Consider the following 115,343-nt stretch of genomic DNA (forward strand, 5'->3'; position numbering starts at 1 on the left):
ATCCTTAGATAGATTCTCATCAAAATTCAGGATAACCTGATCATTATCCACATTGAAATTCAATAACTTAGGAGGTAAAATATCTGGATTTTCTTTTTTTACTGAGTTAACTTTACCAGGCGTTCCTCCAATTATGTTAGCAGATGACGCCCAATTTTGATCTTTCACACAAGCAAAACCAGTGTCAATCATTTCTAAGCTTATTCCTCCATCGTTTTTTAAAGTATGCCAGTTTGAGCTGTAATCAATATAAAATACATCCTGACCATGATCGTTTTTCAGAACTAAAAGACTTCCCTCGTTACTAAGTGAGAAATTTGGCAGAGGAATTATTCGTCCAAAATCCCTAAACTCTGCCTCATATCCTTTTCTAAAAACCAAAGCATACGCATTTGATTTTATGATTGAATCAGGAAATGAAGCCGAAAAACTTCCATAATAAAGTTTGAAATTTTTAAGACTGATATCGTTTGGACTAGGATTGTAAATCTCCAAATATTCTCTTTCCGGCAATCCTTTGGATGGTGTTGGGTCTGCCATGATTTCTGTAATGATGAGTTGGTGAGTTTGGCCGAAGCTTTGGAAACTTGTCAAAACAAATAAAAACAGAAGCTTAATATTCATTATATAGGTGATTTAGTATTTGACAAAGTAAATAACTTTATTTTTTATCTCAAAAAAAAACAGTAGACATTATTTTGAACAAAAACATTTCACAAACTGTGATTATACCTTTAAAACCTGCAAGAAAAACACCTTAAACGATAGGCAATAGCCCAAATTTGAATTTAAAAATACATATGAAACTTTGATAGAAAATACAATTTTAAACACTAAATACTTGATTTTCGGCTATAACAAATAATAAGCCAAATTATCCTCAAAGAAGATTTCACAGCACTAAACCTCTTGAAAAGCATTATTAAGACATGAAACTATTTAGAGCTTAAAACTTAGAAGTCGGCACGATTTTTGGTTGAATTCAAACTTTAAAGCTATTGAGTTTAATATTAAAAAGTTTACCATTATGTCGTTACTAAAAAATAAAACACTGTGTTTTATTAGTTTCATGGTAATGTCTACCGCTGGTTGGAGCCAATCCACTCCCCCAGCCAAGCCTACTATTTGTACAACACCCCCTTCTGGATATTTCTCTGGAGGTGAAATGAGTCTAAGTCCACCTATTTCATGTGTGGCTTTGGGCGGAAGTACGCTAACTAATGTCACAATAACAAACAAAAATGACCCTAACAATAATGTTTTCGTAGATAACCCAGTGTTTTACTTTGACATTAACAATAATTTCAACATTGTCACAGCCACAAACGGCGTCCCGGCAATAGGTAACTCGGTAACCCAACAACTTTCTATAGGATATCATTGGATACTTATGAAGGGTGAAAAAAATGGTAAAAAATACTTAAGTTGTACGCTGCAAGAAAACTTATTGACGCAAGTTCCAACGGTTACTGCTACTTCATGCGGTGGTAACACTGTAACGGTAACAATACCCAATACTGCGGAGAATCAACACAACAGGTACACTATAGACTGGGGTAATGGCACCTCAGATGTTATTAACACTGCCTCAACAGCATTACCTCAAGAAAGAAAGAAAACCTTCGTAGGTGCCCCAACCTCAATCAAAATACAAGGAGTTTACTTAAGAAACAATTTTACTGTTTGTCCCACTAACTTTATTCAAATATCTACAGATGCCGACAAAAATACACTATTACATACGTTAGAAGGAGAGAACAACGGTAAAGAAGTGAAATTACAATTTGCTGGTGCTCAACCCGGTACTGTTTATGATGTAATGGCAGCAGTGGACAATGGAACCGCATTATCAAATTGGACCAAACTAGCGGATGGCATAAATGGTTTAGCTACCGTCACTGGTCTAGATCCCAATAACAAATACTGTTTCAAATTGAGAAGTAAAAACTCTTGTGGCCTAGATGTATTTTCACTAAATACACTTTGTACGATTAATCTAAAACCAACAATAAAATCAAGTAGCAGTGTGGATATGAAATGGAATCTACCAACAGAGCCTAATACGATTCCCACTCGTCTGAATTTAGTTAAAGATGTAGAAGGATGTACAAACTGCTTGAACAATATTCCATTCACTAGTCCAATTACTACTGTTTACACCGATGGCACACTAGATTGTTCTAAAAAATACCTTTACAGAGTCACATATAGGTACGCCAATGTCACCTTTGATGGAACCGCTTGGCCTATCAATATTCGTTCGTCTCAAGTTACAGTGGATTTAAAATCGAATCTCACATCTGCCAAACCAGAATACTTGGTTTCGGTTGGATTTGACCCAAATGACGATACAAGGGTGAGAGTGAACATAGTAACAGATGCTAACACAAGTATCCAAAATAAATATATATTCTATAGAGCTGAAAACGAAAGCCAAATTTTCGAGAAACTTGGCGAAAGAAATGCAAACGTATTTGACGATGTGGCAATATCTGGTGAAATCAAATCTTACTGCTATAAATACCAAATAGAAGACAAATGTGGTGTAATGTCTGAACTTTCAGATCCTTTTTGTACAATAATGCTAAACTCTAAGAGCCAAGGCATGCTAAATTGGTCACCATATTTAATTCCCCCGGATATTTATACAAGTGCATCTCCAGTAGACTATAGTCTAGAATATTTTGATGAAGATATCAATTCGTTCATTCCTTTAAAGACTACCGAAAAACTGGAGCAGTCTGTTCAAGATTTGTTAGATGCTTCATCTCAAGCAGAAATCAAGTTCAGAGTAATGGGTAGACAATATGTAGACACCGATTTATTCACAAACCAGTTTATAAATTCCTACTCTAATCCATTTATATTGCAGGTTCCTCCCGGCTTGTTTGCACCATCAGCATTTACTCCAAATGGAGAAGGGCCCATAGAGTCTGAAACATTCAAAATAATGGGGAAATTTGTAGCTTCAGGAAGTTTCAAAGTTTTTGACAGATGGGGAGCCACTATTTTTGAGGCAGACAACCTTGCTGAATCGTGGGATGGTACTGAAAAAAACGGCATTAAGCCAGCACCTCCCGGAACATATGCTTATACTATATATGCGGTAAGTGACAATGGCTTGAGTTTTAGAAAAACGGGTTCGGTTTTATTGCTTCGCTAGATTTACTGTATAGAATGTCACTGAATAGAAAAAGGGCATTCGCCCTTTTTCTATTCATAATCCTCTTTACTTAACATACTATCCAACAGGTCGTTAAATTTAACTCCTTCATCCAAAGGCTGCTTTGAAATCAACGAATACTCCGCCATTCCATGTAATACAAACTCCATTAAAAAGTCTTTCTGGTCTGAAGTCTCATTTGAAAAATACTTCTCAACTAGCTCCTCCAAACCATCTACTTTTTTTAAACCTTGCTTGTAGGCCTTTTGATTTTCGTCAGAAAGAAAAGTCAATGAATTGCCATTCCCAAACCACTCCACTATTTTTTTATAATCGGCACTTTTGCGTTTCTCTGGATTAGGGAAATAGGCAACAAATTCTGACCTGATAGCTTTCCCTATAAGATTATGAGCTACAAAAACTGGACCTTCTAACTCTCCTTCGTAAACCAGCTCTATTTTTCCATTGATCGCTGAAATAGCTCCATAAATATCCGAAAGCCTCAAACTTGGCTTCTTGTCACCATTTTTCAAAGCCCTGAGTTCAGCAGAACTCAGTACATTTTCAAATGCTGAAATAGTCATTCTTGCTGAAACACCAGATTTGGAATCTACAAATTCACTATTTCTTGCTTCTACAGCTACCTTTTCTATCAAATTCTGAAGGATTTCATTCACAAAAATACCCTTTTGACCTTCTTTCCTTTTGGCCTCTTGTTGGGTAATTTTCTTTCCAATATCTATGCTCTTGGGATAATGGGTAATAATCTGTGAATCAATTCTATCTTTTAAAGGTGTAACTATACTTCCACGATTGGTGTAATCTTCTGGATTGGCTGTAAAGACAAACTGTATATCCAGAGGAAGCCAAAGTTTAAAGCCACGAATTTGAACATCCCCTTCCTGCAAAATATTAAATAAAGCAACCTGAATTCTTGCCTGTAGGTCTGGAAGTTCATTGATTACAAAAACGCAACGGTTTGACCTTGGAATTAACCCAAAATGTATAACTCGCTCATCAGAATACGGCAATTTTAGTGTTGCGGCTTTGATAGGATCCACATCCCCAATCAAATCTGCGACAGAAACATCAGGCGTAGCTAGTTTTTCAGAATACCTTTCATTTCTGGCAAGCCAAGCTACTGGTGTATCATCTGCAAGCTCTTTTACCAAATCTCTTCCATACCTTGATATTGGACACAGAGGATCATCGTTTAATTCACTGCCTTCAATAATAGGCACGTATTCATCTAATAAATGTATAAAAAGTCGAGCTATACGGGTCTTTGCCTGGCCTCTCAAGCCCAACAAGTTGATGTTGTGCATGGAAAGTATGGCCTTTTCAATTTCAGGAATAACCGTATTTTCATACCCCCAAATACCTTCAAAAATATTCTCTTTATTCTTAAGTTTTCTGATTAGATTATCCCTAAGCTCTTCCTTAATAGTTTTAGATTTATAACCGTATTTCTTTAATTTCCCAAGTGTATTTATTTCTAGGAGTTCCATTATTCACAGATTTATTTAAAATACTAACTACAAATCAAAACAAAAGGTTTGGATAAAAGGAATTTAAGGTTTTTTCTAAAAATCCACATTTATGAAATTATATTTGATAAATTTTTCTCCAGCGATGAATAGAACATTAGATATTCGAAAAAGAGTTGCTCTCATAGCCCACGACAACAAAAAACCTGAACTAGTAGAATGGGTAAAATATAATAAAAGTACACTAAAAAGGCACCAGCTTTTCGCAACTGGCACTACAGGTAAACTTATAGAGGCAGAATTAGACGTTCCTGTAACAAAACTGCTTAGTGGACCGCTCGGAGGCGACCAACAAATTGGTGCATTAATTTCTGAAGGGAAAATAGATATTTTAATATTTTTCTGGGACCCGATGTCGGCACAACCGCATGATCCAGACATCAAAGCCTTACTAAGGCTAGGTGTGGTTTGGAATATCCCAATAGCAAGTGATCGCTCCACAGCAGATTTCATCCTAACCTCTCCTCTTTTTCATGAAAAATATGAAGTAAAAATACCTGACTACACAGCCTATATTAAAAGAAAAGATTTTTAAAATCAAGCTAATTTGGTACTTTTGCAAAAAAATAAGGGATTGAAGTACTTTTTTTTACTTGTCGGAATATTTGTTTTCAGCTCATCATTTGCCACTAGCCCAAGTGGCCCTGAAAACCGCTATAACATCATTTATAATTTTGAAAAAGATTGGACAGAATATGATAGAGACTTGAAAGTGCATACTCCTTATATCTCTGAAAACAACAACAAAAGCAAAGTTTTTTCCATAAAAATAAATCTGAACGACTTCCCTGGCGGGTATTTATTGATTAAAACGGCCCAAAAAGGCAACTTCTTGTTTTTTGACAATCGACTAAAAAAAACTCTGCAAAACGACAAATGGATAGTATATAGTATCAAAGAAATCATTAAAGAGGTAAGAAAAGGTGAAACGATTTTAAGTATATTTGGATCAAGTTCTCCCGAAAAGAACATTGTTTTCATAGGCTATCCCACTTCCAAAACCACCGAGATTATTGAAAAAGCCAAAAATAATTTTTTAAACCTTATTCCTAGGACCAATTCTAACCTAAACAGTAGTTTGGTATTTGTATTCTTTATAAATATCATAATGTTAAGTTTTGTAGCAACAAACTATTCAAAAGCATTTAAGAAATATTACAGTTTTAAAGACCTCTCTGCATTTATTCCCAAGGAGAACTCTTTTCTTGTAAACAAACCTATGGATAGACCTAATATGATGTTTATCATCTTGCTAAGTCTTATTTCTGGCTTTATAATATTACTTTCTCAAGCTAACGGACTAAATTTTTTCAAAGAAAATTTCTTTTTTCAGAATGGCAATACTTTTGGAATTTTAACCACTAATTTCTTTAAAATCTGCTTACTAATTTTCGTATCCTTTATACTTAAATACTTCTATATAAACCTAATAGGAAAACTCTTTAATATAAAAAAAATAGTCGATATTCATTACTTTAAAATAATACAAACTACTATATATTATTTTTCTATACTTCTAATTTTACTTTTAATTGGGTTTAATAGCTACATAAAACTTGCAATAGAGTTCAAGTATTTATTCACTTCAGTACTGATTATTTTCTATTTATTAAGAACTTTACTAATCTATTTTACCATAAATAGAGTCGGAAATATCAAAACTCTTTACTTAATTTCTTATCTTTGCATAGTGGAAGTGTTTCCAATCGTATTAGGAATAAGAATTTTATTGTAAAAAGACAGACTAGCCTAGTATAACACAAGGTAAAAAGACCAAAGATTAATTCAAATTTTTTCTGCATGAGTGAGATGACAGATATTCAAAAAGAAAGTAGGCTAAAAAAAGTTGAAAGTATTTTAATTACACTAGAAAATCCGGGAGAAAAATCCCTAACTTATACTGACTTAACAAAAGTCTACAATATAAAAGTTGATTTTAGGAATTTCATTGATGTAAAGAAGTCAGACCACCGAGATTTCAGAAAACAGAAAATTGATATTTTAGCACATACGGCTATTGTTTTTACGAGCAGGCATGCGGTAGACCATTTTTTCAAAATTTGTGAAGAAATGAGAATCGAGGTTCCAATAGATATGAAATATTTTTGTGTAACGGAACAAACCGCTAACTATCTACAGAAGTACATCACAATTCGTAAGAGAAAAATATTTGCAGGGAACAAAACGGCAGCTGACCTAGAGCCATTTTTCATTAAGCACAAAAATGAAAAATACCTGTTCCCGTGTTCGAATATCAGAAACAATGCAGTGCCAGATATTCTTAAAAAAAATGGTATTTCATTGACTGAAGCCATAATGTATGAAACAGTTCCAGCAGACTTATCAGACCTAACAGAAGTGTTTTATGATATTATTTGCTTTTTCAGTCCTTCTGGTGTTCATTCGTTGGTTCATAATTTTCCCGATTGGAAACAAAACAACACGCGTTTAGCGGCTTTTGGGCCAACAACGGCGAAAGCAATCAGAGACCTTGGTTTGATACTTGATATAGAAGCTCCGTTGCCCAACGCCCCTTCAATGGTGGGTGCACTGGAACTTTACATTAAAAAAGCCAACAATTTATAATAAAAAGAACCTGATTAGAAAATAATTCATGTTATTGAATGTTAATAATCAGGGAATAGTTTTTTCCTAATATAAAGAATGATTAAAAAGTATTTCTACATATTGCTTTTTATGTCATATTGCAAAATGAGTGTTGCTCAAAACATCCCTCAATTTACGCAATATGTATTCAATCAATTTTATATTAATCCTGCAGCTGCCGGAACTTCAAACCATACTCAAGTACAAGCCACTGTGCGATCACAGTATACCGGCTATCTGGGAGATTTCGACCAAGGAGGAAACAACCTTTCTACAGTTTTTTCTGCTGATATGCCATTTACTAAAGCTAAAGGTGGTCTCGGAATCTATTTCTCAAATAATAATTTCACAAACATCCAGTCAAAATCAGAATTTCAAATATCTTATTCATATCACAAAAAGATAAACAGCAATATACTTGGTGTAGGAATAAGTATAGGATCTAATAATTTAAAGCTACAAGGAGAAAACTATCGACCTAGAGACGAAGAAGATCCTTTAATACCAAATACAACCATAAGTTCATTTTCTTCGAATATAAATACAGGAATTTACTTATTTAATCCAAGCTATCAGCTAGGATTTTCTGTAAAAAACGTTCTGGAGCCTGATTATAAAATAAATGATGTCGCGGGGGTATTTAAAGAAAAAAGATCGTATTACGTTACTGGAAAATATGATTTTGGTGTAACATACACTTTAGATATAAGCCCGACTTTTATTATAAAGTCTGATTTACAATCAATTTCAACAGAAGTTGGTGCTATAGCCACCTATAATCAGCAATATTGGGCTGGAGTTAACTACAGGTGGCAAGATGCTGCTTCTGTATTGATAGGCGGCAGTTTCATGAAAAACACTATAAAGCTTGGTTATGCTATCGACATCATAAATTTCGGGACAATTGCAAAGTCAAACACATCACATGAAATTTTTCTAAGATATTCGTTTGCAGCACCTAAGATTGGCAAAAAAACAATCATAAAAACTCCGAGGTACAGCATATGATTAAACGGCACAGTTTTTGTACCAATTCTAATGAAAAATATTGGCTATAAGTCAAAAAAAAATATTGGTTTATTGGCATGATTTATGCAAATACTTTTTTACGAATATCTTATATCTTAAAAGTGTTTAGATTTTTTCAGAAAAGGCAATATATAGTAAAAATATTACGTTTAGGCAGTTATAATTTAAGAATTAAATTAATCATCTTGTTTTCGATTATGAACAAGCAATTTTCAAGCATTTTAGTAAAAGCCTTTTTAATAATGGCTCCTGTTGTTTTTATGCAAAGCTGCGGCTTTCTCAACAAAACAATGGACAAGGTAGGATTGGGCAAAAAGAAAGGAGGCGATGCAGCTGACCCATTAGAAGGAATTCGAAATGGTGAAATTGTCGCCACGGCCAGAAAAGGCTATAAACAAACTGCTCCAAATGGAATGGTATTGATTCCTTCTGGCTCATTCACTATGGGGCAAACTGATGAGGATATAATGTCTGCCCGTATAACTCTGAATAAAAGAATTACGATATCTCCATTTTATATGGACGATACAGAGATTTCAAATCACGAGTATAGAATGTTTGTAAATTCAATAATGGCCGACTCAATATCTGTTCTAGGAGAGGAATTCATTATGACTAAACTTTACCCAGACACTACAGTTTGGAAAAAAGATTTTACTTACCACAATGGCGATCAACTAACTGAAAATTATTACGGAAACCCAGCATTTGATATGTACCCGGTGGTTGGAGTAAGTTGGGATGCAGCTCAGTACTTTGCTAAATGGAGAACTCAACTATATAACAACTTCAGAGCAGAAAATGACCAATTCAAATCTCCGAGATTTCGATTGCCATCAGAAGCAGAATGGGAATGGGCTGCCAAAGGAGGGAAAGACGGTGCAAAATATCCTTGGGGTAATCCTTACGTAGCCAATGGCAAAGGTTGTTATCTAGCTAACTTTAAGCCATATAGAGGTAATTATCAAAAAGATGGCTATCAATATACTGCTCCTGTAAACGCATTCAATGTTAATGACTACGGCCTATATAATATGGCTGGAAACGTAGCCGAGTGGACTCAGGATGCATTCTCAGACTCCTACATGCCTGTCACTTGGGATTTAAATCCGTCTTATGACAAAGACGATGAGCCAAGAAAAGTAGTAAAAGGCGGTTCGTGGAAAGACGTAGCCTACTTCCTTGAAACAGGTACAACAACTTTCGAATATCGTACGGCCACCAGATCTTACATAGGCTTTAGGTGTGTTATGGACAGGTTGGGATCAATTCCTGGAAGAGAATAAGATTAAATAAACTATATAAAATTAAAATAAAAAAAGAATAAATCATGGCAGCAAGTAGTGGTCCGAGTGCATTTTGGGACAAGTATATTCCTTTCTTTTATAGTATTGGTGCAGCAGTTGTAATTTTAGGAGCAATGGGTAAAATCATGCACTACGATTGGGCTGGATGGATGTTGCCAATTGGTTTAGGAACTGAGGTGGTAATATTTGTTATTTATGCACTACAGTCTTTTTTAAGACCAACAGCAGAATATCAATGGGAAAAAGTATATCCTGAGCTTTCTACTGATTTTAAAGGAGAACTCCCTACACGATCGTCATCAGCAGCACCTGCTGGTCTGGGCCTAACTGCCAAAATGGACGACATGCTTGCCAACGCTAAAATTACACCTGATATTTTTGACGGCCTGAAAAGCAGTTTTCAAAACCTTTCTAGTTCAGTATCAAACATGAGCGAAATAGCTTCTGCGACAGTAGCTACAAACGAGTTTTCTTCTAAAGTAAAAGACGCTTCATCTAAAATCGGTGATTTGAGTACTTCTTTAGGACAAACTGTTAATTCTATAGCTAGCATGGGAGATGCCAGCAGAGATGCTCAAGAATACAAGACACAGTTTCAGAAAATTGCTCAAAATCTTGGAGCATTAAATGCGGTATATGAAATCGAACTTCAAGATACCAACAGACATTTGAAGTCAATGAACTCGTTTTATGGAAACCTTTCAACGGCTATGTCAGACATGCAAGAGGCATCTAAGGATACGCAACAGTTTAAGTCTGAATTGAACAAACTTACCAACAACTTGGCCTCATTGAACAATGTTTATGGTAGTATGTTGTCGGCAATGAAACAATAATAGTAGAGCTATTCCCTAAAATCAAGATATTAAAATTCTAAAATAAATATTATGGCAGGTGGTAAAGAAAGTCCACGTCAGAAGATGATCAATATGATGTATCTCGTTCTGACTGCGATGCTAGCCCTTCAAGTCAGTAATGCGATATTACAAAAATTTGTCCTTCTCAACAACTCACTTCAGCAAGCCAACAAAGCTGCGGATGATTCAAATAACCGCACTCTGGCAGCAATGAATGATGCGGTGGAGAAAGCCGGTGGAAAGCCAGAGTATAGACAGCTTTACAACAATGGAACTGTTGTTAGAAAAAAAACAGCTGAGCTCATCACTTACATTGAAGGATTAAAATCCATCATTGTTCAAGACGCTGGAGGTGGTGTTGACGCAGAAACGGGTGGAATTAAGAACTTGGCAGAAGAAGAAAAAGTAGCCAACATTTTTGTAAAAAACAAAAAAGGATATGAGTTAAAAGCAAAGCTTGAGACTTTTGTGGCTGAAATACAAAAATATGCTCCAAACATTAAACTAGGATCGTTAGCATTAGATGCAAAAAATGACCCAGCAATGCAAAGTACAGATGCTATTACAAAAAGTAAAGACTTTGCTGAGTTGATGTTTGCTCAAACTCCAGTTCCAGCAGCTTTGGCGAGTTTAAGTCAAAAGCAATCGGATATTAGAAGATACGAATCAGAAATTTTAGATTATTTAGCTTCACAAGTGGGTGCAAAAGAAATTAAGTTTGATAAAATATTCGCTGTGGTTATTCCAGATTCAAGAACGGTAGTTGCGGGCCAAACTTATAAAGCAGAAATTGCTATTGGAGCTTATTCAAGTGCCATAACGCCTTCGATTAGTATCAACGGATCAGGTTTGCCAGTAAAAGAAGGAAAAGGAACTTACGAAGTTAGGACTTCAGGAGGTACTTTTGATGCCAACGGACAAATGAAAAGAAGCTATACAGCAACTGTTTCATATCCAAAACCTGACGGAACAAGAGAAACTGTAACTCAAGAAGAGGAATACACGGTATTAAAACCTTCTGTAGAAATTATGTCTCAGTCTATGCCACCTTTGTATTTCAAATGTGCCAACAGACTTCAAACATCTTCTCCAGGTTTAAGAGATCTATTTAAACCATCATTCTCTGGAACTGGTGCCGAATTTATACCTGGAGGTGGAGGAAAAGTTACTGTAGTACCTAACTCTGCTAAGGTGTCATTACAAGTAAACAATGATGGAATCGTTTTAGGTACATTTCCCTTTCCAGTTAGAAAAGTCCCAAAACCGTCTATTGTAGCTATGGCTAATGGATCAAGAGTTTCTGACGAAACTTCAAAAAGAGGTCTTCCTGCCACTTCAGTTAGAGTGATTAGTGTTAACGCTCTTGCAGATGAAGACTTTAGAACAACAAATCCGGAGGATGCGACGTTCAGAGTATCGAGTTTTAACGTTTACCTAGCCTCGGGTACAAGACCTAAAGGAAAAATGGAGAATGTATCAGGAAGTGTAAACATCGGCAGCCTTGCTCAGCAAGCTGAAGCCGGAGATAGACTACTTATCACTATCAACAAAGTACAAAGAAAGAATTTTAAAGGAGAAATAGAAGACGTATCGGTAGGCGAAATGAGCTTTACGATACCGTTAAGATAAAATTTTAAATAATTTATAAAATGAAAAAAATCACAGTTTTAACCTGCCTTCTAGCCTTAGCTGCTACTAGTGCGGTTGTTGCTCAGGAGAAGTCTGACAATGGAATCAATCCACTGTCATTGCGTCCGGTTCACGAGTCAAACGTGATGTACAAACTAACACTCTGGAGAAGGTTAGATTTGAACGAAAAAGCCAATCAGCCATTATTTGCCAATGGTAGCGAAATAACCAAGCACCTTATTGATGGTGTAAAAGCAGGTGTTTTGGAGCCTTATGACAATGATTCAGTATCTACAAAAATCACTTTAGAAGAATTCACTAAAAGACTGACGAAGAAGTTTGAAGGTGGTGGATTGTCGAAAGAAGAAATTGAAGCGGGATTTGGAACAGAAGGTGCAGCATCTGAGGATGACGGCTGGGGTGGCGGTGGTGCAGCCACAGAAACTACTTCTCAAAACTCTGGAGATAAACCAGCGGCGACTACAACTACAGCTTCGGCAAATGCTGAAGGCTATGAGTTATTTGCGAAGGACTTGTATATCATAGAAATTAAAGAAGATTGGATATTTGACAAACAACGTTCTCGTCAGTATTTTGATATTCAAACAGTTACCATAAAAATACCTTCTGACTTATCAAGTGATGGACTAGAGAAAGAATTGGCTTCTTTTAAGTACAAAGAGCTGGAGTCGTATTTCAGACTTAATCCAAACTGTATCTGGTACAATGCAGCCAATACAGCTCAACACAAAAACTTGGCAGATGCGTTTGAATTGAGATTGTTTAATGGTAGAATAATTAAAAAGTCTAATGCTTTGAACAAATACTTAGATCAAATTTACAAATCTCCAAAAGAAGGACTTCAAAAATCACAGCAGCTTGAGTATGAGTTGCTAGAGTGGGAAAATAACCTTTGGGAGTTTTAATATCATTTTAGAAATATTTGAGAGGGGTAAAACGAAAGTTTTACCCCTCTTTTTTTTTGTATATTATAGAAAATATTAAATTTGATGAAAACTTAACATTAATCTATGAAAAAAATTACACTGTTCTTGTTTATGCTTATCTCGACCATACAGGTATATGGCCAAAATAAAATTGGCAAAGTAACTGATCAAAACGGCGAATCCCTGGTAGGTGCTACTATTATTGAAAAAGGCACCAACAATGGCACTACTACTGATGCCACTGGTAAATTTGAAATAAAAGTAACTAATTCATCCTCATTATTTCAAATAAGCTATATTGGCTATAAATCCAAAGAACTCAAAGGATCTGAATTGGCCACAAACATTGTTTTAGAAGAAGGTAACTTATTGGATCAAATAGTAATAGTAGGCTCTAGGAGTTTAAATAGGTCCGCCACAGACACGCCAGCACCGATAGATGTGATTGATATAAAAGATATTACATCTAAAACTGGCCAACTGGACTTAAACCAACTACTTCAGTTTGCTGCACCTTCTTTCAACTCCAACAGACAATCTGGCTCTGATGGCACAGACCACGTAGATCCGGCTTCTCTCAGGGGCTTAGGTCCAGACCAAACATTGGTACTGATAAATGGCAAAAGAAGACATCAAAGTTCACTCGTAAACATTTATGGCACGAGAGGCCGTGGAAATTCGGGTACGGACTTAAACACGATACCAGCTGCAGCTATAGAAAGAATAGAAATCCTTAGAGATGGAGCAGCAGCACAATACGGATCAGACGCCATAGCTGGCGTGATTAATATTGTTTTGAAAAAAACTACAGAAACTTTAGAAATCAATGCCAACACGGGAATATATAAAGCTGGCTACCGATTTGATGACAAAAAATTTGATGGACTAAATTATAATGTAAACGCCAACTATGGCTTGAAAGTAGGAAATGGTGGTTTTGTAAATTTGACGGGTGATTTCAATTTTAGAGACCACACCAACCGAGCAAATGCAGCAGCTGATGAATTGGCTAGAAGAGAATTTGGCGATCCAAGAGCTCAAAATACAGCTATTTATTTGAACTCCAGTTTTCCCATAAATACGAATACTGCAATCTATGTATTTGGCGGTACGAACATCAGAAAAGGAGAATCTTATGCTTGGACAAGATTTGCGGATGATGACCGTAACATTCCTTCAATTTATCCTGATGGATTCGACCCATTGATAAAAGCAGATATCAAAGACAACTCTATAGCAGCAGGAATTAAGTCTAAACTAAAAGGCTGGGATATAGATTTGAGCAATACATTTGGTTCAAATAGGTTTGATTATTCTTTAGAAAATACGCTAAACTCATCTCTTGGAGCCACTTCTCCAACGGAATTTGAAGCGGGAGGTTTCAGTTTAAATCAAAACACCATCAACCTTGGATTTTCTAAATTTTTGAAAGATAAAATGGCTGGCCTGAACATAGCCTATGGAGCTGAATACAGAATGGAAAACTATGCGATTTTTGCAGGGGAAGAAAAATCGTACAAAAGCTATATTGCGGGCGTACCAGGCGGCTCACAAGGCTTTCCAGGTTTCCAGCCGAGTGACGAAATAGAAGCTTCAAGATCAAACTTTGGACTTTACTTTGACACAGAAGCAGATTTTACCAAGAAATTTATGGTAGGTGCAGCTTTAAGATTTGAAAATTACACAGACTTTGGCAATACATTGAATGGAAAGATTTCAACAAGGTTAAAAGTAAACGAAACTTTGACTTTTAGAGCAACAGCTAGTACCGGCTTTAGAGCTCCTTCTTTACCTCAAATCAATTTTAACTCCACAGTTACGAACTTCATCAATGGAAACCCAGTGGAAGTTCTAATTGCAAGAAACAATTCTGAAGTAACAAAAGCCTTGGGTATTCCGGCTCTCAAGCAAGAACTTTCAAAAAATGCCAGCCTTGGCTTTACCGTTAGACCAAACAATACGTTTTCTCTAACAGTGGATGGTTATTGGGTGCAAATCAAAGACAGGATAGTACTAACTGGACAATTTACTGACGAGGACGAACAAATAGGCCAATTACTTAAAAATGTAAATGTAGCCAAAGCTCAGTTTTTTACCAATGCAGTTAACACCACTACAACGGGCCTCGACATCATTTTGAGTAACAGAGACAAAATTGGCGAAGGACAATTAACCACTAGTTTGGCGATGAATTTCAACAAATTAACAATTGATAAAATAAATACCAACAGCCAACTAGCTGGGAAAGAAGATACTTATTTTGACCTAAGGGAACAATATTTCTTAAAAGCGTCTGCTCCACCTTCAAAAATAAATCTAACTTTTGACTACCAGATCAAGAAATTCAGTACAATGATAAGATTTGTGAGATTTGGCAAAGTAGAGTTGGCCGACTGGAATTATGACGTGGCAGAAAATGATATATATAGACCAAAAACTACTACAGATTTGTCTGTTAATTATAAAATTTCTCAAAAACTAGGTTTAGCTATCGGGTCTAATAACCTATTCAACGTATATCCTGATATGTCATCGGGTTACTACACTGAATCTGGCGGGGCTTGGGATCCTGTACAAATGGGCAGCAACGGTGCGTTTTATTATGCCAAAATAAATATCAAACTGTAAATTAAAAACTTTAGATTTTACAAACGGGCACTCAATATTCATATAAAGTGTCCGTTTTTTTGATTTATTAGGATTCCAAGGCCAAAATCATCAATTTTTGCATTATTTTTGTGAAAATTTAAGGTATGGAATACGATATTGTAATTGGCTTAGAAGTTCATTGCCAACTTGACACCAAAAGTAAAATTTTTGCGTCAGATTCAAACAAATTTGGTGGAGAACCCAATACTCACATAAGCGTTATTACTTTAGCACATCCAGGAGTATTGCCAAAACTCAACGAAAAAGCCGTTGAATATGCTATAAAACTAGGTTTAGCCTTCGATTGCAAAATAAATCAATCCAATTTTTTCGACAGAAAAAACTATTTCTATCCTGACCTTCCAAAAGGATACCAAATTTCGCAAGATAAGTCACCTATCTGTTGGGGTGGTGAGGTAAAGTTCAAAATAAAAAAAGGAAAAGATTTTAGCAACCATACCGTAAAAATCCACCACATACATATGGAAGAAGACGCTGGAAAATCAATACATGATATAGAACCAAACAATACATGTTTAGATTATAACCGAGCGGGCACTCCCCTACTCGAAATCGTTTCTGAGCCTTGCATGACCTCGCCTTTAGAAGCGGCCAGTTACTTGGCTGAAATTAGAAAAATGGTCCGTTTCCTTGGAATCGGTGATGGAAACATGGAAGAAGGCTCATTAAGGGCAGATTTAAATGTGTCTTTAAAACCAAAAGGAAGCGAAAAACTGGGTACCAAAGTAGAAATCAAAAACATGAACTCTATTCGTTTTTTGCAAAAAGCCGCTGAATATGAGATAGAACGCCAAGCCGCCATTTTAGACGCTGGAGGGACTATAATACAAGAAACTAGGAGTTTTGACCCAGAACAAGGAAAAACTTTTGGCATGAGAGTAAAAGAAACCATGAACGATTATCGTTACTTCCCTGAGCCTGACCTCGCACCAATAAGCATCAGTGATGAAGAGTTACAGACTGCGAAGTCGAACATGCCAAAACTACCTTATGATTTGTTCGAAACTTTCAGCAAAGAAATGGGTATTTTAGAAGAACACGCATATCTTTTGACCGAGGAAAAATCACTAAGTGACTATTTTATAGAAACTTGTAGCTTTACAAAAAACTATAAAAGTGTTTCAAACTGGATACTCTCGAATATTAAAGGATATTTAAACGAAAACAACCTCGACATCAGTCAGTTTGCTGTAAAACCAGCAAAGTTAGCTGAGCTAATTAAAAACATTGATGAAGGTAATATCAGCAATTCTGCGGCACAAATGTTAATGAATCTGTTAATCAACGAGCCAGAAAGTGATATTTTAGCATTGGCAAAGTCTAAGAGTCTGATACAAAGTCAAGATTCTGACTCTATGGCTATTTGGATTGAGGAAGTTTTGTCTCAAAATGCTCAGAAAGCAGAAGAATACAAGAAAGGTAAAAAAGGCTTAATGGGATTTTTTGTAGGAGAAGTAATGAAAAAATCCAAAGGTGCGGCCGACCCAAAGATTTTGAACACACTTTTGGCTGAAAAATTGAAATAAAAAATATTTATACAATTTTCATTTGTGTTACATACAGATGAAAAAACTAAATCGTAAAATGAAAAAGAATTTATTGTTCCTATTTTTTGTGGGCATAATTATGTCCTGCAATTCACAAACAAAAGAAACTTCTGGTCTTTCATTAAAAATAAAAGGTACTATTACAAACGATGTGTCGGGAATGGTTTATTTAGAACGAATGAACGAACGAAACATTGGTTCTAAAATAGATAGTGCCAAAATAACAGCCAAGGCATTTAATTTTAGCACCAAAATAGAAGAACCTGGCATTTATCAACTGAACATTGCTAATGAACAAGTTATAGGATTAATACTAGACGGTGGCGAAGAGTTGACCATTGTAGCTGACGGTTCTGCTACGCCTGACAAAGCGGCAACTGCCAAGGTAGATGGCTCCGAAAACATGAGAATGTTTAATGAAGTTATGATGGACATGCAGGCTTTCTCTAAAAATGTGAGTACTTTGGATGCTAAATTCCAAGCGGCAAAAAATGAGAAAGACAAAGGTGTTTTAAGAAATGAATATTTGGCCATGCTAGATGGTCAGAAAAACTTAGTCATGCCTAAAATAAAATCAATGGGAACATCACTTGCAGCTATAATAGCTGCAAATAACTTCCTGAAACCAGATTTTGGAGGAGAATACCAGTTTGAACTCAAAGAAAAATTAGAAAAAGCAGGCAAGAATCATTTCTTCGCCAAAATGTTTATTCAGACAATAAACCAGGCTTCGGTTGGCACAGTTGGCTCTGTGGCACCCGACTTTGAACTCACCACTTTAGAAGGCAAAAAAGTAAAACTATCTGACTTTAAGGGAAAAACCGTTATCATAGACTTTTGGGCTACTTGGTGTGGGCCGTGCATTATGGCGTTTCCCGGCATGAAAAAAGCTACAGAAAAATACAAAGATGATCCAAATGTGGTCTTCTTGTTTGTCAATACATTTGAGAGAGTGGGTGAAGGCCAATGGAAAGACCACGTAGGTAAATTCATAACCAACCGTGGATTTTCGTTTATGAACCCAGTACTTGATATTGGCAATCAAACAGCTCTAACTTATGGAGTAGAGGGTATTCCAGCCAAATTCTGTATAGATAAAGATGGAAAAGTAAAACACAAAGGCTCGGGATATTTAGGAAGTACAGAGGCAGTATTCAATGAGATGGTTGAATGGGTTGAGAAATAATTAAAACTAATTTACACAAATAGCCCAGATGAAAATTTGAGGCTATTTTTTTTGATATTTTACAATAAACATTATGAAAATAGCGATAGTAGGATGCGGAAATATGGGAATGGCCTTCGCAAGGTCTTTCATTCAATATGATTTGGTAAAAAAAGAAAACCTTTTGCTCATTGAAAAAAGCCCAGAAAGGTCCGAAATCCTAAAAAAATCAAAAGAAGGTGTGGTAGTTGATACCATTAATGATACACTTTCGACCTATGACTTGGTCATATTATCCGTAAAACCTCAAGATTTTAGTGCGGTAGCCAATGAGCTCAAAAGTTTCTTAAATCCTGAGCAAGTAGTTTTGTCAATAATGGCGGGCATAACAATGGCCAGAATACAATCCGAACTAAGTCACAAATTGGTGGTAAGAGCTATGCCCAATACACCAGCCATGCTTGGGCAAGGAATTACGGGCTTTTGTGCTTCCGAAGGCATAGGGTTTTCCAAATTGCTCAAAATTGAAAACCTTATAAATGCCACTGGACGTTCGGTGTACATTGAAGATGAAAACATGATAGATGCCGTAACCGCACTGAGTGGCAGTGGGCCTGCGTATTTTTATTATGTTGTGAAACACATGGTAGAGGCAGGTAAAACTATGGGATTCGATGAAGGTCTTTCCAGACTTCTAGTAAAACAAACCATGCTTGGAGCCTACCATCTTATAAACAACGCCGAACTCAGTCTAGATGACCTCATAAAGGCGGTAGCGTCCAAAGGCGGAACTACCGAGGCCGCACTCAGCACTTTTGCCGAGGCCAATATCGGCATTGGGCTGGAGCAAGGAATACTAAATGCCGAAAAACGGGCCAAGGAGCTTTCAAAATAAATGAAGAATTTTATCTATTTCCTATTACTTCCTATCTTTTTTGCCTGCAATCCAAGTAAATCGCTTGTAAGCATAAACGAAAAGCAGTTGGCATTTTATAAGATTAAGAAAAACACCTTTGTGCACATTTCGTTTCTGCAGACCCAAACATGGGGAAAAGTGGGTTGCAATGGAATGGTTTACATTCATAAAAACCAAGCCTTTGTGTTTGATACACCGGCTGACAACGAAACCTCCGAGGTACTAATAAAAACTTTGGAAGAACAGAAAATTAAAATAAAGGGTGTAGTAGTGAATCATTTTCACAATGACTGCCTTGGCGGACTAGAGGCTTTTCACAAAAAAGGAATCAAAAGCTATGCCTCTGAAAAAACGATAGAATTAGCGAAAAAAGACAGCGTGACCATACCACAAATAGGTTTCAAAGAAAAACTGACTTTACGAATAGGAAAAAAGGAAATTGTGAATCAATATTTGGGCGAGGCACATACCAAAGACAACATCATCAGTTATATTCCTTCCGAAAAAGCAATGTTTGGTGGGTGTATGGTTAAAGAAGTAAATGCTGGAAAAGGATTTCTTGGTGATGCAAACGAAAAAGAGTGGTCAAATACCATCCGAAATGTAAAAAAAGCGTTCCCAACTGCACAATTTATAGTTCCCGGCCATGGGAAACCAGGTGGTCAAGAATTGCTGGATTACACGATACAGATGTTTGAAATAAAATAAACTCTCACTAAGAAAATAAAACCACCAGAATCGACCATTCATTAAATGAATATCTTAAATTTGAATTTTTAAAGAATAAAATTCTATGATTGATATAGATCCGGTGGATTTGAAGATTTTAAAACTTCTCAAAAAAGACGGCATGATGACCAACAGGCAGATTGCCGTTGAACTCAATCTCACCACCACTCCCATTCACGAAAGGATAAAAAGGCTACGAAGGGATGGGTTTATAGAAAAATACACCATTGAGCTTAATCGCAAAAAACTAAATAAAAATCTAATCGTTTTCTGTAATGTATCGCTCAAAGAACACGCCCAGCAGTTTCTCACTCAATTTGAGAAAGATGTGCAAACCGTACCCGAAGTTGTAGAGTGTTATTGTGTTTCGGGAGGTTCTGACTTCCTTCTAAAGGTAATTGTATCAGACATGGAAGAGTACAAAGACTTTATTCTAAACAAGTTAGCGGCAATATCTAATATCGGAAGTGCTCAGTCACACTTTGTGATTACAGAAGCCAAGCACTCATCTATTATTGGGGAATAGTTTTTTTGTGTTTGAAAAATAGTTTCTTTAACATCCAAAATACGAGCAGAATAGCCAAAATACCCATTACAAGTGGAATCCAAAGAGATACAAGCGAAATGCCCACAGCCAGTATGTTTTCGAATGTACTGAAAAAACTATTTCCAATTCCACCGGTAAATTTTGTAGAACCCAGCCGTATTAAGGAAGTGCCAGCCTGAACTGTTCCGGCTACTCCCCCACCGGCCAATATTCCGAGTCCCCATTGCAGCGTTGGATCGTCTATTTTTAGGAACTGCGTAGTAAGGAGCGTTCCAGCAACCACAGATGCGGGTAGTGCAATAGAATCCAACAGATTGTCTATGAAAGCAATATAATAAGAGGCGATTTCGACCGCTGAGGCAACTATCAAAACAAAAGTGGCGGTATTACTCACCATCCATCCAAAATCATCAGAAACACTTACTAAACCAAACCTAGCCGCCAAATTGGACACCAAAAGTGGAATAAAAACCCTGAAACCACTACCAGCACTCAGTGCCACACCGAGCAGCAATCCGGGAACCCAAGTGATCCATTCTTCCATTTTTACAAAATATTCATGGTTTGCTCTTTGATTTTTTCGAGCTCGTCTTTCATTTGCACTACCAAACGCTGAATGACAGCGTCATTGGCCTTTGAGCCTATGGTATTAATTTCCCGACCAATTTCCTGAGCAATAAAATTGAGTTTTTTACCATTAGAAGCTATTTCCAACTCTTTTTTGAAATAATCCAAATGATTAGTCAATCGTACTTTTTCCTCAGAGATATCATATTTTTCAACATAATAGATTAACTCTTGTTCAAACCTGTTCTTGTCAAAATTCTCACTATTTACAAAATCAGCCACAGATTTCTCCAATCGTTCTCTTATGGCTGGAATCCTTTTCGGATCTTGTTCGATGACCAATTGCAAAAGACCGTCTATGATGTCAATATATTCAACAAATTTCAGCTTAGTTATTTGGCCTTCTTGCTGTCTAAATTCCTTACAGTTCGTTATCGCTTGCCCAATCAATTTCATGATTAACTTCCACTCATCTTCTACTTCCTCAGTATTTAAAGCATTGGTATTGTATGCATTAGGCATCATGGTGGCCATTCTAAGTACTTCCGTTTGGGAAGGCTCAAAGCCCAATTCCTTTGCTGTCTGAATTAAATCTTTAAAATAGGCTTTTACCAATGGGCGGTTTACAGTTGTTCCTGCCGATTCTTCGTCTTTGGGAGTTACGTTCAGCATCATCTCTATTTTTCCTCTTTCCAATTCTTTTGAAAGCAAATTCCTAACTTCGATTTCGCGATTAGAGAAACTTCTTGGAAGCCTACAATAAATATCAGAGAACTTTGAGTTGAGTGTTTTAATTTCTACGGAAACGGCCATCTTATCAGTTTCGATAGAGGCAGAACCGAAACCCGTCATTGATTGTAACATAAATAGTGATTTTCTTTTGTGTAAAACTAAGGAATTAATCGCTGAAATTGGTCAATCTAAGGCAAAAAAGTGTAATTTTGCAGCCAAATTGACAGCTTATATGGACATTATTGATATATTAACTAACAAAATCGAAGCTACCATTGAGTCCCTTTATGGAACCTCCGACAAAGTAGTTTTACAACCCACTCGCAAAGAATTTGAGGGCGATTATACTTATGTTTTTTTTGGTTTGGTGAAAAGTTTAAAAAAATCACCTCCCGAAATTGGCAACGCCATCGGAACGGCATTGTTAGCTCACAACGACATTTTTGAATCTTTCAACGTTGTTCAGGGCTTTCTAAATTTAAAACTCAAACCAAGCGTTTGGATAAATGTTTTAAATGACATTTTACAAATATCTGTTGGATCGGAAATAAATCGCAATTCCGCCTCGGTAATGGTAGAATATTCGTCCCCCAACACCAACAAACCCTTGCATTTGGGTCATTTAAGAAATAATTTCTTGGGTTATTCTGTAGCCAATATTCTTGATGCTGCTGGGTATGATGTTACAAAAGCATGTTTGGTAAACGACAGAGGAATACATATTTGTAAATCTATGGTAGCCTACAAGCATTTTGGTAATGGTGAAACACCAGAATCATCAGGAATCAAAGGAGATCATTTGGTTGGGAAATATTATGTCGAATTTGACAAAGCATATAAAAACCAGATTCAAGAACTCACGGCTAGCGGAGCTACAGAAGATGAAGCCAAGAAGTCTGCCCCAATCATGATAGAAGCACAAGAAATGCTCTTGAAATGGGAACAAAACGATGCTGAGGTTATTGAACTTTGGAAAAAACTGAACGCTTGGGTATATGAGGGTTTCGAAAAAACATACAAAAAAATAGGCGTAGATTTTGACAAAACCTACTATGAATCAAACACATACCTTCTCGGAAAAGACCTGGTAGAAGATGGATTGAAACATGAAATTTTCTACAAAAAAGAAGATAACAGTGTTTGGATTGACCTAACAGACGAAGGCCTGGACAACAAGTTGGTACTGCGAGGAGACGGAACCTCTGTATATATCACCCAAGACTTAGGAACCACTGACCTTAAATTTGATGATTTCAAATCTGAAAAATCGATTTGGGTGGTGGGAAATGAGCAAGATTACCATTTCAAGGTACTTTTTGCAATCATGAAAAAACTGGGAAGAAGCTATGCCGATGGATGTTATCATTTGTCGTATGGCATGGTGGATTTGCCTTCGGGCAAAATGAAATCGAGAGAAGGTACTGTTGTGGATGCAGATGAATTGGTAGACGAGATGATTGCCACTGCCAAAATAATGAGTGCAGAAAAGGGTAAAATTGAAGATTTGGAATCTGAAGAAAGTGCATCCTTGTTTAGAATGCTGGCTTTGGGGGCTTTAAAATACTATTTATTGAAAGTAGAACCCAAGAAAAGAATGCTATTTAACCCTGAGGAATCTATTGATTTTCAAGGAAATACTGGCCCTTTTATTCAATATACACATGCTCGTATAAAGTCAATTCTAAGAAAGGCAAATGTGGATGATAAGCAGATATTTAAACTTGAAGGAACACATATCTTGAACAGAGAAGAACTCGAATTAGTGTTTCTTGTAAAGGATTATGGTTCAGTTATCAAAAATGCCGCTGCGGAATATTCTCCTGCTTTAATTGCCAATTATACCTATGAATTGGCCAAGACATTCAATGGTTTTTATACGCAACATTCGGTGATGAATGAAGAAAATGAAAACATCAAATACTTACGCTTAGGATTAATCAAGAAAGTTGCCGAAACCATCAAACATGCTATGAGTTTGCTTGGGATTGATGTACCTGAAAGAATGTAATCTATCAAAGATTTAATTACTATAACAAAAAGGGCAAGATATAAATCTTGCCCTTTTTGTTTTATTGAACTCCAATTAATTTTCAACAATACTTAAAACAGGTATATCCGAAATATTAACCACCTCTTCAGCGATACTTCCAAATAGAAAACGCTCAAAGCCTTTTCTTCCGTGCGTAAACATGATGATGAGGTCAATATCATGGGATTCGGCATATTCTACTGTTCCTTTGGCAACAGAATCGTGTCTATATATCTCAAAATCAAAATTCTGAATGTCATAAAGTTTTTCTACATCGCGGGCTGTGTCATAAATATCACTTCTGTCATCCGTGCTTTCACCCGTATCAATAAATACAAACTTGTTTTTGGTTTCTTTTAGGTTAAACAAATCCATCGCTTTCTCTATGAAGCCTGTCTTTTCAAAATCGGTAACAAATAGTACATTTTCTATTTTTTCAAAAGCTGTATTCTCCTTCATGACTAGCACTGGGCAATCCGCTTTTCTTACAACATTTTGTGAGTTTGTTCCTTGAAAATAGTCTTTCCAACCATTTGCCCCTTCAGAACCCATAACTATCAAATCGGCCTCCTCGCTCAAAATTGCAGGAATTAATTGGTCAAAATCTTCCTTAATACTTCCTATTATCTCAACACCAGGATACCAATCTTTCCATCTTACGATTTCTCTTGCAGCATCGTTTTTCAACATATCATAGTATTCATCTTCTGTGTGAACAATAGACTCTACCAACTGATACTTAAATTTTGGAAATTTAAACATGGTCATCAAGTTTATCCTTGCATCCATGTTTTTGGCTAATTTCACGGCCGCCGACATAGCATTTTCTGCAGCTAAATGAAAATCGGTAGGCACTAAAATGGTTTTCATATTCTGAACATTATTTATACTACAAATGTATATAAGCAGTAATTCAGAAATAATGACGAAAACCCAAATATGAGATGATTAACGACAGTTTTTATACAATTTCTATTTCTGTAAAAAACCTATTTAGCTCTGATGGCAATAACAGGATCTAATTTAGATGCTTGCGAAGCCGGAATCAGTCCTGCCACAATACCAATGATACTAGAGATAGTAATTCCAAAAATTATGTTTCCAGAAGAAAGCACAATATCCAAACTACCAAGATCTATAAAACTCGCTAAGTAGACCAAAATCAAGCCAAATAAACCTCCAATCAAACAAAGGAATATGGCTTCAAAAAGGAATTGAAACAATATAAAGTAGTTTTTGGCACCCAATGATTTCTGAATTCCAATAATATTGGTGCGTTCTTTTACAGAAACAAACATAATGTTGGCTATACCAAAGCCACCTATTAAAAGAGAAAACAGACCAATGACAAAGCCCCCAGCTCTGAGTGAGCCAAAAATAGTGGTTAGGAAATTCGCAGCAGCATCAGGTCTATTTAAAGCAAAATTATCTTCTTCCAATGGCCTCAATCCTCTGATTGTACGCATCTTACCTTTTATCTCACTTTCTAATTTCTCCATTTTCAGGTCAGTTTCAAAAGCCTGAACTTGTATCATCCCATAAAGATTCCCCGAGCTAAACATCCGCTTGTGTTTGACAAACGGCACATACACTTTCTGATCTGGATTTCCTCCCACATCTACTAGTTGCTTACCTTTTTTCTCTTGCATGCCAATCACCATAAAATTCTCTCCCTTGATTTTCATTTGTTTACCTATGGGATTCTCCTCACCAAACAAAGTTTCAGCTATTTCTGCACCTATAATTACCACGTTTCGGCCAGATTCGATTTCAGTGGGCGAAAAATATCTGCCATCTATCACTGGAACATCAGAAATTAAATTAAAATCATACGTAATGCCCTGAACAAGAGCATTATAACTATTGCTTTGGTATTTCACTTGGGTGGCAGACCAATCCATAATGGTTACGGCGGCTGCATTTTCTAGATTTTCTTTGAGATATTTATACTCCGAATATTTCGGTCGGGGTCTATTGAAATACTTCCACCAAGGATACTCACCATCGCCAAACTGCCAAGGGAATTTATCAACATAAATGGTTTTATCTCCAATCGAACTCAAGCTGGTTTTGATATTGGCTTCCAAGGAGTCTACCATTGTATAAACGCCAATTATAGAGAAGATACCTATCGTAACACCTGAAAGCGACAGAACTGTCCGAAGCAAATTAGACCGAAGAGCTTGCCATGCAAACCTTAAACTTTCGAACGTGAGTTTGAAAAACAACATCCTTGAGATTTTATTATTATTAAAGTAAAAATTGCAAAAAAAAAGGAATTTGAATTAAGTAATTTTATAAATGATGCAAAACACTTAACTTAACGGTAAATATCCATGATTGATGGAAACCCTATTATAAACTTATCAACTAAAACTAACCAATGAAAAACCTCTTCTACTTATTTTTGCTTTTAATCTTATTTGTTTTTGGATGCAAAACTAATCCCAAATCAACATCCAAAGAAAACGATAAGGACTTGTTTTCGTTGTTTGTAGAAGACCCCAGCACCAAGCCATTTTTTTCTGAAAAAAAAGGCGTATTTGCCAAAAATGGAATGGTGGCAGCAGCACATGCTGAAGCCTCCAATGCAGGAATAGAAATACTCAAAATGGGTGGAAATGCCATAGATGCGGCTGTAGCTACGCATTTTGCACTTGCGGTGGTTTTCCCCTTTGCAGGAAACTTGGGCGGTGGTGGATTTGCAGTTATTCGAACTAAAAATGGACAAGCTCATACTATAGATTTCAGAGAAAAAGCACCTTTGAAAGCACATAGAGATATGTATTTGGATAAAGATGGGAATGTTATTCAAGGTCTGAGTTTGCAGGGTCATTTGGCCAGCGGAGTACCTGGATCTGTGGATGGGATGGTAGAAATGCACCAAAAATTCGGGAAACTTTCTTGGGAAAAGCTCCTAGAACCTGCCATAAGACTTGCAGAAAATGGTGTGATATTAACCGAAAGAGAAGCTTTGGGATTAAATAACAATATGGCGGTTTTCAAGAAAGTTAACGGCGAAAATCTAAGCTATTTTGTTAAGCTAGATGGCTCTAAGTGGGCAAAAGGTGATATTCTTATCCAAAAAGACCTTGCAGAAACGTTAAAATTGATTCAAACACAAAAACGTGCAGGTTTTTATGAAGGCAAAACAGCCAATCTTCTAGTGGATGAAATGACCAAAGGCGGTGGAATCATTAGCCACGATGACCTTAAAAAATATCACTCAGCATGGAGAAAGCCAATTGTTGCAGCTTATAAAAAGTACAAAATCATTACTATGCCGCCTTCTTCTAGTGGCGGAGTGGCATTACTTCAATTATTGAGACTGGTGGAGCAATATCCACTTCAGAAATGGGGTTGGAACTCCAGCAACACCACCCAAGTAATGATTGAGGCTGAAAGACGAGTTTATGCCGACAGAGCCAAGTGGATGGGAGACACTGATTTTATAGATGTACCTATCGATAAACTTATTAGCCAGGAATATTTAAAAACAAGATGGGCCGATTTTGATAGCACGAAAGCAACCGACAGCAAAGATATTAAAGGAGGTACACTTCCTGGTTACGAGTCTTTAGAAACTACTCATTACTCTGTGGTGGATGCCGATGGAAATGCAGTCTCTATCACTACCACCTTAAATGGAGCCTATGGAAGCAAAGTTATAGTTTCAGGTGGAGGTTTTTTAATGAACAATGAAATGGATGATTTCAGTATAAAAACTGGAGTTCCGAACATGTTTGGATTGCTGGGTTCAAAAGCCAATGAAATCCAACCTGAAAAAAGAATGCTCAGCTCTATGACACCAACTATTGTAGAAAAAGACGGGAAACTGCTGATGGTAGTGGGTACGCCAGGCGGAAGCACCATTATTACTTCTGTTTATCAGACTATTCTGAATGTAATTGAACATAAAATGACCATGCAGCAGGCCGTAAATGCCTTAAAATTTCATCACCAATGGCTTCCTGATCGTACTGTTTTTGAAGCCAATTCATTTAGTGACAAAACTTTGGAGACTTTAAGAAACAAGGGTTATGTGATGGATCAACAAAAGGGAACATTGGGCAGAATGGATTGTATTTTGGTTTACCCAGATGGAACACTAGAAGGTGCCTCTGACCCACGAGCTGACAATACCAGTATTGGATTTTAAAGTACAATAACATATTTCTTGACACCCCAAAAAGGCGAATGGCCGAAGATTCACATCCTCGACCATTCTTTTTTATCACTCAATAGAAATTCTCCTTTGCAATTTAATTATACATTTTCTTATCCAAATTACTTCAACAGCGTCCTCTGACTAATGGTTTTTCCCTTTCCATCTGTTCCATATACGGTTATGAGGTATTTTTTACTCAAATCCGAATTATTAAAACTTATACTTGTTTTTCCATACATATCTGTCTTCTGAAGCGGATTCCAATATAAGGTCTTTCGTCTATCAGGTTTGGCAACAGCCTTTGTATATTTGGGAGCGTATATATTTCTGGCATACGTGTAGCCCATAAATGTCTGAAATTTATTGTTTTTATAAACACTAAAAAGATCATTTCCTTTTGAGGTTAGAAGGTTAACTATAGTGCCAGATTCCTGCCCAAGTTTTACAGTTTTCTCCTTTTTTTGTATAAAATCTAACCAAACAATATCTGATGGCTTGATTAAATTTAAGAATTCGAGTGGCACTCTTGTTCCATCCAACATCACCCAATTCTCATTTTTATTGATGAGTTTTCCTGATAATTCGGGAATGTTTTTCTCTATCAAATCTACCAAATTAGAAATAGTAGAACTAGAATCAACGGATATGCTTGTCGCAAAATCTGGTTCCCAATTGTAAGCACGTCGTCTGAAATCGTTTTTAAAATCTTTGTTCTTTTGACCGGTGATTACCACCTCTTTCAAGGCCATAGATTTAGCTGGCACAGCTGTATTTGGTTTCTGAGCAATTGGCTTAATAGGACTATTTGCAAGTGCCAAAGGCTTCATTGGAATCCCAGGCTTGGCAACAGCAGCTTCAACTTTAGGACTGTAAATGTCATCAAATTTTAACTCTAAAAATTCCCCCATTTCATTGGATGCCAAAACCTTAACGGTATCCGTCCAGTGGTCTCTGATTTCAAAATATCCGCTTGAATCCGTCACAGTCTCTTGATATTTCATTCCGATTTTATCCCAAAAATACAATTTCAGTTTCTCATTCTTTTTCAGAGCCTGATTCTGTGATACAGAAGCCTTCATCGAAAGATTGTTTTCAGCTACAAAATTAGTTGCCTTGGCTTCTTTTCTCCAATCTTGGGTCATCATTAGGTTATCCAAATAGAACTTTGAAACCGTAGGTTGAAATTCAAATAACGAATCCAGTTTTTGAATTTCGGACTCAAAATCTGCATCAAAAACAAGACTGTTTTGCATAATTTCTACTTTCGGGCTAAATACTGCTGACGGAGTAACGTCAACCACTGAAATAGATAAATCGAGATTTGGAATAGGTTTTTGGTTATCGTCTAAGACCATCAAATCGAAATTCACTTTGCCTTTCGGAAGCAAATTGGGCTTGTAGTTTTTCACAGACAAACTATTTTTTGCATTTGTCAGAAAATAAACCAGTCGCTTGCAAACTGCTTTTCCTTCCAAGTCTTCAACGGCAATTTCTACTACTCCGGCATTTGGCACTAAATCATTTTTGAGAACAAACTTAAAATTTGAACTCGTAGTTTCGAAGGGTAATTTCAATATAACTTCGGCTCTTTGGCGAGCTACAATGTTAAACCTTGCGGGTTCATTGTTGTTCGTAAATACATTTATAAGTACGCCATCCGAAAAAACCACATTATCTGTAGCCAATACATAACCTACAGTTTGAGCTTCAGGCAACATTTCTTTGTAGACCTTACCTGCATGAGTAAAAACAGCATAATACTTCATACCAGAGGCCGGCTTGAGTATGAATGTTCCAATTTTCTGTATATCAGGATAAAAAGTGGTTACCAACTTTCCAGTACTGTCTTCAATCTTTCCTTCAAATGTCTTTGGTAAACTAGGAAAGTTATTGAATTTAACAGCCACCTTACTTGAAATTCCGTCAACCAACTGACCGCCTTCTGGATAAAAAACAACTTCGGGTTTGGTCTGATTTTTAGCACTTAATAAACTTGCAGGAGCAGGTATAGTACTTACGATTTTTATATTCTTGGTATAAAATGCTTTTTCACTATAATTTCTCATCAAATGCGTGTAGGCAGTTAACTCATATTGTCCAGCCACCAAATTTTTAGGCAGGATCAGTTGAGAATTAGCGTGTCCATTCTGCACCACTACTTTGGCTTCTTTAATAATCTTATTCAGCTTATTTTGAAGTAATAGATATACTACTTGGCTCTTTTGTGAAAGATGATGAGAAGTAGCCTCAAAAACGTAGGCTTTTAGCCAAATGGTATCGCCAGCCGCATAGCTGTCTTTGTCTGTATGAACAAAAATCTTTTCGGATTGATAAGTCGATGATTGAGCAAAAACTTGCCCAGCAAGGAGAACCAATAAAACTAAAAACTTAAACTTTTGCATATTAGGAGGCCACATTTTGGGTTTAGACTAGTAAATACAAATACTGTGCCTATGTAAAATAGACTTTAAATTTAATCGTATTTAATTATATTTTCAACCTATTTTTGGAGACTGAATCAATATTTTTGCCTAAACTTTCATTACATGGACTCTGTGGATTTGCTTGTCACTGAAAAAAGTGCATAAAAAAACCCGATTCCTCGGGTTCTTTTATTATTTCGTTTCGGCAGTGTCATTTACTTCGGGGTCCTTGTCGGCTCCCTCTGTCACAACTACTTCATCTTTTTTATCCAAAAACTCTTGATAAACAGTAGGCTTTTCAAATGGCCTCTCACCTATTAGCCCAACTAAATCATGCTGATAAATGATTTCTCTTTCTAACAAAGCTTTGGCCAGTATTTCGAGTTTGTCACGGTGCTCTAAAAGCAGATCTTTGGTGGCCGAATACGCCAAATCAATCATTTTCTTAACTTCCTCGTCTATAACTTGAGCGGTAAGCTCAGAGTAAGGCTTCGTAAACGAATACTCACTTTGACCTTTGGAATCATAATAGCTTACGTTTCCGATCTTCTCGTTCATACCATATACCGTAACCATACTGTAAGCCAACTTTGTGATTTTCTCCAAGTCACTCAATGCACCTGTTGATATTTTCCCGAAAATCACTTCTTCAGCTGCTCTACCGCCTAAGGTCATGCACATTTCATCGAAAAGTTGTTCTGTACGATACAAATACTGCTCTTTTGGCAAATATTGAGCATATCCCAAAGCCGCAATTCCTCTTGGAACAATACTAACTTTAACCAAAGGATTTGCGTGTTCTAAAAACCAACCAGCAATCGCATGACCAGCTTCATGATAAGCTACAATTTCTTTCTCCTCTGGCGAAATCAATTTATTCCGTTTTTCCAAACCACCAATTTCTCTATCTATCGCATCTTGGAAATCCTTCATTTCCACTTGCTTTTTGCCTCTTCGTGCAGCCAAAAGAGCCGCTTCGTTACAAACGTTGGCAATTTCAGCACCAGCAAATCCTGGAGTTTGAGCGGCCAATTTCTTAGGATCCACTTCTTCTGCAAACTTAATTGGCTTCAAGTGAACTTTGAATATTGCCTCACGACCGTTGATATCAGGCACATCTACACTTATCTGCCGGTCAAATCTACCTGGTCTTAACAAGGCTGGGTCTAAAACATCTGGACGGTTGGTCGCTGCTAAAATAATAATTCCAGAATCCGATCCAAAACCATCCATTTCTACCAAAAGTGAGTTCAGTGTATTCTCTCTTTCGTCATTTCCGCCTGGCATAGAGCCTTTTCCACGGGAACGACCTACAGCATCTATTTCATCAATAAATATGATACAAGGTGCTTTTTCTTTGGCTTGTTTAAACAAGTCTCTTACTCTGGCAGCTCCTACACCCACAAACATCTCAACAAAGTCAGAACCCGAAAGCGAGAAAAACGGCACGCTCGCCTCACCTGCTACAGCCTTAGCCATCAACGTTTTACCTGTTCCTGGAGGGCCTACCAATAAGGCTCCTTTCGGTATTTTTCCACCCAGCTCAGTATATTTGCCTGGTTTTTTCAAAAACTCTACAATCTCAGTAAGTTCTTCTTTGGCCTCATCTAAACCCGCTACGTCTTGAAAAGTAATTTTAACTTTATTGTCAGCATCAAAAAGAGCCGCTTTAGATTTTCCTATATTGAACAATGCACCTCCCGGACCTCCACCTGACATTCTCGTCATGATAAAGTACATTAATCCAAAAAAGAACAATATAGGGAACCATTGCCAAAAAATATTCATATAGTCACTTCTCGTGACTGTTTCTGGATACAGTGTGCCTTTAATATCCTCAGGAATGGCGGCAGTTTTCAGGAAGTTATTGTACTCATACATAAACGAGTCTTCCGATACGATGTCCACACGAAGATGAGGCCCAGTTGAAAATTTATTATTGGCCAGTTTTGCCTTGTATTCGGGTTTTGTAAGGGCCGAGGGAGAAAGGTTTATTTCTAACGAATTAGTACCTTTAACCAAGAAAACCTTCTGTACGTCTCCGTCTATCACCATTTTCTCAAACGACTTGTAAGGCACAGATCCTAGCTTATTTGTACTACTAAAAAATACCAGACCCATGATGGCTAATATTAAAGCCGCCACTACCCATCCTTGAAGCCCACCAGGATTTGGAGTCAGCTTCTTCTTCGGTTTATCCGAAGAATTGTTGTTGTTGCTTTCAGACATATTAAATTTTAAATAAAATCTTTGGTTGTTTAACTAAGCGGAGTTAGAGAAGGTTTCAATGTATCGCCATAATATGTACAATCGGCATCGCCCCAAAGCGACTCAATGTCATAGAATTCACGACGATCCTTTTTGAAAACGTGAACGACCACGTCAACATAATCTAATAATATCCACTCTTTATTTTGAATACCCTCCTTGTGCCAAGGAGATTCTTTGGTAGACTTGAACACCTCTTCGTCTACTGAGCCAGCAATGGCATCTATTTGTGTGTCGGAACTACCGGAGCAAATAACAAAAAAGTCCGTAATAGCACCCTGAATCTTCCTTAAATCCATCTTTATGATATCAAAACCTTTCTTCTCTTGCATCCCGTTAATAATGGAATCGCACAATACCTCACTCGAAATCTTTTTCTTCATTAAACTGTAAATTGGTTAAATTTGCGAGCGGTAAGAAAAGCATAAAAAACTCTTACGTCGCAGATTTTCTATAAAACGCTAAATTAATTTATTTTGGTCAATATTCAGCCCAAAACTTTATTTGTCGGCAAAAATCTAGTATTTCTGCCATCTTGTCACTCTACCAACGACATTGCAAGCGAAATAATTCAAAATAAAGAATTTATTGACGGAACTGTCATAATTGCCGACCACCAAACCGCAGGAAAAGGTCAGCGGGGAAATGTATGGGAAAGTACCCCTGGAGAAAACCTTCTGATGAGCATTATTCTTAAAACTTCTTTTATAAAAATCGAACACCAATTTAACCTAAGCATTTCCGTTGCTGTATCGGTATTTGAGGCTTTAAATTCATTTGGAGTTTCTAATTTATCCATAAAATGGCCCAATGACATTTATCTGAATCAGAAAAAAATAGGTGGCATCCTGATAGAAAATAGCATTTTAGGGCAAAAAATGGGAAACTCCATCATTGGAATCGGCTTAAACATCCACCAAACTAAATTTGAAAACCCAAGAGCAAGCTCTCTCGTTTTGGAATTTCCGCAAATGGTATTCAATAGAGATGCCATTGCAGAAAAAATATGCGAATTTTTAGAACAAAATCTTGATGTTTTGAAAGAAGGCCAAACAAATGAAATACAGAAAAAGTATTTCGACAACCTGTTTGCCAAAAACGAAAAGCGATTGTTTAGGACTTCTGAAGGAATAGTGGAAGGCAAAATAACTGGTGTAACTGAAAACGGGCTTTTGAAAATAATAAGTCAAAACACAGAAAAATATTACAATATCAAGGAAATAGAATATCTTTTTGATGATTAACCTTGAGAATTTTGGGTAAGTCGAACAAAATAATATTTTTGCAAATATACAAAACGAAAAAACAACCTAAAAAACCAAAAGCTGGAAGGATTATTTTTAACCTATGGAATCAAATACAGAAAGAAAAAGGCTTTTAGAAAGAACAGACAACAAGGGCTGGAAAAAATGGGGACCATACCTTTCAGAGCGTCAATGGGGCACTGTAAGAGAAGACTACAGTGTTTATGGCGATGCTTGGAACTACCTGACACACGACATGGCTCGTTCTAGAGCCTATAGGTGGGGCGAAGACGGTATTGGAGGAATTTCAGACAACAAACAGCATATTTGTTTTGCATTAGCTCTTTGGAACCACAAAGATTCCATACTGAAGGAAAGATTATTTGGGCTGACAAACAACGAAGGCAATCATGGAGAAGACGTAAAAGAATTATACTATTATCTTGACAGTACGCCTACACATTCTTACATGAAAATGCTTTATAAATACCCAATAGAGGCTTTTCCATATGAAAAAATAACTACCACAAACAATCACAGAAGTATAAAAGAGGACGAGTTTGAAATTATAGATACGGGGATATTTGATACTGATAATTACTTCGATATTTTTATAGAATATGCTAAAAAAGACGTAAACGATATCTGCATAAAAATAACTGCTACCAATAGAAGTAAAAAAGACGCCCCTTTGACTTTATTACCAACTATTTGGTTCAGAAACACTTGGTCGTGGGGTTATGAAGAATTCGAAAAAAAACCTATACTTTCTGGCATATCCAATAGTCAAATTGAGGTAAACCATAGGTTGTTTGAACGAATGAAACTTTACTGTTTAGACGCAGACCAATTGCTTTTTTGTGAAAATGAAACCAATATGGAACGGGTATTTGGTAAAGAAAACCAAAGCTTATACACGAAAGACGGCATAAACAACTACGTGATTCATGGAAAAGAAAAGGCAATAAACCCAAATAATATTGGCACTAAGGCCTCCGCAAAATATTCAAAAAAAATAAAAGCGGGGAGCTCTGAGACCTTCTGTCTTAGATTTTCAGACAAAACCAACCTAAAAGAACCCTTTCAAGACTTTGAAGACATCTTTACGGAGAGCGTTAAAGTTGCCGACGATTTTTATGAGATTGTTCAAAAAGACATAAAAAGCCAAGAAGAAAGAGCCATACAAAGGCAAGCATTTGCAGGAATGATGTGGAGTAAACAATTTTACTATTATAACATTGACCAGTGGATGAATGGCGACCCAAAAATGCCATTTGAATTTAGAGGAAGAGCATTTGAGCGAAATTCTCCTTGGAAACATGCCTACATGGCCAATATACTTTCAATGCCAGACAAGTGGGAATACCCATGGTTTGCTGCTTGGGATTTGGCATTCCATACAGCCACTTTGGCACGAATAGACCCTGACTTTGCCAAAAGACAGCTGGCTGTCGTGCTTAGAGAATATTACATGCACCCGAACGGACAAATACCTGCATACGAATGGAATTTCTCTGACGTAAACCCACCAGTACATGCTTGGGCTACATGGAAAGTGTATGAAATAGACAAAGAAATGAACGGTGGAAAAGGTGATGTTGGCTTTTTGGAGAGAATTTTCCACAAACTACTCCTAAACTTTACTTGGTGGGTAAATCAAAAGGACGAAGACGGCAATAATATTTTTGGTGGCGGATTTTTAGGGCTTGATAATATCGGGGTTTTTGACAGAAATGCACAGATTCCCGGTGTAAAACTTCAGCAAGCAGATGCTACAGGCTGGATGGCTATTTATACGCTTAATATGCTGAAAATCGCCTGTGAAATATCTCTAGAGCGACCAGCGTACCAAGACATGGCCTCTAAGTTTTTTGAGCATTTTCTATACATAGCCGCTGCCATAAACAAGCCTATGGACGAAGAAGGAAATGGACTTTGGGATGAAGAAGATCAGTTTTACTATGATAAAATATACACACCAAACGCCAATACTCTATTTCTAAAAATCAGATCTTTGGTAGGGTTGATACCGCTTTGTGCTGTGGAAGTTATTAGTGAAGATTTATTACAAAAACTGCCTGACTTTAAACGTCGATTGGAGTGGATTCTTAAAAATAGACCTGACTTGGCAGGGTTGATATCAAGGTGGCATGAGCCAGGCAAGGGTGAAACACACTTACTTTCATTATTGAGAGGACATAGAATGAAAATGGTTTTCAAGCGTCTATTCGACGAAAGTGAGTTCTTGTCGGACTATGGCATAAGATCCATGTCGAAATTCCACTTGGAAAATCCGTATCATTTTAATCTACATGGCGAACACCTGAATGTAAAATACACCCCAGGTGAGTCTGACCTGACCATTATGGGCGGAAATTCCAATTGGCGTGGGCCAGTTTGGTTCCCACTTAACTACCTGATAATAGACTCTTTGCATAAATACTCCAACTATTATGGCGAAGATTATGAAGTAGAGTATCCAACAAACTCAGGGGAGATTGTTACGATAAGAGAAGCTGCCTTGCAAATATCGGAGCGTTTAATCAACATCTTTAAAAAAGGCGAAGATGGCAACAAACCGTTTATGGGCAGTGTTGAAAAGTTTAACAAAGATAAAGACTTTAAAGACTACTACCATTTCTACGAGTATTTCCATGGCGACAACGGCAAGGGCCTCGGAGCCGCCCACCAAACAGGCTGGACAGGCTTAGTGGCGGATTTGATTCAGGAGGTGAATGAGAAGAAGTGAGGGACTCTCACCCAAACAACCCTCCACTCCCTTCCTCAACAAATATCTTTTTGTCGGTGATAAACTGGCGGTTGTCTTCGAGGAATTCGGTGAAAAGCTCCATGTGGTGGAGCATGGCAGAGAAGTCGTAAGTAGCTATGTAGTAGGTTTCAATATGGATTTCTTTGAAATCGTAGATGATATATTCCATCTCCGTACAGCCTCTGTCTTTGAGGGCATACATGTATAAATTCTGGAAATTGTGCTGAAACTTGTTGGGTTTGTAACTTGAAGTTGTTTTGATGTCGATCACTTTGCCTTCTCCAACCACATCAGCAAAGCCGTAGAACTGAATGTTTTGGTGGGTGAATTTTATGGGCATTTGCTCCACTCGGGAAGTAGGCAACATGTTCCTTACTTTTTCAACTATTTGATTCTCAAAAGCATGCGGTTTATTTTTGAGAACTGCTTCCTCAAAATTCGACCCCTTTTTCATTCTTTTGAGAGTGGCATCATCAAAATCTCTTATGCGATTTATCCTGTTGAGTAGTTGAGTTCTCATTTCCAAAGTGGGCGAACTCAGGTATTTCCCAAACTCGTTGAGTAAGGTAGGATAAAGACGATATTTTATATCAGACATGAGCTGCTAAGGTCTCTAGCTCAGCCATTTGCCTTAGGTGATGCCTAGTGTGCATTTCCAGGTTCCTAAACCATTCTTGAGCATTAAAAAAACCAAAGACCGGGTGTTTTGTTTTATAATCTCCGCCGTCTTGATTTATCATCTCTACCAAATCTCTGGCAGAATTTAAAATCTCTTCTATTTCCAAAAGATATTCTTTTTGGGGCTTGCCCGTATATATTACCATCCCAAATGCCTCTGGCATTTTTACTTTTTTGTTCGGAAAGCCATTGTTATTCATTACCCATTCGCCTTCCATAGTCTTTTCGCCTCCTATTTGCCCGCCTCTTTGTTCTAGGCATCTTTTGATATTGGCTAGGAAGAATTTTTTAGAAGATTCACAAATGTGCTCATACATTTGAGCCAAAGACCATTTCTCAGGATTAGAAACAAAAGCGAATTGCTCTGGGCTAAGCCTTTGATTGCATTCAGTTAGCACACCAAATGCATTTTCTATTTCTTTTAAAGTGTTGCTATTGTTCATATTCTATTTTAAATAAAACTGATTACTTGGCCCACTTTCGTTGTGCAGCCTATCTAATGCCGTAATTACATAATAATAGCTTTTCCTTTTTGAGGCGTTTTTGTCGGTGTATTTTAAAACCCCCTCATTCCTAATTATCGAGATAATTTTCTTTGGGTTTTCAAGATTTATCTCATCAAATTCATCAAACCGATACAACACAAAACTTTGAATATTTTCTCTGTTCAAAGAAAGTTTCGAGGGTAGCTTCCAGGTGACTTCGGCACCAAAATTATCAACCCTTTTAGCTTGGAGGGAAACAGGACTATTGGGAGCATTGCCATCCTTCCACGGCATAGAAGGGAGTAGTGCAGGATATTTGTAAATATTTTTCAAAGTATCAGAAATACCTAAATTATTAGAAATCAAATATTTAGAACTAAAAAAAATACTTCCTGAAATTTCTTCTGATTTTAGATTGCTCCTTACCTGTTTCCCAATTTGGCCCGCAGTTTTCCATGACTTCTCAGAAGAGTTCTTGTCTACTTTATAAACACTATGTCCAATATACAAATGTCTATTTCCATGATTTTCTGTCCACCAATCTACCAAAGACTTGTAAGGTACTCTAACGTGATCAAATGCAAAATATACTTGTGGAGCAATATAATCAATCCATCCAGAATTTACCCACTTTCGGGTATCAGCATACAAATCGTCAAAAGATGACAAGCCTCTAGTCGGCGAGCCTTCATTTTTTGGAGATTCGTTTCTCCAAACTCCTGCTGGACTAACACCGAATTTAACCCATTTTTTCTCGGCATTTATTGCTCTCGATATATCTTTAATGAGTGTGTTTATGTTATTTCTCCTCCAGTCTCCAATATTGGAAAATTCCGATCCGTGTTCTTTAAAAGTCTCCGAATCATCGAAAGTCTCGCCTTCGATGGCGTAAGGATAGAAATAATCATCAAAATGCAGGCCATCTATATCATAATTTTTGACCAAATTCACAACTACACCTTGAATATACTCTCTTACTTCAGGTAGACCAAAATTATATAATTTATAACCACCATAACTTACAAACCACTCAGGATGTAGCTTAGTAATGTGGTCTTTAGCAAGCGATTTAGCGTTTTTTTGGGTACCTCTGTTGAGATTGAGCCATGCATGAAACTCCATGTTTCTCTCATGCGTTTCGTCAATCATAAATTTGAGTGGGTCGTAGAAAGGCTCTGGGGCTTTGCCCTGTGTTCCTGTAAGCCACTCAGACCAAGGCTCGGTACTAGTGGAATAAAAGGCATCAGAAGCTGCTCGAACTTGCACAAAAACAGCATTAATTCCAATTTTTTTATGAGTATCAACAATATGGATAAACTCATCCTGTTGCTGATCTGAACTCAAAGTTTTCTTTGAGGGCCAATCAATATTATCGATGGTAGCTATCCAAGCAGCACGAAATTCTCTTTTAGGAAAAAGTACCTCTTCCTTATTTACTATTACTGGACGCTTTGGTGTGTTCTTAGGAGTACATTGCCCTAGAATAACTACTACAATTAAGAGCAATAATTTATATTTCATTCAATAAAAAAACACTTTAACTATCAAAATTACTAAGATTTCACTTCAAATAAAACACTTTTCTAAATGGAACATTGTTTTGACTTACGCCCTCTATACTAATCTTTAATGGTAAAATCGGATTTTCTCCGATACTAATTATGGCTTTACCTTTTTCATCTGTAATTATTTCTGGGTTCCAATAAGAAGTTGGTAAACTCTCATTCAATGTCATTTTTATACTCTGAGGAGTAAATATCTCTGATACTTTATAACCCTCTATGGCCACCTTTGTAAAGTTTTTGTCGGAAACATCATCTGATACACTTTCCTTATCCTTTTGAAATATCGACACAATACCATTCTTCCCTAAGTCACCATACATATTCGACATCCTTGCTACCACTTCAACTCGCAAAACATTGTTAGGGTTTACAGAATTTATACTGCCCATCGGAACTCCATCTATCAAAATTAATGCCGCACTGGAATTATAAACAGAAGTTGCCCCGCCCCTAAGAACGAAATTACTTCCTCTCATTTGCAAACTCGGCACTTTTTTAAGGATACTGTTGATTAAGCCAGTAACTCCATTAGTTGCATTTATTTCATTTTCTTCTATCACATAATCCGGTCTGCCATAGAGCATCTTTTGTCTCTTGTCTTTGGTTTTTTCTTTCGTTTCGACACTTTCAATTACAATTTCTTTAAAAATTGGTTCTGCTTGGGATACAATTTTATCTTTAAAGTCGACGGCTGCAATACTGACTGCAGGATAATTAACATCATTTTTAATGATAAAAATATTCTCTTTCAGTTTCTTAGAAACCGCCTGGAGATAAATATCTGATTGCCCATAAAAAGTTAGCCCTTTAAATACAAAGTTACCATTTACGTCTGATCCAGTTTGACTAAAATTCTGCAGATCATTCACAAAGACATTTAATTCACTTTGAACAGGAATACGCTTTTTGTCAAGAAAAATACCATTTATTTCTAAGCCTTTATCCATCAAAAATGGCATTGATTTCGGTTTATTCAAATTTTTTAAGTTTAAATTCCTTCGTATGTCAGTATTAAAATTCAATTCTGGAGAATAAAGGGGATTAGTTACTGACAAAGAAACATTTGCACCAATTGGATTGTCGTTCAAATCTTTGAATTCAAAATAAATTTCGCCTGTTTTCGTGTCAAATTTTTCAATTTTTACTTTAATTTTATCATCTTCATTCTCTGAAATTCCTGCTTCTTGGACTATGATTTTTTCATTTCGTGACAGCACAGGAACTGAAGTCTCGAAAATCAAACCATCGAAATTTCGCATATAATTTGTAAATGCCCTTAGTTGATAATTTCCTTTGGGTAAATCAAGAGGTAAAACCACTGCTCCATGTCCAAACCCATTAGAGATTTCTATTTTCTGTGTTTCTTGTATTTTCTTTGACTCATCTATTAACTGTACGTAAAGCACTTTACTAGCAGTGTCAACTTTAGCGAAGGATGAATAATTTAAATATACTTTAAACCATAACTTATCTCCCTGATAATAAACTTCTCTATCTGTATGCAAATGCACCGCCTCAGCAAAGGGTGGCTTCTCAAACTTTAAGAAATATGCTTCGTTTGCCGAACTTTTGGGGTCGTAATCTGTTGGCAACATACCCGAAACTTTCAAATAATCCATATCCCCTGACACCACAATATCTTGAGGATTCAAGGGCACTCCCTCTTTGTTAACATGCACATTATTGCCTCTTACTTGCATCCAACTTATTCCATAGTCTATGCCTTGATAAGTCCGTAGTTCAGACTTGACAGACTGGTTGTGAATCTCTAAATTATTGACAACAAAAATTTTCTTCAATTCAGGACTCTTACCCAAACTTACCATTTTACTCGATTCATATTCTATCACAGACTTACCCAATTCAGCGTCAAAATTATCAGTTCTGATAGCATTAGAGCCTGGCTTGGGCACAAACAAAGAAAAACCAGCTTCAGGTAATTTACTATCAACCAATGATTTAAACATAAAAATTGGTGATTTCTTGTAAGAGAAGGCTCTATTAGCAAACCATTCCTCAAGCTTGGTTTTGCTTGTTGGTGTCATTTCTGTAAAGTACACGTTACCTCCGAGTTTATGAATGTCTTTTCCTACAAAAAAATCGGTCAAATCGAAAGTAATATTATAGCCCAAAGCAAGGTTTTTAATCTTTATGGGCTCAAGAGCTTTGGCATGAAATCCATCTTCCTTTTCTTCAAAATCAATCACCCAAGCATTTTCAATTTCGCACATATCTGCAAAATTGCTTTCCCCTAAAAAATATGTCCTGAATTTCTTCAGTTGTTTTTCCCATTTTTTATCCCTTTTTGATTTTACCTGAACCTCAGTAAGCTGATTGTCGGAGGGGATAAGTTCTACATCTAATGAAATAATTTCGGCATCTTTTGCAATTATTTTTTTTGTTACCGACCTATATCCCACATACGAAAATACCAAATCAAACTCCTTAACAATAAGATTATTAAATTGATAATTGCCGTCAAGGTCAGAGTTTGTACCTATTGTGGAACCATTCACAAAAATATTGCATGATGGCAGCCCTTCTTTCGACTGGGCATCTATCACCTTACCTTTAATAGTAACGTTCTGAGCGGTTGTTAAAAGTGGAAAAAGAAAAAAAAGTAATGTTTTTACAAATTTCATTTTGGGGATTTTTTTACTGTGAAAAAGTTTATTTAATTAACGTCAAAAATAGCATTTTCTTTATTTTTATTTCAAAATTCACCATTTTCAGAACCAAAAGGCTAAAATGGCGTATTAATTAAGGTTTTCAAACATTCTTTGGGTAAAAATTGTTAATTTTGCACGATTTTTTAAGAAAACCATTTAATAAAAAGATGCTTTTAAGCGAACAAGAAATACTCAGAAGGCAAAAAAGAGAAGATTTGATGAAGTTGGGAATAGAGCCATACCCAGCAGAGGGCTTTACCACCAATACCAGTATCAGAGACATTCTCAAACACTGGAAACACAATAAGTTCGACTTTAAAGACGTGAGTGTAGCTGGTCGTTTGATGAGTTTTCGTATCATGGGTTCAGCTTCTTTTGCTGAAATCCAAGACGAAACTGCCAGAATCCAATTGTACGTAAATAGGGATGAAATATGCCCTAACGAAGATAAAACGATGTACAATACGGTTTTCAAAAAGCTCCTTGACATCGGAGATATAGTTGGCATCAACGGCTTTGTTTTTGAAACACAAACTGGGGAGATTTCAATCCATGTGAAATCGTTCAAATTACTTTCTAAATCACTAAAGCCACTTCCTGTAGTAAAACGTGACGAAGAAGGAAATATACATGACGGTTTTACAGACCCAGAGCAAAGGTTTCGTCAACGTTATGTTGATCTAATTGTAAATCCTGAAAACCGTGATATTTTTGTAAAAAGAGCCAAAATAATCAGCACTATGCGTCAGGTTTTTGACGATAAGGGCTGGTTAGAAGTAGAAACCCCCATATTACAGCCTATTCACGGTGGTGCCGCAGCAAGACCATTTAAAACGCATCACAACACGCTAGATATGCCATTATTTATGCGTATCGCCAACGAATTGTATCTAAAAAGATTGATTGTTGGAGGGTTTGATGGCGTATATGAGTTTGGCAAAATGTTCAGAAACGAAGGCATGGATCGTACCCATAACCCTGAGTACACAGCCTTAGAATTCTATGTTGCCTATAAAGATTACAATTGGATGATGGAATTCACGGAGCAGCTTTTCGAAAAAGTAGCTTTGGCGGTGCATGAAGATACCAAATTCCCTTTTGGTGACAATATAATAGATTTCCAAGGACCTTTCCAGCGTCTTTCGATCATAGAAGCTATAGAGAAACATACTGGAGTAAATGTTGATGCTTCGTCAGAAGAGGAATTACGCCAAAAATGTAAAGAGTGGGGCATGGAAATCGACGACACCATGGGTAAAGCGAAATTGATTGATGAGATTTTTGGCGAAAAAGTGGAAGAACATTTGATTCAGCCAACTTTCATTATCGATTATCCAGTAGAAATGTCACCATTGACCAAAAAACACAGAAGCAAGCCAGGCTTGGTTGAGCGTTTTGAGTTGTTTATAAACGGGAAAGAAGTTGCTAATGCGTATTCTGAATTAAACGATCCAATCGATCAACGAGAACGTTTTGAGGAGCAATTGAAACTGGCCGAAAGGGGAGACGAAGAAGCTATGGCTTTGGACGAGGACTTTATCAGAGCCTTGGAATACGGCATGCCCCCAACGGCAGGTATTGGCATCGGAATTGACCGATTAACCATGATGTTGACAAACAATGCAAGCATACAGGAGGTATTATTCTTCCCGCAAATGCGACCTGAGAAAAAAGTAGAAATAGCTACAACTGAAGATTATGTAGCTGTTGGTGTTCCTGCTGTTTGGGTACCTGCTCTACAAAAAATGGGCTTTTACACCATCCCTGCGTTGAAAGAAGCCAATCCAAACAAGGTCTTCAACGACTTGGGCGGGATGCGTAAAAAACTTAAGATAGATGAAAAAATGCCAAGCAAAGAAGAAGTGGAAGCTTGGATAGCATAGATAGATAACTTTAAACAAAAAATCAGCGATTCCTTTGGAGTCGCTGATTTTTTTATGCTCTAAAAATGATTTCTACTATCTCTTCCCAAAAAACTTCTTGGGCTTTTTATTTTCAGAGGTTGAAGTTCCTCCGCCACTGTGAGGTGAACGACCTCCTCCACCTTGTACGTTGGGCTTTCTGAAATTATTATTCTGAGGTCTTCTGTGTTCTGATTTTGAAGGTGCTATTTCTTCTTCTTCCGTAGGTTCGTAACCTGTCATGGTCTCTCTCACAAACTTCTGACCCAACAATTTCTCAATTCCTCTAAGGAAATCATACTCTTCATTACAAACCAATGAAACGGCTTCGCCAGTAGCTCCTGCCCTACCCGTACGGCCTATACGGTGTACATAATCTTCAGGAACATTCGGCAGTTCGTAATTTACTACATGTGGCAAAAGTGGAATATCTAATCCTCTGGCAGCAATGTCGGTCGCCACCAAAACCTGAATTTCTCCCTTTTTAAAATCATCCAAAGCCTTTGTTCTGGCACCTTGAGATTTATTCCCGTGTATAGCAGCCGAAGCAATGTCCGATTTTTGGAGTTTTTCGGTAAGTTTATTGGCCCCGTGTTTTGTTCTTGTAAATACCAAAACCTGTTCCCAATTACCCTCTTTTATCATTTTTACCAACATGGAAGGTTTTCTACCCTTGTCAGCTAAAATAACTCTTTGATCAATTTTTTCTACCGTAGTATTTTCAGGAGAAGCTTCCACCATTTCTGGGTCATGTAAAATACCTGCGGCCAACTGCTTGATTTCCAATGAAAATGTAGCAGAAAACAAAAGATTCTGGCGACGTTCAGGCACTAAGGCCAAAACTCGCTTAATATCTTTTGCAAAACCCATATCCAGCATTCTATCGGCTTCGTCTAACACCAAAATCTCAACATTGGCAAGCGAAAGAGCTCTTTGTCCATGCAAATCCAATAATCGGCCGGGAGTCGCTACCAAAATATCTACACCATTTTTCAATGTTGAAATCTGCGGATTGATGTTTACACCACCAAAAACCACCGTTGATTTTATATCTAAATAAACACTGTATTCTCTGATATTATCATATATCTGAGCGGCCAATTCTCTGGTTGGAGTAAGTATTAATGACCTAATTTTTCTTCGTCCTTGGTTAGGAGTAGCAGATAAAATCTGCAAAATTGGTAAAGTAAAACCTGCAGTTTTACCCGTACCTGTTTGGGCCGAAGCCAAAATATCTTTTCTATCTAAAACAAGTGGAATGGCTTTTTCTTGAATCGGTGAAGGAGTGATATAACCTTTTTCTTTTACTGCTTGCAGTATCGGACTGGAGAGTCCTAAATTTTCGAATGACATAAATTGGTATTTTGAAATACCAGTTTTTGGTACTTCGATTAAAACGCAAAGGTACGGCTAAATATTCAGATTGTGGTTATCTGAAGCTTTCACGGTTTTTCCCAAACCTTATTAAAGCAAAAAAGCCATCAAAAGATGGCTTTAAAATCAAATTTCTTTTAGTCAAAAACTATACCCTAACTATCTCAGCACCTATAGCATTAAGGCGGGCGTCGATGTTTTGGTACCCTCTATCAATCTGTTCAATATTATCAATTATGCTTGTTCCGTCAGCCGATAGAGCAGCGATTAATAATGCCACCCCAGCACGAATATCTGGTGATGTCATTCTGATTCCTCTCAAATTATACTCTCTGTTTAGGCCAATCACAGTGGCTCTGTGCGGGTCACAAAGTATAATCTGAGCACCCATATCTATCAATTTATCAGTAAAGAACAATCTGGATTCAAACATTTTTTGGTGAATCAAAACAGTACCTTTTGCTTGAATGGCGGTTACCAAAATGATTGAAATCAAGTCAGGCGTAAAACCTGGCCACGGAGCATCATAAACGGTTAGAATCGAGCCATCTATGAGTGTGCTTATTTTGTAATTGGTTTGAGCTGGAATATGAATATCATCTCCTCTAAATTCCATTTCGATACCTAATTTCTTGAAGGTATCCGGTATGATTCCCAATTCAGGAATTCTACAGTTTTTGATGGTTATCTCTGAACCTGTCATGGCTGCTAAACCAATAAAACTACCAATCTCAATCATGTCTGGCAACATTGTGTGCTCACATCCATGAAGTTCCTTTACACCTTTTATAACCAACAAATTAGAACCCACACCAGATATTTTGGCACCCATACTGTTGAGCATCTTACACAACTGTTGCAAATACGGCTCGCAAGCTGCGTTATATATGGTAGTAGTGCCTTCGGTGAGTACCGCGGCCATCAAAACATTGGCTGTACCTGTTACAGAAATCTCCTCCATCCAAATGTAAGAGCCTTTCATTTTTGAACCATCTATAGAATAGAAAGAATCGCCTGGGTCATACGAAAATTCTGCTCCCAATTTCTGAAAACCGATGAAATGCGTATCCAATGGCCTTCTGCCTATTTTGTCACCGCCTGGTTTCGGAGCTTTTCCTCTTCCAAATCGACCCAACATAGGCCCAAGTAACATCACTGATCCTCTGAGTTCTGCGGCTTTGTTTTTATATTCTTGTGTTTCGAAGTATTCAAACTTTACATCATCGGCTTCGAATTTGTACACACCCTCACCCATTTTGCTTCGCTTTACTCCCATGTCCTCCAAGAGTTCCATGAGTTTATTTACGTCTCTGATGTTAGGGATATTGTGAATAATTACGGGTTCTTTGGTCAACAAAACAGCACACAATATCTGCAATGCCTCATTTTTTGCACCTTGGGGAACAAGCTCCCCTTTTAATTTCCTTCCTCCTGTTATTTTAAATGACGACATATTTATTATTGAGGTCTTCTTCTATTGTTATTATTGTTAAAACGGTTTTTATTGTTGCCGTTGTTATTACCATTACCACCATTCGGGTTGTTCGGCCTTTGATTTGGATTTCTGTTAAATCCACCCAGTTTGTTACCTTCGCCGGTTGCACGCGGATCTCTTCTTTCATTTCCTCTTTCTGGGCGATTCGAGAAATTCTGATAAGAAGGTCTTGGTCTATTTCCGCTGCCATCCTTTGGATTCGCGTCGTCTATCATACCGTTTTCAACCAAGAAATCTATCTCCGGCTTGAGTTTCCCTCCCGAAAGTTCCATGATTTGATTTAAACACACGTGGGTTTCCACTGAGTCTTTGTTCCAATTGAGAAAAAACGCCTTCATCAATCTAACCAAATACGACACAAAAGCCTTTCTTTCATCGAAAGTTTCGGCCACTATGGCTTTCATTATCAACAATTCAAGATTTCTTCCATAAAACTTATGCTTCAGTTTAGACTGGCTATAAGGTATTTGCATAGGTTTTTTACCCAAAATCTCTTTTGGCGGTGGTGGAAATGGGCTATCAACATCCAGGTCAAAATTGGCCATGATGTACAAGTCGTCCCAAAGTTTTTTACTGTAATCTGCTCCGTCCCTCATCTGCGGATGAATCTGACGCATCAGCTCTACCAAAATGTGGGCGTGCTTGGTTCTTTTTTCTTTTTCAGGAATGGATACGATTTGCTCGACCAGTTTCTGAACATTACTTCCGTATTCTTTCATATAAATATCCTGCTGGAGGATTTGGAATTTTCTTTAATATTAAACTAAAACAGGAAGAATCTAAAATTTCAAACTGTAGAATAGGTTTTTCAATGACAAATTTAATCAAAAAATGTTAAATCTAATAAAAATTAGAATCCCCATTAAATTTTATTAAATTACTAACGTTTTAGTTTGAAATAGTATTTTCGGCCTTTCGTACAATTTTATTTAGCTTTTTGTCGAAAATCTATTTAATTGCATTTGTATTTTTACTATTAATCAATACATTTTTTATCTATTAATCAATTTAAAATCCTTTATGAAAAGACTAATCTACAATCTCGGCCTGCTGTTATTGCTGTGCCAAGTGACATTCGCCCAACAGCTCAATCTTAATGAAAAACTCCCAATGGATCCTTCGGTGAAAGTAGGTAAACTCAAAAACGGGCTTACTTATTATATCCGAAAAAACGTAGAGCCTAAAAATCGTGCTCAATTGCGACTCGTTATAAAAGCCGGTTCTATTCTCGAAGACGATGACCAAAGAGGTTTGGCTCACTTTATGGAGCACATGGATTTCAACGGAACAAAGAATTTCCCGAAAAATGAAATGGTGAATTTTTTGGAGAAAAACGGTATTCAATTCGGTGCGGATCTCAACGCTTACACCAGTTTTGATGAAACTGTTTATATGCTTCCAGTGCCAACTGACACGCTGGCCAAGCTCGAAAAATTCATGATGGTATTGTCGGAATGGGCAGCTTATGCCACACTCGATCACGCCGAAATTGACAAAGAACGTGGGGTTGTTTTGGAAGAATCAAGACTCAGAAAAGGTGCTCAATCGAGAATTCAAGAGAAGCTTTTACCTGTGATTTTTAGAGGATCTATATATGCACAAAGACTACCGATTGGCTTAGATGACATCATCCAAAATGCTCCTTACGATGCTGTAAAAAGATTCCACAAAGATTGGTACAGACCTAACTTGCAAGCAGTTGTGGCTGTAGGAGATTTTGACCCTGCCCAAATTGAAGCTATGATTACCAAGTATTTTGGAGGAATTCAAAATCCTGCTAAACCGAAAGAAAGAGTAAAATATGAAGTACCGCTTAAAGGAGGTACAGAAGCGATTGTAATCACTGACAAGGAGCAACCCTACAACATGGTTCAGTTGTATTATTTGCAACCGGAGAAAAAACAAATAACGGCTGACAACAGGAGAGAAAATATAATGACCTCGCTTTTTAACAGCATGATTAGCCAACGTTTACAAGAATTGATGCAAAAAGCAGATCCTCCTTATCAGTTTGGTTCGAGCAACTATTCCTCATTTTTGGGCAATTTAGATGCACTTACTGTTTTTGCTGTGGCCAAAGGTGCTGATGTAGAAAAAGCGTTAAAAACCGTTTTAGACGAAAACGAGAGAGTTTCCAAATTTGGTTTTACGGAAAGTGAATTGCAAAGAGCCAAAATGCAATACAAAAGTGGTGTAGAGAAACAATACAAAGAAAAAGACAAAACCGACTCGGAGAGTTTTGTGGAAGAATTGGTGGGTTGTTTCTTAAATGACGTGGTAATGACCAACATTGAATATGACAACCAATTCATAAATCAGCATTTGGAAGGCATAAAACTAACCGAAATAAATGCCCTTGTCAAAAAACTCATAACCAAAGAAAACCGTGTGTTGGCTTTGATTGGCTCTGAGAAAGACAAAGCCAGTTTACCAACAGAAGCCCAATTGAAAGGCTGGTTAGACAACACGGGTTCAAAGATTACTGCTTATGTAGACGAAGCCGTGGCGACATCGTTGGTTGAGAAAAAGCCAAATCCGGGAAAAATAGTTTCTGAAAATAAAATTGAAGAAATTGGCGTGACTGAAATCGTATTTGAAAATGGTTTAAAAGTAAATTTAAAACCTACCGATTTCAAAAACGACGAGATAAAGTTCAGAGGAACCAGTTGGGGTGGTAACTCGCTTTACGAAGATGCCGATTTTATGAATGCGGCGTTTAGCTCAATGATAGCATCAACTAGTGGAAATGGTAACCTGAAAGCTTCGCAACTGACCAAGTTTATGTCAGGAAAAGTGGCTCAAGTAAACGCGTCTGTAGGTGGTACCACAGAAGCCATATCGGGTTCGTCTTCAGTAAAAGACTTTGAAACTGCCCTTCAGATGGTTTACAACAGATTTACCAACAATAAACTAGACCCAGAAGCAGCCAAAGGTGCATTGGCCAACCAAAAGGACTTTTTGCAGAACATGGAAAAAACACCAACACCTGAAAAAGTCTTCAATGACAGTGTGCAAGTCGTAATGGGCAATGGTGCTTACCGTGCACAACCGATGACATCAGAAAGAATGACCAAAGTGGATCCTGAAAAAGCGATGAAAATTTTCAGTGAGAGATTCAACAATGCCTCAGATTTTGAGTTTACGTTCGTTGGAAATTTTGATATCGAAAAAATCAAACCTTTGTTGGCTACCTACTTGGGCGGATTACCTGGAACTCAGAAAAAAGAGACCTTCCGTGACCTCAACATAGTACCTCCGACTGGAAAAGTATCTAAAATTGTAAAGAAAGGAACAGAAGACAAGGCTAGAGTATTGTTGACTTATTCGGGCAAATATGCTCCAAATGAAGCTGAGGAACTACAAATAAGGGCTTTGGGAGATATATTGAACATCAAACTCACCGAAAAACTTCGTGAAGAAGAAAGCGGCGTTTATTCTCCATTTGTTGGAGGAAGTACAAACAGAGTACCCATGCCAAGGTATATGTTCAGAATTGGATATGGCTGTTCTCCTGCAAATGTTGAAAAATTGATTGCCATCACTTTGAAAGAAATAGAAAAAATCAAAGCCAACGGTGCTGAAGCTGTGGATATTGAAAAGTTTGTTTCAAAACAAAAACTCGATTTTCAGACTAATTTGAAAAATAACGATTTTTGGCTGGGTTCTTTAGCTGCAAAATATCAGAATGGAGACCGAGTAGTAACGATTCCTACAGAAGACAAACTACTTGATTTGCTAACAGTTGAAAGCACAAAAGCAACGGCAAACAAGTATTTAAGCGGTGAAGATTTCATCAGAATTGTTCTTTTGCCAGAAGATAAGTAAAAGAGAATTCGGTTATTAAAGAAAAGGCTGCTCAGTTTACTGGGCAGCCTTTTTTATGACAAAAAACTTCTCAAATTCCTACTTCAAAGCACTTGTAACGGGCTGTCCAATATTACCATTTGGTTCCAGAATTTTCAAGAGCATGGCAATGGTTGGAGCAATGTCAGAAATGTATGTTTTATTCAAATTCTCGCCTTTGTTTATACCCCATCCAAAAAACAACAATGGCACGTGGGTGTCGTAAGCATACATAGTTCCGTGGGTAGTACCTTTAGTGTAACCCGAAAGCCAGCCTGGCTCAACCAGTAGCATGACTTCGCCACTCCGTTTTGGGTTGTAAATATTGGTAAGTTTGTCTCTGTAATATAAAGGAATCTCATTTACGTCTCCTTCAGAAAGGTTTATAACATTATAAATACCTTCAACAGTGGCGAATTCAGCCTTTAGAACTTCAGTAACCTGGTCGATGGTGATATTTTTTTGAGCCAACAATGATTTATTCAAATAAAGCTGATAGTTATCTTGGTTTAGTACATATTTGCCTTCTCCAAATTTAGCTACTAAAGCAGCCTCTGCTTTTTTCTCCAATTCGCCTCCCAGAAAAAGTCCTGCTGGAACATTATGTTTTTTCAAAAAAGCTGGAATCTCCGCCACACCATGGTCAGCAGAAAGGAAAACTGTGTAATTTCCTATTCCCAATTTTTTGTCCAAATGGAGTAACAACTCTTCCATGTTTTTGTCTAATCTCAGATAAACATCCTCAATTTCTTTTGATTGAGCTCCAAATGCATGACCCGCATAATCTGGTGTAGAAAAACTCACCGTCAAGAAATCAGTTTCTTTTCCCATTCCAATTTTTTCTGAATCAATGGCGGCTATTGCGAAGTTTTTGGTTAGTTCATTCCCAAAATACGTTTGGGCCAAACTCCCCATCGTAACTTTATGAGGAAAAACTGCCTTTTGTTCTCCTGAAATATTTGCCTCATAAGGTTGGTCGTCGTCTTCTGTTTCAGTATAATTTGCCAAGGGCTGCAATGGCTCCCACATTTTTGTGATATACTGTTGAGGCAGTTTTTTATCGTTGAAAGTCTTTACCCAATCTGGCAAAGTTTTCTGATAATAGTCACTCGTAATCCAGTTTCCGCTACCAGCATCGTACCAATACGCCAAACCTGTATGGCCAGCGGGTAAGATGGCTCCCCTATCTTTAAAAGCAATTCCGATTACTTTTGATTTAAACTGCGTCGCTATTCGGAGCTGATCAGTTATCGAGGTCACTTTCATGTTTCGAGGTGACATTTTTCCAGCCGAAGCACTTCCAGCTCCAACTACGTTGACTGTAGAATCAGCCACTACATACATGCTTGCTGAGGTATTTTTTTCAAACCATTCGTTACCCACTATACCACTAATAGCAGGCGATGAACCATTAAATATATGTGCGTGACCAGGGCCAGTAACTGTGGATGCATAATGATAATGATTGTTTCGGCAGTTATAGCCTTCGTTCATCATTCGTTTGAAGCCTCCTGTTGAGTATTTTGAATAAAAGCGATAAAGGTAATCGTAACGCATTTGATCCACTACTATGCCGACCACCAATTTAGGTTTTTCTGATTTAGGTTTTTGAGAAAACGCAATTGCAGAAAACAAAAGTAAAAAACTTAATAATTTCAATTTCATTTGTATTAATTTTCAACAAAAATAGGTTTTTATTTTAGACCCAAAAACAATTTAAGATTAAGTGTGTTTTAAAATAGATAAAAGCAGAAAATGGAGATAGCAATTAAAATAGGAATAATTCTGGGTGTTTTTCTTTTGATGGAAGGAGTGGCTTGGTTTGCTCACAAGTATATCATGCACGGCTTTGGTTGGACATGGCACGAAGACCACCACAACATGCACAAAGGTTTTTTCGAAAAAAACGATTATTATGCATTGGTTTTTACTCCAATAGCCATCTTTTGTATAGTTTATGGAGATTTAAATGCAGAATACTGGTATCTCTTTCACATAGGTTTAGGCATTACCCTTTACGGGCTTTTCTACTTTATATTTCATGACCTGATCGTACATCGAAGGCTAAAATTCAAGTTTGCTACCAAAAGTAAATACATGAAACGCATCATGTATGCTCACTATGTTCACCACAAAACGCACACCAAAGAAGGTGCGGAGGCTTTTGGTTTTCTTTATGCACCCAAAAAATACGAAAAGAAATCCTAATTGTGATTTTTGGAAAAATTATTGGCTAATTCTGATAAATTCATCTTTGGTCTGACTTCTTTGGGATATATTTTAAAAATAGGCTGTGTAAATAGTTAAATTGCGACTTGAACCTTCAAAGCGATTTATGTTTTCTCATATCACCAAAGATTTTTTTGGTAACAAGCAGAGTTTTTCCATTGGTCTTATTTTTATTTCTGTAGGGCTACTATTTGGCAATTGGGCCACTTTTATACCTTTTGTAAAAACCAAATTTGACCTTGACGATGCCCAGTTAGGGCTGCTTTTGCTCAGCTTGCCTTTTGGTGCTTTAGCTATGAATCCAGTGGCAGCCACTTTGGTGAGGAGAATCGGCATGCAAAAGACCTCTGTTTATGGCATTGGCTTTATGTTGCTGGCATTCAGTCTTTTGTTAAACGCCCCAACGGTTTATTTCCAATCTTTTTTCCTTTTTCTGTGTGGTTGCGGCATTTCTATCACCAACGTGGGCATGAATACCTGTGTTGGAGCCATTGAACACCACTTCGATATAAAAATAATGAGCACTTGCCACGGTATGTTTAGCTTGGGACTTATGTTTGGGTCTATTTGCTCAAGCTTATTTGGCGGCATGGGCTTATTGCCAGGTATTTACATGAGCATAGTGGGTGCATTATTGTTTTTGGTTCTGCTTTTTGCACAAAAGAATATTTTCCTAATCAAAGAAGAAATACATGAGATAATTACTGAAAAATCGAAGTTTTCGTTTCCAAAAGGAAGTTTTTTGTTGATGATAGTCATCGGTTTGTGCGTCAACATTACCGAGGGAACTATGGCCGATTGGTCAGCAGTTTTCATGAGGGCTGTTGTGAAAACCTCCACTTATTTTGAAGGTTGGGGAATGGCGGGCTACTCTCTTTTCATGGCTTTGGGAAGACTCATTGGAGATAAAATCATACCGAGATTCGGGGCTAACAAAATACTATTTTATGGCGGAATATTGAGTATTGTAGGCATCTTAGTAGTAATAACACTACCCTATACTTTTTCAGCAATTGTAGGTTTTGCACTTGTTGGAGCAGGTGTTTCATGCGGAGCACCCATACTTTATGCCAGTGCATCAAGAGTTCCAAATATGGCCAAAGGCTCTGGATTGGCCATCATGAACACATTCGCCATGGGTGGCTTTCTTTTCGGCCCAGTTTTGATAGGATTTATCTCAAAAGCCACCACACTTTCTATTGCTTTTGGTTTTATTGCTTCTTTAGGTATTGTTTGGGTGATTCAGAGTAAAAGGGTCAAACTTTTCTAAGCATTCAACACCGTGTAAGCCTTCTCATAACCTTCTTTTATGATGGCTTTTATGACATCTATGTCAAAATCTGTCAGCTTGATATTTACAGAAACATCTGGCCTGATGACGGTGAGCTTTATTTTTTTATTGAAACTAAAGCCTGCTACAGATACCAAATTTTGGTTATAATGTTCTGCCCATTCCAAGTCATTGTTTTCTAGCTGATTTACTGAAATATCTTTTATACGCTCAATTAAAGTAAGTAAACTGCGGTAGTTGATGGGTTCCATTTCACGCTTTCTGGGATGAGTGGCTATGGCATAAATCTCTGTGGCTCCATCTGCGATGGCCTTTTTCAAAGGCACCACCTCTCTTATACCTCCATCCAAATACACTTCTTTGTTGTCGTTGCCTATCTGTATACCTGGCATAATGATGGGCAAAGAACTACTTGCTCTGAGAAAATCTAAAAAATGTTGTTCAAGAGGGTCTGCGTAGTGCATTTCGCCTGTATGAACATTCACAGCTCCAACTTTCAAAGCTATTGGGCTTCTTCTCAAAACGGTCAAATCTAAATACTTTTTGAGTTTTTCGTGAAGTGGGTTGGTATCTAAAAGTCCATCGAACCTACTCATTAATGTGTCGATTCCCAATGTCCATTTAGACTTTAAAATTCCGATATCAGATGGTTTGGTGATATTTTCTAACCAAAACTGTAGCAGTTTCTTATTTACTAAATCCCAGTTGATTTCTTGATTGGCCTTGAATTGAAGTCCGGCTTCATTTACCATAAAAGAGGCATTGAGTGCCCCAGCAGATATGCCATAAATCATGTCAGGCTTAAAGCCAGTCTCTAAAACTGCTTGAATTGCCCCAACTTGCCATGCACCTTTCAATGAGCCTCCACCCAATACCAATGCTTTCATGTGAAATTATATATTTTCACCAAAAATAGAACAGAAACTATGACTTTTCGAAATTATTTGTGAATAAAACCTATACTGACATGAAAACCGTCTGCCTTTAAATTGAACAATTTAGGCGAATTACTCGGCCCAATATTTTGCAAAGAATAAGATTTTATACTTTTTTCGTAACGTAAATCAAAGAAAAACAACCCAAACTCGAAACCTAAACCTACATTAAAATTCATAATAGGTCTGTTGAAAAACTGATTATTGAGTTTTTCTTTGGCAATAAATTCTGAAAGAGCATCCTTCATTTCGTTGTTGAGTTTGTAGGCAAAATTTACAGTTGGGCCGAAAAAGACACGAGATTTATTAGAGCGAATACCAATCAAAAGTGGCATATCCAAAGAGGAGAATGAACCGTTCACACGCTTATATAAACTCCCATCGGTTTTTAGCAAATCAAACTTCCCAGCTTTAGAGGAATACATCAATTCTGGCTGAATAAAAAACGAACCTCTAACAAATCTGGCAAAGACCCCGCCACTGTAGCCCGTCCCAAAAAGTTTGTTGTTAACAAACTGATTTTTGACAATTTTGCCGTTTTGATCTAAAACAGGCAGACCACTTGGGCCAACTTGATCAATGGTATTCTCGTTGATGGTATATTTTCCACGGCTCCCTCCTACTCTAGCTCCCCAAGAAAATCTCCATTTGTCACGACGATATTCTTCTGAATAACTCATGGTGTCAAAAACGATGGGTTTTACCTTCAAGCTGGTATCTATGGGCATATTTGCGGTGTCAGGTTTGGTTATTTGAGCCATTCCAAACGTGCCTATGAAAACAAAAAAAACAAGAAATAATTTATGCATATTGGGTGAAATTTCGGAAAAATCATAGCAAAAACTGAGCCAAAGGATATGTTTATGCTAGATTATCATAGTAGTTAGTCTACAAATACAAATGGGTTTATTTTCTTCGTTGGTAATCTTTATATCCCACACGTGGGTTTTTGCACCCACATGAATGGCCGTCACTTTACCATAAACCCAACCAGTTTTTACAGCTCTCAGGTGATTCGCATTAATTTCTAAACCGACGGCCTTTTGTTGTTCGGGGTTCTGTAAACACAACATAGACGCTAAGCTACCGATGGTTTCGGCTAAAACTACCGAAGCACCGCCGTGCAAAATCCCAAATGGCTGATGTGTGCGGCTATCCACTGGCATGCGGGCAATTATAAAATCGTCGCCAAGCTCTGTAAATTCAATTCCAATATGTCCTGGAAGTGTGTTTTTTCCAAAAGCATTGAGGCTTTCTAAATCAAAATTTTTATTAAACATGGTATTCTATGTAAATTTGTCAAAAATATCTAAAAAGAAGGGAAATATACTTATGTCAAAAAAAGAAATCTATTTAATCAGACACGGAGAAACGGACTACAACAAAAGAGGAATAGTGCAAGGAAGCGGAATAGATGCTGACCTCAATGAAACCGGCAGAAATCAAGCGGAGGCTTTTCATATAAAATATGGTGATATTCAATTCGAAAAAGTATACACTTCGGCCCTTATTCGCACACATCAAACAGTCGAAAAATTTATACAAAAAGGAATTCCACATGATATTTTACCAGAACTTAACGAAATAAGTTGGGGAGAAAAAGAAGGCCAAGAACCCACAACAGAAGACAATGCCTATTATGCCAATCTAACTAAAAGTTGGAGCGAAGGTAACATAAACTTAAAGCCAACGGGGGGAGAAAGTCCGGCTGAAGTGGCTGATAGACTGAAAGTTGGGCTTAAGAAAATCATTGAAAACTCCGAAGAAAAACTTATACTAGTAGCCATGCACGGACGAGCCATGCGGGTGTTGTTATCGCATATTTCAAATCTGCCTATTTCTGACATGGATACTTTTCCGCACCAAAACACCTGTTTGTATAAACTAGAATATTGCTATACAAAAGATACATTTGACATACTTTCAAGAAACGATGTGAGTCATTTGGAATAATTTCAAAAAAAACATAAAACCATATTTCCGCCTTTCGCCAATAAAAATCCCCGACAGTAAAGAAGATTCGATTTAAATTTTCATAATTTGTAGTTTTGAGAAAATATTTGATGAATGAATTTTAAGCAGTCGTATTGGCTATTTCAAATTTCGGGATGGACTTTATATACCCTTTCCGACTTCATCAACTATTTCCTGTTTTGGAATTTCAATTATGAAGAACTCGAAAACCTAGTTTTTAATTCTATCATAAACATTCTAGTGGGTATTTCGCTCACCCATTTGTTTAGGGTGGTTTTCAAAAAATACAATTGGATAAAACTCTCAATCCCTCAACTTATTATCAGAAGTTTTATTGGCATTTTGCTCATTACGTTTTTGTTTTATGCCATCAACATCAGTTTGGACGAAGACATCATTGATACCACTAAAAGTAATTGGCTACTTAGAGATATTGTGTATGTGGTCAATCTCAGCAAACCGATTCTAATTTGGGTTTTAGTTTATATTTTCTATGCATACACCAACGAACGCCGCATTGATGCCGTTGAACGTATAAAACTACAAACCTCCATTGAAGCCACCGAAGCCAAAATATTAAGGGCCCAAATCAACCCGCATTTTATGTTTAATGCCTTGAACAGCATCAGGGCTTTGGTATTGGAAGACCCCACCAAATCGCAAAAAGGTATTACTCAGTTGTCGAATATTTTGAGAAGTGCATTGGTGGCCGACAGGAAAACCACCATCTCGCTCAAAGAAGAGCTAAAAACCATTGAAGATTACCTAGAGTTGGAAAAAGTAAGATACGAAGAACGCTTACAAATCATGTGGGATGTAGACGTGAATACGCTCAATATCCAGGTGCCGCCCATGATGTTGCAAACTTTGGTAGAAAATGCCATCAAACATGGTGTACAAAAAGCACCTAGATGGGGTTATGTAGAAATAAACACCAGCAAAGTTTTTAATAATTTAGTAATCAAAATCAGGAATACGGGCGTTCTAAAAAATACGGAAAACGCGAACATTGATGGCGGATTTGGACTTAAAAATACAGAGAAACGTTTGCAATTGTTATACGGCAAAAATGCCTCTTTCGAAATTTATCAAGAAGATCACCAGACAGTTACTGCTGTCATAAAAATACCTCTAAGTATATGAAAACCATCATTATCGACGACGAAAGACTTGCAAGAAATGAGCTGAAGAGACTTTTGGAAGAATTCCCGAAAATCAATGTAGTGGCAGAGGCAGCCAATGCCGACGAAGCCATTGAACTCATTGACGAACACCAACCAGATTTGCTTTTTCTAGACATTCAGATGCCCGGTAAGAATGGATTTGAACTCTTGGAAATCATTGAGGACCGAGTTCCAGAAGTTATTTTCACTACGGCATACGACGAATACGCTCTTAAAGCATTCGAATACAATGCTTTAGATTACTTAATGAAACCAATTGACAGCAGTCGTTTGGCAGAGGCCATTGCAAAAGTTGAGGCCGAAATTAAGCGTTCAGAGAAACTTTCTTCAGACCCGAACGTGCAATATTTAACCGAAAACGACCAGGTTTTTGTAAAAGATGGAGAAAAATGTTGGTTTGTAAAACTCGGAAAAGTAAGACTTTTTGAGTCTATGGGAAATTACGTTAGGCTGCATTTTGAAGACCAAAAACCCATGATTTTGAAGTCTCTGAATAGTTTGGAAGAAAAACTTGACCCCAAAAGCTTCTTTAGAGCCAACCGCAAACACATCATAAACTTACAATGGGTAGAGAAAATAGAGCCCTGGTTTTCAGGTGGATTATTGGTAACCCTCAAAGGAGGTGAGAAAAGTACACCACTAGAAAAAATTGAAATATCTCGTCGCCAAGCCATAAAGTTCAAGGATTTAATGAGTTTATAATGCGAATTCTCATTGCCCCAGATTCATTCAAAGATTCGCTTTCTGCTCAAAAAGTAGCTGAAAGCTTAGCCGAAGGAATAAAAAACACTTTCCCAAAGGCTGAAATCACACTTTTGCCATTGGCAGATGGTGGGGAAGGGACTCTGGAGGCTATAAAAGGAAATTTGGACTATATCAAGTGCATGGCTTCTGATCCGCTTTTCAGAAAAATAGAAAGTAAATATCTTTGGGATGAAAAAACCAAAACTGCTTTTGTAGAAATGGCACAAATTTCGGGACTCGAACTTGTGACAGAAAGCGAGAGAAATCCATTAAAAACCACCACTTTAGGAACAGGCGAATTGATTGCTCATGCCCTGAAAAGAAACGTGAAAAAAGTTATACTTTTTGTGGGTGGCTCAGCCACCAATGACGGTGGCATAGGCATGGCAGCCGTTTTGGGCTATATATTCTTGGACAAAAATGGAAACACTTTGAATCCAAATGGCGAGAGTTTAAATGAAATTCACAGCATTGATTACCATCCTATATTTGACCTGTCAAAAACCGAATTTATCGTAGCCACAGATGTCACCAATCCCTTTTTCGGAGAAAATGGTGCCGCACACATTTATGCCAAACAAAAAGGTGCAAATCAAGAGCAAATTGAGTTTCTAGACAAAGGGTTAAAAAACCTAAATTCGATTTTTATAAGAACAAAAAACATTGATTTACAAAAAGTTGCAGGAAGTGGTGCAGCCGGCGGACTGGCGGGTGGAGCTTATGCGTTTCTTGGAGCAAAGGTAGTTTCAGCTGCCGAAGAAATCTTCAAAATATGTGATCTGCAGAGTAAAATTGAGCAATCAGATGTAATTATTTCTGGAGAAGGCAGAATAGATTCCCAAACTTGGAATGGAAAACTTATATCAAAACTTCTTGAAAATGCCAAACAGAAAAAAGTGATTTTAGTAGGTGGAACGGTTGAAACAGACTTAACTGACAATCCAAACATATTAAAAACGTATCAAATCAAAACACCAGAAATGTCCTTGGATTTTGCAAAGGCAAATGCTGGGGGGCTATTAGTCGATAAAGGATCTGAAATAGGAAGATTTTTAATTGATGTTATCATCTAATTTTGAAATAATCAGAGGAAATTTCACCAAAAAACCTTTATTTAGCTGAAAATTTACAACAGAACAAATATGAAATACCTTTGGGGCGTTGACTTGGGTGGCACCAAAATCGAATGTATCGTAATTGAGGCAGAATCGGGTGAAATCTTAATTAGAAAACGAATTGATACTGAAGCTGATAAAGGCTATAAACATATAATTTCGCAAATTGGACTGTTGATTGATCTCATAAGAGTCGAAACTGGCATAGACCCTAAAGCCATTGGATTTAGTACACCAGGAACACTTGACCCAGGCCTCCAAACCATGAAAAACTGCAATACGGTTTGTATGAATGGCCAGCCCATGAAAAAGGACTTAGAGGAATTGCTTAAAATCAGAATAGAAATGGCCAACGATGCCAACTGTTTTGCTTTGGCAGAGGCTACTATGGGTGCAGCCAAAGACCTCAACGCAGAAGTGGTTTTTGGAGTAATAATGGGGACCGGTGTTGGTGGAGGTGTAGTGGTCAATGGCAAAGTAATTGGAGGAAAACATGGAATCGGCGGCGAATGGGGTCATATAGTGTTAGATGTGGATGGCGAAGCTTGTTATTGTGGCAAAAGCGGTTGCAATGAAAAAGTATTCGCTGGACCAGCTTTGGAACGGTATTATGAAGGGCTTTCTGGTCAAAAATTGAGACTAAAAGAAATTTATCAAAGGCATCTCGATCACACCGACCCTCACGCTACGGCAACTATAGACCATTTGATGACATCATTTGCAAGAGCAATCAGTTCGATAATCAATGTGCTGGACCCAGATGTAATAGTTCTTGGAGGTGGCGTTAGTAACATCGACTTGCTCTATACTGAAGGCGTAAAACAAATAGAAAACTATATTTTCAATGACCGAAAAGTGGAAACGGTATTCTTAAAACCACTGCTTGGCGATAGTGCGGGGGTTTTTGGGGCTGCTGAATTGGTGAGGAATTAGAAATTGGTTACTGGAAATTAGTTAGATTTTAGTGCAAAAAATAATTATTTAAAAATAGAAAAATGGCTACTTGGTATCAAGCAAAAATAAAATTTATACAACAAGACGAAAAAGGGGGTACAAAACCCATCACCCAAGTTTACCTTTTTGATGCGGTATCTTACACCGATGCCGAAGCTAGAGCTTACGCATATTGTGCCGAAGAACTGCAAGAGTTTCAGTTGGTAGGATTAACCAAAATGAAGTTTAATGAGGTGTTTTTTATAGAAAATAACCAAGAACTTTGGTGGAAAGCACGAGCTCAATACATCGTTTTTGACGAAAAATCTCAAAAAGAAAAGAAAGTGCCTTTTGTGTTTTTGCTCAATGCACAAGACATCAAAGAAGTGTATGGTTTGATGGTTGAAAAACTAGGTTCTGTGCAGGATTATATCATTTCTGACATAAGTGTTACCAAAATATTGGACGTAATTCCTTACGAGGAAGTAGCCGAAGAGACTGAAGAAAAACCAATTCCGGCCAATCTCAAACCCTTGAGTGAGGTTATGGCAGGCTTAAGCGAAGAATAAAAATTATCTAACTCCAAGTAAAATACTTGGAGTTTTTTTTCTGAAAACATGCCTAGTTTATTAGAATTCAGCACATTAGCCATTTCGTTACCCGAAGTATGCATCGAGCCGCACTTTGAGAAAGTCTCTTTTAGAATAAAAAAGAAAATATTCGCCACGCTCAACGAAAAGGAAAATAGGGCAACGCTAAAATTTACGCCAGAGGAACAGGAAATGTTTTGTAAAATAAATCCAGAATCAATTTTCCCAGTACCCAACAAATGGGGTAAAATGGGATGGACCCATCTTAGGTATGAATTATTGTCTTCGGAAATTGTTGAAGAATTATTAAAAGTAGCTTATTATAATGTCTCCCCTCAAAATCTTAAAGACAAAATTCAGTTTAGGGAATTTTAAAAACTCCGCAAATCTTTGATGTAAGCCGTTCCGCCCAAAGCTCTCATTTGTCGCGTGATTTTCGGCACTCTTCTACTTACATAAGGCCCAGGTTTTGTTACAGACCATTTCCTAGGACTTGGCAACACCGCCGCAAGTTTAGCTGCTTGCTCTCGGCTTAGGTTTTTCGCAGATTTATCAAAATATCGTTGGGCAGCAGCTTCCGCACCAAAAGTATTCTTTCCCATTTCGGCAACGTTAACATATACTTCTAGTATACGTTGCTTGCCCCAAATTATTTCTATCAAAAAAGTAAAATAAACCTCCAGAGCCTTTCTAATATAACTTCTCTCTTGCCACAAAAAAACATTTTTGGCTACTTGCTGGCTAATAGTACTCGCTCCACGGACTTTTTTACCCTTCAAATTATTTTTGTAGGCAATCTGCATGTGCTTAAAGTCAAAACCAAAATGATCAGGAAAAAGCTGATCTTCAGCAGCCACAACTGCCAAGTGCATTTCTCGAGAAACATTATCATAAGACCGCCAAGCGTAATGAATCTCCGAATCCTCACCATCCATTAAAGAATCTACTTTCTGATCTAACATAGTCCAGGTAAAAGGAATGGGTACGAATTTAAAAACCGCCACACTTCCAACCGTAATTATCAAAAAATAAAAGACTGCCTTGTACAAGAGTTTCTTGATGTAAGAAAAAACAGGAACCTTTTTTGCTATTTTTGGGGTAGTTTTTGGGCTTGGTTTACGATAAGTGTTTTTTCCTGCCATCAGTATTATATTCCTTTAATTTTCACAAAAATATGCAAATAGATTTAAGAGATAAAAAAATAATTGTAACGGGTGCTTCAAGCGGTATCGGATTTGAAATAGCAAGAGCATTAATAGAGGCGGGTGCTACGGTGGCAATACATTATAATTCGAACCAAAAAGGGGCAGAAAAGCTCTTAAAGGAAGGCAATGCCTCAAAACTTTTCAAAGCAGATTTGAGCAATGAAAACGATACAAAGCTCTTTTTTGAGGCAGTAATGAGCTCTTTTATTAAGGTTGACATGATTGTGAACAATGTCGGAATCTTTGAGTATCACAGTATCGATGCAAACTCAAATGACTGGATGAACATTTGGCACAAAACCATGAACACCAACCTCCACTCAGTAGGCTTATTAACTCATTTAGGTCTACAACATTTCAAGGAGAGCAAAGCGGGCAGAATGGTATATGTAGCATCAAGGGCGGCATTCAGAGGCGAGACTGAAGATTACTTGGCCTATGCAGCTTCAAAAGGAGCCTTGGTGTCGCTCGGTAGAACTGTGGCAAGGTCATTTGGTCAATACAATATCAAATCTTTTATATTAGCACCAGGATTCACCAAAACACCAATGGCTGAAGACTACATAAGAACAAATGGTGAAGAAAGTATTCTGAAAGATGCGGCCTTAAAAGAACTTACATTACCAGAACATATATCTCCGGTTGTGGTTTTGATAGCTGCGGGTTTAATGGACCATGCTACTGGCAGCACAATTGATTTTAATGCTGGAAGCTATATTCACTAACAAAAATATTTTTAGCAAAAACTTCTTTCCTAAAAAACAGAGATCGAACAACAAAGGAAATAGAACTATACTATTTTTTAAAAATTTGTTCAATTGCCACGAATTCTAAAAGCGGATGTGTCTCAATCATCTCTTTTAAAGATTTTACATGGGCTGCTCCAATTATTATCAGCACACGCTTATCGTATGGATTTAATTTATGTAAGATATTCTGAAGAATTTTGGCATTTCGTAAATACTCCTTTGCTGTCAGTTCTGCTCCGATTCCGTTCGGATTTTGATCCATCCAAGCCGTTACATTCAAATAATGCAGAGAATTAAGAGAAGAAGCTTCGTTCATGGCCAAAAGATGTTTTTCTAAACTCAATTTACTCCATTCTTCGTTCTTCTTCAAATAAGTTTTAAACTCTTTATCTGCCAATGGATTTTCTTTAAAAAAACGCCCAATTTCAGGCTTTCGACTCTGAAGCATATTTGAATAAACAGTGTATATCGTATCCAAACCAGTTTTTGCTTGCTTTAGACCACCATTTTGCTCGGGAGGCGTGTAGTTTACGCAAATAACCCCAAACGGGTCATTGATTTGCTTGGCTAATTTAATTCCAATCTGAAACACTTCATTCACCAAAATAGAGGGATTCTTAGGCTCTAAACCTTTTCTGTAATCGGCATAAACACCGTCCCAAAGTCCTTGGGAATCGGGTGTGTTTTCTACAAAAATTTTGTTAGGATAAAACTTCGCCAAATCAGAAACCAACTCATTTATTTCTTTCATTCCCTTGCGAGACATAATATCCCTCCTAGAAATACTTGCATAATCTGAACTTTCCCCAAAATGGAAAGTACCCAAAACCGCCACTTGAATTCGGTTCTGCTGCTGTCCAACCGATATTTTCAAGGAAAGAAAAAATACAACAAGCCACCTGAGTGATTTCATAAAGTATCTAAAACAAAAAAGCTGCCAAAAGACAGCTTTTATATAATGAATTCTTAGTTTTTTATTATCCCACAGAACCTTCCAGCGAAATAGCAAGGAGTTTTTGAGCTTCAACCGCAAATTCCATTGGCAATTGATTCAAGACTTCTTTGGCATATCCATTGATAATTAAAGCAACTGCCGTTTCAGAATCTATACCACGTTGGTTGCAATAAAAAAGTTGATCTTCGCCGATTTTTGAAGTGGTAGCTTCGTGTTCCACTGTAGCCGTAGAGTTGTTGCACTCTATATACGGGAATGTATGGGCCCCACACCTATCTCCCAAAAGCATAGAATCGCACTGCGAATAATTTCTAGCGTTTGTAGCCCTTTTTGAAATCTCTACCAAGCCTCTGTAAGAGTTTTGACTTCTACCAGCGGAAATACCTTTTGAAACAATTCTACTTTTGGTATTTTTACCTAAGTGAATCATTTTTGTACCTGTATCTGCCTGTTGATAGTTGTTTGTAACAGCCACCGAATAAAACTCTCCTATTGAATTATCGCCTTTAAGAATTACCGAAGGATATTTCCAAGTCACAGCTGAGCCCGTTTCTACCTGCGTCCAAGATATCTTTGAATTGTCGCCAAAACAAATGCCTCTTTTTGTAACAAAATTATACACCCCACCCTTTCCTTCTTTATCTCCTGGATACCAGTTTTGAACAGTTGAGTATTTTACTTCGGCATTTTCGTGTGTGAAAATCTCTACAACTGCCGCATGCAATTGATTTTCGTCTCTACTTGGTGCCGTACACCCTTCCAAATAACTTACATAAGCACCTTCATCAGCGATGATAAGTGTTCTTTCAAACTGACCCGTTCCTGCCGCATTTATCCTGAAATAAGTAGAAAGCTCCATAGGACAACGTACGCCCTTTGGTATATAACAAAACGACCCGTCAGAAAAAACAGCTGAATTTAGAGCTGCATAAAAATTATCTTTTACTGGAACTACCGAACCTATGTACTTTTTGATAAGGTCTGGATAATTATGAACTGCTTCTGAAATTGAACAAAAAATTATGCCCATTTCTAATAGTTTTGAACGGAATGTCGTGGCTACAGAAACCGAATCAATCACTGCATCAACTGCCACACCACTCAAACGCTCTTGCTCTTTCAAAGATATTCCCAAACGTTCAAAAGTCCTGCGAAGCTCTGGATCTATGTCGTCTAAGCTGTCTATCGTAACTTTTTGTTTTGGGGCAGAATAGTATTTAATAGCCTGAAAATCAGGCTTTACATAATGTACATTTGGCCAAGTTGGTTCTGTCATTTTTAACCATTCCCTGTATGCTTGCAATCTCCATTCAAGCATCCATTCTGGTTCGTTCTTTTTGGCAGATATAAACCTAACAATATCTTCACTCAAGCCTGGAGGGGCTTCGTCAGCTTCAATGTCGGTATAAAAACCATATTTATAATCAGAGGTGGTTAACTCCTCCAACAAATCCATGTCTTTGCTCATCTAAAAAGATCGTTCAGTTTGTAATTCTAACACAAAATTAAGCAATTGTGTTCGGTTATTTAGAACAAATATTAATTAATGATTTTAATTAACTAATGAAAATGTAATGTTGGCTTGATATGTTTTGCCATTTAGAGTAACTTCTGTTTGACCAATAAATTGATTGTCATTGATACTAGAAATCAAGAATTTTGAATTTTCAAGCACATATCCTAAGAAAATAAACTTATCTATGGTAATGGCTTTGGGATCTTCAACTAGCGACCAATTGGCTTTTATAATTAAATCTGGGTCTTTTGAGGGGTCACATTTTGAGGCTCCTTCATTCAACTCGTATGTTTTGTTGGTATTCAAAACCAAAATATTGTCAGTAACACACGGGGGCTGGTTGGCCACCAAATTTATTGAAGTTTCTCCCAATTTTACCATTCCCTCAGTTACTTTCCATTTCTTTGAGGTGGTCCCTGTCAAATACTCCAAAGTAGTTTTTTCTACCGCCACCTCATCTTTCTTACAAGCAACCATCAAAATCAGACCAAAAAACAAAACCAATAATTTCTTCATTCTTATTTCACAATTTAAGTATTTCTAAAGCGGCATTTGCGGAAGCCTTGCTTGTTCCCAAAGTTTCGATTATGCCATTGTATTCAATTAACTGATTATCTCTAAATTTATTATCAAAAAGCAGTTTTTCAAGTTCATTTTTGGTGTTTTCTAAAGAATATTCTTCTTGGATGAGCTCTCTCACAACTTCTTTCTCTGCCACCAAATTTACCAGCGATATGTATTTGATTTGCACCAACCTTTTAGCTATTTGGTAACTAAAATTACTCGTTTTATAAACCACCACTTGAGGTACTTTAAAAAGAGCCGTTTCTAAAGTAGCTGTTCCAGAAGTAACTACAGCCGCATCGGCAACAGAAAGTAAGTCATAAGTTTGGTCAAGAACAACTTTAAAATCACCTCCATGAACTGTATAAAAGCCAGTCTCAAAATTCGAAATCCCTGCTACAACCCACTGTATATCAGCGTATTCTTTGGTAAGACTTGACATTAGACCCAACATATTCTCTATTTCCTGCTTTCTGCTTCCTGGCAACAAAGCCACAATCGGCTTGTCGGTGAGTCCATTATCTTCCTTAAAATTCTTATTTGCTTCAAATTTAGCAATTTCATCAAAAAGTGGATTGCCTACAAACCGTGTATTTATGCCGCATTTCTCAAAGAATGCTTTTTCGAATGGGAAAATGACCAGCAGTAAATCAACGTACTTTTTTATGGTTTCTGCCCTTGAAGCCCTCCAAGCCCAAGCTTTGGGAGCAATGTAATATACCACGTTAAAACCTTCTTTTTTAGCCCATTTGGCTAACTTCAGATTAAAACCTGCATAATCTACCAAAATAACCATATCGGGATTGAAGTCCTTAATTTGCTTTTTGGCTAATTTGAAAAAGCCTAATATGGCTGGGAGGTTTTTGATAACCTCCCAAAAACCCATAAAAGCAAGCTCTCTATAATTTTTTAGGATTTTTACGCCAGCACCTTCCATCTTTTCTCCGCCCCAACCTATCATTTCAGCATCTGGCTGTGATTTTAACAATTCCAGACATAGATTGCCCGCATGCATATCTCCAGACTTTTCGCCAGCTACAATAAAATATTTCATGAGAAATACTTATTTACCATAATATTCCACGAAATGGTTGTCGGTTTCGGTCAGTTTGATTTTACACAAGTCCACCCCATGATTGTTTTTTAATATAGGCTGCAAAATCTTCCAAATGGCTATCGCAAAATTCTCGGTACTGGGTAGTTGTCCTGCCAAAAATTCTACGTCCTCGTTAAGATAAGTATGATCTACTTTATCAATAATATGCTCACGCATTACATCACGGAGTATCTTTAAGTCAATTACAAAACCTGTATCTTCCTCCACTTCTCCCTCTACAGACACAAAAAGTTCCCAATTGTGACCATGTACACGAGAGCATGGTCCAAATATCTCAAAGTTCTTTTCTTTACTCCATTTCGGATTATAAAGTCTATGTGCTGCATTAAAAGTCTCTCTTCTAGTGACCTGAATCATCCTTATAAGTATTGTTCACAGTGCAAAATTACCATCAAAATCTTAAAATAATATTAAAAATCAGCTTTTATTCCAGCTGTCATCCATCTTCCGGGCAATTGCACAAAGCCATGCTCAAAATATGTCTTGTCAAAAACATTGTTGGCGTCAACAAAAAGAGCGATTTTGCCTATTTGTTGTGACAGCCTAACATCCAACAAATTAACCTTCGGATAAGCCAGCATAGGCGATGCCGCATCCCACTGATAATTGCCCGAGCGGTTTTTGTGCGTGTACCAAATGGCCAAACTTAGACTTTTAATGGGCTGCAAAAATAGTCCCGCTGAAAACTTGTGCTTTAGATAGTTAAGCGTATAAAAAGACTGAAACACTTGTTCATTTCTGTCAGCTTTAAGAAAAGCATAGTTAAAAGTTAGTTTTTTCAGAAACTTCACATAGCTTTCCAATAAAAGATTCTGATTCAGTTCGATACCAAGCATATTTATGTCATCAATATTTTCCATAGTCGGCACAGCCAAGGTTGGTCTTTTTACCTTGTCAATGGCATCAGTAGTTTTTCTATAAAACACCGAAACCACACTCGAATATACTTTTGATTGATATTTATAACCCAGCTCAAAGCTCATCGCTTTCTCTGGTTTCAGGTTTGGGTCGGCTTTTACAGTAGAGGTATTGAGATATAACTCTGTAAATGTGGGATATCTCAATGAGCGATTGGCTGAGGCATAAAACGTGGTGTTTGAATTAGAAAAATAACTTATATCTATTCCAGGATAAAAAGCTAAACCAAATTGAGAGTTATAGTTAGCCAATGTACCCGCTGATAGACTAAACCTATCCCACTTTTTTTGGTGTTCTCCAAAAAAACTTAAATTGTCTCTAGTCTTTGATTTGTTATAGAAAACATTGGGATACAATTCAGCATCAACGATTTCAGGCTCTGAAAGATTATCTCCCAAACGATTGGAAAGTACTTTTTCTTGCCGATATTCTGCACCAAAAGCGGTTTGACCCAACTTGTTATCTAATTTAAATTTCCATTCGGCATCTAAAACTGAAGTTTTATGAAAATTTACTGAGCTAAACTTTTTACTGCCCAAATAATCATCAAAGTCATACAAATCATGGTGTGTTCTTTGATTTACTATCAAAATCCCACTCAGTTTTCTGTTAAACCTATGTTTCCAAGCCAGATTAACCAATCGGCTGTCCACTTCCTCGTACTGTTTATAGAACTTTGGGTGATAAAAATTAGATGCTCCAAATTGGTTAGTCATTGCTCCAAGATTCAGATCCAATGAACCCTTGCCATAAATCCGACCCAACGCTGCCGCAATAGTTTGTTTCTTGAATGCCGTATTTGTGAGGTAACCGTCACTATCTATATGCTCCAACGAAACCGAAGCCGTATTTTGCTTGAAAATAAGACCTGTGCTTAGACCGGCGTTCTTTGAACCAAAAGAACCTATTCCCAAATTAGCCGAAACCGAGTTTTTACTTATTTTCTTCGTAATAATATTGATGACTCCTGAAAAGGCACTTGGCCCAAAAACACGAGAGGTACCGCCTTGTAATATCTCGATTCTGTCAATCATCGAAAAAGGAACGGGAATATTTAAACTGTGATGCCCAGTTTGAGGGTCATTAACTTTTACGCCATCCACCAAAATCAGAGTTTGGTCATAATGCCCACCTCTAATACTAATGTCTGCCTGCACTCCAAAAGCCGAACGTGACCTAACATCTACATTTAGAGCATATTGCAAAACACCATCCAAGGTTTTTACTGGAGAATTTTCTATTGTTTTACGGTCGATTATTGTGATATTTCGACCCGTATTTTTAATCTCGGTATTAATGATATTGGCTGTAACACTCAATTCTGACAAATCAATGGCAGAGGAATCTTGTGAAAACGAAACTTTGAAAACGAAAAAAAGAATTATGGTTAAATGAAATTTCATTCAATTGGAAATTTGGTAAAAAAATATTTTGAGAAAGCGTTGAACTATCTCACCAAATTTTCTTCGTCCACAGGTTTTTTCGCTATTACCCTGAAATCCACCTTCCCGGCATCATTACGAGGAATGGAAAGTGAAAAAACAATCTTGTTGGGCAGTTTGTCTTTTGTGATTTTTTTAAGCAGAAAATCTTGTAATTCAGATTTAGAAATTTCTTGTTTTACAACAACAATGAGCTCAAGTATATGTGATTTATGCTTATTTGCCACCAAAACCGCCTCTTTCACAAAAGGGTGCAGAAGAGCTGCATTCTCTATTTCTTCGGCAAAAATATTGAGCCCTCTCCTATTGAACATACGGCCTTGACGGCCAAGAATACATAGACGGCCTGCGGCATCAAGAAAACCAAAATCGAAAACGGTCCTGATGTTTCTGTATTCAGGAGAAATATATAGACTTTCTACAAATATCTTGTCTTCTTTGATTTCAATTTCAACTCCCGGAAAAGCTTTCCCTACAGTAGTTGGATGTGCTACAATATCCTCATTTTGAGCATAAGAAACATGTCCCAACTCTGCAGCACCATAATATTCAGTAAGCAAAATATTGGGAATTGAATCTAAAACTGACTTAGCCAGTTTAGCATCTAATTTTTCACCTGCAGACACCAATGACTTTAACCTTATTCTCGCCGAAGAGTCGCTAGAGAAAAGTAATCGAATGTGCGAAGGCACCAAAAAAGCCGATGTAACTCCTTGGACTTTAAATATGTTTGACCAATTAGAAGCTTCGATGAGTTTACCCAAAACTACTGTTGCACCAAGCCATAGCGTATGCAAGACGGTGTTGAGATTGGCCGAATAAGCCAATGCATCTAACACGAAAACTCTATCTTCCTCTGAAACGCCGAAGACCGTAGATTGGTGAGAAAAAGCCGTAAACCAGGATTGATGGTCCTTCCATATCAACTTAGTTTGGCCCGTACTGCCCGAACTCAAAACGCCTAAAAAATATTCACTTTTTGACGGCGAATAAAAGGATTGAATGACTCTTTCAGAATCAGGAATAAAATCTATTATTGTGCAGTTATGAATAACTGAAATACTGTTTTTCTGCTCATCTGAAAGATTTTTACCCCCAAAAATAGCTTTTCCACCAACAGCTATAATGGCAAAGAAATTATAAAGATTCTCTAGCTCAGAAGAATGACAAAGAAGAAAACTCTCTTTCTTATTTTCAAAAAAGCCAGCTCTTTTTTTTGAAATGGTCAAAATATCTCCGAAGGTAATAGACTTACCATCAGCCAATATGGCTACTTTTTCAGGATCAACATTTTGTATTTTTTCGAAAAACATTTTAGATATTTTCTATCAAAACCGCGGTAGCTTGTCCACCTGCCGCAGGAATCACAGCCAAGCCGTACTTTAGTTTTTTAAACTTCAAACTTGCAATCAGATGAATCAAGTTTACGGCTCCCGATGCTCCAAAAGGATGACCGTAAGCCAGACTCCCCCCCAAAACATTGATTTTGGACTTTTCTACTCCAAAAACTTTTGCAAAAATAAGGGGTATTAGAGCAAATGATTCATTTATTTCGAAAAGATCTACATCATCTATTTTGATTTTTGAAGAGTCAAAAAGCTTTTTTGTGGCAAAAATTACTCCTTCTGGGGCAAAATCCGGATGAATGCCAACGGAAGTTGTTGCTATAATTCGAGCTAAAGGTTTAAGTTTTTCTTGGGCATTTCCCATCAAAACACAGGCTGCGGCATCGTTGTAATGGGCCGATACCGTCCTGTCTATCAAATGATTGGTTGCCAACTTAAATAAATCAATTTCATGTCTAATAGATTGATCCTTGTGGCTTTTAGATATTTTTTCAATAAATGGCTCAAGAATTCCATTTTCTTTAGCGAAAAAAGCTTTGTGGTGAGACAAGTTCGCCCAAACAAGCATTTGTTCTTTCGTTATTTCATATTTTAATGCCACATTCTTAGCTGCCTCCAAAAGCGGAAAATCTCCAACTTGATTTGGGCTAAATTTGGCTGTTGTGAAGAATTCTTGGTTTGATTCAAAACGCTCATCATGAGATTGATAAGCTTTCTTTGGAGCCAATGACTTGCTTTCCATTCCACCAGCAATGAGTAATTTTCGAGCAGCAGATTTTATCAAGGAAGCACCTATTTCCACCGATTTTAAGCCTCCAGAGCATTGAGAATCTATTGTAAAAGCCGAGATACTTTCGTCCAAACCTGATGAAAGAGAGGCATATCGAGCCATATTTCCACCCGTTCCAAAAGCATTGGACAGAATAACTTCTTCGATTTCATTATTACTGAGATTATTTCTAATCAACAATTTCTGAATTAAAAATGCGGCTAAATTTTCAGGAAGGATATTTTTGTAAATGCCGTTGGCTTTACCAATGGGCACTCTTATGGCATCGTATATGTAAACTGCGTCTTCGATTTGCTTTTTTTGTGCAATTTAGGATTTTTTGGGGTTTCGATGATATTTCAAATTCAAAAATTTTAAAACCACATCCGTACAGATTCATGAATATATGTTTGCCAAAGATGCTGAATATTGTACGACCGCTATGCGGTCGATATTCCACGTGTATTCATTAAATAATATCTAATATACTGCGACCGCTCTGCGGTCGGTATCCTAATATAATGCGACTGCTCTGCGGTCGATGACCTGTGCTCACTCATTAATTTTTTCTAATATACTGCGACCGCTCTGCGGTCGATGACCTGTGCTCACTCATTAATTTTTTCTAATATACTGCGACCTCTCTGCGGTCGGTGATCTGTGCTCACTCATTAATTTTTTCTAATATACTGCGACCGCTCTGCGGTCGTTTTCCTATGCTCACTCACTAATTTTTTCTGATATAATTCTACCGCTCTGCCGTCGTTGATTTATTCGTTTTTATCTCTAAATTTCATCTTAAAATTACCGATCCAAGGAGGATCCCGCTTCATCCAACAATCATTTCATGACAAAAAAATCATTCCAAAAAATTAGATTAATTCTGGATTTTAGGAAGTCTTTTCAGGAATTTAGTCAAATAGCGTATCTTTGCGACCTGATAAAGAAGGTTGGTATTGTTAACCAACGAATTTTGAAAACAATTTAGGAGAGAATTTCAGTTTTTTGCTGACCATTTGAATTTCTAATTTGTCGATAACCCTAAAAAACAAAAATGCCCAAAGTATTAGCTATTCACCTGCCACAATTCCATCCGTTTACCGAAAACGACGAATGGTGGGGAAAAGGATTCACCGAATGGACGAACGTAACTTCTGCCCAAAAGCTCTTTCCGGGCCATGAACAGCCACATTTGCCAGCAGATTTGGGTTTTTACGACCTCAGATTAGAGGAATCCCGAATAGCTCAGGCCGAAATGGCAAAAGCATTCGGAATTGACGGCTTTTGTTTTTACCACTACTGGTTTGATGGCAAAAGGCTGATGACTGAACCGATCGATGCGATGCTCGAAAGTAAAAAACCGGATTTTCCTTTCTGCTATTTTTGGGCAAACGAAACATGGTCGAGACGATGGGAAGGTGACGAGTCAAAGGTATTGATGGACCAGAAATATAGCTTTGAAGACGACCGAGCCCATGCCGAATGGTTGGTAAATTCTTTCAAAGACGAACGATATATTAAAATAAACAATAGACCTCTATTTTTAATATACAAGCCTTTCGATTTGCCTGACCCGAAACGAACTTTTGCAATTTTTGAAGAGGTTTGCAAGGCCAATGGTATTGAAAAGCCCTATTTTGTGGCTTCCAACTCGCATAATGGTGATATAAATCCTTATGAACTTGGATTTGACATGGCTCTGCATTTTGAGGCCAGACAAAGCCTTTTGTCAGAATTTTGGACTACTGGCCCAACACCTAAAAAACTGATTAGAAATCTTTTGCAGGGCATTTTCAGTGCAAGCCTAAAAGTTTATGACTACAATCAGTATAAGCAAAGAGCTAAAAAGTTCAAGATTAATTACAAAGGATTTCCTTGTGTATTGGTGGGATTTGATAATACCGCCAGAAAAAAACAAAATGCAGTAGTACTTAGAAATCAGAATGTTGGAGACTTCAAAGAATCACTTGTAGATGCAAAAAACGATGTAAAAGATTTTCCTGAAGAAGAACAGATTGTTTTTATAAATGCTTGGAACGAATGGGCCGAAGGAAATCATTTGGAACCATGCCAACGACACGGCACAAAGTTTTTGGAAGCCGTAAAAGAAGTTTTTATGAAATAAGCCTTTTATAAATTTCGTTCCTTACTTGTCCACATTCTTCTACTGAGTAGCCTAATTTTATGATAATCTTGGCATTCTTTACAAACTTATTTTGAAGTGATGCGTCGGCAGACAAGGCCAAAATTCCATCAACAAAATCCTGAGCGGTGTCTGCTAAGATGCAGTTTTCCATGTGATTCATCGGTAATCCCTCTGCACCAATAGATGTGCTCACCATTGGCACATGCCAAGCAGCACCTTCTAGTATTTTCATACGCATTCCGCTTCCAATTCTTAGCGGCACAATCATAATAGAACCTTTCATAACAGTTGAGAGATCTTCTACAAAACCCTCGAAAGTAACATTTCTTGAGTATGCAAACATCTTTTTGGCTTCTTCTGACCACTTGCCAAGTATGCTAAGCTTCAGTTGCGGGTCGTTGCTGAGGAGTTTTTCCCAACAATTGGCAAGAAACCAATCTACACCATCGAGGTTTGGGAAATGGACTTCTGGCCCCAAAAAAACGAGTCTCTTATTAAACTCAAAAGGCTGGTTGATGGGATGTTCTGCAACATCAACTGGCAATGGTGAAACCTCTAATTTTTCAGGAGTTACACCATCTAATTCCAGCGTTTTTTTATCTATTTCTGTAAGACAAATCACTTTGTCGTAAGCATCCATTAGCCCAACTTCCAGCAGCTTGGTATTTGCTATTTTCCACTCTTCTCCCACATCTTTATAGCCCAAAGTAGCGTATTCAAGGGCCATTCTTTTGTATCGTAGCTCATGGTGAACAAAAACCTTCTTGATGTTTTTTGGTAAAAAATGCACCAAAGGAGCTAGTTCTATAAAATCTACTTGAATTAAATCATAAGAATTTTTATTCAACTCATTTTGAACCAATTGTATCAGATTAGAGAAATAATATTTAACCAAATCTGTGGTATTTAGCACCATATTACTTTTGAAAATCTCACTCTTAGAAGGCTTTTTCTGGCCAACGATGGTTTTCTTAATGAATCCCTTTAGATTAAAACCTTCAGTGATACTTTTTGGACTATTAAAGGTCTGAATTTTAACATTTGGCCAAAGTTCTTGCAGTTTTTGGTGGTTTGCAGCTGTACATGACGGGCAAATAAGCGTAATATTGTGCTCTTTTCTAAGATATTCAATCAGCTTGAAAGTACCACTCCTGCCCCCATCGTTGACGGGATAAGGAAAAACTACTGTTACTAATAGAATATCCATATTTTTAAATAGGTAATTTTTCGCAGAAATGATAAACCCTGAAAGTAATGGAAGTAAGAATACGTTTCAGAATACTCTTTTTAGGTTGTTCCGGCACTGGTTTCAGGTAAAAGCAACGAATTGATTTGAAATAATCGTTTTCATTTTGAGCCAATTGAACTCTATAACTTTTAAATATTTCTACCAAATCTGGCCTATTGTTGAGGTCAAATCTATCCTGCCAACGTGAAATATTCTGAGGGTCTTTGATGTTGATGCCGCTGAAATGGTAAAAAACCAAAGGTTTGCCGTTTACAAAATACTTGCCGTTTTCAAAGGTAAAATTACGCTCGTGGAGATTCCAATACGAAATATTATAGCCGGGATATTTATCGATTTTTACACCTTCAAAATACAAGGGCACCATGTTGCAGTACAGTTGATCCACAAACATACCATTTTGAATATCCATGTAGCACTCAGTCTTGAGTTTGGTCATCCACCAATGCATAAACTTATCGGTTTCTGCTGAACGGCTCACCGCCAAAAAACCCAAATTATAGATGCCATTCACAAACATCTGTTGCTCGGTACGGGTCTTTTTATCAAAAATTGGCGTGTAAAAATGTGGCGTTAAAATAACATTGTTTTGAGCTAAACCTTCTTCCAAACCTGTAAGTTTATCAAAAATCTCAATGTCAGGATCAAAATAAATTACTGAGTCGATGTCTTTTTTAGTTTTAAAAAAGTAGTCGATAAAGAAAGGTTTTATGGCTGTATTGAGTTCTGTGATATCATATCTATCACACATTTCATCAAAACCATCTATGCCAATTTCGTGAACTTCGAGCAGATTAAAACCCTCCAGTTTGTTGGTATCCACACCACTGCCATCAATTTTATCACAAAGACCTATCACAAACTCGTAGTCGGGATTGGTTTTCTTTAGTGAATCGGCCAAAACCCTTGCTTGGGCCAAATAATTGATGGAACAAATGGTAAATGCAAACTTCTGCGACATTGGGTTTTGTTTTTTGAAAATGCAAAAATAAGAGTTTTATTTTGAAATTGTTAATTGGCGGAATTGGTAATTGGTGGAACTAATTATTAGTTACTAGTTGACTTGTAATTAAATCAAAGTTATTTAGGCATAAACACCTCCCTCAATAACCAATTAAGCATCAACAAACAATCCAGTAACAAATTTACTAGTAACCAATAAACCGATAACCAGTAACCAATCAACAAATTAACCAATCAAACCAAATCCTCCCGAATCTTCCACTCTGCAGGCAAATAGTTATTAATTCTATCTCCGATTTTTTTGACCCAACCTATAGCATTTCCGCCATAGGTAATCAGCAACCAACCGTCTTTGCCGGTTGAAAACTCAAAGTTTTCTTTCCGCAAAAACTTCATTGCCTCAACAGCTGGTACTTCCAATCGCTCTATACTGTGTGCTATCAAATCCGAAAGTGCAAATGCATGTGAGGGCACAAAATCCTTTCCTTTAAAAATACCGATTTCAATACCTGACGACCTTTTGGCCAAGGCCCTCAAAACTGAACCATAATCAGCCAATAAGGCAGTTCTGATGGCCACAATATTTCCATCGTTTTTGTATAAAAACTCCAATTCCTCAAATACCTCAGGTCTGAACCAATCTTTCAGAATGGCTCTTTGCTCCCTTCTCAATCTGTTCAAGTCTGGTTTGCCTTTTACAAACTTGGCGTCCCGGCTGAGGTTTTTCATAGCGGCTATAAAGAAACCTTCACCTTTTGTTCTGTGAGGAAAAAACTGGAAACAATTTTCATTTTTTACAATAGCCCACTCCGTCGGCATTTCCAAATCCATCGTTTCGAAATCCAATGTCCTGTTGAGCCACTTCACATTTTCCTGATTTTCAGTAGAATTGTAGGTGTTAGTGGTATAAATCAACACTCCTTTGGGAGCCACCAACATGGCTGCTGCACTTAGTAATCGCTTTTGACGAGTAGCATGCATTTGCACATTTGCTTCCGACCATTCGCTAAATGCAGCATTTTTTGTTCTGAAAAGTCCTTCCCCTGAACTCGGAGCATCTACCAACACCACATCAAAAAATCCTTCCAAATCTGCGAAAGTTTCAGGGTCTTGATTACTGACTATGACATTACTAAAACCCCATTTCAATAAATTCTCTTTCAAAATAGACAATTGACTTTTTACGATTTCATTGGCCACCAAAAGGTCATTTTCACCCAACAAAGAAGCCAAAATCGTAGTCTGAACGCCCTTTGAGGCACATAAATCTAACACTTTGATGGGTCTTTTGCGATCTACAACTTTCTCAAAAACGTGACCTAAAAACATCGAAGAAGCCTCTTGCACACCATAAGCACCGGCATGAAATGCGGGGTCTTCTGTAAAAAAGGGTCTTTCCTGCAAGTAATGGCCATCCTTTGCCCAGCTTACATTCCCTTCAATTTTAAGGGCAGACAATTCAGATTTCTTTTTGGGATTTAGTCGCACACTTACTGGAGCTGGGCTTTCCAATGCCTTTAAGAAAGCCGGAAGTTCTGCTCCTAAAATCTGAGAGAGGTTTGTTTTAAACGCTTCGGGAAAATTCATGAATGGTGTTTGCTTTTTGTTGTTCGAGAACGAAAAGCTTTTTTATTTTGAATGATTACTATTTTAACTGTTTTATCGGTTTTTGAATGGCTATATTGTTTGGATATGAAACGATATCTCCCTCAGCGGTTTGAATCTGGATAGAAAAAAGCGTTATATCAAGCACAGTACCCGTCACTGAGTCGTCTTTGTCCATGATTTGTATCTTGGTGCCAATTTTAAAAGGCGAATTAAAAAACATGATAATGGCCGATGTAATATTGCTCAGAATAGACCAGTTGGCAAACAAAGCCACACCCACGATTGTAAAAACCGAGGCGAAATAAATGGAAAGCCCCTTAACAGAAACATCCCAAATAATACCCAAGCATACAAAAAGCAAAATGGCTAAAACAAAATTAAAGAACTTGTTGGCATATTTTCGTTGACCAATATCCAAGTCGTATTTGTGGGCGTGTTTACGAATGATAGTCCTAAATATTGCCCGAACAATCATCAGCAGTATGAATACCACCACGCTCGCCACAATTTCAAAATATTTCGACTCCAACATTATTTCCATCTAAACTTTTTCACAAAAGTACCGAAAATACCTTGCAAAAAGATATATTTGAACATTCAAACATTCAATATATGGCCCTTACACCATCCAATATGATTAATCTGGGTACAGTGGCACCCGATTTTACTTTACCTGATACAGTTTCTAAAAAAATTCTATCGTTAGGCGAAATCAAAGGAGAGAAGGCAACCGTCATGATGTTTATTTGTAACCATTGCCCCTATGTGATACACGTAATGCCGGAAATCGTACGTATCATCACGGAATATCGCTCTAAAGGAGTAACATTTATAGCCATCAGCTCGAATGATATCGAAAAATACCCGCAAGATGGGCAAGAAAAAATGAAGGAATTTATGGCAGAATGGAAATTAGACATTCCCTATCTTTTTGACGAGAGTCAGTCCGTAGCCAAAGCTTATGATGCCGCTTGTACGCCAGATTTTTACATTTTCTCAGAAGACCTCAAACTCAAATATAGAGGAAGGCTGGATGAGTCGAGGCCAAGAGTCGAGCATCCTCAACCGCTCACTGGCAAAGACCTAAGAGGAGCTTTGAATGCCATTTTGGCCAATCAAATGGTATCGGAGATACAGTTTCCGAGTATGGGCTGTAACATAAAATGGAAAGAACAATTATGAAACACCTAACCTTCTTCCAAGAAGCCTTTGATGGCCGCAAAATGTTTTTCAATCAATGGCTTGCCGAGGGTGAACCCATAGCCAATATCGCATTGGTGCATGGACTGGGTGAGCACAGCGGTAGATATGAGGACTTCGCCCAATTTTTTACCTCAAGGAATATCAATGTATTGGCTGTGGATACTTTTGGCCATGGCCAAACCGAAGGTAAAAAAGGACATACTCCCAAAATGGAAGACTATTTATGGCAAATTGATTATCTCATAAAAACCACAAAAAGTTTTGCCCCACTGGTCCCTACATTTCTATATGGACACAGCATGGGCGGATGTCTGGTTTTGAATTATCTATACAAAAACAAACCTGACCTTGCCGGAGTAATTGCCTCGGCACCCGCCATAAAGCCTGGTTTCCCGATACCGAAATTAAAACTTCTATTGGGCCAATTTGGAAGAAAATTTATGCCAGCTTTTACCCAGCCCAATGGCCTGGAGTTGAATAACCTATCGCATGATAAAGCCATTATTGATGCCTACATGGAAGACCCTCTGGTTCATAATTTGGTTTCAGGTGTTGTGGGCATCGGTATTATTGAGTGGGGAGAGTGGTTATTGGAAGGCATTAAAACAAGCCCTGTTCCACTGCTGGTCATGCATGGAGAAGAAGACATTCTGACCAACTTCGAGGCAAGTAAAACTTTCTGCGTGAAAAATGACATTGCTTTCAAAAGTTGGCCAAAATTATATCACGAAATTCACAATGAATTTGAGAAAGAACAGGTACTGCAATATGCTCTAGATTGGATAAAGAAAATCTAGGTTTTAGAAAACCGCTCTTTTCTAAACATTTTGACAACTTTTGTCTCCATGAGCTTGTCGAAGGTACATCCAGTATGTCAATCGGGGCGTGGCTTCGACCGGCTCAGCGTGACAGCCAGGTATCTCCCTGAGCTTGACGAAGGGACATGCAGTATGGCCAATTGGAGCGGGGCTTCGACAGGCTCAGCCTGACAGCTAGGTGTCTCCCTGAGCTTGTCGAAGGGACATGCAGTATGGCCAATTGGAGCGGGCTTCGACAGGCTCAGCCTGACAGCAAGGAGGTATCTCCCTAAGCTTGCCGAAGGGACATCAAGAATATATAACCATTCAGAGTACGGCTTGTATAAACTTTCGCTACACCAATAACCAGTACACCAATAACCAGCACACCAATAACCAGTACACCAATAACCAGTACACCAATAACCAGTACACCAATAACCAGTACACCAATAACCAGTACACCAATAACCAGCACACCAATAACCAATACACCAATTAACTAACCAATCCTCAAGGATAATACCTCCCAATTTTCTCCACGATGGCGGTTCTGAGTTCCGTAATATTGATGATGCCACTTTGACGAAAAACAACTTTGCCTTCGGGAGAAACCAAAACGGTATAGGGCAACGCACCTTGCCATTTGGGATCTACTGCTTCTATGAGGTCGTATTTCTTTTCGCTGCCGAATATATAGTTTTTGTTGGAAGCGTATTTTTTCTTTAAAAAAGTCAGTGCCTTTTCCTGCACTTTAAAGTCGTCCATCGAAATGGTCACAAAATCAAAGTCACGGTTTCTGTACATCTTGTCAGTTTCTACCAAAGCCGAAAACTCCGCCACACATGGCCCGCACCAAGTGGCCCAAAAGTTGATTAGCCTGAATTTCCCTTCTGTTTTTCCTATCAAACTCTTCATTCCTTCAAGATCGATTTTATCCAAACTCACCGGCTCAGATTTCCAGCCTTCCACTTCTTTGAGCTTCCAGTCCGACTTCGATTTCCATTTTACAGAGCAGCCAAAAGTTTTGGTGACGGGCGTATTTACAGGTTTTTTATTCAACAAATCTTCCACTGCATTTTCCAAATCAAAAACCTTGGCTTTGCCAATATGCTCTTCGTCATCAATTCTTCCTACATACTGCAAGGTTCTGTTCTTGTCAAACACAAAAGCATGAGGCGTGGTGGTAGGGCCATAAGCCTGAGACGTGGCTTGGGTGGCACCATCGTATAAATACGGAAAATTGTATTTCTTTTGTTTGGCTCTCAGCACCATTTCAGGGTAACTGTCACTAAGATCAGAATAACCGAGCTCGTCAAAACGGACGGCCTTGTCGTCGTTGGGGCTAATCACCACCAGTCGCACATTTTTGGTGGCGTATTTTTGTTGAAAATCTATCATTCTGTCCTCATAAGCTTGTGCAGTGGGGCAATGGTTGCAGCTAAAAATGATCACCAATAATTCATAAGACCTAAAACTGGCCAAATTATACATTTTGCCATCTGTGGCCTTCAAAGAAAAGTCGGGAGCCTTTGCCCCTATTTCCAATGTTTTAAAATCCTCCGCTTTGGCGGTCAAAAACACACCGAAAAACAATAATAGATAGAATATTTTTTTCATTTTATTAAGGTTGAATTGTTCCTAAAATTACAATTAATTTAGATAGTTATCTAAAAAAAGGTAATTTTGACAAAAAAAACGCATTGATAAAGAAAGCCCTCGCCAACGAAGACAAAACTCTCATTTCCTGGATTCTCCTTCTCTTTCTAGCATTTGTTTGGGGTTTATCCTTTATCCTTGTCAAAAAAGTAGTGGTCAATTTTTCAGCTGTAGAGCTTGGTGCGGGCAGGATTTTTATAGCAGGCCTTTCGCTTTCTCCTTGGGCCGTTATGAACTTTAAAAATTTCCCAAAAGACAAAACTGTTCCGCTTTTGATTTCTGGACTGCTCGGTTACTTGATTCCAGCGGTCATTTTTGGATTAGCTGGAAGTAAACTCAATAGTTCTCTCGCAGGCACACTCAATGCCACCACACCCCTATTCGTATTGGTAATGGGTGCTTTGTTTTTTTCTAAGAAAATAGAAAAATTCCAAGTTACAGGTATCATCATTGGCTTTATTGGGAGCTTAATATTGATATTGAGTGGTGGAAGTCACTCCTTAGATTTCAACAACCCTTACGCCTTGCTCATCATTGCGGCCACCATCATGTATGGCACCAATGCCAACCTTGTCGGCACGCACCTCAATACCGTTAAACCTATCATTATCAGTTCATTCTCTTTGTTATTTGTGGGTTTAATCGCTTTTGTCATCTTACTCAACACCGACTTTTTCCAGAAAATATTTTTACCTGAAAATAATTTACTTTTGCTCTATTTTGTCCTTTTGGGTGCCATCAACTCAGGCCTAGCTGCTGTTTTGTACAATTATGTTTTACAAATTTCTAGCCCAGTATTTGCTTCGTCTGTCACTTATCTCATTCCGATAGTGGCCACACTGGCTGGCTTATTTGATGGCGAATCCATAAGTATCTGGCTCTATGTGGGTATGGGTATCATATTGGTAGGCATTTATCTTTTAAACAAAAAGAAATAGCCTGCTCCAATTTTAATTTTCATCATTTAGAAATTATCTTTGCACAAAATCAATATTCATGGCTCTTAAATACAAACGAATTCTCCTTAAATTAAGTGGTGAAGCCCTCAACGGTGGCGACAAAAGCCAAGTTATAAATCCCGATATTCTAGAACAGTACGCCAAAGCCGTAAAAACAGTTGTAGAAACTGGCTGTGAGGTGGCAATTGTGATAGGTGGCGGAAATATATACAGAGGTGCTGCTCAAAAATCGGGCATCGACCGCTCACAAGGCGACTACATGGGCATGCTGGCCACAGTTATCAATGGTATGGCCATACAAAGTGCTTTGGAAAGCGAAGGCGTAAAAACCCGTTTGCTATCCGCCATCAAAATGGAGCAAATAGCTGAGCCGTTTATCAGAAGAAGAGCTATTCGTCACCTTGAAAAAGGCAGGGTGGTGATATTTGGAGCAGGTACAGGCAATCCTTATTTCTCTACAGATTCTGGCGGTGCCCTAAGGGCTGTGGAGATTGGAGCCGACGTATTGCTAAAAGGAACAAGTGTAGATGGGGTATATTCTGACGACCCTAGAAAAAACCCTGACGCAACAAAATACGATGAAATATCGTTTGACGAAGTGATTGGAAAAGGACTAAAAGTAATGGACATGACGGCCTTTACACTTTGCAAAGAAAACAAACTGCCGATCATCGTTTTTGATATGAACGAAGAAAACAACCTCCTGAAACTGGTAGAGGGCGAAAAAATAGGTACATTGGTGAAATAAGAAATTATGCAAAGAATTATTGTCAAAAACTTTGGTCCTCTCAAAGACATAGACCTTGAAATCAAGGACTTTATGGTTCTTATTGGCCCAAATGCTTCTGGCAAGAGTACTTTGGCGAAGTTGATATTTGCGTTTCAGAGCCTGCCTCAATTTTTAAATGAATTTACAGAGAATTACTTCAGAAAACCAAACTCGGATTTTCGAATAGATTTTTACAATGATTTTGAAAAAAAGCTTTTGCCCCTATTTTTTAATGAAAACTTATCGGTAGAATTTCTGTACAACGATCAATTAACTATACGTTTTGACAATAATTACTCTTCTGAAATAATTTCAACATCCTATATCTTTAGAGACAACCTCACTCTTCTATTTTCAGAGTTAGAATCACATAGGTTAAAATCAGATGAATTACAAAACTCAAAAATAACAAATCAGGAACTAAATATTCGGTTAAAAGAGTTGAGTGCTCAATTGAGGAGTGTTATTTCTATGAATTTTCATGATTCCAAAAGATTACACTATTTCATTTCAGAAAATAAACAATTCTTTAATCTTCAAAATAGTTTTAATTCAAACTACTCTGAAATACTAAATAGAGCCAAGACTAAAATTAGAATTGAGGGGACTAACAGTTTATTATTCAAGAATAAAATTTTAGAAAAAAACCTCAAAGGACTGCCATATCTGTTCAACGATACCGACTTTGGGATTAGATTAGAAAACTCAAATGATTTTGTGAATTTTGAGAATCTGTCATCAGGACAGAAAGAAAATTTTTGGTTTCTAATTTCACTTATAGTTATGAAAGAAAACTTTTCGCCTTCATCTCTATTCATCGAAGAACCCGAAAATCATTTATTCCCAGAGGCTCAAAAAGACATTTTGGAATTCTTAATCGAATTCTTTAATCAACTCGATTTAAAACTCCTCATCACCACCCACTCCCACTACCTAATTGGCGTAATAAACGTATTGATAAATGCCCACAGAATAGGGCAAAATAATCCCGATAAAGTAGAAAAAGTAATCCCTAAAGACTACTGGTTAGACAAGGAACGAGTTTTTATAGGAAGGTTAAAAGATGGAGAGCTAAAAAGCGTTTATTCTGAAGAAGCTGAAATATTTGACCATGAAGAGCTTACCCAAACCTCAGGAATCTTAAACGACGAATATGGACAACTATTAGAAATAGAATATGACGAAGACAAGTGACACAACTTGCAATCCCTTTGGGGAGAAAGATGAAATACAAAAAAAGACTAAGGTTGAAGAGAATGGCTCAAGCTTCCAGATAAATAGCAAAGAGTTTTTTCATTTAATCAAAATAGATAAAGGATTATTAAAAAATGAAGTTGGAAGCAAAGCAGATTATCTAGTTCTTTTGTGCAAGAGAAAAGAAACCCTTTTTATTGAACTAAAAGGAAGGCAGAATTTTGACAAGGCGTGTATGCAAATTTATATGACACATGCAATTTTAAAAGCCCAACTCGATCCGAAATTTAAAAACATTGCTATAATTGTACAAAAAGAATTTAACAAGAACGATTTACTTTCAACCGGATATAAAAAGTTAGTAAAAGAATTTGGAACAAAAAATATCATAAAAAAGAATAATCAGATAGTTTATCAATAAAATGGAAGAAATAGATTTATTGCTCGAAATGGCTCAGGACTCTATGGAAAGAGCCTTGAAACACACCCACATAGAACTATCTAAAATTAGAGCAGGCAAGGCAAGCACAAGTATGTTGGACGGTATTCAGGTTGAATATTACGGTGTAATGACACCACTATCTCAAATGTCTTCCATCACCACTCCTGATGCCCGCACTATACAGGTAAAGCCTTTCGAAAGAAAAACTATTGGAGATATGGAAAGGGCCATCATCAACTCCAACGTAGGTCTAAACCCAGCCAATGATGGCGAGACTATCAGACTTAATGTACCGCCCCTCACCGAAGAACGCAGAAGAGATTTAGTGAAAAAGGTGAAAACCGAAATAGAAGTAGCCAAAGTCAACATCAGAAAGGTGCGTCAAGAAACCAACGACGACCTCAAGAAACTCAAAAACGATGGAGTATCTGAAGACGCCATAAAAATAGGTGAAGAAAAAGTACAAAAACTCACCAACCAGTTTATAGACAAAACCGACCAGATGTTTACAGCCAAAGAAACTGACATCATGCAAGTGTAGATTTCTTGAAAATATTTTTCCCCATTTGATAGCCCGATTTTTAATCGGGCTTTTTTTGTGGGCATAAAAAAACCGCAACAAACTAATGTTGCGGGCATGTGTTTTTAACATGTAAGACCTCTTACTAACTTATCTCTTTAGCAACAGTGGCTTTTCGTCTTGTCCGACTAGGTTTATCAGAAACTGAAAAACCCCATTCCCCAAGTCTTTTTGGCGAAGACCTGTAAACACCCATCAAAAGGTCTCGGCTTGCTCTCACCGTCTCCGAAATAGGCTTCAAAAGTGTATCTCTCTCGCGATAAGCCAAATCCATCTGACGCTTCAATTCTTCAGCTTTCAAATGATGTTGAACACAGACTTCTAACTGTGGACCTACAGCTGTCCAACTGTGGTCCAGTAATGCATTTAGCGGAGACTGCTCTCCATCTGCTAGATGCTTGTTTTTGATTATTTCGGCGAGTTCTAAACTCTCCTGCACGTTAATCGGAATCCCAATCCTTGGCTTTCTCATAATTTTTAAAAAATAAAATGTATAAATTCACTATGAAAATGCTCCTAATCCCGTGTTTCGTCTCAAGTATTCATCATTTCATGCCATTCTTGGCCTAATTGCTATATTGAACCCACACAAAAAACCTTTTCCAATCTGATGTTCACTTTCAAAAATTAATCTAAACAGCACCACCCTACCTTTGGGGTCAGGATGACGATTGTTTAAAGGTTAATTGTTCAGTTTAATAGATTGGAAAAGGCATTCGCACTTTCAATTACAAAGCTACACAGTCATCAGGACACGATATGTCCGCTTTTAAAGCATATCTCGAGACTTATAAATCCATAAATAGTACAATGTATCCGTTTAATCAAAAACTATATTCTTTGTTTTATCCAATTTGCAACTTATAGCCACAAAAAAACTTTCCTAATCTTCGCTAAGATTTGATATCCTTTGGCCTTTAAATACCCCATATTTAAGTCACATAAGCACGCTGTTCATATCTGATCAATGCTTTGTCGTTGTAACTAAAAACAAAGCTTAAAAATAGATTTTACCTTTATTAATCCTACATAATTTATCCGTTTTAGCACGGTTGGAATAAAGTAAATATGCTTAGGAATGTAGCAAGAGTCAAAAACGATGAAAGACCTGTTGAATTATTTGCGATAATTTCGAAAAGCGAAAAGCAAATTTTCAAAAATCAACAAGAAAAAAAAAACATAAAAAACTCATTAATAGGTACTTATAAAAAAAAATGCTAGTACTTTACTGACTAGTAAATAGCTGAAAACCAAAAAAAAGAGTAGAAAATCGTCGATATTGAACACAAAATCGTCAATATTGAACACAAAATCGGCAATGTTGAACACAAAATCGCCAATGTTGAATACAAAATCGTCAATGTTGAACACAAAATCGCCAATGTTGAATACAAAATCGTGAATGTTGAATACAAAATCGTCAATGTTGAACACAAAATCGCCGATGTTGAACAAAAAATCATCAGCGGAACGTCGCCCGATGTGGACACAAAATCATGAAATATGAATAGAAAATCATCGACATTGAAAATAGAATCGTGAAATATAGAAAAGAAATTATGACTTTATCAAAAGCATTCCTTGGCGAGATAAGCACAAACTGAAATACCACCCTGAAAACTCCAAAAATCTAATGCGTATAGCAATCACAGAAAAGGGCAACCTGAGTTCTGAAAAAAAAAGCCTTAATTGAAACTATCAAAAAGTAAAATTCTTCTTTTGTTCGGTCAAAAAAACTTTTAACTCAGGACCATAAACAACAGTAACCTCACCAGGTAGTCCCAAAATAAATCTTCCAATCCCTAAAAAACTGCAATAAGGCCCATGAAAATACCATACCTCGCCTTTCAAAATAAGATACGGCTTTGCTGTCGGAAAATCTTCTTCCAGCAATACCTTGGCCAAAAGGCTTAGCCTAAGTTTTACTATCTTCTGTTTGGTAGATGAAAAACCAAATGGGTCAATCAATGTATTTTTCACCGCCCTACCAGCTGTGGCCTCATTGGTCAATTCCACCTTTCCCATCCTATCTATCTTGAATACCTTCTCTTTTCTACTAGCCACCTCATAAGCTATCAACTGGCAGTGTTGCTCTACAAACTCTAGGGGTTCCAAGAGTCTTTCTTCTGGCATATCTGGATTAAACGGTGAAACATAATTTCTGAGCTTAATTCTGAGTCTGTTTTTAAGGGCATAGTTGATGACCTCGTAATTTTTACTTTTCAGGAGGTCTTTAGTTTGGTAGGCAAACGGAATGTCCATCGTGGCAGACTTTAGTTTGAGCTTGATAGCAGAATACACTGGATGAAACGGGGCATATATAGCTAGCATTTTACTTATCAGTTCTTGCTCCTCCTCATTAAACACCCTGTTGCGGATATTTTCAGCTCCAAAAATAAAATACCTGTTTTGCATATTTTTATCGACACAATACCCCCTGTCTTCCAAACGCATGATATTTCTGCTAATCTGTCTGGGGCTCAGCTCCAAAATCTGAGAGAGTTCTTTGATGGTTTTGGGTTGGGTAGAGAGAATCTCAAGCATTCTCAACAAACTGTGGCTTACGTCTTTCACTTTATTTGGTGGATTTAAAAATTCATTTGACAAGCCTCTTTTTTGTGTGCAAACTATTGCACCAAGGAAACTTATCTTTCGAACACGAAGTTAATTCATTTTTCAATTTCTAGAAACAAATATGTTTGCATTTAAGAAATATCTGCTACCATCTTGGCCATGTGAATCACCACGGAGAGAATACCTTTTCTAATACAAGTGAAATATTGAAGGGTATAATTTACGAAGTTGGAAAATACCATTTGGGATTCAAACTATATAAAAGGCCAAACAGAAAGGTAGCTAGTTTTGAATAACCCTTTGAAATGAGCGAAATAACAGAAAACGTGATAAAAGAAAAAGGCGAGTTGCCCCGCCTTAAATGTTTTCACAACGGAATAATCCTTATTGTGATTTGCTTTCGTGCTGTAAAGGTAGAAAAAGATTTGAAATAAAAAACACGTAGAAATACGTATTTTTTAAATCTCTTTTTTAATTTATCTTGCACTTTATTCAACAATTTACATCATTATGAAAACAATCCTCGGACTTGATTTAGGTACAACTTCTATTGGCTGGGCTTTGATAAAAGAAGCTGAAAATTCAGAAAACTCTTCAATTGTTAAACTGGGCACAAGAATAATTCAATACGACAATTTTTCTAAGGTCGATAAAACTGGTAAAGTTTCAGAGTCAAAAGACCCTGTGGCAGATTTTAATGCGGGCCGGGGCCTTTCTCCTAACGCAGATAGGACTGCAAAAAGAGGAGCGAGACGGAATTTGGATAGATTTCAATTAAGAAGAAAGAATTTGCTCGAAATCTTAAAAGAACACAATATCATAGATGAGAATTTTGTATATGCCGAAGATTTTAAAAACTCCACCTTTTCCAGTTACAGAATTAGAGCTAATGCAACTGCGGAGAAGATTTCTCTATCTGATTTTGCAAAAATCCTTTTGATGATTAACAAAAAAAGAGGTTACAAAAGCAGTAGAAAGTCTAAATCAGAAGATGAGGGAATGGCAGTAGACGGAATGGCTATTGCGAAAGAAATGTATGAAAATGATTTAACGCCTGGACAATACGTATTTCAAAGGTTAAAATCTAATAAAAAATTCATACCAGATTTTTATCGTTCAGATATACAAAACGAACTTAATAAAGTTTGGGAAGCTCAAAAGGTTCATCATCCGCAAATACTAACAGATGAATTTAAAAAGCAATTAACAGGTAAAGGCCTAAAAGCAACCAAAGAAATTTTTCTTGGTAAGTACAAAATCTATACATCAGATAATAAAGCACAGGATAAGACTCTTCAAAAATATGATTGGCGAGTGAAAGCTCTTACAGAAAAACTTGATGAAGAAGTATTGGCGTTCGTAATTAGCGAAATCAATAGCAATTTGAACAGTTCAAGCGGCTACCTAGGTGCAATAAGTGACAGAAGCAAAGAACTGTATTTTAAGAAGAAGACTGTTGGTCAGTACTTGTATGAGCAATTGGAAAGAAATCGACATGCAAGATTAAAAAGCCAAGTATTTTATAGACAAGACTACTTAGATGAATTTGAAAGGATTTGGAATATACAAGCTAAGTACCATAAAGAGCTGACAGATAATCTCAAAGTCGAAATTAGAGATGTTGTGATTTTTTATCAAAGGAAATTGAAATCACAAAAACATTTAATCTCCAATTGTGAATTTGAGAAATATCACAAGGTTATTCCTAAATCATCTCCATTATTTCAAGAGTTCAAAATTTGGCAAGTCCTTAATAATATTGAATTGACCAATTTGGCAACGAAAGAGATTATAAGGCCTGAGGATGAAGAACTTAAATTCTTATTTGAAGAATTAAACATTAAAGGTAAGCTTTCAAAAAAACAGATAATTGAACTTTTAGGATATTCCGAAAAAGTCTATGACTTAAACTTCAAAGAAATTGAAGGCAACAACACAAATAAAAGTCTATATGAAGCTTTCAGAAATATTTTAGAAAGAGAAGGATACGACTTGGATTTATCCACGCCAGCAGACAGCATAAAAAACCAAACTAAAATTCTATTTAATGAGGCTGGAATTAATACATCCATTCTTGAATTTGACGCTGAAATAGATGGCGATGAATTTGACAAACAAACTTCCCACCAACTTTGGCATTGTTTATACTCTATCGAGGAAGACCAAGAGCTGTTGAATGTATTAAGTAAAAAGTTCAATTTCAAAGAAGAATATGCAAAAATACTGTCTAACATTTCTCTACAACCCGACCACGGAAATTTAAGCTCACGAGCTATTAAACGAATAATACCATTTTTAATCGCTGGAAACAAGTATAGCGAAGCCTGTGCTTTAGCAGGTTATAACCATTCGAGTTCTCTAACCAAGGAAGAAAACGAATCTAGGGTTTTAAAAGATCAATTGGACCTACTTCCAAAAAATAGTCTTAGAAACCCTGTTGTTGAAAAGATACTTAATCAAATGGTTCATGTCATAAATTCAGTAATTAAAGACCCAACTCTTGGTAAGCCTGATGAGATAAGAATTGAGCTTGCTCGAGAATTGAAAAAGAGTGCAAAGGAAAGAGACCAAATGTCTGCAAATATAGCCAAAGCTACACTTGAACATGAAAAATTTAGAAAAGAAATTCAAGCCCCGCCATTCAGTGTTAAGAATCCAACAAGAAATGACATCATAAGATACAAACTTTATTTAGAGTTAGCAACCAATGGATTTCATACTATTTACTCAAATACTTATATCCCTGCTGAACAACTTTTTTCTAAAAACTTCGACATTGAACATATTATTCCAAAGGCAAAGCTTTTTGATGACAGCTTTTCGAATAAGACCTTAGAAAAAAGAGATATAAACCTTAAAAAAGCCGACTTAACGGCCTTCGATTTTGTTACTAGTAACTATCCCAAAGAAGAAATCGAAAGATTCAAAAACACCGTAGAGAGGCTTTACAGAGAGAAATCAATTGGCAAAGCAAAGTACAACAAACTTTTACTCCCTGGAAACAAAATTCCAGAAGGGTTTATTGAAAGAGATTTAAGAGATACTCAATACATTGCAAAAAAAGCTAAACAGATGCTTTTGGAGGTGTTTAGAAATGTAACTTCTACTTCAGGGGCTGTTACAGATAGATTGCGTGAAGATTGGGGGCTTGTAAATATCATGCAAGAAATCAATTTTGATAAATTCAAAAAACTCGGCCTTACAGAAAGCATTGAGAAAAAGGACGGTTCTATCAAAGAAAGGATAACAGACTGGACCAAACGAAATGACCATAGACATCATGCAATGGATGCATTAACAGTTGCATTTACGAAACCTGCATTTATTCAGTATCTAAATAACCTCAATGCTAAAGATCAAAATACTTCAAAAGGTAAAGAGATATTGGGAATAGAGGCCAAATACCTTGAAAAAATAAAAGAAGGAAGTAATGGAAAAAAAGTATTTAAACAGCCTTTAAACAACTTTAGAAGTATAGCCAAAAATCATTTGGAAGAAATTTTGGTTTCATTTAAATCCAAAAATAAAGTTGTAACTAAGAACAAAAACCTCATTAAAAAGAAAGATGGTACAATTGAAAAAATAGAATTAACTCCAAGGGGGCAGCTTCACAAAGAAACCGTTTATGGAAAAATAAAATCCAATGTAGTTGAGGTTGTAAAAATTGGTGGAGATTTTAGTTTAGAAAAAATAAAAACTGTTTGTAATCCCATATTTAGAGAATTACTAACCTCTAGACTCGCTCAATTTGAGAATGATCCGAAAAAAGCATTTGTTGGAAAAAACTCGCTTGAGAAAAATCCTATTTACATTGATTCCTTAAAAACAGAAAAAATGCCTGAGAAGGTAAAAATTAGCTACTTTGAAGATGAGTATACCATAAAAAAAGAGGTGGGCCCTGACTTGAAAGTTGATAAAGTAATTGATAAGGGAATTAGAAAAATATTGGAAGTAAGACTTAAACATTTTGATAACAATCCCAAAAAAGCATTCGTTGATCTGGAAAAAAATCCAATTTGGCTGAATGAGGAAAAAGGAATTGCTATAAAAAGAGTGACTATTTCGGGGGTTAAAAATGTTGAAGCCTTACACACAAAACAAAACCACTTAGGCCAGACCATTTTAGATGAAAAAGGTAATCCAATGCCATCCGATTATGTTAGTACTGGTAATAATCACCACGTTGCCATTTACAGAGACCAAAACGAAAAACTACAAGAAGAAATAGTGTCTCTTTATGAGGCAGTTGCCAGAGTAAATGTTGGGTTACCAATTATTGACAAAAATCCTAAAAATGAAAAGGGAGAGCCAAATAACTGGAAACTTCTATTTACCATGAAACAAAACGAGTATTTCGTTTTTCCTGACTCCGATTTTGACCCAAAAGAAATAGATTTGCTTGATCCCAAAAATGCTGGTGAAATAAGTAAACGATTATTTAGAGTTCAAAAAATGTCAATTATAAAATATGGAAATATTACAATACGAGATTTTGTATTTAGAAACCACTTAGAGACAACCATAGTTGACAAGAAAGAATTACAAGGTATAACTTACCATCAAATAAAGAGTTTAGAACCGTTAGAAAGAATTGTAAAGGTCAGAGTCAATCATTTGGGAAATATTGTTCATGTAGGAGAGTATTAAACTAATTGGCACATCATTTGTAATGGCTTTATTATAAAGCCATTACAAACATGATAAAACGCACACTCTATTTTGGAAATCCTGCGTATCTCTCCATGAGAAACGAACAGTTGGTATTGAAATATCCAGCTGTAGAAAAAAACGTTACTTTGCCAGTTCACTTCAAGAAAGAAGCTGAGACTACCGTACCGATAGAAGACATCGGAATGGTTATCATTGATCACCGACAGATTACTATCACGCATGACTTATGCGAGAAACTCATCGAAAACAACTCAGCCATTGTTTGGTGCGATGCGAAGCATCAACCTACAGGCATGACACTACCCTTTGCAGCTAACGATACTCTTTCTGAGAAAACCAGATACCAAATAGAAGCATCAGAGCCACTCAAGAAACAATTGTGGCGACAAACTATTGAGGCCAAAATATTAAACCAAGCTGCGGTATTAAAGCATTTTGGCAATCCGCACCAAGACCTTATCAATATGTCTAACCAGGTCCTAAGTGGCGATAACGGGAATATGGAAGGAAGAGCTGCGGCTAAATATTGGGACAAAATGCTCGAACAATTTGATACAACAAGGGGCAGATTCGATGGACCACCCAACAATTTCCTTAACTACGCCTATGCCATACTTCGAGCAACAGTTGCCCGCAACTTGGTAGGAAGTGGCTTATTACCTGTTTTAGGTATTCATCACCGCAACAAGTACAATGCCTATTGTTTGGCAGATGACATCATGGAACCCTACCGACCTATTATAGACCAGCATATATTTGATTACATCGAGCTACAGCAGTTTTTGCCAGAAGAATTGGGTAAAAAAGAAAAAGCCCATATTCTAGACTTGGTGAATATCGATGTAGAAATAGAAGGCAAAAAAAGTCCGCTCATGGTGGGTGTGCAACGCACCACAGCCTCAGTGATGAAATGTTTTATGGGCGAAAGTAGAAAAATTTCCTATCCAACTTTATAATGCCATGTCATTAGAAAGACTAAACCAATACCGAATCATGTGGGTAATTGTATATTTTGACTTACCAACCGAAACCAAGAAAGATAAGCGAGCTTATCAGGATTTCAGAAAGGCACTACAAAAAGACGGCTTCCGAATGATGCAGTATTCTGTATATTTTCGCCATTGCAACAGCAGAGAAAACGCCGAAGTACACAAACGAAGGGTAAAAAATCAAATGCCAGCCAAAGGAAACATTATAGTTTTCGAAATAACGGATGCCCAATTTGGAAGAATGGAGTTTTATAATGGCTATAAACGTACCCAATCCAAAGAGAATCCTCAACAATTGGAAATGTTCTAATAAAAAAAATGCACCAAAATAGTACATATCCTTCAGATAAGTATTTGATTTTTTAATTCTAATATCTGATTTAAAATATTGATATTCTGATATTTACACACAGGTATGTTGTCATAAATATCAGAATATCAAAGTACGAAAGCAAATCACAACTAGCCATTCCATGTGTTTCTATTTATTTCTGTTGTCATAAATATCAGAATATCAAAGTACGAAAGCAAATCACAACAGTAATACCTCAGGGACGACAGGGCAAGTGGTTGTCATAAATATCAGAATATCAAAGTACGAAAGCAAATCACAACGGAGAAGTATTTAGTGCTTTACAAAACAATGTTGTCATAAATATCAGAATATCAAAGTACGAAAGCAAATCACAACTGACGGAAAGCCCTTTACGTTGTACTCGAGGTTGTCATAAATATCAGAATATCAAAGTACGAAAGCAAATCACAACAAGTCGGTGGTCGTGCCTAAAGACTTCATTGTTGTCATAAATATCAGAATATCAAAGTACGAAAGCAAATCACAACAAGTCTTTCTTGAAGTCTTTCATTACTGTGTTGTCATAAATATCAGAATATCAAAGTACGAAAGCAAATCACAACAAGCCGAGGTCAAACAACATGGGTGGGTTGGTTGTCATAAATATCAGAATATCAAAGTACGAAAGCAAATCACAACTCGGCGTATTCTCGGGTTTTGGTACGGTAAGTTGTCATAAATATCAGAATATCAAAGTACGAAAGCAAATCACAACGTATTTTTTTTGTGGTTCTTGCTTGGCAGGTTGTCATAAATATCAGAATATCAAAGTACGAAAGCAAATCACAACTCGAAGCTTTAGAGCTTCTTTTTGAAACTGGTTGTCATAAATATCAGAATATCAAAGTACGAAAGCAAATCACAACACCTAACAAATCCTTTAAATTCTACCTTGTGTTGTCATAAATATCAGAATATCAAAGTACGAAAGCAAATCACAACTAAATATTACGACCATAAATCTTAACAGTGTTGTCATAAATATCAGAATATCAAAGTACGAAAGCAAATCACAACCACTTGGCCAGCGTGGACTTGAAGGAATGGGTTGTCATAAATATCAGAATATCAAAGTACGAAAGCAAATCACAACATCATTGCTTGCACACTATCAGGCAACGAGGTTGTCATAAATATCAGAATATCAAAGTACGAAAGCAAATCACAACAAGGCCAATGGTCTTGAGTTTTTTTGTTAGTTGTCATAAATATCAGAATATCAAAGTACGAAAGCAAATCACAACCAAGAACAAGCACAAGTGTTTTGAGATATGGTTGTCATAAATATCAGAATATCAAAGTACGAAAGCAAATCACAACTACCGCCTGTTGTGCTGCCCTATCGGTCTCGTTGTCATAAATATCAGAATATCAAAGTACGAAAGCAAATCACAACCATCAGCCATGTTCTACGATATTTTAAAGGTTGTCATAAATATCAGAATATCAAAGTACGAAAGCAAATCACAACTGGCTTTTATGATGGGGAGGCCAGCAAATGGTTGTCATAAATATCAGAATATCAAAGTACGAAAGCAAATCACAACAAAAGGCTCGGAAGTCAAAAAGAAATGAATGTTGTCATAAATATCAGAATATCAAAGTACGAAAGCAAATCACAACGCACAAGGCTTAAGGATGGAACTTGAAGAAGTTGTCATAAATATCAGAATATCAAAGTACGAAAGCAAATCACAACACTTACTTGACAACACAACCCTTAAATATGTTGTCATAAATATCAGAATATCAAAGTACGAAAGCAAATCACAACTTTGAAACTAAAATAAAACTTTTTACATTTGTTGTCATAAATATCAGAATATCAAAGTACGAAAGCAAATCACAACAAAGAGAAACGGAGAAAATTGAAAAAACGGGTTGTCATAAATATCAGAATATCAAAGTACGAAAGCAAATCACAACCAGACCACTACGAATATATATATAACTGATGTTGTCATAAATATCAGAATATCAAAGTACGAAAGCAAATCACAACTATGAGGAACCTCTTCGCCACAAAATACACGTTGTCATAAATATCAGAATATCAAAGTACGAAAGCAAATCACAACCCTGTACAAAAAGATTATTTTCATTGTCACGTTGTCATAAATATCAGAATATCAAAGTACGAAAGCAAATCACAACAGACGAAGAGTTTTTTGTAAGAAATAAAAAGTTGTCATAAATATCAGAATATCAAAGTACGAAAGCAAATCACAACCCATTGAAACTTACTTTAAAAATTTGCCTTGTTGTCATAAATATCAGAATATCAAAGTACGAAAGCAAATCACAACTTCCATCTAAACCTCCATCACCGCTGTATTGTTGTCATAAATATCAGAATATCAAAGTACGAAAGCAAATCACAACTACAGCCCTTGCCACTGGTATGGCTTTATGTTGTCATAAATATCAGAATATCAAAGTACGAAAGCAAATCACAACTACCAAAAAGAAATATTGGAAACAATAGAAGTTGTCATAAATATCAGAATATCAAAGTACGAAAGCAAATCACAACTACACTTGTGAGAGTTGCCTAATACATTCAGTTGTCATAAATATCAGAATATCAAAGTACGAAAGCAAATCACAACTGTCATCAATATCGACACTCACAACACTTTGTTGTCATAAATATCAGAATATCAAAGTACGAAAGCAAATCACAACTACTTTACAGGGCATATACTGGTAACTTTAGTTGTCATAAATATCAGAATATCAAAGTACGAAAGCAAATCACAACCTTTTTCTAAATCGACTTCAATGTCCTAATGTTGTCATAAATATCAGAATATCAAAGTACGAAAGCAAATCACAACTACCTGGTTGGCGTACAGCTCGTGATTCCGGTTGTCATAAATATCAGAATATCAAAGTACGAAAGCAAATCACAACACGCCAGTTAGAGCCGTCAGTCTTGTAAGTGTTGTCATAAATATCAGAATATCAAAGTACGAAAGCAAATCACAACTTTCAGGGTGTTGTTAGTGTCGTTGTTTCAGTTGTCATAAATATCAGAATATCAAAGTACGAAAGCAAATCACAACCAAGTTCAAATTAATGAATTGGGGTCAAAAGTTGTCATAAATATCAGAATATCAAAGTACGAAAGCAAATCACAACTAATATGGCACAAGTAAGAAGAATTATTGAGTTGTCATAAATATCAGAATATCAAAGTACGAAAGCAAATCACAACAAAAAACACCAACGAGTAAAATAATCTTTTGTTGTCATAAATATCAGAATATCAAAGTACGAAAGCAAATCACAACCACCGTGATCGCTTGCAGCATAATACCACAGTTGTCATAAATATCAGAATATCAAAGTACGAAAGCAAATCACAACTGCTTTACAGGGTTTATACCAACAATTTCAGTTGTCATAAATATCAGAATATCAAAGTACGAAAGCAAATCACAACGCATGGGTTTGGGGCTTCTTTAGTGGAAAAGTTGTCATAAATATCAGAATATCAAAGTACGAAAGCAAATCACAACCATGCCAACTATGGTGTGCCTGAATGTTTGTTGTCATAAATATCAGAATATCAAAGTACGAAAGCAAATCACAACACAACCCAAAACGAACAACTCACAACTCGCGTTGTCATAAATATCAGAATATCAAAGTACGAAAGCAAATCACAACTTTTACGTGGCTATCCGTTTCGGCCACTTCGTTGTCATAAATATCAGAATATCAAAGTACGAAAGCAAATCACAACTTCCAGTCCATTGTTTCAGTCCGCCATCACGTTGTCATAAATATCAGAATATCAAAGTACGAAAGCAAATCACAACAGTCCAAGCTGATTCTTGCAGGATGGACAAGTTGTCATAAATATCAGAATATCAAAGTACGAAAGCAAATCACAACTTGAACGCTGCAAATAAATTACTAACGTTTGTTGTCATAAATATCAGAATATCAAAGTACGAAAGCAAATCACAACCCGTAGTATCCACGGCTGCTGCCTATTCCTGTTGTCATAAATATCAGAATATCAAAGTACGAAAGCAAATCACAACACTGCCGAAAACAACGGATTCCACTCGTAAGTTGTCATAAATATCAGAATATCAAAGTACGAAAGCAAATCACAACTATGAGGAACCTCTTCGCCACAAAATACACGTTGTCATAAATATCAGAATATCAAAGTACGAAAGCAAATCACAACAGTAGACACGCCACTTCGGACGGAACGCCAGTTGTCATAAATATCAGAATATCAAAGTACGAAAGCAAATCACAACTATTCTTTTTATATCTATCCCTATCCGTATGTTGTCATAAATATCAGAATATCAAAGTACGAAAGCAAATCACAACTAGAAGATAAAATAAACAAGTGGGCTGATGGTTGTCATAAATATCAGAATATCAAAGTACGAAAGCAAATCACAACAATCCCCGATTTCCATATTTAGATAAATTAGTTGTCATAAATATCAGAATATCAAAGTACGAAAGCAAATCACAACAGATAACAACAAACAATAATGTGGTTAATAGTTGTCATAAATATCAGAATATCAAAGTACGAAAGCAAATCACAACATATTACAGCATCGGCATTGACTAATGCAAGTTGTCATAAATATCAGAATATCAAATCGGAACGCCGACCGGAACGAAACCAAATCACAACGCAAAAATAAGAATTATTTTGTTTAGTTTAGTTGTTATAAATATCAGAATATCAAATCGGAACGCCGACCAGAACGAAAGCAAATCACAACTCTTACACAAATGTAAATCAAAATATTTTAGTTGTCATAAATATCAGAATATCAAATCGGAACGCCGACCAGAACGAAAGCAAATCGCAACAAGTTCTCGACTAGGCTCGAACTGGCATTGATGGTGGCGAATATCAAATTACAACACCAAATTCGAGGTCAGGTATGACACGAAAACAAATCATAACTGGGTTCTTGGACTACCACTCCAGCTGACAAATACTGTCATTATTATCAATTAGGTCCCTAAATTTCGGTTTGCTTTCCAGACGATCGTAAATCATGACCTATTGTAGTTCTAAACGATTCTGTCACTCAACAGCAAATCTACAGTTTTGCTTTCAGCTAAATGTCATTTTTGAGAAAATTCCTAAAATACGAATTGCCTAAAAACGAGTAGCATACCGAATAATAAATATATTTTTTTATATTATCCGAATAATCTACTTTTGATTTTTCGACCGTTCAATAAAGATTCTATTTTCCTTAAAAGTCATTAAATCACAAGTCATGTACGATTCTGTTAATACAAGAATCATGATTTTAAGCAATCAATCTTTATACAATGATGCTTTGAAATCTTTGCTGAATACCGAAAATAAAGACTTCCAAGTGGACGGTCTTAACACTGAAGATCCCACCACATCAGAAAGCATCAAATCTTTTCAGCCTGAGGTAATTCTATTAGATGCAAACGGTATGGGAAAAAACATTTGGGATTTTTTAAACCTCACACACAAACAGTTTCCGTCGATTAAAATAATAATGTTGGCCAATAGCAACGAGCAAGTTTATCTTGATTATGCACATAAAAATGGTGCCGCTGGGTATATCCTCAAATCGTCACCTAAGGAATTGTTGGTGGCGGCTATAAGAATCGTTTTGAAGGAAGGCTCGTTTTATGACCCAGGCATAAAGACTTACAATAAAAATGGTATTCACCACAAAATCCAAGAAAAGTATAAACTTAGCAGTCGTGAATTAGAAATTATTATACTCATCAAAGACGGTCTATCGTCTAAAGACATGGCAAACTCTTTGGGAATTAGCTTCCACACTATAGAAGCTCACCGCAAAAACATCTATAATAAGCTACAAATCAATAAAGTGACAGAACTTTTAAAAATATTTGCCGAATTAGGCGGATGACCAAACCTTTCCTGCTAAAACACATTTTTTTAGAATAAAATGGCCTTTTGATTTTACTGAAATCACGAGGCTATTTTTTTTAGGTCTAGTAACTGTAAGCCAATCAATTTATTTAAGCTATTCTTGAAATAGACCCATATATTTGTAAAAAATCAAATCCGACCTCATTTATGCTAAAATATATATTGGCATTCTGTTTCTTCGCTTTTTACCAAATATCAGGATTTGGCCAAGAGTTCAATGGCAAAGCTTGCTCTACAACTAAAATCAGGGCCTTCCAAAACTCTAGAGCACAAGCTCGTCTAGCATTTCCTGGAGATGCCAATATTGATGCTGTTTTTCATCGTATAAAACTTAATATCAATCCCAATAACAGATTCCTTATCGGCTCGGTATTCACTACTTTTATAGCAAAGGCCGACATCAGCAATGTCAGTTTTGACCTTCAAACCAACATGAAGGTTGATTCTGTAATAATAGAGCACAAAAAAGTAAGCCATGCACAAGCAAGTAATAAGCTAAGCATTATACTACCTAAAGCCCTAAAAACAAATGAAGTACAAAGTCTTGAAATATTCTACCGAGGCACACCACGCACCTCAGCATTCGGAAGCTTTAGTATAGCTACCCACGGCAATGCCAAGTCACCAGTGGTGTGGACACTGAGCGAACCTTACGGAGCACAGGACTGGTGGCCTTGCAAAGACGACCCCTCCGACAAAATTGATAGCACGGAGGTATGGATAACTTTACCCGCAAGTTTCGTTTCTGTCTCAAACGGCGTTCAGAGCGGTATATTAAACCATCCTGACGGCACAAAAACCTACCAATGGAAAAGCTCACATCCCATAGCACACTATCTGATTTCGATAGCTTGTTCTAACTACCAGCTCTATCAAAATACATTTATCAACAACGGAAAAAGCATGCCTGTGGAGCATTATGTCTATCCAGAAATACTGACAACTGCCGTAAAAAATCAATTGGACCAGACCGTGGACATGCTCAAGTTTTTCACTGATTTGTTTGGCGAATATCCTTTTATAGATGAAAAATACGGCCATGCCATGTGCAACTTTGGAGGCGGCATGGAACACCAAACCGTAAGCTCTATGGGAGGTTTTTCGGAAGATTTGATAGCTCACGAATTGGCCCATCAGTGGTTTGGAGATAAGATCACCTGCAAAACTTGGTCGGATATATTCGTAAACGAGGCCTTCGCTTCTTATGCTGAGGCACTATTTCAAGAACATAAATATGGAAAAGAAGCTTATATGGAGACCATCAATGACCACGTGAGCAGAGCAAAAAAAACCACAGGACCCATATTTATTTCTAACCCTTTGGATGAAAATCTAATATTTAATTATGGACTTACTTATGGCAAAGGGGCAGTGGTGCTACACATGTTGAGGGGTGTATTGGGTGACTCTTTGTTTTTCAAATCTTTAAAAAATTACCAGCAATCGGAGTTTGCTTACAAAGCCGCCAGTATTCAAGACTTCAGAATTATTGCAGAAAAAACAAGTAAACAAGAATTGAAATATTTCTTTGATGAGTGGACATCAGGCCTATCCTATCCGAGATATACTTTTGATTATGCACAAACACAGGCCGACAGACTAAAAATAAACGTAAGTCAGCAGAAACTCAATACCAGCCCAACGTTTTTTAAAATGCCTATACAGTTTAAGATAATACTTGAATCTGGCAAGGAAATTACGCAGACCTTTTTTCAAAATGAAATTACTCAATCCTTTGAAGTTTTGAACTTAAAAGAATCTGTCAAAAATGTAATATTTGACCCAAACAATCTTATAATGAAAGATTTGACAAACTTGGGCGGAATTACTTCCAATGAAATTCAAGCTGAAACCTTTCATATATTTCCAAATCCAGCGACTGATTTTATTGAAATAAAACACCCGCTGAATAGCCTAAAAAGTATGGAAATATTAAACTCGAATGGACAGAAAGTGAAAGTAATATCCCCTAACACCACAAAAGTTGATATCAGGAATTTGAAAACTGGCACTTACTTTTTGAACCTAATTGGTGAGAATCAATCTAAGACTTTGACCTTTATAAAATATTAAACCAATACATATTTAACAATTTAATAACCCTGTAAAATTGCCAGAATGGACTGATATGCAGAAATTTGTGACATGAAAAACAAAATATACGCTTACAAAGCCATTATGCAAAACCAACCCAAATACAATTTTAGTGCTGACAATTATTCAGATTACCAAGATGAAATTCTGAGCCCTGAAGATTTTGATTTCTCAGATTATGAAGATTCGGAATATGACTCTTTAGAAGACAAGTAGTCTGAATATTCATCAAAGAAAGCCCATTCTGTATTATTTCACCAACATCCTTCGCAGTTCGTTAAGTTTCAACAAAGCCTCTATCGGCGACATGGTATCTACGTCCAATTCCGTCAATTTCGTTTTCAGTTCCTCTCCTACCGGATCTACAGGATCAAAAAAGCTCAACTGAAAGTTGTTCTTTGGGGGTACGTCGATACGGGCTTCCTTTATCTTCTCCTTATTTTTTTCTTTGATATGGTCCTTTTCAAGGTGATGCAAGATTTCGTTGGCCCTTAAAACCACCGATTGTGGCATGCCGGCAATCTGTGCCACATGAATACCAAAGCTGTGCTCACTTCCTCCCTCTTTTAGTTTTCGGAGAAAAACCACCTTTCCATTCAACTCTTTTACCGAAACATTGAAATTCTTGATGCGTTTAAAATCTTCTGTCAGTTGGTTAAGTTCATGATAGTGGGTTGCAAAGAGCGTCCAAGGTTTAAACTTGGCGTGATTGTGCAGATATTCGGCAATACTCCAGGCAATGCTCACACCGTCGTAAGTACTCGTTCCACGCCCAATTTCATCCATAATGACCAAACTTCTATCACTAAGGTTATTTAAAATGGAAGAAGTCTCTATCATCTCCACCATAAATGTACTTTCACCACGAGAGAGGTTATCGCTTGCTCCTACTCTAGTGAAAATTTTATCTACCAGGCCGATTTCGGCAGCAGAGGCCGGCACATAACAACCAATTTGAGTCATCAAAACTATCAAAGCTGTCTGACGCAAAAGAGCGGACTTACCTGCCATATTGGGCCCAGTGATGATGATAATTTGTTGGTCTTGGTCGTCTAAAAACGTATCGTTTGGCACATAACTTTCACCGAGTGGCAGTTGCTGCTCTATCACTGGGTGCCTTCCATTCTGTATATTAATGGCCTTGTTTTCAGTAACCACAGGCTTGCAATACTTATTTTTTTTAGCCACATGGGCAAAAGAAAGTAAAGCATCTATAGTAGATATTACCCGTGCATTTTGTTGAATCTGGGCCACAAACTCAGAAGCCGTAATAACCAAATCATTGAAAATCTTGAATTCAATCTCAAAAATCTTACTCTCTGCCGTCAATATCTTTTCTTCATAAATCTTGAGTTCCTCCGTGATGTACCTTTCGGCATTTACCAAGGTTTGTTTACGAATCCATTCTGCTGGCACTTTGTTTTTATGTGCATTGGACACCTCCAAATAATACCCAAAAACCTTGTTGAAGGCAATTTTGAGAGAAGGTATGCCAGTTCTCACTGATTCTCTATTTTGCAAATCCACCAAATAGTCTTTACCTGAAAATGCAATTTTGTGCAATTCGTCTAAGTCCGCGTCCACACCTGTGCAAATCATTCCGCCTTGATTGCTCAAATTGGGGGCATCGTCACGCAACTCTTTGGTTATTTTTTCTATCAAAAACTTACAATCACTCAGTTGGTTGATGTACTTTTCTAAGACTTTATTCTCATGTGTTTTTTTACCCAAAAGCTCCTTTATAGGTTCTATTTGAAGCAATGCCCTTTTGAGTTGTACCAATTCTCTCGGGCTTATTCTCCTCACGGCTACTTTAGAGACCAATCGCTCCAAGTCACCGATAGGTTTGAGCACTTGGCTTAAATCTGTCAAAACATCCTCGTCTTTCAGAAACATTTCTACGGTATCCAGTCGCTCTTCAATGGGTTTCTTTTCTTTAAGTGGCAATACCATCCATTTGCGGAGTAGCCTCGCTCCCATGGGTGTGTAGGTATAATCCAAAATATCTATTAAGGGTACACCGCCTTCAAACTGGGCATAGATAAGCTCCAAGTTTCTGATGGTAAATCTATCTAACCACACATATTTTTCCTCGTCCAATCGGGTCAAACTACTCACGTGGTTGATGTCACGGTGTTCAGTATCAGCCAAATACTGCAAAATAACCCCAGCCGCCGTGACACCCTCTTTGAGGTTTTCTATACCAAAACCTTTTAGTGAGTTGGTCTTAAAATGCCCAGTCAGGAGATTGTAAGCAAAATCAAAAGAATAGGCCCAATCGTCAAAAGTATAAGTATTGTATTTATCGCCAAATAAAGCCTCAAACCTCTGTTTGTGTTTTTTGCAATATAATATCTCCGCTGGGCTAAAACCCTGAATAAGCTTATCAATATAGGCCACTGAGCCTTCAGTAGTAAAAAACTCACCTGTAGAAATATCCAAGAAAGCCACACCCATACAGTCATCCGCTGCAAAATGTACCGAAGCCAGATAATTATTGTGCTTTAAATCTAGCACGTTATCATTGTAAGAAACCCCAGGAGTTACCAGCTCTGTCACCCCTCTTTTCACAATACCTTTGGCTTGGCTCGGGTCTTCGAGTTGGTCACAAATCGCTACCCTTTGGCCAGCTCTGACAAGCTTTGGCAGATAATTATCCAGCGAATGATGCGGAAATCCGGCCAATTCTTCATGAGCCCCACCATTGTTTCTACGGGTGAGTACAATACCCAATATCTTAGACGCCTTTATAGCATCTTCACCAAAAGTCTCATAAAAATCACCCACCCTGAAGAGTAGCATAGCCCCAGGGTATTTTACTTTTATTTGATTGTACTGTTTCGAGAGTGGAGTTTCTTTTGGGGCGGCGGGTTTGGCCATGTTTCTTTACAAAATATAATACTTATAGATAGATTTACTCACCTCAAAATTATATAAATTTGTTCGGAAATAGACCTCAAAACCAGAAAATAATAATAAAACATGCTAAAAATAGAACACATTGGTATCGCCGTAAAAAACCTCGAAGCTTCTAATGAAATATTTAGCAAACTGTTTAACAAACCGCATTACAAAGAGGAAGAAGTAGCTTCTGAAGGCGTAAAAACCTCTTTTTTTCAATTGGCAGATTCGAAAATAGAATTATTAGAAGCCACCAATACCGAAAGCCCAATAGCTAAATTTATAGAAAAAAAAGGCGAGGGTATTCACCACATTGCCTTTGAAGTAAGCGATATTTTGTCAGAAATGAAGAGATTGAAAAATGAAGGTTTTACCTTACTAAACACTGAGCCCAAAAACGGGGCAGATAATAAATTGGTGTGTTTTTTACACCCCAAAACCACCAATAGCGTGCTGATAGAGCTGTGCCAAGAAAAAAATAAGGTCTAATTGTTCCAAATCAAAAGGTTATCAGTCGATTTATCTTAAATTTGTGCTTTGAATTTGTAGTTCATAACCTATTTCGTGTGTCAGCAAAGAAAAAATTAAGAGCATTAGCCGTAGTTTTACCTCAATTTCATCCTTTCCCAGAAAACGACAAATGGTGGGGGAAGGGATTTACAGAATGGACCAATGTGACCAAAGCACGACCAAGTTTTAAAGGACATTATCAGCCGCACTTGCCTGCAGATTTGGGTTTTTATGACATGCGTTTGCTGCAAACTCTTATCGACCAAGCCAATTTGGCCGAAGAACATAATTTATCAGGTTTTTGTTTTTACCACTATTGGTTTAATGGCAAAAGACTCCTAGAAACTCCTATAAATAAGATACTTGCAAGTCAGAAACCAGACTTTCCGTTTATGTTGGCTTGGGCCAATGAAAACTGGTCGAGACGCTGGGATGGCCAAGACCAAGAAGTATTGATGGAGCAAAAATACAATGCCGAAGACCATGCAGCACATGCAAAATACCTCTGTGAGCATGAATTCAAAGATGAGCGTTATATAAAAGTTAATGGAAAGCCTTTCTTCCTTTTTTACAATGCCCACATCATTCCTGACTTGAAGGAAACTATTCAGATCTGGCGAAATGTAGCAAAAGAGCATGGTTTCAAAGACATCTATTTGGGCGGCATAAAAACCTCCTCGCATTATATACCAGACGCCGAAGACCTGGGTTTTGATGTGGTGATAGAATGGCAGCCAGATTGGAAAAATCTGGAAATAGTCCCTAATCTATGGGATAGAATTAAAAACAAATTTTCTTTGGGAAAAACTTATAGAAAGATTGATTTTAAAGAAGTTACCAAACGAATGATGGCAAAACCTTGCCCGCCAAACAAGCATTTCCATTGTGTAGTACCCGGCTGGGACAACAGTGCCAGAAGAAAAAACAACGCCTTCATCATGGCCGATGCCACTCCTGAATTATACGCAGAGTGGCTTAAAAACACATGCGAAAAAGCAGAGGTTTATTCAGAAGAAGAGAACTTTGTGTTCATCAACGCCTGGAACGAATGGGCAGAAGGAAATCACCTAGAACCCGATAGAAAATGGAAGCGGGCATTTTTAGAAAAAACTAGAGACATTTTAAGCATTTATAAATGATTGCGAAAAAAATAAAAGACCTTGTACAGCGTATAGCCCACAAATTTGGCTACCATGTACTGAGCAAAAATAGCATCTCGGGCGACATGATTCTGTTTTTAAAAGGAATCAAAAACAGAGGTGCCTCAGTGAAAAACATACTAGACATAGGAGCCCACAAGGCCGATTGGAGTCTAATGACTTCTGATATTTTTCCAGAAGCCGCCTACTACATGATAGAGCCACAGGACGAAATGAAGCCCTACATTGAAACATTCCTCAAAAACCACAAAGGGGCTTGGTTTCAGGGCGGAGCAGGTGCCGAAAACGGCGAATTAACTTTGAGCGTTTGGGATGATTTTGCAGGCTCTTCATTTCTGCTTCCCGAAGGAGAAGAGAGTGGCAAAAAACAAAGAAAAGTACCTATTTATACAGTAGACTCATTGATAGGAAACAACAAAATGCCGATTCCAGATATCTGCAAAATTGATGTACAAGGCTTTGAAATTGAAGTACTTAAAGGAGCAAAAGCCATATTAGGCAAAACAGATATTTTCATATTGGAAGCTTCATTATTTAGGTTTTCTCCCAACCAACCATTACTGCATGAAATCATTGATTTTATGGTAAAACACGGTTATGTTATTTACGATTTTGCTGGCTTTGCAAATCGCCCCATGGATAAAGCTCTCGGTCAATTAGACATCTGTTTTGTGTTAGAAAACAGCCCATTAAGGAGTAGCCAAGGCTGGTAAATGCTTATTTAGTAGCCATGGTTTCGTTTTTTAATCAAACATTATTGTATATTTTTGTAAATATTTAAAAATCTGAAATTCTTATTTCAAGATTTTATATAAAAACAAGGAGTATAAAAATTAGAATTAATGCCAAAAGTAACTGTAATACTTCCAAACTACAACCACCAAGACTACATAGAAGAACGAATAGAAAGTATTCTTAATCAAGAATTTAGAGACTTTGAACTCATCATTCTTGACGACGCCTCAATAGACAAAAGCCCCGAAAACATCAGAAAATTCCTCACGGATTCGCGTATAATAGAGTTTGTAATTAACGACCAAAACTCAGGCTCAACATTTATACAATGGGAAAAAGGTCTGCAAAAGGCCCAAGGAGAATATATTTGGATTGCCGAAAGTGATGACATTGCCGACAAACGATTTCTTTCAGAACTCATCACGGTTTTAGATAATGACCCTAAAGTAGGCATTGCGTTTTGCCCATCAGTTTGGATAGACGACAATGGCAATAAAATACTAGAGCCAGAGCATGAAGCTGAAGAAGACTTTTGGCAAGGAAACCAATTGATTCAAAATGAGTTTCTCGCTGGAAACCTCATTTATAATGCAAGCTCTGCAGTTTTCAGGAAAGATTTGATAAAAAAAGTCAATTTTTCCCAAATTAGGCAATTTAAATATACCGGAGATTGGCTCTTCTGGGTTCAGCTGATTTCTGACGTACAGGTAAAGAGAATCGGCAAACGTTTGAATTTTTTCAGAAGACATCCAAACAATGTGTCTTTTAAGTCTGAAAGAGACGGTTTACAATTTATAGAAGGCATAAAGATTGCGTTAAATATATTCAAGAATTATCCAATATCTTGGACAAAGAAAAGAAAGACTATGCTATTTTGGACAAAGAAACTCTTTCTTTCTGAAAACGTTGACAAAGAGGCTGTTCTGCAAAAAATGCCATTTGAAGTAAAGACATATTTTGCTTTTTTTAAACTTTTTGGCAAGTAAATATGAAAGGAATTTCGGTTATAATAGCTTGTTTTAATAGTGAAAAAGTAATTGCCACTACGCTTAATCACCTTCAAAACCAAAAAAACACTGAAGCCATCCCTTGGGAAGTAATACTTGTAGACAACAACTCTACTGACCAAACTTCGGTTGTAGCCGATAAAGTCTGGAATGAAAACCCAATTGTTCCTCTTAATATTTTAACAGAAGAAAATATTGGAGAAGCACATGCACGCAAAAGGGGAATAAAGGCCGCAAGATATAGCATTCTGAGCATTGTAGATGACGACAACTGGGTGGCCGAAGATTGGATATTTAAGATAAATAACTATTTTGAAAACCCAGAAATCGGCCTCATTGGTTGTGCTGGCACCGGAGAGTTTGAATCTACTCCGCCAAATTGGTTTTTTAAAAATCAACATGCATTTGCCATCGGAAAACTCTACGATGGAGATTTCGTTGACATCACTGATAGTGCCATTGTACCGGGAGCGGGTCTCTGTGTGAGAAGACATGTTTATGACGTCTTATTTAAACTTGATTGGATGCCCTTTTTGCAAGGTAGGGTTGGAAATAAACAGTCAGCAGGTGCCGATAGTGAGATGTGTTATGTAACAAGGCTGCTTGGATACAAAATATATTATTCTAACTTACTTACATTCAAACACTTTACTGCCTCGCACCGAATTACTTGGGATCGCTTAACTAGAATGACAGAGGGCTTTGGTGAAGCAGATGTCTTTACTTTACCCTACAAGATTTTATACGAGGAATCAAAGGGCAGTAAAACTCTGTTAAACAACTTACGAAAAAAATGGTGGTTTAATTTCTTAGGCAAAAAAGTTGCTTTGTGGATTAATGACCCTTTAAATTTTACAGTTGCCCCATCATTTTCGCAGAAAGAACTATATAGAATAAGAAATCGGGCGTTCTGTGATACTATATGGCGAGAAAGAACAAAATTTCAGAATAGTTTTGAATATTTGAGACTTATTTCAGAAAGAAATACGCAACAACAGAAGCCTTCGTTTATATAAAATACTCGTCTTTTGAATATATTGATCAAATACTTACTAGTATTTTTAATATTACTGTGCAAATTAGCTTTGGCACAGTCAAAATATGTTGAGGGCGTAATAATATCTAAAAGCAGCTTTAGACCTATTGAATATGCTAATATTCAGGACAAATCAAAATCTATTGGCATAACTTCAGATTCTTTAGGGAATTTTCGTTTGTCAGTTTCTTCCAAAAACACATTATTAAGCATTAGTTGTGTGGGCTATGAAAGCACCACAATAAGAGTTGACCCCGAAACTTTTGTGGTCATTAGACTGTCACCGACAGAAAGCCAACTGGCTGAAATAACTATAAAACCCAAAGAAAATCCGGCTTTTGAAATAATCAGGCGTACTCTGGCTCATGCTGAAAGAAACAATCCAAACAAAATATCTCAATTCAAGGCCAGCCACTATTGCAAAATTGGTTTGAGTGGCGAAATATTAAAATACTTTCAAAATAGTACGGCAGATTCTATCTCAAAAACTGACAGAGGCCTATTGATAGTTGAAAATTTGGGAGATTTTTTTCAGAAAAATAAACAACAGAAAGACGTTGTCAAGTTTACAATTAGTAATTTACCCAAAAACTACCCAGTCAATCTATTCACCAATAGTCAAATAAACCCTTTTGGGTTTTATGAACCACTCATCCAAATAAACCTAAATCAACTTACGGCACTTTCGAGCAATGGTTCCTTACAAAATCAGAGATTTTATGTAAACCCAATAAATGAAAAAACCTTTTCTCAATATGATTTTCATTTGATAGATACCCTTAAAAATTCATCTGATAGTATTTTTAAAATAAGCTATAAACCCAAAAAAGGAGTCTCATTTAATGGATTAGTTGGAGAAATCTTAATAAGTTCAGACGGCTATGCCATTAAAGAAGTTTTTGCAAAAAATGCAGATACTTTACAAATTCTAAACTTTAAAATCCATCAATTATATGAACAAAATGACACCCAGTGGTATCCCCATTACAGAGCTTTGAGCTTAGAATATCTACACAAACTAGAAAAGCGGGATTTGAAATTCACCTTCTCGATAGAAGATTATTTTTCAAATTTCACAAAGACTTTTGAGTCAAAAGAGGTATATTTTGATGGCACATATCGCATAATTTCACCAAAAGCAGATACCATATCGAGAAGTGAATTTGATAAATTGCGTTCGGTTGAGCTACTTTTAAGAGATCGCCAACTGTACAGCAAGTCTGATTTATTCAATCAGAAACCGCTTTTTCGAAAAATTATAGTACCAGGCATGGCCATAGCAAAAACGTCCATCAATAATGGTTTAATGGTAGGCCCATTTTTTCTTCTTTATAATCAGTTAGATTATAATCAGCACGAGAAAATTAGATTGGGACTTGGCATTCAAAACGATATTCAGAGAAGTCCAAGATGGAGAATTTATGGTGGAGGGGCTTATGGCATTGGTGACAAAAAAATAAAATATGAAGGGATTTTAAGCTATCATATAACCAAAGACCGTTACAATAAAATCGAAATTTATGGAGGTAATGATGTGAGAAGACCAGGACAAAACCCTTTACTTTTTGCAAACTATGTGTTACCTCAAAAGATTGGCTTGAACTTAGGAAGTGGAGATTATCTGCTCGATAATTATAAAAAAATAGGCTTTGCAGCTTATTTTAAACCATTCAATTGGACACAAATAAAACTATTCTTCGAAAAAGAAACGCGAGCACCTGTAAGCTACAAATTGGCCGAAAACACTGTGAGCGATTATAATCATACGGGCTTGAGTATCAGGTTTGCACGTAAAGAAACATTGCTGCGTACGGGTTATTTTGAAACGGTTACTAATCCCTACTACCCAATTATCAGATTCAATGTCAGCCATTTTAATAGCAACAAAACCTACCACAGCAACTTCTGGAAAGCAAATATTGTGGTTAGCCATCAAATCAGAACGAAGAAAGTGGGTAAAACTATGACCAATATTTCGGCGGGACATGCATGGGGAATATTACCTTTTCAATATCTGTTTAATAACCTCTCAGTACCTCTAAATATATGGGGAAGCAATAGCAAAGAAGGGTTTCAGATGCTCAGTACTGCTGAGCTAGGTTACAATAATTACGTTTCGGTATCGATTTTTCATGATTTTGAAAAAACCTTATGGAGATTACAGAGCCCTTGGTTTCAGCCGGAGTTTATGATTGGCAACAAAATGGCCATCGGTACACTTAGTCAATCGGCTCCATTAGTAAATGGCAAACCTCTGAAAGATATAAATCAAGGAGTTTTTGAGGTGTCGATGAGTATAAGAAATATCTTAAAAGTTAAGATTAGAGGTTTCAGAATCGGTTTGGGAGTAAATATGGTCTACGATTATTCTCCTGAGAGATTTGGCCCGAGCAGATTTGGAATTAGACCATTTATCATACCTGTTTTATTCTAAAATCCAGATTATCTTTTATTTTTCCTAAGATTATACTTCTCTAAAAACTCAAGAATCATCCTATCATAAGCATTGGCCCCGATGGATTTCTTTTTAGAAAGAATTACTGGCACTTGTTTGGCAGTAGAGTCTATAAAGGCCATATCTCTAGGAATATAGGTATCAAAAACTTGGTCCTTAAAATTCTCTCTCATCAGTCCCAATATTTGATTAGAAAGTTCATTGTCTTCATCATGCATGGTCAGTAAAATACCTTCTACATAAAGCTCTGGTTTTAACCTTTTTTGAATAATACGCAATGTGCCGAGTATTAGCTCCAAACCCTCAATACCAAAATATTCACATTGAAGTGGGATAATTACAGAATCTGATGCCATGAGGCTGTTGATAGGCACTATACCCAAAGAGGGAGGGCAGTCTATAAAAATAAAATCATATAGGGGCTTTATGGGTTCTAGCTTTTCTGTAAGTATATATTCTCTTTCAGTAAAATTAACCAGCTCTATCTCGGCTCCAACCAAATGTGGAGTTGAAGGAATAAGGTCTAAGTTTGGGTAACCCGTACGAATTATACAATCTTGAATGGGACTCAAGCCCACTAAAGCTGCATAAATACTTTTATTGTCATATTCAGACTTTAACCCAAAAGCTACTGTACAGCTGGCTTGATGGTCAGTATCTATCAGCAGCACCTTGTAGCCACGTGCGGCCAGACCTGCTGATATATTTACAGCAGAGGTCGTTTTACCTACCCCACCCTTTTGGTTTGAAATAGCAATTACTTTAGGAAGCATCTATATTTTTATTGTACCACAAATTAATGCGTAAATTATACACCTAAGCGATAAAGTGCAGTTTAAATTTTAAAACGAACGTTTTTTGTCAATATTCCAAAAATATCAAAGACTCTTCATAAAAAAAACCACTTCTCAGTGGCCTTTAAATTATTTAATTTCGATAGTCTTTTCTATAGCTTCAAGCGAGGCGTTTTCGCCATAATCTAGCACAGCAAGTATAGAATACTTTCCTGGTTTGATAGTAGCCGGAATTTCTAATGGTATAACTCTCTTGCCTCCAGGAAAAACTGGAAATTCTTTGGCCTCCGTCGTAGTTTCTTGAGAGTTGGTCAGGTTAGTAATTTCTAGGTGACTTCTACCCGTAATCATGATTTTACCATTATTCTCTATTTCAAAATTATACATTCTTTTGTTTTCTTTCACCGGCAAAAGGCTAATAGCCTTTGCAGAAGGCTCCATAAGACTAGGTGGAGTCTGATAAACATGAATACCCATTCTGATTATTTCTTGAATGCTGGCCTTTGCTTCATTTGGTCCATTTGTTATAGGTTTTTTGAGGTTTGCACCTTGAATAAATAACATGGCCCATTTCATAGACTCTAATTCTTGTCCATTGTTTGGAGCCTGCATGGTCAAAGTTATTTCACCAGACTTGCCGGCTGGAATTTCTATGAAATTCTTATCAAAAGTTAACCAAGAAGCACATGAATATGGCTTCGTATTGGGTTTGAAATAATCATGAGCTCCATCCACTTTTCTATTCCAATCTCCAAGGCTTACCTCAAAAGACTGTGTTTTGGAGGAATTGTTGGTAATGGTAATCACCTGAGTTTCTGAAGAGCCTATATTTTGAAGATGAAACTCAACAATGGATGGATTGATGTTTATTTGCTGAGCACTTAAATCAAAAAAAGAAACAGAAATAAAGATCAAGAAAAAAAGACGTCTCATTTATAATATTTAATTTAATTTTTACTTTATTTTTACAAAACTATCTCTAAAAATCGAAATTGAACCTACAAAAAAAAACTTTAGTATTCATTTTGTTCGTTTTTCTTTCATTAGATAAAACCCAAGCACAGTCTTTTTCGTACGATTTGCAGTCATCAGCTTTATCTTTTGACTATTCCAATTTAAATAATTTCACATCACCCAGAACTATTCCAAAAGCTTTTACTCTAAATATAAGAAATTCAAACAGAGGAAAATACAATGTTTTTTGTAAAATTGTCTCCAATAGCAACGAAAACTTTGGAAATATACCTCTCAATTTATTTTCAGTCAAAGTCAACAGTGCGAATTTTACCATAAGCAGTTCTTATTACACTTCTTCCATTTTGGGATTGTCTGACGTGATAGTTGGAAATGTAACGGGAAGAGCCCGAAAAACAGATACCATTTATTACGACCTGATTTTAAACCCTATTGGCTTTAATTATGACCCAAACAATTACAATTATAGTTTTATTTTTACGGTAACTGAATATTAGTTAAATGTCAAACAACAAAACAATAATATTTTTTTTCCTTCTGTTTCCAAATTTAATTTTGGCTCAAGTTTCTATCTCCAGAACTGCCAATGCCAATGTCAACATAGTTTCTTATATGTCATTTGATGTAACATCCAATGGCCCACTGGATTTCAAATTCAACAACAATCAACAGCTTTTGGATGGCGTAAGCCTCAATAACAAGTTCAATGTCAATGTGGTATCAAATATCAACTGGATAATGAATGTTTCTACATTGACTTCTAATTTTCTGGCTATCGGCCCGCAGTCTAGTGCTCAAATGCCACCTGAAATATTGAGCATCAAAAAAAGCACTTCAAATTCCTTTATTCCACTTAATCATAGCCCCAACATGATTTGCTTAGGTTATAAGGGCGACCAAACTTCAACGAGTAATCAATTTAAAATGGACATAAAAGCTACACCTGGCTATACTTTTAACGGGGGCTCTTACGCTATTGTATTGATTTTCACACTCAGTGTTCAGTAACTTTATTCTTTCTTGATATTTATAGCTCTCTTTTTCTGAATAACTTTAAATTCAATCTCAGAATATTTTTCCTTTGTCAAATCTACCGTTAGAATTGACCTATCAACTCTAAATCCTTCCCCAAAAAT

Annotated in this window: 95 protein-coding genes and 1 CRISPR repeat array (2 of these 96 only partly in view); of the genes, 55 read left to right on the plus strand and 40 right to left on the minus strand. The window is 37.0% G+C overall.

Translation table 11 applies throughout. The annotated features are described in order from the left end of the window. Positions 1-624 carry the beginning of a lamin tail domain-containing protein gene (locus EGI26_RS00750; protein ID WP_255075685.1) on the minus strand. 1,038 nt of this gene lie to the left of the window's left edge, so 624 of the gene's 1,662 nt are visible here — the first part of the coding sequence; its start codon is at positions 622-624; the stop codon falls past the left edge of the window. A 403-nt stretch (positions 625-1,027) separates the two neighbouring features. On the opposite strand from EGI26_RS00750, the gene EGI26_RS00755 reads away from it, so the two are divergent. Beyond that, a complete protein-coding gene (locus tag EGI26_RS00755) occupies positions 1,028-3,163 on the plus strand; it encodes a gliding motility-associated C-terminal domain-containing protein (protein ID WP_255075686.1) in 2,136 nt (711 codons plus the stop codon). 50 nt (positions 3,164-3,213) lie between these two features. On the opposite strand, the gene EGI26_RS00760 is transcribed toward EGI26_RS00755, so the two are convergent. Further along, entirely contained in the window at positions 3,214-4,671 is a 1,458-nt protein-coding gene (locus EGI26_RS00760; protein WP_255075687.1) for a magnesium chelatase, read from the minus strand. Between the two features lie 124 nt (positions 4,672-4,795). Here EGI26_RS00760 and EGI26_RS00765 point away from each other — a divergent pair, with 124 nt between their 5' ends. From EGI26_RS00765 to EGI26_RS00835, 14 genes are all read left to right on the plus strand, one after another. Next, the gene (locus EGI26_RS00765; protein WP_255075688.1) at positions 4,796-5,245 is read left to right on the plus strand and encodes a methylglyoxal synthase; all 450 of its coding nucleotides are present in this window, start codon (positions 4,796-4,798) and stop codon (positions 5,243-5,245) included. 39 nt (positions 5,246-5,284) lie between these two features. Further along, positions 5,285-6,445 carry a DUF4271 domain-containing protein gene (locus EGI26_RS00770; protein WP_255075689.1) on the plus strand — a complete coding sequence of 387 codons (1,161 nt, stop codon included), beginning with the start codon at positions 5,285-5,287 and terminating at the stop codon, positions 6,443-6,445. A gap of 65 nt (positions 6,446-6,510) precedes the next feature. Next, positions 6,511-7,296 carry a uroporphyrinogen-III synthase gene (locus EGI26_RS00775; protein WP_255075690.1) on the plus strand — a complete coding sequence of 262 codons (786 nt, stop codon included), beginning with the start codon at positions 6,511-6,513 and terminating at the stop codon, positions 7,294-7,296. Between the two features lie 78 nt (positions 7,297-7,374). Then, the gene (locus EGI26_RS00780) at positions 7,375-8,325 is read left to right on the plus strand and encodes a type IX secretion system membrane protein PorP/SprF (protein ID WP_255075691.1); all 951 of its coding nucleotides are present in this window, start codon (positions 7,375-7,377) and stop codon (positions 8,323-8,325) included. A 218-nt stretch (positions 8,326-8,543) separates the two neighbouring features. Next, on the plus strand, positions 8,544-9,632 hold the full coding sequence (locus tag EGI26_RS00785; protein WP_255075692.1) for an SUMF1/EgtB/PvdO family nonheme iron enzyme: 1,089 nt from the start codon (positions 8,544-8,546) through the stop codon (positions 9,630-9,632). A gap of 44 nt (positions 9,633-9,676) precedes the next feature. Further along, positions 9,677-10,489: a gliding motility protein GldL gene (gldL, locus tag EGI26_RS00790; protein ID WP_255075693.1), complete on the plus strand. Its 813-nt coding sequence runs from the start codon at positions 9,677-9,679 to the stop codon at positions 10,487-10,489. A gap of 51 nt (positions 10,490-10,540) precedes the next feature. Further along, positions 10,541-12,139 (plus strand): gliding motility protein GldM, encoded by a 1,599-nt coding sequence (gene gldM / locus EGI26_RS00795; RefSeq protein WP_255075694.1) that lies wholly within the window; start codon positions 10,541-10,543, stop codon positions 12,137-12,139. Positions 12,140-12,159: 20 nt separating this feature from the next. Then, on the plus strand, positions 12,160-13,065 hold the full coding sequence (gene gldN, locus EGI26_RS00800) for a gliding motility protein GldN (protein WP_255075695.1): 906 nt from the start codon (positions 12,160-12,162) through the stop codon (positions 13,063-13,065). Positions 13,066-13,170: 105 nt separating this feature from the next. Beyond that, positions 13,171-15,714, plus strand: a complete 2,544-nt coding sequence (locus EGI26_RS00805; RefSeq protein WP_255075696.1) for a TonB-dependent receptor — start codon at positions 13,171-13,173, stop codon at positions 15,712-15,714. Between the two features lie 125 nt (positions 15,715-15,839). Beyond that, positions 15,840-17,282 carry an Asp-tRNA(Asn)/Glu-tRNA(Gln) amidotransferase subunit GatB gene (gene gatB / locus EGI26_RS00810; RefSeq protein ID WP_255075699.1) on the plus strand — a complete coding sequence of 481 codons (1,443 nt, stop codon included), beginning with the start codon at positions 15,840-15,842 and terminating at the stop codon, positions 17,280-17,282. A gap of 58 nt (positions 17,283-17,340) precedes the next feature. Further along, on the plus strand, positions 17,341-18,489 hold the full coding sequence (locus tag EGI26_RS21120) for a TlpA disulfide reductase family protein (RefSeq protein WP_303626705.1): 1,149 nt from the start codon (positions 17,341-17,343) through the stop codon (positions 18,487-18,489). A 73-nt stretch (positions 18,490-18,562) separates the two neighbouring features. Then, positions 18,563-19,363: a pyrroline-5-carboxylate reductase gene (gene proC, locus EGI26_RS00825; RefSeq protein WP_255075700.1), complete on the plus strand. Its 801-nt coding sequence runs from the start codon at positions 18,563-18,565 to the stop codon at positions 19,361-19,363. Then, a complete protein-coding gene (gene bla, locus EGI26_RS00830) occupies positions 19,364-20,092 on the plus strand; it encodes a subclass B1 metallo-beta-lactamase (RefSeq protein WP_255075702.1) in 729 nt (242 codons plus the stop codon). A gap of 85 nt (positions 20,093-20,177) precedes the next feature. Continuing rightward, positions 20,178-20,639, plus strand: a complete 462-nt coding sequence (locus EGI26_RS00835) for an Lrp/AsnC family transcriptional regulator (RefSeq protein WP_255036829.1) — start codon at positions 20,178-20,180, stop codon at positions 20,637-20,639. Here EGI26_RS00835 and EGI26_RS00840 read toward each other — a convergent pair. Together EGI26_RS00840 and EGI26_RS00845 are read right to left on the minus strand one after the other, a co-directional pair. Further along, positions 20,626-21,204, minus strand: a complete 579-nt coding sequence (locus EGI26_RS00840; protein WP_255075703.1) for a DUF4126 domain-containing protein — start codon at positions 21,202-21,204, stop codon at positions 20,626-20,628. The genes EGI26_RS00835 and EGI26_RS00840 overlap by 14 nt on opposite strands. Positions 21,205-21,206: 2 nt before the next feature. Further along, positions 21,207-22,091, minus strand: a complete 885-nt coding sequence (locus tag EGI26_RS00845; protein ID WP_255075705.1) for a YicC/YloC family endoribonuclease — start codon at positions 22,089-22,091, stop codon at positions 21,207-21,209. 100 nt (positions 22,092-22,191) lie between these two features. Here EGI26_RS00845 and argS point away from each other — a divergent pair, with 100 nt between their 5' ends. After that, positions 22,192-23,967 carry an arginine--tRNA ligase gene (gene argS, locus EGI26_RS00850; protein WP_255075707.1) on the plus strand — a complete coding sequence of 592 codons (1,776 nt, stop codon included), beginning with the start codon at positions 22,192-22,194 and terminating at the stop codon, positions 23,965-23,967. Positions 23,968-24,042: 75 nt separating this feature from the next. Here the strand turns inward: argS and EGI26_RS00855 are convergent, their stop codons facing one another. After that, on the minus strand, positions 24,043-24,858 hold the full coding sequence (locus EGI26_RS00855) for a universal stress protein (RefSeq protein ID WP_255075709.1): 816 nt from the start codon (positions 24,856-24,858) through the stop codon (positions 24,043-24,045). A 119-nt stretch (positions 24,859-24,977) separates the two neighbouring features. Next, positions 24,978-26,219 carry an ABC transporter permease gene (locus EGI26_RS00860; RefSeq protein WP_255075710.1) on the minus strand — a complete coding sequence of 414 codons (1,242 nt, stop codon included), beginning with the start codon at positions 26,217-26,219 and terminating at the stop codon, positions 24,978-24,980. A gap of 152 nt (positions 26,220-26,371) precedes the next feature. Here EGI26_RS00860 and ggt point away from each other — a divergent pair, with 152 nt between their 5' ends. Then, a complete protein-coding gene (ggt, locus tag EGI26_RS00865; protein WP_255075712.1) occupies positions 26,372-28,147 on the plus strand; it encodes a gamma-glutamyltransferase in 1,776 nt (591 codons plus the stop codon). Positions 28,148-28,275: 128 nt separating this feature from the next. Here ggt and EGI26_RS00870 read toward each other — a convergent pair whose 3' ends face one another. From EGI26_RS00870 to rsfS, 3 genes are all read right to left on the minus strand, one after another. Then, positions 28,276-30,558 (minus strand): hypothetical protein, encoded by a 2,283-nt coding sequence (locus EGI26_RS00870; RefSeq protein WP_255075714.1) that lies wholly within the window; start codon positions 30,556-30,558, stop codon positions 28,276-28,278. A gap of 213 nt (positions 30,559-30,771) precedes the next feature. Further along, positions 30,772-32,808 carry an ATP-dependent zinc metalloprotease FtsH gene (ftsH, locus tag EGI26_RS00875; protein WP_255075715.1) on the minus strand — a complete coding sequence of 679 codons (2,037 nt, stop codon included), beginning with the start codon at positions 32,806-32,808 and terminating at the stop codon, positions 30,772-30,774. A gap of 29 nt (positions 32,809-32,837) precedes the next feature. Then, positions 32,838-33,230, minus strand: coding sequence for a ribosome silencing factor (gene rsfS, locus EGI26_RS00880; protein WP_255036839.1), 393 nt, complete (start codon positions 33,228-33,230; stop codon positions 32,838-32,840). Between the two features lie 93 nt (positions 33,231-33,323). Here rsfS and EGI26_RS00885 point away from each other — a divergent pair, with 93 nt between their 5' ends. Then, positions 33,324-34,091: a biotin--[acetyl-CoA-carboxylase] ligase gene (locus tag EGI26_RS00885; protein WP_255075717.1), complete on the plus strand. Its 768-nt coding sequence runs from the start codon at positions 33,324-33,326 to the stop codon at positions 34,089-34,091. Positions 34,092-34,194: 103 nt separating this feature from the next. After that, positions 34,195-36,840: an MGH1-like glycoside hydrolase domain-containing protein gene (locus tag EGI26_RS00890; RefSeq protein ID WP_255075718.1), complete on the plus strand. Its 2,646-nt coding sequence runs from the start codon at positions 34,195-34,197 to the stop codon at positions 36,838-36,840. Between the two features lie 7 nt (positions 36,841-36,847). On the opposite strand, the gene EGI26_RS00895 is transcribed toward EGI26_RS00890, so the two are convergent. The 4 genes from EGI26_RS00895 to EGI26_RS00910 are packed head-to-tail and all read right to left on the minus strand — an operon-like array spanning position 36,848 to position 42,231. Further along, a complete protein-coding gene (locus EGI26_RS00895) occupies positions 36,848-37,459 on the minus strand; it encodes a hypothetical protein (RefSeq protein ID WP_255075720.1) in 612 nt (203 codons plus the stop codon). Further along, positions 37,452-37,982, minus strand: coding sequence for a DinB family protein (locus EGI26_RS00900; RefSeq protein WP_255075721.1), 531 nt, complete (start codon positions 37,980-37,982; stop codon positions 37,452-37,454). Before EGI26_RS00900 ends, EGI26_RS00895 begins: the two co-directional genes overlap by 8 nt. A gap of 3 nt (positions 37,983-37,985) precedes the next feature. Beyond that, entirely contained in the window at positions 37,986-39,545 is a 1,560-nt protein-coding gene (locus tag EGI26_RS00905) for a glycoside hydrolase family 10 protein (protein WP_255075722.1), read from the minus strand. A 40-nt stretch (positions 39,546-39,585) separates the two neighbouring features. Then, the gene (locus EGI26_RS00910) at positions 39,586-42,231 is read right to left on the minus strand and encodes a TonB-dependent receptor (protein WP_255075723.1); all 2,646 of its coding nucleotides are present in this window, start codon (positions 42,229-42,231) and stop codon (positions 39,586-39,588) included. 194 nt (positions 42,232-42,425) lie between these two features. Between EGI26_RS00910 and lysS the strand changes: the two genes are divergently transcribed. After that, the gene (lysS, locus tag EGI26_RS00915; RefSeq protein WP_255075725.1) at positions 42,426-44,141 is read left to right on the plus strand and encodes a lysine--tRNA ligase; all 1,716 of its coding nucleotides are present in this window, start codon (positions 42,426-42,428) and stop codon (positions 44,139-44,141) included. 75 nt (positions 44,142-44,216) lie between these two features. Here the strand turns inward: lysS and EGI26_RS00920 are convergent, their stop codons facing one another. The 3 genes from EGI26_RS00920 to EGI26_RS00930 form a co-directional block, all read right to left on the minus strand. Then, positions 44,217-45,512, minus strand: coding sequence for a DEAD/DEAH box helicase (locus EGI26_RS00920; RefSeq protein WP_255075726.1), 1,296 nt, complete (start codon positions 45,510-45,512; stop codon positions 44,217-44,219). Positions 45,513-45,681: 169 nt separating this feature from the next. Further along, positions 45,682-46,986 carry a UDP-N-acetylglucosamine 1-carboxyvinyltransferase gene (murA, locus tag EGI26_RS00925; protein ID WP_255075728.1) on the minus strand — a complete coding sequence of 435 codons (1,305 nt, stop codon included), beginning with the start codon at positions 46,984-46,986 and terminating at the stop codon, positions 45,682-45,684. Between the two features lie 5 nt (positions 46,987-46,991). Beyond that, on the minus strand, positions 46,992-47,768 hold the full coding sequence (locus EGI26_RS00930) for a DUF4290 domain-containing protein (RefSeq protein ID WP_310587922.1): 777 nt from the start codon (positions 47,766-47,768) through the stop codon (positions 46,992-46,994). A 280-nt stretch (positions 47,769-48,048) separates the two neighbouring features. On the opposite strand from EGI26_RS00930, the gene EGI26_RS00935 reads away from it, so the two are divergent. Beyond that, a complete protein-coding gene (locus tag EGI26_RS00935; RefSeq protein WP_255075730.1) occupies positions 48,049-50,853 on the plus strand; it encodes a pitrilysin family protein in 2,805 nt (934 codons plus the stop codon). 78 nt (positions 50,854-50,931) lie between these two features. Here EGI26_RS00935 and pafA read toward each other — a convergent pair whose 3' ends face one another. Further along, positions 50,932-52,536 (minus strand): alkaline phosphatase PafA, encoded by a 1,605-nt coding sequence (gene pafA, locus EGI26_RS00940; protein ID WP_255075732.1) that lies wholly within the window; start codon positions 52,534-52,536, stop codon positions 50,932-50,934. 90 nt (positions 52,537-52,626) lie between these two features. Between pafA and EGI26_RS00945 the strand changes: the two genes are divergently transcribed. Both EGI26_RS00945 and EGI26_RS00950 read left to right on the plus strand, forming a co-directional pair. Continuing rightward, the gene (locus tag EGI26_RS00945; RefSeq protein WP_255075734.1) at positions 52,627-53,079 is read left to right on the plus strand and encodes a beta-carotene hydroxylase; all 453 of its coding nucleotides are present in this window, start codon (positions 52,627-52,629) and stop codon (positions 53,077-53,079) included. 127 nt (positions 53,080-53,206) lie between these two features. Further along, entirely contained in the window at positions 53,207-54,370 is a 1,164-nt protein-coding gene (locus tag EGI26_RS00950; protein ID WP_255075735.1) for an MFS transporter, read from the plus strand. Here EGI26_RS00950 and EGI26_RS00955 read toward each other — a convergent pair. Genes EGI26_RS00955 through EGI26_RS00965 form a run of 3 tightly spaced genes read right to left on the minus strand, consistent with a single transcriptional unit; the run spans position 54,367 to position 56,606 of the window. After that, positions 54,367-55,278: a patatin-like phospholipase family protein gene (locus EGI26_RS00955; protein ID WP_255075738.1), complete on the minus strand. Its 912-nt coding sequence runs from the start codon at positions 55,276-55,278 to the stop codon at positions 54,367-54,369. The genes EGI26_RS00950 and EGI26_RS00955 overlap by 4 nt on opposite strands. A 53-nt stretch (positions 55,279-55,331) precedes the next feature. After that, positions 55,332-56,135 (minus strand): outer membrane beta-barrel protein, encoded by an 804-nt coding sequence (locus EGI26_RS00960; protein ID WP_255075739.1) that lies wholly within the window; start codon positions 56,133-56,135, stop codon positions 55,332-55,334. Positions 56,136-56,192: 57 nt separating this feature from the next. Continuing rightward, positions 56,193-56,606, minus strand: a complete 414-nt coding sequence (locus tag EGI26_RS00965; protein WP_255075740.1) for a hotdog fold thioesterase — start codon at positions 56,604-56,606, stop codon at positions 56,193-56,195. A 52-nt stretch (positions 56,607-56,658) separates the two neighbouring features. Between EGI26_RS00965 and EGI26_RS00970 the strand changes: the two genes are divergently transcribed. The 7 genes from EGI26_RS00970 to EGI26_RS01000 all read left to right on the plus strand — a co-directional run bounded on the left by EGI26_RS00970 (position 56,659) and on the right by EGI26_RS01000 (position 62,241). Further along, on the plus strand, positions 56,659-57,279 hold the full coding sequence (locus EGI26_RS00970) for a histidine phosphatase family protein (protein ID WP_255075741.1): 621 nt from the start codon (positions 56,659-56,661) through the stop codon (positions 57,277-57,279). Between the two features lie 114 nt (positions 57,280-57,393). Then, a complete protein-coding gene (locus EGI26_RS00975; protein WP_255075742.1) occupies positions 57,394-58,443 on the plus strand; it encodes a sensor histidine kinase in 1,050 nt (349 codons plus the stop codon). Beyond that, positions 58,440-59,186, plus strand: a complete 747-nt coding sequence (locus EGI26_RS00980; protein WP_255049267.1) for a LytTR family DNA-binding domain-containing protein — start codon at positions 58,440-58,442, stop codon at positions 59,184-59,186. Before EGI26_RS00975 ends, EGI26_RS00980 begins: the two co-directional genes overlap by 4 nt. Further along, positions 59,186-60,301, plus strand: a complete 1,116-nt coding sequence (locus EGI26_RS00985; RefSeq protein ID WP_255075743.1) for a glycerate kinase — start codon at positions 59,186-59,188, stop codon at positions 60,299-60,301. The genes EGI26_RS00980 and EGI26_RS00985 overlap by 1 nt, the downstream gene beginning before the upstream one ends. A 69-nt stretch (positions 60,302-60,370) precedes the next feature. Further along, the gene (locus tag EGI26_RS00990) at positions 60,371-61,276 is read left to right on the plus strand and encodes an ROK family protein (RefSeq protein WP_255075745.1); all 906 of its coding nucleotides are present in this window, start codon (positions 60,371-60,373) and stop codon (positions 61,274-61,276) included. Positions 61,277-61,338: 62 nt separating this feature from the next. Then, on the plus strand, positions 61,339-61,845 hold the full coding sequence (locus EGI26_RS00995; RefSeq protein ID WP_255075746.1) for a DUF4494 domain-containing protein: 507 nt from the start codon (positions 61,339-61,341) through the stop codon (positions 61,843-61,845). 48 nt (positions 61,846-61,893) lie between these two features. Beyond that, positions 61,894-62,241, plus strand: coding sequence for an MmcQ/YjbR family DNA-binding protein (locus EGI26_RS01000; RefSeq protein ID WP_255075747.1), 348 nt, complete (start codon positions 61,894-61,896; stop codon positions 62,239-62,241). On the opposite strand, the gene mtgA is transcribed toward EGI26_RS01000, so the two are convergent. Next, positions 62,238-63,008, minus strand: coding sequence for a monofunctional biosynthetic peptidoglycan transglycosylase (mtgA, locus tag EGI26_RS01005; RefSeq protein ID WP_255075748.1), 771 nt, complete (start codon positions 63,006-63,008; stop codon positions 62,238-62,240). The genes EGI26_RS01000 and mtgA overlap by 4 nt on opposite strands. 32 nt (positions 63,009-63,040) lie before the next feature. Between mtgA and EGI26_RS01010 the strand changes: the two genes are divergently transcribed. Next, complete coding sequence (locus tag EGI26_RS01010; protein WP_255075750.1) at positions 63,041-63,796, plus strand: SDR family NAD(P)-dependent oxidoreductase; 756 nt, start codon at positions 63,041-63,043, stop codon at positions 63,794-63,796. A 70-nt stretch (positions 63,797-63,866) separates the two neighbouring features. Here the strand turns inward: EGI26_RS01010 and EGI26_RS01015 are convergent, their stop codons facing one another. The 8 genes from EGI26_RS01015 to EGI26_RS01050 all read right to left on the minus strand — a co-directional run bounded on the left by EGI26_RS01015 (position 63,867) and on the right by EGI26_RS01050 (position 72,777). Next, positions 63,867-64,733: a DUF5694 domain-containing protein gene (locus EGI26_RS01015; RefSeq protein WP_255075751.1), complete on the minus strand. Its 867-nt coding sequence runs from the start codon at positions 64,731-64,733 to the stop codon at positions 63,867-63,869. A gap of 64 nt (positions 64,734-64,797) precedes the next feature. Beyond that, positions 64,798-66,243, minus strand: coding sequence for a Fe-S cluster assembly protein SufB (gene sufB, locus EGI26_RS01020; protein ID WP_255075752.1), 1,446 nt, complete (start codon positions 66,241-66,243; stop codon positions 64,798-64,800). A gap of 84 nt (positions 66,244-66,327) precedes the next feature. Then, entirely contained in the window at positions 66,328-66,807 is a 480-nt protein-coding gene (locus EGI26_RS01025; protein WP_255075754.1) for a hypothetical protein, read from the minus strand. A gap of 7 nt (positions 66,808-66,814) precedes the next feature. Continuing rightward, positions 66,815-67,909 carry a lipid-A-disaccharide synthase gene (lpxB, locus tag EGI26_RS01030; RefSeq protein WP_255075755.1) on the minus strand — a complete coding sequence of 365 codons (1,095 nt, stop codon included), beginning with the start codon at positions 67,907-67,909 and terminating at the stop codon, positions 66,815-66,817. Positions 67,910-67,918: 9 nt separating this feature from the next. Beyond that, positions 67,919-68,329: a 6-carboxytetrahydropterin synthase gene (locus EGI26_RS01035; protein ID WP_255075756.1), complete on the minus strand. Its 411-nt coding sequence runs from the start codon at positions 68,327-68,329 to the stop codon at positions 67,919-67,921. Positions 68,330-68,382: 53 nt separating this feature from the next. Beyond that, entirely contained in the window at positions 68,383-70,293 is a 1,911-nt protein-coding gene (locus EGI26_RS01040) for a TonB-dependent siderophore receptor (protein WP_255075757.1), read from the minus strand. A 44-nt stretch (positions 70,294-70,337) separates the two neighbouring features. Continuing rightward, positions 70,338-71,645, minus strand: coding sequence for an AMP-binding protein (locus EGI26_RS01045; RefSeq protein WP_255075758.1), 1,308 nt, complete (start codon positions 71,643-71,645; stop codon positions 70,338-70,340). 1 nt (position 71,646) lies between these two features. After that, the gene (locus EGI26_RS01050; protein ID WP_310587924.1) at positions 71,647-72,777 is read right to left on the minus strand and encodes a thiolase family protein; all 1,131 of its coding nucleotides are present in this window, start codon (positions 72,775-72,777) and stop codon (positions 71,647-71,649) included. A gap of 724 nt (positions 72,778-73,501) precedes the next feature. On the opposite strand from EGI26_RS01050, the gene EGI26_RS01055 reads away from it, so the two are divergent. Then, complete coding sequence (locus EGI26_RS01055) at positions 73,502-74,572, plus strand: glycoside hydrolase family 99-like domain-containing protein (protein WP_255075759.1); 1,071 nt, start codon at positions 73,502-73,504, stop codon at positions 74,570-74,572. On the opposite strand, the gene EGI26_RS01060 is transcribed toward EGI26_RS01055, so the two are convergent. From EGI26_RS01060 to EGI26_RS01075, 4 genes are all read right to left on the minus strand, one after another. Beyond that, on the minus strand, positions 74,562-75,800 hold the full coding sequence (locus EGI26_RS01060) for a glycosyltransferase family 4 protein (RefSeq protein WP_255075760.1): 1,239 nt from the start codon (positions 75,798-75,800) through the stop codon (positions 74,562-74,564). The two genes, EGI26_RS01055 and EGI26_RS01060, sit on opposite strands and share 11 nt — an antisense overlap. 4 nt (positions 75,801-75,804) lie before the next feature. Then, positions 75,805-76,800: a glycosyl transferase gene (locus EGI26_RS01065; RefSeq protein ID WP_255075761.1), complete on the minus strand. Its 996-nt coding sequence runs from the start codon at positions 76,798-76,800 to the stop codon at positions 75,805-75,807. A gap of 236 nt (positions 76,801-77,036) precedes the next feature. Then, complete coding sequence (locus tag EGI26_RS01070) at positions 77,037-78,389, minus strand: methyltransferase RsmF C-terminal domain-like protein (protein WP_255075762.1); 1,353 nt, start codon at positions 78,387-78,389, stop codon at positions 77,037-77,039. 58 nt (positions 78,390-78,447) lie between these two features. Then, positions 78,448-78,951, minus strand: coding sequence for a mechanosensitive ion channel domain-containing protein (locus EGI26_RS01075; RefSeq protein WP_255075763.1), 504 nt, complete (start codon positions 78,949-78,951; stop codon positions 78,448-78,450). A gap of 71 nt (positions 78,952-79,022) precedes the next feature. On the opposite strand from EGI26_RS01075, the gene EGI26_RS01080 reads away from it, so the two are divergent. From EGI26_RS01080 to EGI26_RS01090, 3 genes are all read left to right on the plus strand, one after another. Next, entirely contained in the window at positions 79,023-79,592 is a 570-nt protein-coding gene (locus EGI26_RS01080) for a thioredoxin family protein (RefSeq protein WP_255075764.1), read from the plus strand. Next, positions 79,574-80,410: an alpha/beta hydrolase gene (locus tag EGI26_RS01085; RefSeq protein ID WP_255075765.1), complete on the plus strand. Its 837-nt coding sequence runs from the start codon at positions 79,574-79,576 to the stop codon at positions 80,408-80,410. Before EGI26_RS01080 ends, EGI26_RS01085 begins: the two co-directional genes overlap by 19 nt. A gap of 295 nt (positions 80,411-80,705) precedes the next feature. After that, complete coding sequence (locus tag EGI26_RS01090; protein WP_255075766.1) at positions 80,706-80,912, plus strand: hypothetical protein; 207 nt, start codon at positions 80,706-80,708, stop codon at positions 80,910-80,912. Positions 80,913-80,923: 11 nt separating this feature from the next. On the opposite strand, the gene EGI26_RS01095 is transcribed toward EGI26_RS01090, so the two are convergent. Beyond that, entirely contained in the window at positions 80,924-82,030 is a 1,107-nt protein-coding gene (locus EGI26_RS01095; RefSeq protein WP_255075767.1) for a redoxin family protein, read from the minus strand. Between the two features lie 83 nt (positions 82,031-82,113). Between EGI26_RS01095 and EGI26_RS01100 the strand changes: the two genes are divergently transcribed. From EGI26_RS01100 to frr, 5 genes are read left to right on the plus strand one after another with little or no spacing between them, the layout of a single operon-like run. Then, positions 82,114-83,007 carry a DMT family transporter gene (locus tag EGI26_RS01100; protein WP_255075768.1) on the plus strand — a complete coding sequence of 298 codons (894 nt, stop codon included), beginning with the start codon at positions 82,114-82,116 and terminating at the stop codon, positions 83,005-83,007. Between the two features lie 58 nt (positions 83,008-83,065). Continuing rightward, entirely contained in the window at positions 83,066-83,776 is a 711-nt protein-coding gene (pyrH, locus tag EGI26_RS01105) for a UMP kinase (protein ID WP_255075769.1), read from the plus strand. Positions 83,777-83,782: 6 nt separating this feature from the next. Further along, positions 83,783-84,991: an AAA family ATPase gene (locus EGI26_RS01110; protein ID WP_255075770.1), complete on the plus strand. Its 1,209-nt coding sequence runs from the start codon at positions 83,783-83,785 to the stop codon at positions 84,989-84,991. Beyond that, complete coding sequence (locus tag EGI26_RS01115; protein WP_255075771.1) at positions 84,975-85,412, plus strand: hypothetical protein; 438 nt, start codon at positions 84,975-84,977, stop codon at positions 85,410-85,412. The genes EGI26_RS01110 and EGI26_RS01115 overlap by 17 nt, the downstream gene beginning before the upstream one ends. A gap of 1 nt (position 85,413) precedes the next feature. Continuing rightward, on the plus strand, positions 85,414-85,974 hold the full coding sequence (gene frr, locus EGI26_RS01120; protein ID WP_255075773.1) for a ribosome recycling factor: 561 nt from the start codon (positions 85,414-85,416) through the stop codon (positions 85,972-85,974). Positions 85,975-86,098: 124 nt separating this feature from the next. On the opposite strand, the gene EGI26_RS01125 is transcribed toward frr, so the two are convergent. Together EGI26_RS01125 and EGI26_RS01130 are read right to left on the minus strand one after the other, a co-directional pair. Continuing rightward, positions 86,099-86,485: a hypothetical protein gene (locus tag EGI26_RS01125; protein ID WP_255075774.1), complete on the minus strand. Its 387-nt coding sequence runs from the start codon at positions 86,483-86,485 to the stop codon at positions 86,099-86,101. A gap of 1,226 nt (positions 86,486-87,711) precedes the next feature. Continuing rightward, positions 87,712-88,587 (minus strand): YafY family protein, encoded by an 876-nt coding sequence (locus EGI26_RS01130; RefSeq protein WP_255075775.1) that lies wholly within the window; start codon positions 88,585-88,587, stop codon positions 87,712-87,714. Between the two features lie 305 nt (positions 88,588-88,892). Here EGI26_RS01130 and EGI26_RS01135 point away from each other — a divergent pair, with 305 nt between their 5' ends. The 7 genes from EGI26_RS01135 to EGI26_RS01165 all read left to right on the plus strand — a co-directional run bounded on the left by EGI26_RS01135 (position 88,893) and on the right by EGI26_RS01165 (position 102,850). Continuing rightward, positions 88,893-89,021 (plus strand): hypothetical protein, encoded by a 129-nt coding sequence (locus EGI26_RS01135; protein WP_255075776.1) that lies wholly within the window; start codon positions 88,893-88,895, stop codon positions 89,019-89,021. A 76-nt stretch (positions 89,022-89,097) separates the two neighbouring features. Then, positions 89,098-93,234, plus strand: coding sequence for a type II CRISPR RNA-guided endonuclease Cas9 (gene cas9 / locus EGI26_RS01140; RefSeq protein ID WP_255075777.1), 4,137 nt, complete (start codon positions 89,098-89,100; stop codon positions 93,232-93,234). A 50-nt stretch (positions 93,235-93,284) separates the two neighbouring features. Then, entirely contained in the window at positions 93,285-94,214 is a 930-nt protein-coding gene (gene cas1 / locus EGI26_RS01145; protein ID WP_255075778.1) for a type II CRISPR-associated endonuclease Cas1, read from the plus strand. A gap of 4 nt (positions 94,215-94,218) precedes the next feature. Beyond that, positions 94,219-94,557, plus strand: coding sequence for a CRISPR-associated endonuclease Cas2 (cas2, locus tag EGI26_RS01150; protein WP_255075779.1), 339 nt, complete (start codon positions 94,219-94,221; stop codon positions 94,555-94,557). A gap of 107 nt (positions 94,558-94,664) precedes the next feature. Then, positions 94,665-99,186: a CRISPR direct-repeat array (repeat unit 46 nt; unit sequence GTTGTCATAAATATCAGAATATCAAAGTACGAAAGCAAATCACAAC). Between the two features lie 692 nt (positions 99,187-99,878). Continuing rightward, positions 99,879-100,517: a response regulator transcription factor gene (locus tag EGI26_RS01155; RefSeq protein WP_255075780.1), complete on the plus strand. Its 639-nt coding sequence runs from the start codon at positions 99,879-99,881 to the stop codon at positions 100,515-100,517. 170 nt (positions 100,518-100,687) lie between these two features. Continuing rightward, a complete protein-coding gene (locus tag EGI26_RS01160; protein ID WP_255075781.1) occupies positions 100,688-102,613 on the plus strand; it encodes a M1 family aminopeptidase in 1,926 nt (641 codons plus the stop codon). Between the two features lie 72 nt (positions 102,614-102,685). Next, positions 102,686-102,850 carry a hypothetical protein gene (locus tag EGI26_RS01165; RefSeq protein ID WP_255075782.1) on the plus strand — a complete coding sequence of 55 codons (165 nt, stop codon included), beginning with the start codon at positions 102,686-102,688 and terminating at the stop codon, positions 102,848-102,850. A gap of 33 nt (positions 102,851-102,883) precedes the next feature. Here EGI26_RS01165 and mutS read toward each other — a convergent pair whose 3' ends face one another. Then, positions 102,884-105,514 carry a DNA mismatch repair protein MutS gene (mutS, locus tag EGI26_RS01170; protein ID WP_255075783.1) on the minus strand — a complete coding sequence of 877 codons (2,631 nt, stop codon included), beginning with the start codon at positions 105,512-105,514 and terminating at the stop codon, positions 102,884-102,886. A 102-nt stretch (positions 105,515-105,616) separates the two neighbouring features. Between mutS and mce the strand changes: the two genes are divergently transcribed. From mce to EGI26_RS01200, 6 genes are all read left to right on the plus strand, one after another. Next, positions 105,617-106,024, plus strand: a complete 408-nt coding sequence (gene mce, locus EGI26_RS01175) for a methylmalonyl-CoA epimerase (RefSeq protein ID WP_255075784.1) — start codon at positions 105,617-105,619, stop codon at positions 106,022-106,024. 77 nt (positions 106,025-106,101) lie between these two features. Continuing rightward, positions 106,102-107,184, plus strand: a complete 1,083-nt coding sequence (locus EGI26_RS01180) for a glycoside hydrolase family 99-like domain-containing protein (RefSeq protein WP_255075786.1) — start codon at positions 106,102-106,104, stop codon at positions 107,182-107,184. Further along, on the plus strand, positions 107,181-107,918 hold the full coding sequence (locus tag EGI26_RS01185; protein ID WP_255075787.1) for an FkbM family methyltransferase: 738 nt from the start codon (positions 107,181-107,183) through the stop codon (positions 107,916-107,918). The genes EGI26_RS01180 and EGI26_RS01185 overlap by 4 nt, the downstream gene beginning before the upstream one ends. A 129-nt stretch (positions 107,919-108,047) precedes the next feature. Then, positions 108,048-108,926 carry a glycosyltransferase family 2 protein gene (locus tag EGI26_RS01190; protein ID WP_255075789.1) on the plus strand — a complete coding sequence of 293 codons (879 nt, stop codon included), beginning with the start codon at positions 108,048-108,050 and terminating at the stop codon, positions 108,924-108,926. 2 nt (positions 108,927-108,928) lie between these two features. Next, entirely contained in the window at positions 108,929-109,963 is a 1,035-nt protein-coding gene (locus EGI26_RS01195) for a glycosyltransferase (protein ID WP_255075790.1), read from the plus strand. 69 nt (positions 109,964-110,032) lie between these two features. Continuing rightward, a complete protein-coding gene (locus tag EGI26_RS01200; RefSeq protein WP_255075791.1) occupies positions 110,033-112,417 on the plus strand; it encodes a DUF5686 family protein in 2,385 nt (794 codons plus the stop codon). 8 nt (positions 112,418-112,425) lie between these two features. Here EGI26_RS01200 and EGI26_RS01205 read toward each other — a convergent pair whose 3' ends face one another. Next, entirely contained in the window at positions 112,426-113,211 is a 786-nt protein-coding gene (locus EGI26_RS01205; RefSeq protein WP_255075793.1) for a ParA family protein, read from the minus strand. Positions 113,212-113,361: 150 nt separating this feature from the next. Further along, a complete protein-coding gene (locus tag EGI26_RS01210) occupies positions 113,362-114,165 on the minus strand; it encodes a molecular chaperone (RefSeq protein WP_255075794.1) in 804 nt (267 codons plus the stop codon). A 59-nt stretch (positions 114,166-114,224) separates the two neighbouring features. On the opposite strand from EGI26_RS01210, the gene EGI26_RS01215 reads away from it, so the two are divergent. Next, positions 114,225-114,704: a hypothetical protein gene (locus tag EGI26_RS01215; protein ID WP_255075797.1), complete on the plus strand. Its 480-nt coding sequence runs from the start codon at positions 114,225-114,227 to the stop codon at positions 114,702-114,704. A gap of 4 nt (positions 114,705-114,708) precedes the next feature. Beyond that, the gene (locus EGI26_RS01220) at positions 114,709-115,215 is read left to right on the plus strand and encodes a hypothetical protein (RefSeq protein ID WP_255075799.1); all 507 of its coding nucleotides are present in this window, start codon (positions 114,709-114,711) and stop codon (positions 115,213-115,215) included. A 2-nt stretch (positions 115,216-115,217) separates the two neighbouring features. On the opposite strand, the gene EGI26_RS01225 is transcribed toward EGI26_RS01220, so the two are convergent. Then, positions 115,218-115,343: the 3' end of a hypothetical protein gene (locus tag EGI26_RS01225; protein WP_255075801.1), read on the minus strand. Its footprint extends 2,607 nt past the window's final position; the window shows 126 of its 2,733 coding nt (coding positions 2,608-2,733); its start codon lies beyond the right edge, outside the window — the gene reads right to left on this strand; it ends in the stop codon at positions 115,218-115,220.

This window comes from Lacihabitans sp. CCS-44 (assembly GCF_024343735.1).
In the GTDB taxonomy this organism is placed as follows: Bacteria; Bacteroidota; Bacteroidia; order Cytophagales; family Spirosomataceae; genus Leadbetterella.

Excerpts from the sequence above, each read along its gene's own strand:
- EGI26_RS00755 (WP_255075686.1), top strand. The coding sequence starts at position 1,028 with ATGTCGTTACTAAAAAATAAAACACTGTGTTTTATTAGTTTCATGGTA.
- EGI26_RS00760 (WP_255075687.1), bottom strand. The coding sequence starts at position 4,671 with ATGGAACTCCTAGAAATAAATACACTTGGGAAATTAAAGAAATACGGT.
- EGI26_RS00765 (WP_255075688.1), top strand. The coding sequence starts at position 4,796 with ATGAATAGAACATTAGATATTCGAAAAAGAGTTGCTCTCATAGCCCAC.
- EGI26_RS00775 (WP_255075690.1), top strand. The coding sequence starts at position 6,511 with ATGAGTGAGATGACAGATATTCAAAAAGAAAGTAGGCTAAAAAAAGTT.
- EGI26_RS00780 (WP_255075691.1), top strand. The coding sequence starts at position 7,375 with ATGATTAAAAAGTATTTCTACATATTGCTTTTTATGTCATATTGCAAA.
- EGI26_RS00785 (WP_255075692.1), top strand. The coding sequence starts at position 8,544 with ATGAACAAGCAATTTTCAAGCATTTTAGTAAAAGCCTTTTTAATAATG.
- gldL (WP_255075693.1), top strand. The coding sequence starts at position 9,677 with ATGGCAGCAAGTAGTGGTCCGAGTGCATTTTGGGACAAGTATATTCCT.
- gldM (WP_255075694.1), top strand. The coding sequence starts at position 10,541 with ATGGCAGGTGGTAAAGAAAGTCCACGTCAGAAGATGATCAATATGATG.
- gldN (WP_255075695.1), top strand. The coding sequence starts at position 12,160 with ATGAAAAAAATCACAGTTTTAACCTGCCTTCTAGCCTTAGCTGCTACT.
- EGI26_RS00805 (WP_255075696.1), top strand. The coding sequence starts at position 13,171 with ATGAAAAAAATTACACTGTTCTTGTTTATGCTTATCTCGACCATACAG.
- gatB (WP_255075699.1), top strand. The coding sequence starts at position 15,840 with ATGGAATACGATATTGTAATTGGCTTAGAAGTTCATTGCCAACTTGAC.
- EGI26_RS21120 (WP_303626705.1), top strand. The coding sequence starts at position 17,341 with ATGAAAAAGAATTTATTGTTCCTATTTTTTGTGGGCATAATTATGTCC.
- proC (WP_255075700.1), top strand. The coding sequence starts at position 18,563 with ATGAAAATAGCGATAGTAGGATGCGGAAATATGGGAATGGCCTTCGCA.
- bla (WP_255075702.1), top strand. The coding sequence starts at position 19,364 with ATGAAGAATTTTATCTATTTCCTATTACTTCCTATCTTTTTTGCCTGC.
- EGI26_RS00835 (WP_255036829.1), top strand. The coding sequence starts at position 20,178 with ATGATTGATATAGATCCGGTGGATTTGAAGATTTTAAAACTTCTCAAA.
- EGI26_RS00840 (WP_255075703.1), bottom strand. The coding sequence starts at position 21,204 with ATGGAAGAATGGATCACTTGGGTTCCCGGATTGCTGCTCGGTGTGGCA.
- EGI26_RS00845 (WP_255075705.1), bottom strand. The coding sequence starts at position 22,091 with ATGTTACAATCAATGACGGGTTTCGGTTCTGCCTCTATCGAAACTGAT.
- argS (WP_255075707.1), top strand. The coding sequence starts at position 22,192 with ATGGACATTATTGATATATTAACTAACAAAATCGAAGCTACCATTGAG.
- EGI26_RS00855 (WP_255075709.1), bottom strand. The coding sequence starts at position 24,858 with ATGAAAACCATTTTAGTGCCTACCGATTTTCATTTAGCTGCAGAAAAT.
- EGI26_RS00860 (WP_255075710.1), bottom strand. The coding sequence starts at position 26,219 with ATGTTGTTTTTCAAACTCACGTTCGAAAGTTTAAGGTTTGCATGGCAA.
- ggt (WP_255075712.1), top strand. The coding sequence starts at position 26,372 with ATGAAAAACCTCTTCTACTTATTTTTGCTTTTAATCTTATTTGTTTTT.
- EGI26_RS00870 (WP_255075714.1), bottom strand. The coding sequence starts at position 30,558 with ATGCAAAAGTTTAAGTTTTTAGTTTTATTGGTTCTCCTTGCTGGGCAA.
- ftsH (WP_255075715.1), bottom strand. The coding sequence starts at position 32,808 with ATGTCTGAAAGCAACAACAACAATTCTTCGGATAAACCGAAGAAGAAG.
- rsfS (WP_255036839.1), bottom strand. The coding sequence starts at position 33,230 with ATGAAGAAAAAGATTTCGAGTGAGGTATTGTGCGATTCCATTATTAAC.
- EGI26_RS00890 (WP_255075718.1), top strand. The coding sequence starts at position 34,195 with ATGGAATCAAATACAGAAAGAAAAAGGCTTTTAGAAAGAACAGACAAC.
- EGI26_RS00895 (WP_255075720.1), bottom strand. The coding sequence starts at position 37,459 with ATGTCTGATATAAAATATCGTCTTTATCCTACCTTACTCAACGAGTTT.
- EGI26_RS00900 (WP_255075721.1), bottom strand. The coding sequence starts at position 37,982 with ATGAACAATAGCAACACTTTAAAAGAAATAGAAAATGCATTTGGTGTG.
- EGI26_RS00905 (WP_255075722.1), bottom strand. The coding sequence starts at position 39,545 with ATGAAATATAAATTATTGCTCTTAATTGTAGTAGTTATTCTAGGGCAA.
- EGI26_RS00910 (WP_255075723.1), bottom strand. The coding sequence starts at position 42,231 with ATGAAATTTGTAAAAACATTACTTTTTTTTCTTTTTCCACTTTTAACA.
- lysS (WP_255075725.1), top strand. The coding sequence starts at position 42,426 with ATGCTTTTAAGCGAACAAGAAATACTCAGAAGGCAAAAAAGAGAAGAT.
- EGI26_RS00920 (WP_255075726.1), bottom strand. The coding sequence starts at position 45,512 with ATGTCATTCGAAAATTTAGGACTCTCCAGTCCGATACTGCAAGCAGTA.
- murA (WP_255075728.1), bottom strand. The coding sequence starts at position 46,986 with ATGTCGTCATTTAAAATAACAGGAGGAAGGAAATTAAAAGGGGAGCTT.
- EGI26_RS00935 (WP_255075730.1), top strand. The coding sequence starts at position 48,049 with ATGAAAAGACTAATCTACAATCTCGGCCTGCTGTTATTGCTGTGCCAA.
- pafA (WP_255075732.1), bottom strand. The coding sequence starts at position 52,536 with ATGAAATTGAAATTATTAAGTTTTTTACTTTTGTTTTCTGCAATTGCG.
- EGI26_RS00945 (WP_255075734.1), top strand. The coding sequence starts at position 52,627 with ATGGAGATAGCAATTAAAATAGGAATAATTCTGGGTGTTTTTCTTTTG.
- EGI26_RS00950 (WP_255075735.1), top strand. The coding sequence starts at position 53,207 with ATGTTTTCTCATATCACCAAAGATTTTTTTGGTAACAAGCAGAGTTTT.
- EGI26_RS00955 (WP_255075738.1), bottom strand. The coding sequence starts at position 55,278 with ATGAAAGCATTGGTATTGGGTGGAGGCTCATTGAAAGGTGCATGGCAA.
- EGI26_RS00960 (WP_255075739.1), bottom strand. The coding sequence starts at position 56,135 with ATGCATAAATTATTTCTTGTTTTTTTTGTTTTCATAGGCACGTTTGGA.
- EGI26_RS00965 (WP_255075740.1), bottom strand. The coding sequence starts at position 56,606 with ATGTTTAATAAAAATTTTGATTTAGAAAGCCTCAATGCTTTTGGAAAA.
- EGI26_RS00970 (WP_255075741.1), top strand. The coding sequence starts at position 56,659 with ATGTCAAAAAAAGAAATCTATTTAATCAGACACGGAGAAACGGACTAC.
- EGI26_RS00975 (WP_255075742.1), top strand. The coding sequence starts at position 57,394 with ATGAATTTTAAGCAGTCGTATTGGCTATTTCAAATTTCGGGATGGACT.
- EGI26_RS00980 (WP_255049267.1), top strand. The coding sequence starts at position 58,440 with ATGAAAACCATCATTATCGACGACGAAAGACTTGCAAGAAATGAGCTG.
- EGI26_RS00985 (WP_255075743.1), top strand. The coding sequence starts at position 59,186 with ATGCGAATTCTCATTGCCCCAGATTCATTCAAAGATTCGCTTTCTGCT.
- EGI26_RS00990 (WP_255075745.1), top strand. The coding sequence starts at position 60,371 with ATGAAATACCTTTGGGGCGTTGACTTGGGTGGCACCAAAATCGAATGT.
- EGI26_RS00995 (WP_255075746.1), top strand. The coding sequence starts at position 61,339 with ATGGCTACTTGGTATCAAGCAAAAATAAAATTTATACAACAAGACGAA.
- EGI26_RS01000 (WP_255075747.1), top strand. The coding sequence starts at position 61,894 with ATGCCTAGTTTATTAGAATTCAGCACATTAGCCATTTCGTTACCCGAA.
- mtgA (WP_255075748.1), bottom strand. The coding sequence starts at position 63,008 with ATGGCAGGAAAAAACACTTATCGTAAACCAAGCCCAAAAACTACCCCA.
- EGI26_RS01010 (WP_255075750.1), top strand. The coding sequence starts at position 63,041 with ATGCAAATAGATTTAAGAGATAAAAAAATAATTGTAACGGGTGCTTCA.
- EGI26_RS01015 (WP_255075751.1), bottom strand. The coding sequence starts at position 64,733 with ATGAAATCACTCAGGTGGCTTGTTGTATTTTTTCTTTCCTTGAAAATA.
- sufB (WP_255075752.1), bottom strand. The coding sequence starts at position 66,243 with ATGAGCAAAGACATGGATTTGTTGGAGGAGTTAACCACCTCTGATTAT.
- EGI26_RS01025 (WP_255075754.1), bottom strand. The coding sequence starts at position 66,807 with ATGAAGAAATTATTGGTTTTGTTTTTTGGTCTGATTTTGATGGTTGCT.
- lpxB (WP_255075755.1), bottom strand. The coding sequence starts at position 67,909 with ATGAAATATTTTATTGTAGCTGGCGAAAAGTCTGGAGATATGCATGCG.
- EGI26_RS01035 (WP_255075756.1), bottom strand. The coding sequence starts at position 68,329 with ATGATTCAGGTCACTAGAAGAGAGACTTTTAATGCAGCACATAGACTT.
- EGI26_RS01040 (WP_255075757.1), bottom strand. The coding sequence starts at position 70,293 with ATGAAATTTCATTTAACCATAATTCTTTTTTTCGTTTTCAAAGTTTCG.
- EGI26_RS01045 (WP_255075758.1), bottom strand. The coding sequence starts at position 71,645 with ATGTTTTTCGAAAAAATACAAAATGTTGATCCTGAAAAAGTAGCCATA.
- EGI26_RS01055 (WP_255075759.1), top strand. The coding sequence starts at position 73,502 with ATGCCCAAAGTATTAGCTATTCACCTGCCACAATTCCATCCGTTTACC.
- EGI26_RS01060 (WP_255075760.1), bottom strand. The coding sequence starts at position 75,800 with ATGGATATTCTATTAGTAACAGTAGTTTTTCCTTATCCCGTCAACGAT.
- EGI26_RS01065 (WP_255075761.1), bottom strand. The coding sequence starts at position 76,800 with ATGTCGCAGAAGTTTGCATTTACCATTTGTTCCATCAATTATTTGGCC.
- EGI26_RS01070 (WP_255075762.1), bottom strand. The coding sequence starts at position 78,389 with ATGAATTTTCCCGAAGCGTTTAAAACAAACCTCTCTCAGATTTTAGGA.
- EGI26_RS01075 (WP_255075763.1), bottom strand. The coding sequence starts at position 78,951 with ATGGAAATAATGTTGGAGTCGAAATATTTTGAAATTGTGGCGAGCGTG.
- EGI26_RS01080 (WP_255075764.1), top strand. The coding sequence starts at position 79,023 with ATGGCCCTTACACCATCCAATATGATTAATCTGGGTACAGTGGCACCC.
- EGI26_RS01085 (WP_255075765.1), top strand. The coding sequence starts at position 79,574 with ATGGAAAGAACAATTATGAAACACCTAACCTTCTTCCAAGAAGCCTTT.
- EGI26_RS01095 (WP_255075767.1), bottom strand. The coding sequence starts at position 82,030 with ATGAAAAAAATATTCTATCTATTATTGTTTTTCGGTGTGTTTTTGACC.
- pyrH (WP_255075769.1), top strand. The coding sequence starts at position 83,066 with ATGGCTCTTAAATACAAACGAATTCTCCTTAAATTAAGTGGTGAAGCC.
- EGI26_RS01110 (WP_255075770.1), top strand. The coding sequence starts at position 83,783 with ATGCAAAGAATTATTGTCAAAAACTTTGGTCCTCTCAAAGACATAGAC.
- EGI26_RS01115 (WP_255075771.1), top strand. The coding sequence starts at position 84,975 with ATGACGAAGACAAGTGACACAACTTGCAATCCCTTTGGGGAGAAAGAT.
- frr (WP_255075773.1), top strand. The coding sequence starts at position 85,414 with ATGGAAGAAATAGATTTATTGCTCGAAATGGCTCAGGACTCTATGGAA.
- EGI26_RS01125 (WP_255075774.1), bottom strand. The coding sequence starts at position 86,485 with ATGAGAAAGCCAAGGATTGGGATTCCGATTAACGTGCAGGAGAGTTTA.
- EGI26_RS01135 (WP_255075776.1), top strand. The coding sequence starts at position 88,893 with ATGAGCGAAATAACAGAAAACGTGATAAAAGAAAAAGGCGAGTTGCCC.
- cas9 (WP_255075777.1), top strand. The coding sequence starts at position 89,098 with ATGAAAACAATCCTCGGACTTGATTTAGGTACAACTTCTATTGGCTGG.
- cas1 (WP_255075778.1), top strand. The coding sequence starts at position 93,285 with ATGATAAAACGCACACTCTATTTTGGAAATCCTGCGTATCTCTCCATG.
- cas2 (WP_255075779.1), top strand. The coding sequence starts at position 94,219 with ATGTCATTAGAAAGACTAAACCAATACCGAATCATGTGGGTAATTGTA.
- EGI26_RS01155 (WP_255075780.1), top strand. The coding sequence starts at position 99,879 with ATGTACGATTCTGTTAATACAAGAATCATGATTTTAAGCAATCAATCT.
- EGI26_RS01160 (WP_255075781.1), top strand. The coding sequence starts at position 100,688 with ATGCTAAAATATATATTGGCATTCTGTTTCTTCGCTTTTTACCAAATA.
- EGI26_RS01165 (WP_255075782.1), top strand. The coding sequence starts at position 102,686 with ATGAAAAACAAAATATACGCTTACAAAGCCATTATGCAAAACCAACCC.
- mutS (WP_255075783.1), bottom strand. The coding sequence starts at position 105,514 with ATGGCCAAACCCGCCGCCCCAAAAGAAACTCCACTCTCGAAACAGTAC.
- mce (WP_255075784.1), top strand. The coding sequence starts at position 105,617 with ATGCTAAAAATAGAACACATTGGTATCGCCGTAAAAAACCTCGAAGCT.
- EGI26_RS01185 (WP_255075787.1), top strand. The coding sequence starts at position 107,181 with ATGATTGCGAAAAAAATAAAAGACCTTGTACAGCGTATAGCCCACAAA.
- EGI26_RS01190 (WP_255075789.1), top strand. The coding sequence starts at position 108,048 with ATGCCAAAAGTAACTGTAATACTTCCAAACTACAACCACCAAGACTAC.
- EGI26_RS01195 (WP_255075790.1), top strand. The coding sequence starts at position 108,929 with ATGAAAGGAATTTCGGTTATAATAGCTTGTTTTAATAGTGAAAAAGTA.
- EGI26_RS01205 (WP_255075793.1), bottom strand. The coding sequence starts at position 113,211 with ATGCTTCCTAAAGTAATTGCTATTTCAAACCAAAAGGGTGGGGTAGGT.
- EGI26_RS01210 (WP_255075794.1), bottom strand. The coding sequence starts at position 114,165 with ATGAGACGTCTTTTTTTCTTGATCTTTATTTCTGTTTCTTTTTTTGAT.
- EGI26_RS01220 (WP_255075799.1), top strand. The coding sequence starts at position 114,709 with ATGTCAAACAACAAAACAATAATATTTTTTTTCCTTCTGTTTCCAAAT.